Annotated in this window: 116 protein-coding genes (2 of these 116 only partly in view); 61 read left to right on the top strand and 55 right to left on the bottom strand. The window is 54.9% G+C overall.

Going from position 1 to position 111,457, the window contains the following annotated elements:
• Positions 1–20 carry the 5' portion of a threonine--tRNA ligase gene (thrS, locus tag SK62_RS11970; protein WP_003857814.1) on the bottom strand. The gene continues 1,909 nt to the left of window position 1, outside the view, so only the first 20 of its 1,929 coding nucleotides appear in the window; it begins with the start codon at positions 18–20; its stop codon lies off the left edge, out of view.
• 321 nt (positions 21–341) lie between these two features.
• Here thrS and yncL (SK62_RS22300) point away from each other — a divergent pair, with 321 nt between their 5' ends.
• Both yncL (SK62_RS22300) and yniD read left to right on the top strand, forming a co-directional pair.
• Complete coding sequence (gene yncL, locus SK62_RS22300) at positions 342–434, top strand: stress response membrane protein YncL (RefSeq protein ID WP_071842885.1); 93 nt, start codon at positions 342–344, stop codon at positions 432–434.
• A gap of 98 nt (positions 435–532) precedes the next feature.
• Positions 533–640, top strand: coding sequence for a small membrane protein YniD (gene yniD / locus SK62_RS22905; RefSeq protein WP_003857815.1), 108 nt, complete (start codon positions 533–535; stop codon positions 638–640).
• A 149-nt stretch (positions 641–789) separates the two neighbouring features.
• Here yniD and SK62_RS11975 read toward each other — a convergent pair whose 3' ends face one another.
• Together SK62_RS11975 and SK62_RS11980 are read right to left on the bottom strand one after the other, a co-directional pair.
• Complete coding sequence (locus SK62_RS11975) at positions 790–1,023, bottom strand: YdgH/BhsA/McbA family protein (RefSeq protein WP_015570736.1); 234 nt, start codon at positions 1,021–1,023, stop codon at positions 790–792.
• A 263-nt stretch (positions 1,024–1,286) separates the two neighbouring features.
• On the bottom strand, positions 1,287–2,045 hold the full coding sequence (locus tag SK62_RS11980; RefSeq protein ID WP_026080717.1) for a DUF481 domain-containing protein: 759 nt from the start codon (positions 2,043–2,045) through the stop codon (positions 1,287–1,289).
• 296 nt (positions 2,046–2,341) lie between these two features.
• On the opposite strand from SK62_RS11980, the gene pfkB reads away from it, so the two are divergent.
• The 3 genes from pfkB to SK62_RS11995 all read left to right on the top strand — a co-directional run bounded on the left by pfkB (position 2,342) and on the right by SK62_RS11995 (position 4,622).
• Positions 2,342–3,274, top strand: a complete 933-nt coding sequence (gene pfkB / locus SK62_RS11985; RefSeq protein ID WP_039271037.1) for a 6-phosphofructokinase II — start codon at positions 2,342–2,344, stop codon at positions 3,272–3,274.
• Between the two features lie 91 nt (positions 3,275–3,365).
• Positions 3,366–3,656 (top strand): type V toxin-antitoxin system endoribonuclease antitoxin GhoS, encoded by a 291-nt coding sequence (gene ghoS / locus SK62_RS11990; protein WP_003857822.1) that lies wholly within the window; start codon positions 3,366–3,368, stop codon positions 3,654–3,656.
• Positions 3,657–3,761: 105 nt separating this feature from the next.
• The gene (locus SK62_RS11995; protein WP_015570740.1) at positions 3,762–4,622 is read left to right on the top strand and encodes a fructosamine kinase family protein; all 861 of its coding nucleotides are present in this window, start codon (positions 3,762–3,764) and stop codon (positions 4,620–4,622) included.
• A gap of 36 nt (positions 4,623–4,658) precedes the next feature.
• Here the strand turns inward: SK62_RS11995 and SK62_RS12000 are convergent, their stop codons facing one another.
• A complete protein-coding gene (locus SK62_RS12000; protein ID WP_015570741.1) occupies positions 4,659–5,195 on the bottom strand; it encodes a YniB family protein in 537 nt (178 codons plus the stop codon).
• A gap of 141 nt (positions 5,196–5,336) precedes the next feature.
• Between SK62_RS12000 and hxpB the strand changes: the two genes are divergently transcribed.
• From hxpB to tcyP, 4 genes are all read left to right on the top strand, one after another.
• Complete coding sequence (hxpB, locus tag SK62_RS12005; protein ID WP_003857825.1) at positions 5,337–6,008, top strand: hexitol phosphatase HxpB; 672 nt, start codon at positions 5,337–5,339, stop codon at positions 6,006–6,008.
• Positions 6,009–6,136: 128 nt separating this feature from the next.
• Complete coding sequence (kduD, locus tag SK62_RS12010; protein WP_017384658.1) at positions 6,137–6,898, top strand: 2-dehydro-3-deoxy-D-gluconate 5-dehydrogenase KduD; 762 nt, start codon at positions 6,137–6,139, stop codon at positions 6,896–6,898.
• A gap of 95 nt (positions 6,899–6,993) precedes the next feature.
• On the top strand, positions 6,994–7,584 hold the full coding sequence (locus tag SK62_RS12015; protein ID WP_015570742.1) for a metal-dependent hydrolase: 591 nt from the start codon (positions 6,994–6,996) through the stop codon (positions 7,582–7,584).
• 127 nt (positions 7,585–7,711) lie between these two features.
• Positions 7,712–9,103, top strand: a complete 1,392-nt coding sequence (gene tcyP, locus SK62_RS12020) for a cystine/sulfocysteine:cation symporter (protein ID WP_015570743.1) — start codon at positions 7,712–7,714, stop codon at positions 9,101–9,103.
• A gap of 48 nt (positions 9,104–9,151) precedes the next feature.
• Here the strand turns inward: tcyP and cedA are convergent, their stop codons facing one another.
• The gene (gene cedA / locus SK62_RS12025; RefSeq protein WP_072059183.1) at positions 9,152–9,406 is read right to left on the bottom strand and encodes a cell division activator CedA; all 255 of its coding nucleotides are present in this window, start codon (positions 9,404–9,406) and stop codon (positions 9,152–9,154) included.
• A gap of 187 nt (positions 9,407–9,593) precedes the next feature.
• Here cedA and katE point away from each other — a divergent pair, with 187 nt between their 5' ends.
• Entirely contained in the window at positions 9,594–11,843 is a 2,250-nt protein-coding gene (gene katE, locus SK62_RS12030) for a catalase HPII (protein ID WP_047719389.1), read from the top strand.
• A gap of 89 nt (positions 11,844–11,932) precedes the next feature.
• On the opposite strand, the gene chbG is transcribed toward katE, so the two are convergent.
• From chbG to osmE, 7 genes are all read right to left on the bottom strand, one after another.
• A complete protein-coding gene (gene chbG, locus SK62_RS12035; protein ID WP_045334058.1) occupies positions 11,933–12,682 on the bottom strand; it encodes a chitin disaccharide deacetylase in 750 nt (249 codons plus the stop codon).
• Between the two features lie 11 nt (positions 12,683–12,693).
• Positions 12,694–14,049, bottom strand: coding sequence for a 6-phospho-beta-glucosidase (locus SK62_RS12040; protein WP_017384662.1), 1,356 nt, complete (start codon positions 14,047–14,049; stop codon positions 12,694–12,696).
• A 109-nt stretch (positions 14,050–14,158) separates the two neighbouring features.
• Positions 14,159–14,977 (bottom strand): transcriptional regulator ChbR, encoded by an 819-nt coding sequence (chbR, locus tag SK62_RS12045; RefSeq protein WP_017384663.1) that lies wholly within the window; start codon positions 14,975–14,977, stop codon positions 14,159–14,161.
• 29 nt (positions 14,978–15,006) lie between these two features.
• Positions 15,007–15,354 (bottom strand): PTS N,N'-diacetylchitobiose transporter subunit IIA, encoded by a 348-nt coding sequence (gene chbA, locus SK62_RS12050; protein ID WP_003857835.1) that lies wholly within the window; start codon positions 15,352–15,354, stop codon positions 15,007–15,009.
• 47 nt (positions 15,355–15,401) lie between these two features.
• Complete coding sequence (chbC, locus tag SK62_RS12055; protein ID WP_017384664.1) at positions 15,402–16,760, bottom strand: PTS N,N'-diacetylchitobiose transporter subunit IIC; 1,359 nt, start codon at positions 16,758–16,760, stop codon at positions 15,402–15,404.
• 80 nt (positions 16,761–16,840) lie between these two features.
• The gene (chbB, locus tag SK62_RS12060; RefSeq protein WP_015570750.1) at positions 16,841–17,158 is read right to left on the bottom strand and encodes a PTS N,N'-diacetylchitobiose transporter subunit IIB; all 318 of its coding nucleotides are present in this window, start codon (positions 17,156–17,158) and stop codon (positions 16,841–16,843) included.
• Positions 17,159–17,439: 281 nt separating this feature from the next.
• A complete protein-coding gene (gene osmE / locus SK62_RS12065; protein ID WP_003857836.1) occupies positions 17,440–17,784 on the bottom strand; it encodes an osmotically-inducible lipoprotein OsmE in 345 nt (114 codons plus the stop codon).
• Positions 17,785–18,015: 231 nt separating this feature from the next.
• Here osmE and nadE point away from each other — a divergent pair, with 231 nt between their 5' ends.
• Positions 18,016–18,843: an ammonia-dependent NAD(+) synthetase gene (gene nadE, locus SK62_RS12070; RefSeq protein WP_003857837.1), complete on the top strand. Its 828-nt coding sequence runs from the start codon at positions 18,016–18,018 to the stop codon at positions 18,841–18,843.
• Positions 18,844–18,958: 115 nt separating this feature from the next.
• Positions 18,959–19,837, top strand: a complete 879-nt coding sequence (cho, locus tag SK62_RS12075; RefSeq protein WP_063136382.1) for an excinuclease Cho — start codon at positions 18,959–18,961, stop codon at positions 19,835–19,837.
• On the opposite strand, the gene ves is transcribed toward cho, so the two are convergent.
• From ves to SK62_RS12110, 7 genes are all read right to left on the bottom strand, one after another.
• Positions 19,815–20,372, bottom strand: a complete 558-nt coding sequence (gene ves, locus SK62_RS12080; protein WP_047719388.1) for an environmental stress-induced protein Ves — start codon at positions 20,370–20,372, stop codon at positions 19,815–19,817. The genes cho and ves overlap by 23 nt on opposite strands.
• A gap of 167 nt (positions 20,373–20,539) precedes the next feature.
• Positions 20,540–21,034: an ATP-independent periplasmic protein-refolding chaperone Spy gene (spy, locus tag SK62_RS12085; RefSeq protein ID WP_015570753.1), complete on the bottom strand. Its 495-nt coding sequence runs from the start codon at positions 21,032–21,034 to the stop codon at positions 20,540–20,542.
• A 337-nt stretch (positions 21,035–21,371) separates the two neighbouring features.
• Positions 21,372–22,337 carry a succinylglutamate desuccinylase gene (astE, locus tag SK62_RS12090; RefSeq protein WP_047719387.1) on the bottom strand — a complete coding sequence of 322 codons (966 nt, stop codon included), beginning with the start codon at positions 22,335–22,337 and terminating at the stop codon, positions 21,372–21,374.
• 9 nt (positions 22,338–22,346) lie between these two features.
• Positions 22,347–23,672, bottom strand: coding sequence for an N-succinylarginine dihydrolase (astB, locus tag SK62_RS12095; protein ID WP_032104259.1), 1,326 nt, complete (start codon positions 23,670–23,672; stop codon positions 22,347–22,349).
• Positions 23,659–25,146 (bottom strand): succinylglutamate-semialdehyde dehydrogenase, encoded by a 1,488-nt coding sequence (astD, locus tag SK62_RS12100; protein ID WP_047719386.1) that lies wholly within the window; start codon positions 25,144–25,146, stop codon positions 23,659–23,661. The genes astB and astD overlap by 14 nt, the downstream gene beginning before the upstream one ends.
• Entirely contained in the window at positions 25,143–26,177 is a 1,035-nt protein-coding gene (gene astA / locus SK62_RS12105; protein WP_045329675.1) for an arginine N-succinyltransferase, read from the bottom strand. Before astA ends, astD begins: the two co-directional genes overlap by 4 nt.
• Positions 26,174–27,394, bottom strand: coding sequence for a succinylornithine/acetylornithine transaminase (locus SK62_RS12110; RefSeq protein ID WP_045141487.1), 1,221 nt, complete (start codon positions 27,392–27,394; stop codon positions 26,174–26,176). The genes astA and SK62_RS12110 overlap by 4 nt, the downstream gene beginning before the upstream one ends.
• A gap of 433 nt (positions 27,395–27,827) precedes the next feature.
• Here SK62_RS12110 and xthA point away from each other — a divergent pair, with 433 nt between their 5' ends.
• The 6 genes from xthA to SK62_RS12140 all read left to right on the top strand — a co-directional run bounded on the left by xthA (position 27,828) and on the right by SK62_RS12140 (position 34,003).
• Positions 27,828–28,634 carry an exodeoxyribonuclease III gene (xthA, locus tag SK62_RS12115; protein ID WP_015570756.1) on the top strand — a complete coding sequence of 269 codons (807 nt, stop codon included), beginning with the start codon at positions 27,828–27,830 and terminating at the stop codon, positions 28,632–28,634.
• A gap of 6 nt (positions 28,635–28,640) precedes the next feature.
• Positions 28,641–29,324, top strand: a complete 684-nt coding sequence (locus tag SK62_RS12120) for a TVP38/TMEM64 family protein (RefSeq protein ID WP_047719385.1) — start codon at positions 28,641–28,643, stop codon at positions 29,322–29,324.
• Positions 29,325–29,330: 6 nt separating this feature from the next.
• Complete coding sequence (locus tag SK62_RS12125; protein WP_072250094.1) at positions 29,331–30,500, top strand: ABC transporter substrate-binding protein; 1,170 nt, start codon at positions 29,331–29,333, stop codon at positions 30,498–30,500.
• Positions 30,473–32,002 carry an ABC transporter permease family protein gene (locus SK62_RS12130; RefSeq protein WP_047719384.1) on the top strand — a complete coding sequence of 510 codons (1,530 nt, stop codon included), beginning with the start codon at positions 30,473–30,475 and terminating at the stop codon, positions 32,000–32,002. Before SK62_RS12125 ends, SK62_RS12130 begins: the two co-directional genes overlap by 28 nt.
• A complete protein-coding gene (locus SK62_RS12135; RefSeq protein ID WP_015570760.1) occupies positions 32,002–32,622 on the top strand; it encodes an ATP-binding cassette domain-containing protein in 621 nt (206 codons plus the stop codon). The genes SK62_RS12130 and SK62_RS12135 overlap by 1 nt, the downstream gene beginning before the upstream one ends.
• 73 nt (positions 32,623–32,695) lie before the next feature.
• Entirely contained in the window at positions 32,696–34,003 is a 1,308-nt protein-coding gene (locus SK62_RS12140; protein ID WP_047719432.1) for a sulfurtransferase, read from the top strand.
• On the opposite strand, the gene SK62_RS12145 is transcribed toward SK62_RS12140, so the two are convergent.
• Both SK62_RS12145 and SK62_RS12150 read right to left on the bottom strand, forming a co-directional pair.
• Positions 34,000–34,617, bottom strand: a complete 618-nt coding sequence (locus SK62_RS12145; RefSeq protein ID WP_039271061.1) for a CDP-alcohol phosphatidyltransferase family protein — start codon at positions 34,615–34,617, stop codon at positions 34,000–34,002. The genes SK62_RS12140 and SK62_RS12145 overlap by 4 nt on opposite strands.
• A complete protein-coding gene (locus SK62_RS12150) occupies positions 34,607–35,179 on the bottom strand; it encodes a carboxymuconolactone decarboxylase family protein (RefSeq protein ID WP_047719383.1) in 573 nt (190 codons plus the stop codon). The genes SK62_RS12145 and SK62_RS12150 overlap by 11 nt, the downstream gene beginning before the upstream one ends.
• A gap of 75 nt (positions 35,180–35,254) precedes the next feature.
• On the opposite strand from SK62_RS12150, the gene SK62_RS12155 reads away from it, so the two are divergent.
• Positions 35,255–35,671: a pyrimidine (deoxy)nucleoside triphosphate diphosphatase gene (locus tag SK62_RS12155; protein ID WP_017693607.1), complete on the top strand. Its 417-nt coding sequence runs from the start codon at positions 35,255–35,257 to the stop codon at positions 35,669–35,671.
• On the opposite strand, the gene SK62_RS12160 is transcribed toward SK62_RS12155, so the two are convergent.
• Entirely contained in the window at positions 35,631–35,903 is a 273-nt protein-coding gene (locus SK62_RS12160; RefSeq protein ID WP_003857857.1) for a YnjH family protein, read from the bottom strand. The two genes, SK62_RS12155 and SK62_RS12160, sit on opposite strands and share 41 nt — an antisense overlap.
• A gap of 225 nt (positions 35,904–36,128) precedes the next feature.
• Between SK62_RS12160 and gdhA the strand changes: the two genes are divergently transcribed.
• Entirely contained in the window at positions 36,129–37,472 is a 1,344-nt protein-coding gene (gdhA, locus tag SK62_RS12165; protein ID WP_017384680.1) for an NADP-specific glutamate dehydrogenase, read from the top strand.
• 54 nt (positions 37,473–37,526) lie between these two features.
• Here the strand turns inward: gdhA and SK62_RS12170 are convergent, their stop codons facing one another.
• On the bottom strand, positions 37,527–38,378 hold the full coding sequence (locus SK62_RS12170) for an SIS domain-containing protein (RefSeq protein WP_023296337.1): 852 nt from the start codon (positions 38,376–38,378) through the stop codon (positions 37,527–37,529).
• 206 nt (positions 38,379–38,584) lie between these two features.
• Between SK62_RS12170 and SK62_RS12175 the strand changes: the two genes are divergently transcribed.
• From SK62_RS12175 to pbp4b, 5 genes are all read left to right on the top strand, one after another.
• Positions 38,585–39,670, top strand: coding sequence for a porin (locus SK62_RS12175; RefSeq protein ID WP_015570768.1), 1,086 nt, complete (start codon positions 38,585–38,587; stop codon positions 39,668–39,670).
• Between the two features lie 70 nt (positions 39,671–39,740).
• Positions 39,741–40,298, top strand: a complete 558-nt coding sequence (locus SK62_RS12180) for a DUF2057 family protein (RefSeq protein WP_039271069.1) — start codon at positions 39,741–39,743, stop codon at positions 40,296–40,298.
• Positions 40,299–40,307: 9 nt separating this feature from the next.
• Positions 40,308–41,219: an N-acetylmuramic acid 6-phosphate etherase gene (murQ, locus tag SK62_RS12185; protein WP_047719382.1), complete on the top strand. Its 912-nt coding sequence runs from the start codon at positions 40,308–40,310 to the stop codon at positions 41,217–41,219.
• Positions 41,219–42,640 carry a PTS N-acetylmuramic acid transporter subunit IIBC gene (gene murP / locus SK62_RS12190; protein WP_023296333.1) on the top strand — a complete coding sequence of 474 codons (1,422 nt, stop codon included), beginning with the start codon at positions 41,219–41,221 and terminating at the stop codon, positions 42,638–42,640. Before murQ ends, murP begins: the two co-directional genes overlap by 1 nt.
• 10 nt (positions 42,641–42,650) lie before the next feature.
• Entirely contained in the window at positions 42,651–43,952 is a 1,302-nt protein-coding gene (pbp4b, locus tag SK62_RS12195) for a penicillin binding protein PBP4B (RefSeq protein ID WP_039271073.1), read from the top strand.
• Positions 43,953–44,001: 49 nt separating this feature from the next.
• On the opposite strand, the gene SK62_RS12200 is transcribed toward pbp4b, so the two are convergent.
• The 3 genes from SK62_RS12200 to SK62_RS12210 all read right to left on the bottom strand — a co-directional run bounded on the left by SK62_RS12200 (position 44,002) and on the right by SK62_RS12210 (position 47,640).
• Entirely contained in the window at positions 44,002–45,924 is a 1,923-nt protein-coding gene (locus SK62_RS12200) for a DNA topoisomerase III (RefSeq protein ID WP_047719381.1), read from the bottom strand.
• Between the two features lie 4 nt (positions 45,925–45,928).
• The gene (selD, locus tag SK62_RS12205; RefSeq protein ID WP_017384682.1) at positions 45,929–46,972 is read right to left on the bottom strand and encodes a selenide, water dikinase SelD; all 1,044 of its coding nucleotides are present in this window, start codon (positions 46,970–46,972) and stop codon (positions 45,929–45,931) included.
• Positions 46,973–47,088: 116 nt separating this feature from the next.
• Positions 47,089–47,640 carry an NAD(P)H nitroreductase gene (locus SK62_RS12210; RefSeq protein WP_039271074.1) on the bottom strand — a complete coding sequence of 184 codons (552 nt, stop codon included), beginning with the start codon at positions 47,638–47,640 and terminating at the stop codon, positions 47,089–47,091.
• A gap of 167 nt (positions 47,641–47,807) precedes the next feature.
• Here SK62_RS12210 and sppA point away from each other — a divergent pair, with 167 nt between their 5' ends.
• The 4 genes from sppA to SK62_RS12230 all read left to right on the top strand — a co-directional run bounded on the left by sppA (position 47,808) and on the right by SK62_RS12230 (position 52,867).
• Complete coding sequence (gene sppA, locus SK62_RS12215; protein WP_045141479.1) at positions 47,808–49,664, top strand: signal peptide peptidase SppA; 1,857 nt, start codon at positions 47,808–47,810, stop codon at positions 49,662–49,664.
• A 62-nt stretch (positions 49,665–49,726) separates the two neighbouring features.
• Positions 49,727–50,743 (top strand): asparaginase, encoded by a 1,017-nt coding sequence (gene ansA, locus SK62_RS12220; protein ID WP_023303507.1) that lies wholly within the window; start codon positions 49,727–49,729, stop codon positions 50,741–50,743.
• A gap of 9 nt (positions 50,744–50,752) precedes the next feature.
• Positions 50,753–51,394, top strand: coding sequence for a bifunctional nicotinamidase/pyrazinamidase (gene pncA, locus SK62_RS12225; protein WP_017384686.1), 642 nt, complete (start codon positions 50,753–50,755; stop codon positions 51,392–51,394).
• Positions 51,395–51,613: 219 nt separating this feature from the next.
• The gene (locus tag SK62_RS12230; protein ID WP_017693611.1) at positions 51,614–52,867 is read left to right on the top strand and encodes a chitinase ChiD; all 1,254 of its coding nucleotides are present in this window, start codon (positions 51,614–51,616) and stop codon (positions 52,865–52,867) included.
• A 50-nt stretch (positions 52,868–52,917) separates the two neighbouring features.
• On the opposite strand, the gene SK62_RS12235 is transcribed toward SK62_RS12230, so the two are convergent.
• Together SK62_RS12235 and msrB are read right to left on the bottom strand one after the other, a co-directional pair.
• Entirely contained in the window at positions 52,918–53,190 is a 273-nt protein-coding gene (locus SK62_RS12235) for a YeaC family protein (protein WP_017384688.1), read from the bottom strand.
• A 41-nt stretch (positions 53,191–53,231) separates the two neighbouring features.
• Positions 53,232–53,645, bottom strand: a complete 414-nt coding sequence (msrB, locus tag SK62_RS12240; protein WP_017384689.1) for a peptide-methionine (R)-S-oxide reductase MsrB — start codon at positions 53,643–53,645, stop codon at positions 53,232–53,234.
• A 341-nt stretch (positions 53,646–53,986) separates the two neighbouring features.
• On the opposite strand from msrB, the gene gapA reads away from it, so the two are divergent.
• Positions 53,987–54,982 carry a glyceraldehyde-3-phosphate dehydrogenase gene (gapA, locus tag SK62_RS12245; RefSeq protein WP_006809136.1) on the top strand — a complete coding sequence of 332 codons (996 nt, stop codon included), beginning with the start codon at positions 53,987–53,989 and terminating at the stop codon, positions 54,980–54,982.
• A 74-nt stretch (positions 54,983–55,056) separates the two neighbouring features.
• Positions 55,057–55,941, top strand: coding sequence for a D-hexose-6-phosphate mutarotase (locus SK62_RS12250; RefSeq protein WP_017693612.1), 885 nt, complete (start codon positions 55,057–55,059; stop codon positions 55,939–55,941).
• A 66-nt stretch (positions 55,942–56,007) separates the two neighbouring features.
• On the opposite strand, the gene SK62_RS12255 is transcribed toward SK62_RS12250, so the two are convergent.
• Positions 56,008–56,754 carry a MipA/OmpV family protein gene (locus SK62_RS12255; RefSeq protein WP_017384691.1) on the bottom strand — a complete coding sequence of 249 codons (747 nt, stop codon included), beginning with the start codon at positions 56,752–56,754 and terminating at the stop codon, positions 56,008–56,010.
• Positions 56,755–57,185: 431 nt separating this feature from the next.
• Here SK62_RS12255 and yeaG point away from each other — a divergent pair, with 431 nt between their 5' ends.
• From yeaG to SK62_RS12270, 3 genes are all read left to right on the top strand, one after another.
• Entirely contained in the window at positions 57,186–59,120 is a 1,935-nt protein-coding gene (gene yeaG / locus SK62_RS12260) for a protein kinase YeaG (protein WP_048249578.1), read from the top strand.
• Positions 59,121–59,209: 89 nt separating this feature from the next.
• Positions 59,210–60,493 (top strand): YeaH/YhbH family protein, encoded by a 1,284-nt coding sequence (locus SK62_RS12265; protein ID WP_017384692.1) that lies wholly within the window; start codon positions 59,210–59,212, stop codon positions 60,491–60,493.
• A 99-nt stretch (positions 60,494–60,592) separates the two neighbouring features.
• Positions 60,593–61,093, top strand: a complete 501-nt coding sequence (locus SK62_RS12270) for a YbaK/prolyl-tRNA synthetase associated domain-containing protein (protein ID WP_047719371.1) — start codon at positions 60,593–60,595, stop codon at positions 61,091–61,093.
• A gap of 20 nt (positions 61,094–61,113) precedes the next feature.
• Here SK62_RS12270 and yoaI read toward each other — a convergent pair whose 3' ends face one another.
• The gene (gene yoaI, locus SK62_RS23190; protein WP_017384693.1) at positions 61,114–61,215 is read right to left on the bottom strand and encodes a small membrane protein YoaI; all 102 of its coding nucleotides are present in this window, start codon (positions 61,213–61,215) and stop codon (positions 61,114–61,116) included.
• A gap of 286 nt (positions 61,216–61,501) precedes the next feature.
• On the opposite strand from yoaI, the gene SK62_RS12275 reads away from it, so the two are divergent.
• The 3 genes from SK62_RS12275 to SK62_RS12285 all read left to right on the top strand — a co-directional run bounded on the left by SK62_RS12275 (position 61,502) and on the right by SK62_RS12285 (position 65,438).
• A complete protein-coding gene (locus SK62_RS12275; protein ID WP_047719370.1) occupies positions 61,502–62,833 on the top strand; it encodes a glycoside-pentoside-hexuronide (GPH):cation symporter in 1,332 nt (443 codons plus the stop codon).
• Positions 62,834–62,848: 15 nt separating this feature from the next.
• On the top strand, positions 62,849–64,885 hold the full coding sequence (locus SK62_RS12280; RefSeq protein WP_017693613.1) for a glycoside hydrolase family 31 protein: 2,037 nt from the start codon (positions 62,849–62,851) through the stop codon (positions 64,883–64,885).
• A gap of 106 nt (positions 64,886–64,991) precedes the next feature.
• Positions 64,992–65,438 (top strand): DUF441 domain-containing protein, encoded by a 447-nt coding sequence (locus SK62_RS12285; RefSeq protein WP_017693614.1) that lies wholly within the window; start codon positions 64,992–64,994, stop codon positions 65,436–65,438.
• Here the strand turns inward: SK62_RS12285 and SK62_RS12290 are convergent.
• Entirely contained in the window at positions 65,422–66,213 is a 792-nt protein-coding gene (locus SK62_RS12290) for an AraC family transcriptional regulator (RefSeq protein ID WP_017384695.1), read from the bottom strand. The two genes, SK62_RS12285 and SK62_RS12290, sit on opposite strands and share 17 nt — an antisense overlap.
• A 99-nt stretch (positions 66,214–66,312) precedes the next feature.
• On the opposite strand from SK62_RS12290, the gene SK62_RS12295 reads away from it, so the two are divergent.
• Positions 66,313–67,500 carry a CynX/NimT family MFS transporter gene (locus SK62_RS12295; protein ID WP_017384696.1) on the top strand — a complete coding sequence of 396 codons (1,188 nt, stop codon included), beginning with the start codon at positions 66,313–66,315 and terminating at the stop codon, positions 67,498–67,500.
• Between the two features lie 31 nt (positions 67,501–67,531).
• Here the strand turns inward: SK62_RS12295 and SK62_RS12300 are convergent, their stop codons facing one another.
• The gene (locus tag SK62_RS12300) at positions 67,532–68,239 is read right to left on the bottom strand and encodes a CTP synthase C-terminal region-related (seleno)protein (protein ID WP_047719369.1); all 708 of its coding nucleotides are present in this window, start codon (positions 68,237–68,239) and stop codon (positions 67,532–67,534) included.
• A gap of 151 nt (positions 68,240–68,390) precedes the next feature.
• Here SK62_RS12300 and SK62_RS12305 point away from each other — a divergent pair, with 151 nt between their 5' ends.
• Positions 68,391–68,735, top strand: coding sequence for a DUF488 domain-containing protein (locus SK62_RS12305; protein WP_015570789.1), 345 nt, complete (start codon positions 68,391–68,393; stop codon positions 68,733–68,735).
• Here SK62_RS12305 and SK62_RS12310 read toward each other — a convergent pair whose 3' ends face one another.
• Entirely contained in the window at positions 68,736–69,041 is a 306-nt protein-coding gene (locus SK62_RS12310) for a hypothetical protein (protein WP_015570790.1), read from the bottom strand.
• A gap of 80 nt (positions 69,042–69,121) precedes the next feature.
• A complete protein-coding gene (locus tag SK62_RS22685; RefSeq protein ID WP_045341642.1) occupies positions 69,122–69,376 on the bottom strand; it encodes a putative hemolysin in 255 nt (84 codons plus the stop codon).
• A 311-nt stretch (positions 69,377–69,687) separates the two neighbouring features.
• Between SK62_RS22685 and SK62_RS12320 the strand changes: the two genes are divergently transcribed.
• From SK62_RS12320 to yoaJ, 3 genes are read left to right on the top strand one after another with little or no spacing between them, the layout of a single operon-like run.
• The gene (locus SK62_RS12320) at positions 69,688–70,716 is read left to right on the top strand and encodes a sensor domain-containing diguanylate cyclase (protein WP_047719368.1); all 1,029 of its coding nucleotides are present in this window, start codon (positions 69,688–69,690) and stop codon (positions 70,714–70,716) included.
• Positions 70,717–70,761: 45 nt separating this feature from the next.
• Positions 70,762–70,860, top strand: a complete 99-nt coding sequence (locus SK62_RS22910) for a YoaK family small membrane protein (RefSeq protein WP_015570793.1) — start codon at positions 70,762–70,764, stop codon at positions 70,858–70,860.
• Positions 70,861–70,935: a protein YoaJ gene (yoaJ, locus tag SK62_RS23250; RefSeq protein ID WP_015570794.1), complete on the top strand. Its 75-nt coding sequence runs from the start codon at positions 70,861–70,863 to the stop codon at positions 70,933–70,935.
• 53 nt (positions 70,936–70,988) lie between these two features.
• Here the strand turns inward: yoaJ and SK62_RS12330 are convergent, their stop codons facing one another.
• The gene (locus SK62_RS12330; RefSeq protein ID WP_003857896.1) at positions 70,989–71,237 is read right to left on the bottom strand and encodes a GlsB/YeaQ/YmgE family stress response membrane protein; all 249 of its coding nucleotides are present in this window, start codon (positions 71,235–71,237) and stop codon (positions 70,989–70,991) included.
• A gap of 369 nt (positions 71,238–71,606) precedes the next feature.
• Here SK62_RS12330 and yncL (SK62_RS22920) point away from each other — a divergent pair, with 369 nt between their 5' ends.
• Together yncL (SK62_RS22920) and SK62_RS12335 are read left to right on the top strand one after the other, a co-directional pair.
• Positions 71,607–71,699: a stress response membrane protein YncL gene (gene yncL, locus SK62_RS22920; protein WP_071524166.1), complete on the top strand. Its 93-nt coding sequence runs from the start codon at positions 71,607–71,609 to the stop codon at positions 71,697–71,699.
• A 124-nt stretch (positions 71,700–71,823) separates the two neighbouring features.
• Positions 71,824–73,323 carry an EAL domain-containing protein gene (locus SK62_RS12335; protein WP_017693617.1) on the top strand — a complete coding sequence of 500 codons (1,500 nt, stop codon included), beginning with the start codon at positions 71,824–71,826 and terminating at the stop codon, positions 73,321–73,323.
• 4 nt (positions 73,324–73,327) lie between these two features.
• On the opposite strand, the gene SK62_RS12340 is transcribed toward SK62_RS12335, so the two are convergent.
• Positions 73,328–73,573 carry a YmjA family protein gene (locus SK62_RS12340; RefSeq protein WP_022650806.1) on the bottom strand — a complete coding sequence of 82 codons (246 nt, stop codon included), beginning with the start codon at positions 73,571–73,573 and terminating at the stop codon, positions 73,328–73,330.
• Between the two features lie 75 nt (positions 73,574–73,648).
• Positions 73,649–74,899 (bottom strand): NADP-dependent isocitrate dehydrogenase, encoded by a 1,251-nt coding sequence (gene icd / locus SK62_RS12345; protein WP_003857898.1) that lies wholly within the window; start codon positions 74,897–74,899, stop codon positions 73,649–73,651.
• A gap of 117 nt (positions 74,900–75,016) precedes the next feature.
• Here icd and rluE point away from each other — a divergent pair, with 117 nt between their 5' ends.
• The 5 genes from rluE to purB are packed head-to-tail and all read left to right on the top strand — an operon-like array spanning position 75,017 to position 79,352.
• Positions 75,017–75,679 (top strand): 23S rRNA pseudouridine(2457) synthase RluE, encoded by a 663-nt coding sequence (gene rluE / locus SK62_RS12350; protein ID WP_017693618.1) that lies wholly within the window; start codon positions 75,017–75,019, stop codon positions 75,677–75,679.
• Complete coding sequence (locus SK62_RS12355; protein ID WP_032619915.1) at positions 75,679–76,152, top strand: NUDIX hydrolase; 474 nt, start codon at positions 75,679–75,681, stop codon at positions 76,150–76,152. Before rluE ends, SK62_RS12355 begins: the two co-directional genes overlap by 1 nt.
• A 40-nt stretch (positions 76,153–76,192) precedes the next feature.
• On the top strand, positions 76,193–77,305 hold the full coding sequence (mnmA, locus tag SK62_RS12360; protein ID WP_047719366.1) for a tRNA 2-thiouridine(34) synthase MnmA: 1,113 nt from the start codon (positions 76,193–76,195) through the stop codon (positions 77,303–77,305).
• A 27-nt stretch (positions 77,306–77,332) separates the two neighbouring features.
• Positions 77,333–77,962 (top strand): high frequency lysogenization protein HflD, encoded by a 630-nt coding sequence (gene hflD / locus SK62_RS12365; RefSeq protein ID WP_006809213.1) that lies wholly within the window; start codon positions 77,333–77,335, stop codon positions 77,960–77,962.
• A gap of 19 nt (positions 77,963–77,981) precedes the next feature.
• Positions 77,982–79,352, top strand: a complete 1,371-nt coding sequence (gene purB, locus SK62_RS12370) for an adenylosuccinate lyase (RefSeq protein ID WP_023305884.1) — start codon at positions 77,982–77,984, stop codon at positions 79,350–79,352.
• 86 nt (positions 79,353–79,438) lie between these two features.
• On the opposite strand, the gene SK62_RS12375 is transcribed toward purB, so the two are convergent.
• The gene (locus SK62_RS12375) at positions 79,439–79,831 is read right to left on the bottom strand and encodes a hypothetical protein (RefSeq protein ID WP_168928031.1); all 393 of its coding nucleotides are present in this window, start codon (positions 79,829–79,831) and stop codon (positions 79,439–79,441) included.
• 389 nt (positions 79,832–80,220) lie between these two features.
• On the opposite strand from SK62_RS12375, the gene phoP reads away from it, so the two are divergent.
• The 3 genes from phoP (at position 80,221) to SK62_RS12390 (ending at position 83,569) form a co-directional block, all read left to right on the top strand.
• A complete protein-coding gene (gene phoP, locus SK62_RS12380; protein ID WP_026094318.1) occupies positions 80,221–80,892 on the top strand; it encodes a two-component system response regulator PhoP in 672 nt (223 codons plus the stop codon).
• Positions 80,893–82,356, top strand: coding sequence for a two-component system sensor histidine kinase PhoQ (gene phoQ / locus SK62_RS12385; protein WP_015570801.1), 1,464 nt, complete (start codon positions 80,893–80,895; stop codon positions 82,354–82,356).
• A 91-nt stretch (positions 82,357–82,447) separates the two neighbouring features.
• Positions 82,448–83,569, top strand: coding sequence for a ribosomal protein uL16 3-hydroxylase (locus SK62_RS12390; protein WP_017384706.1), 1,122 nt, complete (start codon positions 82,448–82,450; stop codon positions 83,567–83,569).
• Between the two features lie 91 nt (positions 83,570–83,660).
• On the opposite strand, the gene SK62_RS22695 is transcribed toward SK62_RS12390, so the two are convergent.
• Positions 83,661–84,152: an REP-associated tyrosine transposase gene (locus tag SK62_RS22695; RefSeq protein WP_047719365.1), complete on the bottom strand. Its 492-nt coding sequence runs from the start codon at positions 84,150–84,152 to the stop codon at positions 83,661–83,663.
• 102 nt (positions 84,153–84,254) lie between these two features.
• Positions 84,255–85,478 carry a peptidase T gene (gene pepT / locus SK62_RS12400; protein ID WP_006809220.1) on the bottom strand — a complete coding sequence of 408 codons (1,224 nt, stop codon included), beginning with the start codon at positions 85,476–85,478 and terminating at the stop codon, positions 84,255–84,257.
• A gap of 237 nt (positions 85,479–85,715) precedes the next feature.
• Here pepT and potA point away from each other — a divergent pair, with 237 nt between their 5' ends.
• Genes potA through potD form a run of 4 tightly spaced genes read left to right on the top strand, consistent with a single transcriptional unit; the run spans position 85,716 to position 89,524 of the window.
• Positions 85,716–86,864 carry a spermidine/putrescine ABC transporter ATP-binding protein PotA gene (potA, locus tag SK62_RS12410; protein WP_162837914.1) on the top strand — a complete coding sequence of 383 codons (1,149 nt, stop codon included), beginning with the start codon at positions 85,716–85,718 and terminating at the stop codon, positions 86,862–86,864.
• Positions 86,848–87,705: a spermidine/putrescine ABC transporter permease PotB gene (gene potB / locus SK62_RS12415; RefSeq protein ID WP_017693625.1), complete on the top strand. Its 858-nt coding sequence runs from the start codon at positions 86,848–86,850 to the stop codon at positions 87,703–87,705. Before potA ends, potB begins: the two co-directional genes overlap by 17 nt.
• Positions 87,702–88,493, top strand: coding sequence for a spermidine/putrescine ABC transporter permease PotC (gene potC / locus SK62_RS12420; RefSeq protein ID WP_015570805.1), 792 nt, complete (start codon positions 87,702–87,704; stop codon positions 88,491–88,493). Before potB ends, potC begins: the two co-directional genes overlap by 4 nt.
• Positions 88,490–89,524: a spermidine/putrescine ABC transporter substrate-binding protein PotD gene (gene potD, locus SK62_RS12425; protein WP_047719364.1), complete on the top strand. Its 1,035-nt coding sequence runs from the start codon at positions 88,490–88,492 to the stop codon at positions 89,522–89,524. Before potC ends, potD begins: the two co-directional genes overlap by 4 nt.
• 34 nt (positions 89,525–89,558) lie before the next feature.
• Here the strand turns inward: potD and cobB are convergent, their stop codons facing one another.
• From cobB to lolC, 5 genes are read right to left on the bottom strand one after another with little or no spacing between them, the layout of a single operon-like run.
• Positions 89,559–90,380, bottom strand: a complete 822-nt coding sequence (gene cobB, locus SK62_RS12430; protein ID WP_006809226.1) for a Sir2 family NAD+-dependent deacetylase — start codon at positions 90,378–90,380, stop codon at positions 89,559–89,561.
• Between the two features lie 14 nt (positions 90,381–90,394).
• Complete coding sequence (nagK, locus tag SK62_RS12435; RefSeq protein WP_015570807.1) at positions 90,395–91,306, bottom strand: N-acetylglucosamine kinase; 912 nt, start codon at positions 91,304–91,306, stop codon at positions 90,395–90,397.
• Positions 91,307–91,360: 54 nt separating this feature from the next.
• Positions 91,361–92,605 carry a lipoprotein-releasing ABC transporter permease subunit LolE gene (gene lolE, locus SK62_RS12440; RefSeq protein WP_047719363.1) on the bottom strand — a complete coding sequence of 415 codons (1,245 nt, stop codon included), beginning with the start codon at positions 92,603–92,605 and terminating at the stop codon, positions 91,361–91,363.
• Positions 92,605–93,306, bottom strand: a complete 702-nt coding sequence (lolD, locus tag SK62_RS12445; RefSeq protein WP_015570809.1) for a lipoprotein-releasing ABC transporter ATP-binding protein LolD — start codon at positions 93,304–93,306, stop codon at positions 92,605–92,607. Before lolD ends, lolE begins: the two co-directional genes overlap by 1 nt.
• Complete coding sequence (lolC, locus tag SK62_RS12450; RefSeq protein ID WP_017384712.1) at positions 93,299–94,498, bottom strand: lipoprotein-releasing ABC transporter permease subunit LolC; 1,200 nt, start codon at positions 94,496–94,498, stop codon at positions 93,299–93,301. Before lolC ends, lolD begins: the two co-directional genes overlap by 8 nt.
• 256 nt (positions 94,499–94,754) lie before the next feature.
• Between lolC and SK62_RS12455 the strand changes: the two genes are divergently transcribed.
• From SK62_RS12455 to SK62_RS12465, 3 genes are all read left to right on the top strand, one after another.
• Complete coding sequence (locus tag SK62_RS12455; RefSeq protein ID WP_047719362.1) at positions 94,755–95,828, top strand: acyltransferase family protein; 1,074 nt, start codon at positions 94,755–94,757, stop codon at positions 95,826–95,828.
• A 567-nt stretch (positions 95,829–96,395) separates the two neighbouring features.
• Positions 96,396–99,842: a transcription-repair coupling factor gene (mfd, locus tag SK62_RS12460; protein ID WP_048249581.1), complete on the top strand. Its 3,447-nt coding sequence runs from the start codon at positions 96,396–96,398 to the stop codon at positions 99,840–99,842.
• A gap of 145 nt (positions 99,843–99,987) precedes the next feature.
• The gene (locus tag SK62_RS12465) at positions 99,988–100,953 is read left to right on the top strand and encodes a L,D-transpeptidase LdtC (protein ID WP_047719360.1); all 966 of its coding nucleotides are present in this window, start codon (positions 99,988–99,990) and stop codon (positions 100,951–100,953) included.
• Between the two features lie 77 nt (positions 100,954–101,030).
• Here the strand turns inward: SK62_RS12465 and bhsA are convergent, their stop codons facing one another.
• Positions 101,031–101,288, bottom strand: a complete 258-nt coding sequence (gene bhsA, locus SK62_RS12470) for a multiple stress resistance protein BhsA (protein ID WP_006809234.1) — start codon at positions 101,286–101,288, stop codon at positions 101,031–101,033.
• 245 nt (positions 101,289–101,533) lie between these two features.
• On the opposite strand from bhsA, the gene SK62_RS12475 reads away from it, so the two are divergent.
• Positions 101,534–102,169, top strand: coding sequence for a TetR/AcrR family transcriptional regulator (locus tag SK62_RS12475; RefSeq protein ID WP_047719359.1), 636 nt, complete (start codon positions 101,534–101,536; stop codon positions 102,167–102,169).
• A gap of 60 nt (positions 102,170–102,229) precedes the next feature.
• Here SK62_RS12475 and SK62_RS12480 read toward each other — a convergent pair whose 3' ends face one another.
• The 8 genes from SK62_RS12480 to hinT form a co-directional block, all read right to left on the bottom strand.
• Positions 102,230–102,769: a glycine zipper 2TM domain-containing protein gene (locus SK62_RS12480; RefSeq protein ID WP_017384715.1), complete on the bottom strand. Its 540-nt coding sequence runs from the start codon at positions 102,767–102,769 to the stop codon at positions 102,230–102,232.
• A 193-nt stretch (positions 102,770–102,962) separates the two neighbouring features.
• Positions 102,963–104,267, bottom strand: coding sequence for an NAD(P)/FAD-dependent oxidoreductase (locus SK62_RS12485; RefSeq protein WP_017693633.1), 1,305 nt, complete (start codon positions 104,265–104,267; stop codon positions 102,963–102,965).
• Between the two features lie 236 nt (positions 104,268–104,503).
• On the bottom strand, positions 104,504–105,046 hold the full coding sequence (gene ycfP / locus SK62_RS12490) for an alpha/beta hydrolase YcfP (protein ID WP_006809239.1): 543 nt from the start codon (positions 105,044–105,046) through the stop codon (positions 104,504–104,506).
• Between the two features lie 31 nt (positions 105,047–105,077).
• Positions 105,078–106,103, bottom strand: coding sequence for a beta-N-acetylhexosaminidase (nagZ, locus tag SK62_RS12495; protein WP_003857934.1), 1,026 nt, complete (start codon positions 106,101–106,103; stop codon positions 105,078–105,080).
• A gap of 11 nt (positions 106,104–106,114) precedes the next feature.
• Positions 106,115–106,939, bottom strand: a complete 825-nt coding sequence (thiK, locus tag SK62_RS12500) for a thiamine kinase (RefSeq protein WP_017384718.1) — start codon at positions 106,937–106,939, stop codon at positions 106,115–106,117.
• Positions 106,920–107,564: a penicillin-binding protein activator LpoB gene (gene lpoB, locus SK62_RS12505; RefSeq protein ID WP_085939398.1), complete on the bottom strand. Its 645-nt coding sequence runs from the start codon at positions 107,562–107,564 to the stop codon at positions 106,920–106,922. Before lpoB ends, thiK begins: the two co-directional genes overlap by 20 nt.
• Before the next feature lie 13 nt (positions 107,565–107,577).
• Positions 107,578–107,952 (bottom strand): YcfL family putative periplasmic lipoprotein, encoded by a 375-nt coding sequence (locus SK62_RS12510; protein ID WP_003857939.1) that lies wholly within the window; start codon positions 107,950–107,952, stop codon positions 107,578–107,580.
• A gap of 1 nt (position 107,953) precedes the next feature.
• On the bottom strand, positions 107,954–108,313 hold the full coding sequence (gene hinT / locus SK62_RS12515; protein ID WP_006809243.1) for a purine nucleoside phosphoramidase: 360 nt from the start codon (positions 108,311–108,313) through the stop codon (positions 107,954–107,956).
• 353 nt (positions 108,314–108,666) lie between these two features.
• On the opposite strand from hinT, the gene fhuE reads away from it, so the two are divergent.
• On the top strand, positions 108,667–110,856 hold the full coding sequence (gene fhuE / locus SK62_RS12520) for a ferric-rhodotorulic acid/ferric-coprogen receptor FhuE (protein ID WP_017384719.1): 2,190 nt from the start codon (positions 108,667–108,669) through the stop codon (positions 110,854–110,856).
• Between the two features lie 141 nt (positions 110,857–110,997).
• On the opposite strand, the gene ptsG is transcribed toward fhuE, so the two are convergent.
• Positions 110,998–111,457, bottom strand: the end of a protein-coding gene (gene ptsG, locus SK62_RS12525) for a PTS glucose transporter subunit IIBC (RefSeq protein ID WP_003857942.1). It continues 974 nt past the right edge of the window; 460 of the gene's 1,434 nt are visible here — the last part of the coding sequence; its start codon lies beyond the right edge, outside the window; it ends in the stop codon at positions 110,998–111,000.

Here is a 111,457-nt window from a genome sequence, read left to right on the forward strand (position 1 = left end):
GGAAGAGTAATTACAGGCATTTTATATCCTTATTTGCAGTGATGCCCCACACATAAGAGCATATACAAAGAAAATAATCGTGATTAAACAGTAGATTACGAAACCATCTGACCAACAATCGTCAAATTGGTTCGTCATCATGCACCTGCCGATTCAGATAAATGCGAATTTACGGCAAGCAGGGTAATGGTAACACTATTGAAAGGGCGAATGCACCTTCTGCGACCGTTTGAACCGTTCATCCTTTTGTCTGCGTTCATGAACTTTTGCTGACGGAGGCTCGCAATCCGAAAGTGCTGAGCTATTCTTGACTTGGTCCTTAAACATCGAAGGGGTATCACATGAATGTATCCAGCAGAACCGTTGTGATATTGAATCTACTTTCCGCTGCTTGCCTGGTATTGATTCTGGCTGACAGATTCCATTGGTTTTAAGCCGAACCGGTGTTCCGGCATAACCTGTTGTCCAGGGTTGAGCGCTTTCTGGCGCAGATTTTGGTAGACTAAGGGTATCAACTGACAAGGATTAGGTTATGCCAACAAAAAGATTTGCCGTGAAGCACTGGAAAATGGTCGTGGTGTTAATTGCTATTTGCGGCGCGATGTTGCTGCTGCGCTGGGCCGCAATGATCTGGGGCTAATATTTTGTCAGCGAAAACGTGCCGTGAATTTACTGAATAAATCTTAACTATCTTTACGATAATTTATGGCCCAAAACCGGTACGTCATAATCCGGTTTTCGACAGGCTGTGACAGCGTATATATTCCGTCACACGTGGCAGTTGAAATATCAGGACCACTCACCCGCCACCAGCTTGTGTACATCAAATGCATCATTCATTGACTGGCCGGTAGACTGAGAGCCAGGGGCAATGTTGGAGCCTGCTTCTACATCCGAGGCTTTAGCGATCCCGATTGGGCTGTTAACGTCACTGGCAGGTTGCGTCATATTATCAGCAGCAAATACGCCAAATGAAAGTGCGGAAAGCACCATCGCTGCTGTAGCGGTTTTGATTTTTTTCATAATTTTATTCTCATACTTATTTAATGCGATATGCCTGAGGCGAGTTTTTCGCCTGTGCCGTAAGTGTAGATCTGGATCACATTCTTGCCTAGTCAAATTATTTATCAATTCGTGTCAAATAAACTGAATAAGCCCTGGTCGGCTAATTATGGAGAAATTATGAAGATGAAACCAGACCCATTATTTTAAAACGCCGTTTAATATAAATAAGCACAGTTTCATAAAATAAAAAACGGGCCGAGAATAATCCCGGCCCGACGATATTACATTTTATAACCTAAAGAAATCGTGGTTCGGCGATCGGTATGTTCCGGTGCAGAATCAGGTGGTGATGAGTTCCAGGTTACGTTGTACGCCACCTTGAGTCCAAAGTGTTCGTTGATGGCCACGTTCAACGCACTTTCTGAGTTCAGCGTTGTATCTTCAGCACCAAACACCGACACACCCTGGGTGAATTTTGCGTTGTCCGTCATCTGCCATGCATAGGTGCCCGATGCATAACCCAGCGGCTGGGTTTCATCTTCGCCGTTGGTGTACTCGTCGTAACGGACACCCGGACCGAATTCAAAACGCAGGCTGTGCACCGGCCCATTGAGGAACTGACGACCATAACCCGCAGTTACGACATCACGCTGGCGATAGCCGTTGTAGCGGTCAGTCAGCCAACTCGCCTGCCCGAACAGGTAGTCATAATCGGTCATGTTGTATCGGCTACGTCCGCCTACCGCGTATTTCTCCGATGAGCGTTGATCGTTAGCAGAGGTGTTGCTGGCATTTCCCCACAGCGACCAGGCCGTGGTGTTGCCGTACCAGGTCAGGGTGCTGTCTGCGGTCAGGGAGGAGCTTTTCGTATTACCGGATTGCGCCAGATACCCGGCATTCACGTTACCTTCAAAGGGTTTTTTGGCAGTGGAGGGATCGTCCATGACAGTAAAAACGGTATCATCGGCGGTTGCATTCAGTGACGCAAATACGCCACCCGCCAGCATCAGTGCTGCGGGTACTGTCTTCAAAAGCTTCATTTTATTTAAGGAGTCCGTACAACATAAAAAGAGACCGTCACGGTCTCGGAAACTTTCTTGCGGATCAATGACAAGGCGACCATAGAAAGGTAACAAATTATAAAAAGCCGCAAATAACATAGCAATATTTTCTTCTTTCATTTTTTGAATAAGAACGATCCCAAAACGTGTTTTATTTTATATGCCCGGCGCAGGTTATTTGTCAGCATTCATATTTAAAATCATACTGTTATTTACGTTGCCTTCCTGCCAAACGGTGCCAGGCTTAAAAGAACCCATGATAAAAGGAGGTCATGATGGCTTCGATTTATACGCTGACACTCTCCCCTTCCCTCGACTCCGCGACCATGACGCCGCAAATCTACCCGGAAGGTAAGCTGCGCTGTAGCGCGCCGGTGTTTGAGCCGGGCGGCGGCGGCATTAACGTGGCGCGCGCCATTACCCATCTCGGCGGAAAAGCCACCGCCATCTTCCCCGCTGGCGGCGCCACGGGAGAACATCTGGTGGCGTTGCTGGCAGATGAACAGGTTGCCGTAGACACCGTCGACGCTAAAGACTGGACCCGGCAGAACCTGCATGTCCATGTTGAATCCAGCGGCGAGCAATATCGTTTTGTGATGCCGGGGGCGAAATTGACCGATGATGAGTTTCGTCAACTGGAAGAGAAAGTGCTGACCATTGAAAGCGGCTCATTACTGGTGATCAGCGGTAGTCTGCCGCCGGGCGTCGAAACAGAAAAACTGACGGCGCTGGTTCAGGCGGCGCTCCAGCGCGGCATCCGCTGCATTGTCGATAGCTCAGGCGAAGCCCTGAAGGCGGCGTTAGAACCCGGACAACTTGAACTCGTTAAACCTAACCAGAAAGAGCTCAGCGCCCTGGTTAATCGAGAACTCAGCCAGCCTGATGACGTTCGTACTGCCGCAGAAGAGCTGGTACGTACGGGCAAAGCGCATCGCGTTGTGGTCTCTCTCGGTCCTCAGGGTGCGCTGGCCGTCGACAAGACGGGCTTTGTACAGGTTGTGCCACCGCCGATGAAAAGCCAGAGCACCGTGGGTGCCGGTGACAGTATGGTTGGCGCGATGGTGCTGAAGCTAGCGCAGGGCGCTTCGCTTCTGGAGATGGCACGCTATGGCGTCGCGGCAGGGAGTGCAGCCACCATAAACCAGGGAACGCGTCTGTGTTCGCTTGCGGATACCCAGAAAATTGTCGATTACCTGGCGAGAAGCTGAACCTGCTTCCCCTTCCCATGGAGGGGGAAGTCGCTAAACAGGGCATATCGACTATGCTAAGAAAACTTTCAGGATAACAACGAGGTGAATTATGAGCAGTGGTGATATCACCCGCTACGTCGTAACCGTGAATATTCATGAGGCGTCGCTGACCGAACTGAATGAACTCAACAACGCGTTCACGCGCGCCAATTTTCTGCTCACGCTGACGGACGATGAGGGCAATATTCACGATCTCGGCTCACTGGCATTTGGCCTGATAAGCCCGCTGAGTCAGGAAGAGGTGAAGGCGCTGGCCAGTAGCCTGGTGGAAAGCGTGACTGACAAAGCCACGGAAATTGATGTGGATAGCTGGGAAAACTGGCATAAAAAAGAACAATAAGTGCCCTGTACAAAATTAAACCGCTCAGTTGTGCGTTAGTTCCTGTTTTTTTATAGCCGTTTTGCGCTAACTTTATGATCTGGCAGACAACATGGGAGAGACATCATGTGGCAGGCTATCAGTCATCTTTTAAGTGAGCAGCTGGGTGAAGGTGAAATTGAACTGCGTAACGAACTGCCAGGCGGAGAGATCCATGCCGCATGGCATTTACGTTACGCCGGGCGCGATCTTTTCGTTAAATGTGATGAGCGTGAATTACTCCCCATTTTTACTGCCGAAGCCGATCAGCTTGAGCTGTTATCGCGCAGTAAAACAGTCACCGTTCCGCAGGTTTTAGCCGTCGGTAGCGATCGTGACTATAGCTTTCTGGTGATGAACTATCTTCCCGCGCGCCCTCTGGATGCGCACAACGCCTTTATTCTCGGGCAACAGATCGCCCGTTTGCACCAGTGGAGCGATCAACCTCAGTTCGGGCTCGATTTTGATAACGACCTCTCCACTACCCCACAGCCAAACGCATGGCAGCGCCGCTGGTCGACCTTTTTCGCCGAGCAGCGCATCGGTTGGCAGCTGGAGCTGGCCGCTGAAAAGGGATTAGCGTTCGGCAACATCGACGCGATTGTTGAACACATTCAGCAGCGTCTGGCTTCGCATCAGCCTCAGGCTTCCCTTCTGCACGGAGATTTATGGTCAAACAACTGTGCACTTGGGCCTGATGGTCCCTATATATTTGACCCGGCCTGCTACTGGGGCGACAGAGAATGTGACCTCGCAATGCTGCCGTTGCACCCTGAACAGCCGCCGCAAATTTATGATGGCTATCAGTCTGTCTCGCCGTTACCTGCGGGTTTCCTTGATCGTCAGCCGGTTTATCAGCTGTACACCTTGATAAACCGGGCTATTTTGTTTGGCGGGAGTCATCTGGTGAATGCCCAGCGGGCGCTGGACCGCATTCTGGCGGCATAGCGGGAGGGGGCGGCTTCACGCCCCTTCCCTTAGGATTTACAGGAAGCCAAGCAGCGTAAAGAAGAAATACCCGGCCACAATGATAATGACCGGCAGGATGTAGAGCGGGAAAAACTGCACAAAAATGGTATGACGCGGAACGACAATGCGCGATTCGATCTGCTCGCGGCTCATCCCGTCAGGGCCTTTCGCCTTCTCAAGTATCAGCTGGTCTTCCACCCCTTCGCGCAAAAAGCGGGTCTGGCGACTCATGCGCGCGCCGGAGGCCTGCAACGCCATCGCGATAAATATCAACGCATAGATTATCCAGAAACCGACATTCAGCTGGTGGTGAAAATCCGGCGTGGGCGAGTTGAACCAGAAGACGTTCAGGAACGGGGTGTTAAACCGCATCATCTCAATCATGACGTGCGCAAAATCAAGCATGACGGCATTGATGCCCGGCTGTTTTTCGCTGTGATCGTACATAAATTTGAGTACGGAGATCAGCGTTGAAATCAGGGCGGGAATGAAAATAACCCAACCAGCAATACGTTTTAAGACCGCGATGCGTCCAGCTTGTTGATACGTCATTAGTTCCTCTTCATAAAGACGCGTTATTTGTGCCTAAGTCTACCTGCTGTCGGTCATTTTCGCCCGCTCTTTGAATGCAATATGCTAAATTGCTTGTGCTTAGCACCGTTCGTCTTACCCCCAAGATAAGGAGTTGTTGTAATGTCGACCCCGCGCCAGATACTTGCCGCTATTTTTGACATGGATGGATTGCTGATTGATTCCGAACCCCTGTGGGATCGGGCTGAACTGGACGTGATGGCCAGCCTCGGCGTCGATATCAGTCGTCGTAACGAGCTTCCCGATACCCTGGGGCTGCGCATCGATATGGTGGTTGACCTCTGGTATGCCCACCAGCCATGGGTTGGCCCGGATCGCGACGAAGTAACGGCGCGCATTATCAACCGCGCTATCTCCCTCGTAGAAGAGTATAAGCCGCTGTTGCCGGGCGTACGCGACGCTATCGCCCTGTGCAAGGCGCAAGGGCTGAAAGTGGGGCTGGCCTCCGCCTCACCGCTGCATATGCTGGAAAAAGTGCTGACGATGTTCGGGCTGCGCGACAGCTTCGACGCGCTGGCCTCGGCCGAAAAGCTTCCTTACAGCAAGCCACATCCGCAGGTATATATGGACTGCGCCGCGAAACTGGGGCTGGATCCACTTACCTGTGTGGCGCTGGAAGATTCGGTTAACGGCATGGTGGCGTCCAAAGCCGCACGTATGCGCTCCATCGTTGTGCCGGCTGAAGAAGGCCGACACGATCCCCGTTTTGCCCTCGCGGACGTCAGGCTGACGTCTCTTGAAGAATTGACTGCCCGCCATCTGCGCGGGGAGTAACGCTCTTTCAGGCAGCTTCGGCTGCCTGTCTCGCCAAATCAAAACAACGTTTTACTTTATTTGCTTTTCTCATTCCAGACTCCTATTCTTACGTGCAGAATGACAATAACCTGACTTCTGAGGCGCGTATGATACTGGATGCTTTTACTCTGGCAGGAAAAGTGGCGATGGTGACCGGGTGCGATACCGGTCTGGGGCAAGGTATGGCCATTGCCCTCGCCCAGGCAGGATGCGATATCGTGGGGGTTAACCGCAAGGTTCCTGACGAAACGGCAGCGCGCGTTACGGCGCTGGGACGACGCTTTATCGCGATTCGCGCCGATCTTGGCAAGCAGGAGAGTATTCAGAGCGTGGTGGATACCGCAGTCGCTGAGATGGGCCGCATCGATATTCTGGTTAACAATGCCGGCACCATCCGCCGTGCCGATGCGCTGGAATTTAGCGAGAAGGACTGGGACGAGGTCATCGATCTCAATCTGAAATCGGTCTTTTTCCTCTCTCAGGCAGTGGCGAAACAGTTTATCGCGCAGGGTCAGGGCGGCAAGATTATTAACATTGCCTCCATGCTCTCCTTCCAGGGCGGCATCCGGGTGCCCTCCTATACGGCGTCCAAAAGCGGCGTGCTGGGCCTCACCCGCCTGCTGGCGAACGAATGGGCAACGCTGGGCATTAATGTGAATGCTATTGCGCCGGGTTATATGGCGACCAATAACACCCGGCAGCTTCGCGATGATGAGCAGCGCAGCCAGGCGATCCTCGACCGTATTCCGGCGGGTCGCTGGGGTCTGCCGGAGGATTTACAGGGTCCGGTGGTGTTCCTGGCCTCGTCGGCCTCTGATTACGTTAACGGTCATACCCTCGCCGTAGACGGTGGCTGGCTGGCGCGCTAACCGTGCGTTTGTGACAAAGAGTTACACCGTCACCTCTTTCACACACTGTATAAAAACCCTATACTGTATGAATCGACAGTTTACCGGGTTTTATCATGACGGCGGAAGGCCACCTGCTTTTTTCACTTGCCTGTGCAGTGTTTGCCAAAAACGCTGAACTGACCCCTGTGCTGGCACAGGGGGACTGGTGGCATATTGTCCCTTCCGCCGTGCTGACCTGCCTTCTGCCGGACATAGATCATCCAAAGTCATTCCTTGGCCAGCGGCTGAAGTGGATTTCAAAACCCATCGCCAGAGCCTTTGGTCATCGCGGATTTACCCACAGCCTGCTGGCCGTATTTGGCCTGCTTACACTCTTCTATTTGAAGGTTCCGGAGAGCTGGATCGTCCCGGCGGATGCCATTCAGGGCATGGTGCTCGGCTACTTAAGCCATATCCTCGCCGATATGCTGACGCCAGCGGGTGTACCGCTGCTCTGGCCCTGCCGCTGGCGTTTCCGTCTGCCAATCCTCGTGCCGCAAAAAGGCAACCAGCTAGAGCGCGTTCTGTGTATGGCGCTGTTTGCGTATGCCGTGTGGATGCCGCAGACATTGCCCGAAAATGGTGCAGTGCGCTGGTCATCGCAAATGATCAACTCGCTACAATTTCAGTTCAATCGTTTTATTAATCACCAGATTGAACATTAAACCGACAATATAATCACTTTTGTCATAAACCATTCCATATGGATATAAGCGCGACATCACACTTCTGATAACCTTGCGCCAACAGGTTCGGTAAAAACCGACCGTATAATAAATCAGGAGAACGGGGATGAATTTTCCACTCATCGCGAACATTGTTGTGTTCGTCGTATTGCTATTGCTTCTCGCCCAGGCTCGCCACAAACAGTGGAGCCTGGCGAAAAAGGTACTGGTCGGTCTGGTCATGGGCGTGGTGTTTGGCCTGGCCTTACACGCCATTTACGGCTCCGATAGCCCGGTACTGAAAGATTCTATTCAGTGGTTCAACATTGTCGGTAACGGCTATGTACAGCTGCTGCAAATGATCGTTATGCCGCTGGTATTCGCCTCTATTCTGAGCGCCGTAGCCCGCCTGCATAATGCCTCTCAACTGGGTAAAATCAGTTTCCTGACCATTGGTACCCTGCTCTTCACCACGCTGATTGCGGCGCTGGTGGGTGTGCTGGTAACCAATCTGTTTGGCCTGACTGCTGAAGGTCTGGTGCAGGGTAGCGCTGAAACCGCGCGTCTGACGGCGATTGAGACCAACTACGTGGGTAAAGTGGCCGATCTGACCGTTCCGCAGATGGTGCTCTCCTTCATTCCGAAGAATCCGTTCGCTGACCTGACCGGTGCAAGCCCAACCTCCATTATCAGCGTGGTGATCTTCGCGGCATTCCTGGGCGTGGCTGCGCTCAAGCTGCTGAAGGACGATGCGCCGAAAGGCGAGCGCGTTCTGACAGCCATCGATACCCTGCAAAGCTGGGTGATGAAGCTGGTGCGTCTGGTCATGCAGCTGACGCCGTACGGTGTCCTGGCGCTGATGACCAAAGTCGTGGCAGGCTCTAACCTGCAAGACATCATCAAGCTTGGCAGCTTTGTGATCGCCTCTTATCTGGGGCTGGGCATTATGTTTGTGGTGCACGGTATCCTGCTGGGCGTGAACGGCGTTAGCCCGCTGAAATATTTCCGCAAAGTCTGGCCGGTGCTGACCTTCGCCTTCACCAGCCGTTCCAGCGCGGCATCTATCCCGCTGAACGTGGAAGCACAGACCCGTCGTCTGGGCGTACCGGAGTCTATCGCCAGCTTCTCGGCCTCCTTTGGCGCCACCATCGGGCAGAACGGCTGTGCGGGTCTCTACCCGGCGATGCTGGCCGTGATGGTTGCCCCAACCGTGGGGATTAACCCGCTGGATCCGGTCTGGATTGCGACGCTGGTGGGTATCGTGACCATTAGCTCCGCCGGTGTTGCGGGCGTGGGCGGCGGCGCGACCTTCGCTGCGCTGATCGTTCTGCCTGCGCTGGGACTGCCGGTGACGCTGGTTGCCCTGCTGATCTCTGTTGAACCGCTGATCGATATGGGGCGTACCGCCCTGAACGTGAGTGGCTCAATGACCGCCGGTACCCTGACCAGCCAGTGGCTGAAGCAGACCGACAAAACGATTCTCGACAGTGAAGAAGATGCGGAACTGGCCCATCGTTAATCACGGCTGAAATAAAAAAACCGCCTGCGGGCGGTTTTTTTATGGCTGTTATTCTTCAACCTCTTCATCCTGGCGGGTCTGCACAGCCCATCGCTGCGCCGATTCCGGCACCGTAAACGCAGGGGAGCGACGGAAGTGCTCGCCAATCAGCACGAAGGCAACGTATTTACCCCGTAACATCCAGACATCGCGAAAACCATCCACTTTCAGGGCATGGTCAGGCGGCGCGGGTTCAACGCGGGGCACATAAGTAATAACCTGGCGGTTTTGTTGACGAAGAGGTTTCATAAGCGACGGGTTCACTAAAGCAAATTCTTAAAGCAGGAAATTTCTATCATAGCCGATTCTCCCCCCACCCGTCGCGCCTGACGTGAGGCTGATGGCTCCTTTCGCTAATCACTTATCTGAAAACGCTTAGTTCGCCTGCTAATTCATCATATTGTTCTATCCTTAATAGGGTTTTCAGGAACGAACAAAGGAGAATCGTGCAATGTCGAACAATGATAAACCCCATCAAGCCCCTATTCATGGCACCGAAGAATCTCAACCGGGAATGGACTCACTCGCCCCTGCGGATGGCTCTCATAAACCGTCGCCGGGCCTGTCCGCGCCGGGCGAGCAACCTACTGCACCGGGAAGCGTGAAGTCGCCCGATGCGGATAACGAGAAGTTAAAATCTCTCGACCCGCACCGCAAAGGGGGTGAAGGCTATGCGCTGACCACCAATCAGGGCGTGCGTATCGCCGATGACCAGAACTCCCTGCGCGCCGGAACGCGCGGCCCGACGCTGCTGGAAGATTTCATCCTGCGGGAAAAAATCACCCATTTCGACCATGAGCGTATCCCTGAGCGTATCGTTCACGCTCGCGGCTCCGCGGCGCACGGCTATTTCCAGCCGTACAAGAGCCTGAAGGCGATCACGAAGGCGGATTTCCTTTCCGATCCGAACAAAATCACACCGGTATTTGTGCGCTTCTCTACCGTACAGGGCGGCGCGGGTTCGGCCGATACGGTGCGTGATATCCGCGGCTTCGCCACCAAATTCTATACCGAAGAGGGCATTTTCGACCTCGTCGGGAATAACACCCCGGTTTTCTTCATTCAGGATGCGCATAAGTTCCCTGACTTTGTCCATGCGGTAAAACCAGAGCCACACTGGGCCATACCGCAGGGACAAAGTGCGCATGACACCTTCTGGGACTACGTCTCCCTGCAACCGGAAACCCTTCACAACGTGATGTGGGCGATGTCTGACCGGGGGATCCCACGCAGCTATCGCACCATGGAAGGGTTTGGTATTCATACCTTCCGTCTGATTAACGCTGAAGGCAAAGCGACGTTTGTGCGTTTCCACTGGAAACCGGTCGCGGGGAAAGCATCCCTGGTGTGGGATGAAGCACAGAAGCTGACCGGGCGCGATCCGGACTTCCACCGTCGCGAACTGTGGGAATCCATTGAAGCCGGTGATTTCCCGGAATACGAGCTGGGGTTACAGCTGATCCCGGAAGAGGACGAGTTCAAATTCGACTTCGACCTGCTCGACCCGACCAAGCTTATTCCTGAGGAGCTGGTGCCGGTTCAGCTAGTGGGCAAAATGGTGCTTAACCGCAACCCGGATAACTTCTTCGCGGAGAATGAGCAGGCTGCGTTCCACCCGGGCCATATTGTGCCGGGGCTGGATTTCACCAACGATCCGCTGCTACAGGGCCGTCTGTTCTCTTACACCGATACGCAGATCAGCCGTCTCGGTGGACCGAACTTCCACGAAATTCCTATCAACCGTCCGACCTGCCCGTACCATAACTTCCAGCGTGACGGGATGCATCGCCAGGATATCGATACCAACCCGGCGAACTACGAGCCAAACTCCATTAACGATAACTGGCCGCGTGAAACCCCGCCGGGGCCAAAACGTGGCGGATTTGAGTCGTATCAGGAGCGCGTGGACGGAACAAAAATTCGCGAGCGCAGCCCGTCATTCGGCGAATATTACGCTCAGCCTCGCCTGTTCTGGAACAGCCAGACCCCGATTGAACAGCAGCACATTATCGGCGGTTTCAGCTTTGAGCTGAGCAAAGTGGTGCGTACCTACATTCGCGAGCGCGTGGTCGACCATCTGGCGCATATTGATATCCAGCTTGCTCAGGGCGTGGCGAATAATCTCGGCATCACGCTGACTGGCGAGCAATGCCATGCCGCACCGCCAAAAGACGTGAACGGGCTGAAGAAGGATACGTCCCTGAGCCTGTACGCGGTACCTGGCGGGTCAATTAAAGGCCGCGTAGTGGCTATCCTGCTGAATGATAAACCGCGCGCCAGCGACGTGCTGGGGATCATGAAGGCGCTCAAAACCCAGGGCGTACATGCCAAACTGCTTTACTCCCGCATGGGTGAAGTGACAGCCGACGATGGCTCTGTCCTGCCAATTGCCGCGACCTTCGCCGGGGCACCGTCGCTGACGGTTGACGCGGTGATTATGCCGTGCGGCGACGTTGAGAGCCTGCTCGGTAACGGTGATGCCGCCTATTATCTGCTGGAAGCCTATAAGCACCTGAAGCCAATCGCCCTGGCAGGCGATGCGCGGAAGTTTAAATCTCTGCTGAAGGTACCGGATCAAGGGGAAGAAGGCATTGTCGAAGGTGATAACATTGACGATGCGTTTATGACCCGGTTGTTTGACCTGCTTGCCGCCCACCGCGTGTGGTCGCGCAGCAGTAAGATTGACCAGATACCGGCGTAAAAAAAAGCCGGGTGGCGCTGCGCTTACCCGGCCTACATTTCGATTGCTTTTGTAGGCCCGGTAAGGCGAAGCCGCCACCGGGCTTTAACTCAAAGATCCCTGAACGTCCCCAGACGATACCCACGCTCGGCAATCGCGTACTTTAACGACGCCGACGTCAGCACATCCAGTTCTGCCAGACGCGGCCAGCAGTAGGCGCTCTTACGTACGATGTTATCGACAAACGCCGGGTGCGCCATTACCTCAAGCGAGCGCTCCCCTTTTGCGGCGGAGTCATCCAGCACCTTCAGGAACAGCGCTTCGTCGATCTCGTCGCCATAAAATGCGCTGCTGAACCCCTCCGTTGACGTCACCGCGACGTCCGGCAACCCGCGCACCTCACGATCCACGCGCATCGCCACGCCTTTACGTTGCGCAAACTCTGCCACAAGCGGGAAAATCGCCGGGATCATATGCACATGATGATGGCTGTCAATATGGGTAGGCTCGCGGCCAAACACATCCACAAAGCGGTTAAACTGGCAATCCAGCTCGCGGGCAATCTCATCGAGCGGCAGAGCGTCCTGCTCCGCCATTTCCCAAATCCATTTCCCCAGCTGGCCGTCGCGCGTCAGGCCCGGCATTGGCGAAAGGGGCAACCCAAGCGTCAGCACAAAGTGCATGCCCACGCCCAGCTCGGGCAGCTCACGGCTTAACTGCGCCGCATGTTCCACCGCCTCACCGTTGATGAGCGCTGTTGTAGAGGTCACGACGCCCCGGCGACAGGCTTCAATAATGCCGTAGTTCTGCCCTTTTGACAGGCCAAAATCATCGGCATTGACGATCAGCAGGTTTTCCATCGCGCCTCCTCTTAACGGTGTGTGAGTTTCAGTTTCTCAACCGTTGCAGCAAAGTTTGGCAGCCATTTTTCATGCGCCAGGATCATCTCACCCGCGAGTTTTTCAGCGTCACGGTCAGAATGCACCAGCGGGCTGAGGTTCAGCGCCAGCAGCACGTCATTCAGCTCGCCGCTCAGGGCCGCATTGCTCGCCGCCACTTCAAAGCCTTTGATGGTGTGAATCAGGCCCATCACCTTATCGTCGAAATGGGTAATGCGGGGATGCGGTTTTGCACCCTCGCGCCCAAGGATGCAGGTCATCTCAACGGCCCAGTCTGCCGGAATATTGTCGATGTGCCCGTGATGGGGAACGTTTACATAGTGCTCGGCCTGCTTGTCATTGTAAATGGCGTTAATCACTTCACACGCGGCATCCGAATAGTATGCCCCGCCGCGCTGCTCCAGCTCTTTCGGTTTGACGTTCAGGTTCGGATCTTTATACAAATCAAAAAGCTGCTTCTCTACTTTCTGTACAACCTGAGCGCGTGCGCCACCTTTGTAATATTCGCCCATTTCAATGGCCAGCATCTCTTTCTGCTTGAAGTAGTAGAGCAGATACGAGCACGGCAGCAGATTCAGGGAGCGGATCAGCCCTTCGCTGAATGGCAGATCGAAAATGTTTTTCACCGAGGCCGCGGTCAGGCGACCAGAGGCGACGCCGTCGAGCAGTTCCGCAAAGCGCGATTGCCCGTTCACTATCACATCTTTGATAAAGACCATGTGATTCAGGCCGAACAGATCAATGGACAGATCATCGTTATCGGTCAGTTCCAGTACATCGCGGATGAACATCTTCATGCCAATCGGAATATTGCAGACGCCGATAAAGCGTTTGAAACCGGTGTGGCGATAGACTGCCTCGGTGACCATCCCGGCCGGGTTGGTAAAGTTGATCACCCAGGCGTTCGGGCAGATCTCCTCCACGTCTTTAATGATGTCAAAAATGACCGGAATAGTACGCAGGCCTTTAAACAGGCCACCTGCCCCGTTGGTTTCCTGGCCCAGATAACCGTGGCTCAGCGGAATGCGCTCGTCCAGCTCACGCGCCTTCAGCTGGCCGACGCGCAGCTGCGTGGTCACGAAGTCAGCATCTTTCAGTGCCAGGCGGCGATCCAGCGTTTTATGCACGGTTAAGGGCACGCCCGCTTTTTCAACCATGCGTTTGCACAGTTCAAAAATAATATTCAGCTTCTCCTGACCTTCTTCAACATCCACCAGCCATAATTCGCTGACCGGTAATTCATGATACCGTTTCAGGAAACCTTCAAGTAATTCCGGGGTATAGCTGCTGCCGCCACCAATGGTTACGACTTTTAATTTCTGTTGCATAATATCTCCCTTAGCATATCAGGTTAATCGCCTGCAAGGTATAGCGTACTCTTCCCGCTATTTGGGCAAGCCATTACGTCACTGTTCCTGGCGGATAAACCGCCGAAAGTTAATTAATTACCGTTAAATTTTTGCGGTAACTGTTCGGTGTGAATGAAGTCAATTTTTTAAAGGTTTTAATAAACAGGCTGGGGCTGCTGTAACCCGATTCGTAAGCGATATCGGTGACAGAGTAGTTAGTAATTTCCAGCTGTTTTTTGGCAAAGTTAATGCGGATTTCATTAATGATTTGCACAGGCGTTTTACGGTAATAACGCTGCGTGGCGCGCGTCAAATATTCCTGCGATTTACCCGACAGCGCCACCATATTCTCCAGGGCGTTATCGCTGAACTGTCCTTTATCGTGCATCAGCTCCACGGTACTGCGCAGCCACTGAGGAATATCATCCACCACCTGCTGTTCTTCACGGTGATGGCGGAGGCGATTCATGACGTAGAACGTCACGGTTTCAATAAATTCATCAAATTCATTGTCGCGGAAATTCAGCGATGCGATAACCGTTTCAATCCAGGTCATAAACTCATTTTTAACGCGATACACCTGTGACGCCACAAAGCAGAACGGCACCAGCGGCAGATAGTGCTTCTCGAAGAAACGCCTGCTCACCCCTACGTTCAGAATGCGTGTCGCACCAAACTCATAAAAGCTCTGGTGATAAGATCCCATTGGCAGGAAGACGAAATCGCCACGCTCAAGCAGGACGCGCTTACCGTTGATCTCCTGATAGTAGCGGCCGGTCAGAACAATCGTGAACTCGTAGTAGTCATGCTGGTGCAGACCGCTGGCGCTCTCCGTTTTGTTGTAAATCACCACGTGAAAATTTTTGCCATTAAACAGCTGTTGCTCATGTGCGGTTTTGATTTCCATCGTGCTGACCTCCTGCTACTTCAACTGACTTATTGCATCTTCTCGTGAAGCTCGATGAGCTCCGCGACCAGCTCGCGTGCCAGCATGGAGGTCATCAGATGATCCTGCGCATGTACCAGCACCAGACTCACTTTCATCTTCCCTTCGCCCTGGTCGCTTTCGATGAGCTTCGTCTGCACCAGATGCGCTTCGTTTAACGCTGTACGGGACTGCTCCATCATGGTTTTCGCGGCAACGAAGTCGCCCTGCTTAGCCTGCTTAAGCGCCGCATACGCCAGGCTGCGTGCCTGCCCGGAGTTGATGATGAGGCCCATCACCACCTCTTCCAGATCATTCTCTGCGGTTTCTTCGGCAACGATACTCTCTAAATCTAACATCTTTAAGCTCCTTTCCGCTGGCGCGGGTTGCCCCGCGCCGTGCAATTTTAGAATTTCAGTGCGAGGGCGATATCCTCTTCGCTCTCTTCTTCATCGATAACCGTTGCGGCCTTGTTCGCAATCGCCACGAACGGCATGTAGAGCAGGGTTGCAATCCCGAGGTTGAATATCGCCAGCAGGAAGGCCGCCACGCTACCGTTGGTGTTGAAGAACGCGCCCAGACCAGCCGGCATCGTCCACGGCGCAATGTTGGTCACCGGCGGGATAATGCCCAGGTAGTACGCCGTCAGCGTAATCGCGGCCAGCAGCGGCTGAACCAGGATGAAGGGAATGAACATCACCGGGTTCATGATAATTGGCAGACCAAACAGGATCGGCTCGTTAATCTGGAAGATGCCTGATGGCAGGGCCAGCTTCGCAACCTGACGATGGTCGGCGCGGCGAGAGACAATAAAGACCGCGATGATCAGACCCAACGTCGCCCCGGTACCGCCCAGGAAGATATAGGAGTCAAGCATCGGCTTCGCCCACACATGGAAGGTTTTACCGGCCGCCAGCGCCGCATCGACGGAGCCGTACTGCTGGTAAAGCGCGACGTTTTCCAGTGCCCATGGGGTCATAATACCGCTGTCCAGCGCCGCCAGTGCCAGTGAACCATGCACGCCGAAGAACCACAGCAGGGAGGTAAAGATGACATACGCCCAACCGACCACGCTACCCATCGACGCCAGCGGCGTTGAGATAGAGTCCATAATGATCTGGTGGAAGTTTGTGCCCCAGTGAGAGAGCGCCCAGGCAATAATCCCCATGATGGAGAGAATAATGAAGCCCGGAATCAACGCGGAAAATGAACGAGAAACGGAGGCCGGAACGCTATCCGGCAAGCGGATAACCCAGTTACGGCGAATAATGAAGGTGAACATTTCGGCCACCACCAGCCCGATAATAATACCGGAAATGATGTTTGCCCCACCCAGCCAGTTGGCGCCAACGGCGTAAGCGTCACCCACGCTGTACGGTGTGACGGTCATGAACGCGGCAATGGACAGTAAGCCTGCCGCCAGCGGATCCACTTTACGCTCTTCCGCCAGCGCCATTCCGATAAAGAAAGGCGCCATTAGCGACATAATACCCAACGTACCATTGTATACGTTGCCGCCAATGGCTTTTAAACCATTAAGGGTTTCAATAGTTGAAGCATCTAACCTAATTCCTAATGAATAAAAAAAGGAACCTTCTCCAAAGCTCAGAAAAACGTTGTTAATTAAAACGAACATTGCCCCGGCTAATGTCAACGGCATTAATTTAATAAAGCCGTTCTTAATGGCATTAACGTGAGGCTGCTTTCCTATTTTAACAGCAAAAGGAAGGAGTACCTTTTCAAGTGAAGCGATGACTTTACTCATAGGAAAATACCCTTAAATGCCGCAACGACCGTTACGGCGTATTGTGTGTGAAATAACTCTTTGACGGGAAAAATAAAAAATTAATTAGCAGCTTTTTTAATCGCCGCAACGGCAGCTTTTAATACACCTAAACCATCAATCTTGCCGTATAAAACGGAATCGATCACTTCGACCGGCTTATTGGGTAGCAGACGCTGAATTTCTGGCAGCATATAAGCGATTTGCGGCCCGAGTAAAATAACGTCTGCTGTCTGGCCCTTCTCGCCCGCCAGCGTTTCCGGAAACGCCTCAATCACCACAGGGACTTCATATTTTTCGGCCTGCGCGCGCATTTTGGAAACCAGCAGCGAAGTGGACATGCCCGCAGAGCAAAACAGATAGATATGTTTCTTTTCCATGATAACTTCCCTCTTGTTTGGCTACCCGCCGTCTCGCTATCACTCGACTCGCTATCCTGGCTGACGGGCAGTGTGCTGAACATTGTTTGTCGTTGAAGTGAGTATACGCAATGGTACAGGGAGGGGATAATTCTGGATAGACTGAAATTGTCTCTCATTGACCTGGCTTGTTGACTACCTTCACATTTCAGGCAAATAATTCGCGCCAAGAAATAAGATTCACGTATGCATAAAAAAACCGGCCTTCCGGCCGGTTTGTTAACGCTCTCAGGCAAGCAGGCTTACTGTGCCTTAGGTGCCTGTGGGTCGGTGTCGTATTCGGCACAGGTCTGGTAACCAGAATTGATCACGTGACCCGTATCATCCAGGGCGACAAAATAGGTCTCTGCCTTACCATCACGTTGACCCAGAATATAGGTCTGGCAGGTACCACGCGCGTGGATCATAGTGACTTCTGAAGAAGGTTTACCGGCAATGGCTGCAACCTGGGAACGCGTCATGCCTTTTTTGACGTCTTTTACCACTGGCTGTGTGAACTGATCTTTAGTGCGATCGTAAGCTGTACACCCTGCCAGCATAGTCAGTACCGCCGCTGCGCTTAAAATTCCTGCTACGTTCTTGTTCATATTCCGTCCTCTTGTTTATCAGCGTGTTAACTAAGCATGGGATAAAAATTACTATTGTTCAACTTTGCGAGTTACGCCAGACGAATTTCGGAAAATTCTAATAAAACAACGGTAAGCTGCTAAATCGCTGTAAAACAGTACACTCAAAACTGTGATCCTTGTCGTTTCCCCGACAAAGGGTTAGTTTTAACAGATCACACTTTCTGTTTGGTTCTGCATAGGGAGGGCGTAATGGCTCTGCAACAAGAAATTATTCAGGCGCTGGGCGCGAAACCTGCGATTGATGCCAATGAAGAGATCCGTCGTAGCGTTGATTTTTTGAAAGCTTACCTGTCTGCACACCCTTTCCTGAAGACGCTGGTGCTGGGCATCAGCGGCGGTCAGGATTCCACTCTGGCCGGTAAGCTGAGCCAGATGGCCATCTCCGAGCTGCGTGACGAGACCGGTGACACCGCGCTGCAATTTATTGCCGTACGTCTGCCGTATGGCGTGCAAGCCGACGAGCAGGACTGTCAGGATGCGATTGCGTTTATTCAGCCGGACCGTGTTCTTACCGTAAATATTAAAGGTTCGGTACTGGCCAGCGAGCAGGCCTTGCGTGAAGCCGGTATTGAACTGAGCGATTTTGTCCGCGGCAACGAGAAAGCCCGTGAGCGCATGAAAGCGCAGTACAGTATCGCAGGGATGACCAAAGGGGTCGTCGTCGGCACTGACCACGCCGCGGAAGCCATCACCGGCTTCTTCACCAAATACGGCGATGGCGGCACGGATATCAACCCCCTCTTCCGCCTGAACAAGCGTCAGGGCAAGCAACTGCTGGCGGCGTTGGGCTGCCCGGAGCACCTGTATAAGAAGGCGCCTACGGCGGACCTGGAGGACGATCGCCCTTCCCTGCCGGATGAAGCGGCGCTGGGCGTTACGTATGACAACATCGATGATTATCTGGAAGGCAAAACGCTCGACGAAGGTACCGCTAAAATTATCGAAGGCTGGTATCTGAAAACCGAGCATAAGCGCCGTCCGCCCATTACGGTGTTTGATGATTTCTGGAAAAAGTAAAAGCAAAACGGTAACTCCGCTTTGCAGGCCGGGTAAGGCGTAGCCGCCACCCGGCTCTTTTTTAACCACCAAACACCTGCTACACTGTATGCCTGAACAGTATATGGAGCAGTATGTGAGCAGGCGTCAATCCGCCCCGCGTCTTGAGTTCGAAGCGGCGGCTATCTACGAATATCCCGAGCATCTTCGCCCCTGGCTTGAGGCACTGCCTAAACAGCCTGGCGTCTATTTCTTCCACGGCGACAGCGACACCATGCCGCTCTATATCGGCAAAAGCGTGAATATCCGCAGCCGGGTGATGTCGCACCTGCGTACGCCGGATGAAGCATCGATGCTCAGGCAGTCCCGGCGGATCACCTGGATCGAGACGGCAGGCGAACTGGGCGCGCTTCTGCTCGAAGCCCGGCTCATCAAGGAACAGCAGCCGCTGTTTAACAAACGCCTGCGCCGCAACCGCCAGCTGTGTTCCTTGCAGATTAACGCAGGAAAACCGCAGGTCGTTTATGCCCGGGAAGTGGATTTTTCGCATGAACCCAATCTTTACGGTCTGTTTGCCAACAAACGTGCCGCACTGCAAACCCTGCAGTCCCTGGCTGATGAATTACAGCTTTGTTACGGCCTGTTAGGACTGGAAGCCACCACCCGTGGTCGCGCCTGTTTCCGCTCAGCGCTGAAACGCTGCGCCGGGGCGTGCTGTGGAAAAGAGAGCGTTGAAGAACATCATGCCCGGTTTATGGCTGGCCTTGCCTCTATCAGCGTTAACTGCTGGCCGTGGGAAGGCGCGGTGGCGCTGAAAGAAACCCGCGATGGGATGACGCACTATCACATCATCCGCAACTGGCTCTGGCTTGGCGCCGTTGAAAATCTGGATGACGCTACCGCTCTGCTGCGCACCCCTGCCGGTTTCGATCAGGATGGTTACAAAATTCTCTGCAAGCCACTGTTAACCGGAAAATATGAGATCATCGTCCTCAATGACCCGGCAGCCAGGTAATTTCACTGAACAGCAGCGACCCCTTCGTTTCCAGTAAACGGAGGGTATGACTGCCCGCTTCCCAGCTGGCGCCCTGATCGGCTGTCAGTAATTTGTCGCCCAGTTGCCAGGCGCCGCTTAATACGAATGCCACCCCACCGCGTGATGCGAAGGTAGTGAACGTCCGGGTAGCAACGCGCACCTTTGCCTGGCAGCAATCCCGTCGGGTCATGATGTTGAAGTCCATCGACATTTGCCCCTCTGTGAGCACGGCTTTCACCGCCAGATCGCCCTCAAATCGGTAAGGCTGATGATGCTTCAGGGTATGACAAAACGCCCTGCCTGCATCCAGGGTCACCTCGCCGCCCTCCAGCAGCGTAATCACCCGGTCGACGCCCGGGAACGCGGAAAATTCGCCGTTACTGGCGATGGAGGCAATACTGGCCCGCCAGAAAAAATCCCGCGTCGCGGGAGGAAAACAGCAAATCTCACGCGTCTCACCCGCACCATTACGCCAGAGACTGACCGGCATTTTACGGATATCAAAGAATTCCATGACCACTCCTGAAGGACGCACCGTGCGCCAGGGCATTTTCACAGACGTATTATCGGCAGCAGTCAGGCCAGACCTTAGGCATGGGATAAAAGAAAAACCGCCGGTCCTGTCCACAGCGTTTTCGCTTTTGTAGACAGGAGCCCGGCGGTCTTAAGAGAGTGAACCGATTATTCGGTTGGTGCAGGCATTTTACCTTCCGGCGCTGCACGTTCTGTCAGACGCTTCTCAAAATTGGCATTAAATTGCTTTTTCTGTTCCGGCGTCAGAATGTTGTAAATCTTGTTCTGGGTTTCCATGTGGGCCAGCATGCGCGCTTTATGCTGCTCGGCCATTTTGTCGATCTGCGCTTCCGCTTTTGCTTTATCGAAGCTGTCGCTGGCAATGATGTCATGCATTGCGCGGCGCTCTTCCAGCGGAGGACGTTTCATCTGGTCACGCTGGCTTTTCATGATGTCGCGGATCTGCTGCTTCTGCGCATCGGTGAGGTTCAGATCTTTAAACATCATCATCTCATGGTGCATACCCGGCTTGCCTTTATGATGCATCATCATTTTGCCTTCCGTCGGCGCGGCGGTAGTGGTCGCGGTATCGGCGGCGAACGCCATGCTGGTAGCGCCCAGAGCCAGGGTAGAGGCAACAAACAGTGCAGTTAATTTACGCATAATGTCTTTCCTTACTTTCAGTTATTCTTCGGCGCTATGCCGTGTTGACGAGATTAACTTTACGGGGTTTATCGTCAATTAGTCAGAGCAACGGTAAAACAATGAAAGTGTAAAAAACAACTTTTCGCCAATTGTGGAGAAATTAAGGAAAAAGCGTGGAGAGATGAAACAAAAATATTCAACAGGATGATTTTAAAGAGATTATGGAGAAGTATAGCGAAGTGCCGTTTAATAATAAAGCAATTCTCCAGGAATATTCCGCAAACAATACCAGAGCGCTTTTAACGCTAAGAAATTTATTCTTCATTTCCCCTCCGGTCTGCGCGAGGGGAGACGATCAGGGCATTTTTTCCAGCATCAGGCCAGCGCGCAAACCAAACGCGACCGACGGATTAGGAAATAAAACATATTCCGTGGATTTCTGTACCGCATAGCGCGTCTCACCATCTTCCGCCAGCAGGACGCCCTGGCGAAACGGCGTAAAGTTCAGCGTATGTGGCGCCATATGAAGCTGGAAAGCCTCGCTTTGACGCGTGATCTGCTGCACGACCCGATAGCGCACGACGGGTTCCCGGGTGGGTTCCGGCGCAACCCCGGCGAGCAACGCCCGGAGCGCCTGATGCGTAGGGGCAAAACGCGTCAGGTCGTTTTGCCCGAACGGCAGCGCTTTTCCCAGCTCCAGGGTGCAGGATAACGCGCCAACATTCTCGCAGGTGAAGTGGGTAAACGTGCCGCCTGGCGTCTGGTGGAAGACCAGCGCCTCCAGCCCGGCGTCGCCAAGCCAGGTCAGAAACGCCTCATCCCACGGCTGATGACGCTGCGGTAACACGCCAAAACGCACGTGGTACGAGGCGCGAATGGCCGTATGCAGATCGAGGTGCCAGCGCGTTTCCCCCGCCCCGGCAAAAAACGCCGTGACCACCTTCTCCAGCCATTGCGCGCGAGTCGTCTCATCACTCTGTGGAAACTGCGCCCAGCGACCACCAAACATGCGGTTGATGTCGCTCACGAGATACCGTTTATTTTGCGCCAGCGCAGGCGGATTTCCCAGCACCACCAGCAGACGGCAGTGCAGCGTGATCTCTGCGCGAAACAGCGCGCGCAGCAAAAGATCGACAATCTCCACGGGCGCGGTTTCGTTTCCGTGAATGCCGGTCGAAAGCAGCAGCGACAGGTCATATTCCCCCGTCGGCGTCAGTTCAAGCACGCCCCGCCCCAGCCATCGCCAGTGGAACGAGGGGCCTTCCCCCTCTTGCCGCTCCGGTGTCTCTTCGGCCAGCGTCAGCGCCAGTAAGTTTTCCATATCATCTCCTTAGCGCTGGAACGGATAAACCGATCCCAGTTGCAGGATGGTCGATAATGCATCCAGCGCCTCGCGGCCTTCGCGCAGCAGCTGCGGATCAACCAGATCGGCCTGAACCAGACGGTCGCGATAATAGCGGTCCACCCAGTCATTGAGAGTATTGAACAGCGTGTCGTTCATCATCACCGCCGGATTCACGGCCTGCATCTCCTCCGGCGTTAACACCACGCGCAGTCGCAGGCACGCCGGTCCCCCGCCATTGGCCATACTTTCCCGCAGATCAAACACGCGCAGTTCATCAATCGGGTTATCCGCCTGCACCAGTTCGCTGAGATAGCGCCAGACGCCCTGATGGTTGCGGGACTCCTGCGGCAGCACCAGCATCATGCTGCCATCATCCCGGCTCAGCAGCTGGCTGTTGAACAGATACGTTTCGACCGCATCCTGTACGCTTACCGCCTGCGTGGGCACCTGAATCGGCATAAATCCCGGCACGCGTTCGCGCAGCGTGGCCAGCAACTTTTCCTGATGGGCAAACGCCTGCTCGTGGCAGAACAGCACCTGACGGTTGGAAACGGCAATGACGTCGTTATGAAACACGCCCTGGTCGATCACCTGCGGATTTTGCTGGGCAAAAATCACCTGAGAAGGATTAACCTGGTTCAGCCGCGCAACCGCCTGGCTTGCGGCTAAAGTTTGTCTCGCCGGATAACGAACCGGCGCGGCGTGGCCGCCCTCTTCCCGTCCATAGATAAACAGCTGCAAACCCGGCTCGCCATAGTCGCCGCCCAGACGGTTGTGGTTTGCCGCCCCTTCATCGCCAAACATCGCGACCTGCGGCAGCGCCGAATGCACCTCGAAATGCGCTTCATGATTAAAAATGGCGCGCAGCACGCGCCCGGTGGTCTCCGCTTCGCTGGCGCGGTGGAATTTGTTGTTCAGGTTAGCAACGGTCAGATGCACTTTGCCGTCCAGCGTATCCGCCGACGGCGCAACGGTGGCGGCATTCGCCACCCACATCGAGGAGGCTGAACTGGCCGCCGAAAGCAGGTGTGGCGTCTGCGTGCCTGCTTTTTCCACCACCTGTTCATCCGTACCGCTGAACCCCAGCTGGCGCAGCACGTCCACGTTTGGTCGCTCCTGAGGCGGGATCACCGCCTGCGGGAAACCGGCATCGGACAGCGCCTTCATTTTCAACAGCCCCTGCTTCGCCGCCAGCTTCGGGTTCGAGACCTGGAAACGGTGCTTCGTCGAGGCTTCATTACCGAACGACAGCCCGGCATAGTGGTGCGTCAGCCCCACGAGGCCGTCAAAGTTAACCTCACGCGCTTTCATGGGCGTCACCCTCTGTAAAATCCAGCCCCGGATTCAGCGTCTCCGGCAGCGTCAGCGCCGGGGTTTCCAGGCTTGCCATCGGCCACGCGCAGTAATCGGCGGCATACCAGGCGCTGGCGCGATGGTTGCCCGACGCCCCTACGCCACCAAACGGCGCGGTGCTCGCCGCACCGGTCAGCGGTTTGTTCCAGTTCACGATCCCGGCGCGCGCTTCCAGCAGCAGCTGTTCGAATTTCTCGCGATGCGGCGATATCAGGCCGCTCGACAGGCCGTAGCGGGTGTTGTTGGCCATCTCGATCGCCGACTCAAAATCGTCATAGCGCCAGACGCACAGCAGCGGGCCAAAGACCTCTTCATCCGGCACGTTGCTCGTCGCACTCATCTCAATAATCCCCGGCGTCAGCAGCGACGTGCCCGGCTGAACCAGCTTCGGCTCCAGCAGGGTTTTCGCCCCGCGCGCCACGTGCTCCTGCCACGCTTTCAGCACGTTCAGCGCCGCCTGCGCGGAGATCAGCCCGCCGATAAACGGCTGCGGCTCGGCATCCCATTTCGCGGGAACCAGACGCGCGCTCACCTCCACCAGACGCTTCAGGAACGCATCCCCCTGCGCGCCGCGTTTAACCAGCAGGCGGCGGGCGCAGGTACAGCGCTGTCCGGCGGTAATGAACGCCGACTGAATGGTCAGATGGACCGCGGCATCGATATCATCCGGATCTTCCACAATCAGCGGGTTGTTGCCGCCCATCTCCAGCGCCAGAATTTTTTCCGGCTGCCCCGCCAGCTGACGATGCAGCTGATAGCCCGTTCCGGCACTGCCGGTGAACAGCAGACCGTCAATGTCGCTCAGCGCACTCAGCGCCTGACCTGTTTCACGCCCGCCCTGCACCAGATTCACCACCCCCGGCGGCAGCCCCGCCTGCTCCCAGAGTTTTATGACTGCTTCTCCGGTTAAGGGGGTTAACTCACTCGGCTTGAAGATGACGGTATTCCCCGCCAGCAACGCAGGCACAATGTGCCCGTTCGGCAGATGTCCGGGGAAGTTATACGGGCCAAACATCGCCAGCACCCCGTGCGGACGGTGGCGCAGCGTGGCGGCACCGTCTGGCATCTCGGTATGCTGCTCGCCGGTGCGGGTATGGTACGCCTTCACCGATATCGCGATTTTGTTGATCATTGCCGTGACTTCGGTTGTTGCCTCCCAGCGCGGCTTACTGGTTTCGCAGGCAATGATGCGGGTCAGCTCGGCTTTATTGGCCTCCAGCAGCGCAGCAAATTTCTCAACCAGCGCCTGGCGCTCGGAGAATGGCCGTTTCGCCCATGCCGGAAACGCGCGCCGTGCAGCCTGGCAGGCCTGCTCAACCTGCCCGGCGCTGGCGTCGTTCCCCGACCAGAGCACCTCCAGGCCGACCGGGTTAGTTTTTGTCCGCGCGTCACCTTCGCCCGTTACCCAGTCACCGTTAATCCATAGAGTCATGCTGTTTTCTCCTCAGGGCAGAGTCGCACCAGGCGAACCGTGTCGCCAGCGTTACATTTCAGGGCATCCAGTTGCGCAGCCGTCAGTACCAGACGCTCGCATGACGGGTTGGTTCGCACCAGCATGGCGCGGAAGTTGGTGTAATTCTCGTTAGAGACCAGGCAGGCTGGCCACTCGCCCGGCGCGGGCTGCCCCTCCGAGACCTCAACCAGGCGGCTTTTACGGATGGCGCGAACGCGGTCAATGTCGCATTCCAGCGTCGGGCCGCCGTCGAAGATGTCGACGTAGTTACGGTAGCGAAATCCCTCTTTCTCTAGCACTGCGCGGGCCGGGGCGGTTTGCGGGTGAACTTCGCCGATCACCGCCTGCGCTTCAGGCGTTAAGAAATGGGTATAAATAGGATGCTTCGGCATCAGCTCGGCGATAAACGCCTTCTGACCGGTACCGCACAGGTAATCCGCCCGGCTAAATTCCATGGAGAAGAAGCGTTCGCCCAGACTCTCCCAGAACGGCGAGTAGCCCGTCTCATCAATTACGCCGCGCATCTCCGCGACCACTTTTTCGTTGAAGCGGTCGCGAAAGGCGGCCATAAACATAAAGCGCGATTTGGAGAGCAGATAACCGTTGCCCTCTTTGCGCCAGTCCGGATCGAGAAACAGGGTGCAGAGTTCGCTGGCGCCGGTATGGTCATTACAGAGGAAGAGCGTCGGCAGCGCGTTGTAAACGTTCAGCTCTTTCGAGGCGTGGACCATCGTGCCGACCCGGTAGTTGTACCACGGATCGTTAAGCCCGACGGCCACCTCGATGGCGCAAATCCCCGCCACGGTTCCCGTGCCGTTATCTTCCAGCACGAACACATAGCCCTGTTCGCTTTTTGGCAACGTCCCCTGCCAGGTTTGCAGGGAGCGCTCAATGCGCGCCGACAGCGTTTTTTCATCGGCAGGCAGCGAGGTTAGCCCGCCCCCTGTCTTACCGGCAAGCTGCATAAGCCCGGCGAGATCGCCGTGCGCAACGGGACGGATGACCATCATGATGACACCCCGGACTTCACCTGTTCGCAGGCCAGCGCAAAACGATCTAACCCGGTTCTGACCTCTTCCTCGCTGACGATCAGCGCAGGGGCAAACCGCACCACGTTAGCACCGGCAATCAGCACCATTACGCCCTGCTTTGCCGCTTCCTGTGAAATCAGCTTCGCTTTGCCGGCAAACTCAGGGGCAAGCTCACAGCCTATTAACAGCCCCAGACCGCGGATCTCTTTGAACAAGCCGGTCTGGTTATTGATGGCAGTAAGGCGCTCAACAAACCACTGGTGACGCTGCTTCACGCCGTTCAGCACCTCAGGGGTGTTGATGATATCCAGCACCTGTCCGGCGACAGCGGTTGCCAGCGGGTTGCCGCCGTATGTGGTGCCATGGGTGCCCACGGTCATCACGCTGGCGAATTTATCGGTGGTCAGCATCGCCCCCACCGGGAAACCGCCGCCGAGCGCTTTGGCTGTTGAGAGCACATCCGGGGTCACGCCATAGTGCATGTAGGCGTACAGCTCACCCGTGCGGCCCACGCCGGTCTGGACTTCGTCAAAAATCAGGACCGCGTTATGCCGATCGCACAGCTCGCGCAGCCCTTGCAGGAACGCTTTCTGGGCGGGCATGACGCCGCCTTCCCCCTGCATGGGCTCGACAATCACCGCACAGGTGGTGTCGTCAATCAGCTCGCTGGCAGAGTGTAAATCGTTATACGCCGCATGCCGGATATCCGGCGGCAGCGGCGCAAAATCCTGAGAATATGAGGGCTGACCACCCGCGCTGACGGTAAACAGCGTGCGGCCATGGAAGGCATTTTTAAAGGCTACGATGCCGCTCTTGTGCGCGCCGAATTTATCGTGCGCATATTTTCGCGCCAGCTTTAGCGCCGCTTCGTTCGCTTCCGCGCCGGAGTTACAGAAAAAGACTTTGTCTGCGAAAGTGGCGTCGATCAGCTTCTTCGCCAGACGCAATGCCGGTTCGTTGGTATAACCGTTGCCGGTATGCCAGAATTTCGCTGCCTGGTCATTCAGCGCCTGCCGCAGCGCCGGGTTTGCATGCCCCAGCGCATTCACCGCAATCCCACCCGCAAAGTCGATATACTCTTTGCCCTGCTGATCCCACAGGCGAGAGCCTTCCCCACGTACCGGAATAAAAGCCGCCGGAGCGTATACCGGCATCATCCATTCATCGAAATTTTCACGCGTAACTGACAGAGACATAGCGACCTCATCCGGTAAATAAAAGGTTGTTTAAATGTTAAATAATTGAGTGTTTGCACTGTGAATGTAGATTGCAGCCTTCGTGCCAGCCAGCGATAAAAATGCATAAACGGGTTGGGGTAACACAATATCAATGAGTTACAATATGGAGTTATTCACTGTTAATGCATAAATAGTGAATATTTTTACGACAAGCGGCGCTTTGCCGCATGAAAACAAGAAAGAGTATGCAGAGGCCAAATATAATTCTGGAATTGTGATCGCTCGCGAAATTTATCGGTCCTTTATGCCCTGTTCGAGGGCAAAACGCGCCGAAATGGTGCAAATATTGCACCGTCGGCATTATCTGTCGCAGTAATTGGGCGAAGCGGATAACAGACGACGTAAATTCTGCTACCATCCTTGCACTATTCACCTTGCATTGGCAGCGACTATGAAATTTGTCTCTTTTAATATCAACGGCCTGCGTGCCCGCCCTCACCAGCTTGAAGCGATTGTTGAGCAACATCAGCCAGATGTGATCGGCTTGCAGGAGACAAAAGTTCACGACGATATGTTCCCGCTCGAAGAGGTAGCGAAGCTGGGCTATAACGTTTTTTACCACGGTCAGAAAGGCCACTACGGCGTTGCGCTGCTGACCAAAGATACGCCGGTGTCGGTGCGTCGTGGCTTCCCGGGTGACGATGAAGAGGCGCAACGCCGCATCATCATGGCGGAAATTCCTTCCGCGCTCGGCAATGTGACCGTCATCAACGGCTATTTCCCGCAGGGTGAAAGCCGCGATCATGAAACCAAATTCCCGGCCAAAGCGAAGTTTTATCAGGATCTGCAAAACTACCTGACAACCGAACTCAAAAAAGAAAACCCGGTGCTGATCATGGGCGACATGAATATCAGCCCGACGGATCTGGATATCGGTATTGGCGAAGAGAACCGTAAGCGCTGGCTGCGCACCGGCAAATGCTCTTTCCTGCCGGAGGAGCGCGAGTGGATGGAGCGCCTGCTGGGTTGGGGGCTGGTGGATACTTTCCGCACGGCTAACCCGGCGACGCAGGATCGCTTCTCGTGGTTTGATTATCGCTCTAAAGGCTTCGATGACAACCGGGGCCTGCGTATTGATCTGCTGCTGGCGAGCGCCCCCCTGGCCGAACGCTGCATCGAAACCGGTATCGACTATGACATCCGCAGCATGGAAAAACCGTCCGACCATGCGCCGGTATGGGCAACGTTTAAGCTGTAAACTTCAGTGAATATTAAAAAAATCAGTCTCCTGTGCGCCCTTTTGGGCGCATTTGTTTTGACCGTTGTTTTGCTTCCTCCAGGCATGCTCTCCCTCGACACGCTAAAAATGCACCAGCAAACGTTGATCGATCGTGTGGAGCAGGCGCCTCTTCAGAGCGCGCTGATCTATTTTGCGCTTTACGTTCTGCTCTCCGCGCTGTCGATCCCCGGAGCCGCGCTTCTGACGCTGCTCGGCGGGGCGCTTTTCAGCCTGTGGGAGGCGACGCTGTTGGTGTCATTTGCCTCGACGCTCGGCGCCACGCTTGCCATGCTCGTCAGCCGTTATCTGCTGCGCGACTGGGTGCAACGGCGCTTTGCCGCACAGATGAGCACGATAGATGCGGGGATGGATCGCGACGGCGCACGCTACCTTTTTGCCCTGCGCCTGATGCCGTTGTTCCCGTTCTTTCTGGTCAATTTGCTGATGGGGCTAACCCGTCTCAGGGTGCGTCACTACTGGTGGGTCAGCCAGCTTGCAATGCTACCTGCCACCGTCATTTATCTGAACGCCGGACGCGAGCTGGGGAAACTCACCTCGCTGCGCGATATTCTGTCGCCGGGACTGCTGTTCGCCTTTACACTATTAGGGTTATTACCGCTGGTCACTCGCTGGCTGTTTTCCCGTTACATCCCTTCGATTAAAAAGTGAGGCATTATGCGCCGGGTGCGTTTTTGCGCGTTTCTGACGAGTCTGCTGCTGGCAACCTCTGCCTTCGCCGCAGAGAGCTGGCAATCCATTCAGCAACAGGCCACCGGGCAGACCGTCTGGTTTAACGCCTGGGGCGGTGACGAGGCCGTTAACCGCTACCTCGACTGGGTAAGCGGCGAGATGAAAACGCACTACGCCATCAACCTGAAGATCGTTCATCTGGCCGATGCCGCCGACGCGGTGAAGCGGATCCAGACGGAACATGCCGCAGGACGCAGCAGTAACGGGTCGGTGGATCTGCTCTGGGTAAACGGGGAAAACTTCCGCAACCTGAAAGCGGCAAACCTGCTGCTCACCGGCTGGGCGAAAACCCTGCCCAACTGGCGCTACGTCGATACCCGTAAACCGGTAACGGAAGATTTTGCCATCCCGACCGATGGGGCAGAATCCCCGTGGGGCGGCGCGCAATTAACCTTTATCGCCCGTAAAGCGAGTACGCCGACACCACCGGCAGATCCCCACGCGCTGCTGGTATACGCCCGACAGCACCCTGGCAAGGTGAGCTATCCGCGACCGCCGGATTTTACCGGCACGGCGTTTCTTGAGCAGCTACTGCTGGCGCTGACCGCCCATCCGGAGGCGCTAAAAAACGCGCCGGACAGTACCTTTGCGCAGGTCACCGCGCCGCTGTGGGATTACCTTGATACGCTGCACCCCCTGCTGTGGCGCGAAGGGAACGATTTTCCTCCGTCGCCTGCGCGCATGGATACGCTGCTGGCCAGCGGCAGCCTGAACCTGTCGCTCACCTTTAACCCCGCCCATGCGATGCAAAAGGTGGCGAGCGGTGAACTGCCTGCCGACAGCTACAGTTTCGGCTTTCTCAAAGGCATGATCGGCAACGTCCATTTTGTCGCTATCCCGGCAAACGCCAGCGCGAGCGCAGGCGCGAAAGTGGTGGCGAATTTCCTGCTGTCACCGCAGGCGCAGATCCGCAAAGCTAATCCTGCCGTCTGGGGTGACCCGAGCGTGCTGGATGGCGAAAAACTGCCTGCGAAAGCGGCAAAACAGCTTAGCGCCTTTACCCCCTCAGGCACGCCTGATGTACTTCCCGAACCTCACGCCGCCTGGGTTAACGCCCTGGAGCAGGAATGGCTTCGCCGCTACGGAACCCGCTAAGCGGGCTGGTCTGGGCGGCAATGGCGGTCATCTATCTGCCACTGCTTCCCGCCAGCGGCATGCTGCTGGCCCCGGCGTTTTCTCCCGGCAACTGGGCGACGCTGTTTGCCGACCCGCAGCTGCCGCAGGCGCTGGCCGCCACGCTGGTTTCCACGCTTATCGCGACGCTGGGCTCACTGTTTATCGCCCTGACCCTGCTTGCGCTTCTCTGGCCGGGTGAAGGCTGGCAGCGCCTGAGCACCCGTCTGCCGTGGCTGTTAGCCGTGCCGCACGTCGCCTTCGCCACCAGCGCGCTGCTGCTGTTTGCGGAAGGGGGGCAGTTTTACCGGATCTGTACGGTCTGTTCGCCGCAGCTTGACCGCTACGGTATCGGGCTTGGCCTGACGCTTGCGGTCAAAGAGAGCGCGTTCGTTCTGTGGGCAATCTACGCCGCGCTGCCTGAAAAGCGCCTCGCACAGCAGAAAATTGTCCTGCATACCTTCGGCTACGGACGAATGCAGGCGCTCAACTGGCTCGTCCTCCCGGCAATCGCCCCCGCGCTGGGCGCAGTCATGCTGGCGGTGCTGGCCTGGTCGCTTTCCGTGGTGGATGTGGCGATCGTGCTCGGGCCAGGCAACCCGCCTACGCTGGCGGTACTGGCCTGGCAGTGGCTCGCCCAGGGCGATGCACAACAGCAAACAAAGGGAACGCTGCTGTGTCTGGTGTTGCTCCTGCTGCTGGCGGCGCTTGCCGCGGTGGGATACGGCTTCTGGACGGCATGGCGGCGCGCCCAGCGTGACCCCTCCGGAATTCGTCACGCTTCGCATACTGCGCTGCCCGCACGGACGCTGGGCGGGTTACTGCCGCTGTGCGGCGTCCTCTGTGCGCTGGTTCTGCTGATGCTGGCACGCCGGGACGACATCGGCCCCGTCAGCGACAGCCTTTCACTGGGACTGCTGTCCAGCCTGACAGCGCTGGCCATCCTCATGCTCTGGCTTGAGTGGGGACCCCAGCGCGGCGCGGTGTGGGTCTGGCTGCCGCTCGCCCTCCCGGCGCTGCCCCTCGTGTCCGGGCAATATGCCGTGGCGCTGTGGCTGGGCATCGACGGCCAGTACGCTGCGGTGCTCTGGAGCCATATGCTCTGGGTTCTCCCGTGGATGCTCCTGGTGCTGCAACCGGCCTGGCGCAGGCTCGATCCCCGGCTTATCCTCACCGCCAGAACGCTGGGCTGGCGACAGGCGAAAATTTTCTGGTTGGTGAAATGCCCCCTGATGGTTCGTCCGGCCCTGCTGGCCTTTGCCACCGGCTTTTCCGTGAGCATGGCCCAGTACATGCCGACCCTCTGGCTGGGAGCGGGACGTTTCACCACCCTGACGACGGAGGCGGTCGCCCTCAGCAGCGGCGGCAGCATTCCGATCCTCGCCAGCCGGGCGCTGGGTCTGTTGCTGTTGACCAGCAGCGTATTTGCCCTTGCCGCGCTGCTCTCCCGGCTCGTGGGCCGTCACAGACAAGGATTACGTTAATGCTGAACGTGAAAAATCTCACCATTGCGCCACTCTTCCGTGAGGTCAACTTCCGCGTCCCGGCGGGGGAGATTGTCACGCTGATGGGGCCCTCCGGGAGCGGGAAATCGACCCTTTTCGCCTGGATGGTGGGGGCGTTATCCGCTGATTTTAAGGCGCACGGCGAGCTATGGCTGAACGATCGCCGCTGCGATATGCTCCCCGTGGAAACGCGCGGGATCGGCATTCTGTTTCAGGATGCCCTGCTGTTTGACGCCTTCAGCGTGGGGCAAAACCTGATGCTGGCGCTGCCGGCGCACATCGTCGGGCGCGCCCGCCGCAACGCGGTAGAACAGGCCCTGGACACTGCCGGGCTGGCAAACCACTACGCCAGCGATCCGGCGACCCTTTCCGGCGGCGAGCGCGCCCGGGTCAGCCTGTTGCGCGCTCTTCTCGCCCAGCCGCAGGCATTGCTGCTCGACGAGCCGTTCAGTCGACTGGATAAAACGCTGCGCGCCTCATTCCGGGCGTGGGTATTCGAGGTTACTCGCCAGCGCAGGATCCCGGTGGTGCTGGTCACGCATGATGAGGACGATATTCCGCCCGGCGGCGAGGTGATTGAGATTTCTCGCTGGCAATAATGTGCTAACGCAATGTTTTTGGCTTCAGGAGAGACGACAATGCCCCCCTCTTTTAATGACGTCAGGTTTTTCGATTAAACGTGTTTCTCAACTGACCGCGCTGGCCCTGCTCTGCGGCCTCGCCTCACTCTCCTCCACGGCGGCTGATATGCCCCACTCCCTCACGCTGGACCAGCTCCAGGCGCAAAACGGCGCGGTAATTGATACGCGCGTCAGTGCGTTCTATAACGGCTGGCCGCAGACCCTGAGCGGAACGTCCGGGCATGAACCCGCCGCGCTTAATCTCTCTGCCAGCTGGCTTGGGGCAATGAGCGATGAACAGCTCAGCGGCTGGGCAAAACAACATCGGCTTACGCCAGACATGCCAGTTGCGCTCTATGGCAACGATGATGACAACCAGACCGTCAAAACGCGGCTGGAGAAAGCGGGCTTTACCCACGTCTCCACCCTGAGCGATGCCCTGCAACAATCCGACCGTCTGCAACGTCTGGCGCATTTCGAACAGCTGGTTTATCCGCAGTGGATCCGCCAGTTGCAGCAGGGCAAACCCGTTACCGCCGCACCAGCCGGAGAGTGGAAGGTGATCGAGGCTGGCTGGGGTGCGCCGAAGCTTTATCTCCTGAGCCACATTCCCGGTGCGGGCTATATCGACACCAATGAAGTGGAAAGCGAACCGCTGTGGAATAAGGTCTCTGACGAAAAGCTGAAAGCGATGCTGGCGAAGCACGGGATCCGTCACGATACCACCGTCATTCTGTACGGTCGCGACGTGTATGCCGCCGCGCGCGTGGCGCAGATCATGCTCTACGCGGGCGTGAAGGATGTGCGAATTCTGGATGGCGGCTGGAAGGCGTGGTCCGACGCCAGCCTGCCCGTTGAGCGCGGAACGCCTGCAAAGGTCAAGCCAGCCCCTGATTTTGGCGCGCCGATCCCGGGCCAGCCCCGGCTGATGGTGGATATGGAGCAGGCCCGGGGAATGCTGCACCGTCAGGACGCCTCGCTGGTGAGCATTCGTTCCTGGCCAGAGTTTATCGGTGAAACCAGCGGCTACAGCTATATCAAGCCAAAAGGTGAGATTGCCGGTGCGCGCTGGGGCCATGCGGGCAGCGACGCGACCCACATGGAAGATTTCCACAATCCGGATGGCACCATGCGCAGCGCCGATGATATTGCCGCCATGTGGAAAACGTGGAATATCCTGCCGGAGCAGCACGTTGCGTTTTACTGTGGTACCGGCTGGCGCGCGTCTGAAGCCTTTATGTACGCCCGCGCCATGGGCTGGCAGAACGTTGCCGTCTACGACGGCGGCTGGTACGAATGGAGCAGCCATCCGCAGAACCCGGTCTCCACCGGGGAGCGCGGACCGGAAAGCGCACGCTAGCGGGGAAGTGATTTCAGCGTGATATAACCGCTCCAGATGCGCGTTGTGGTGGTCAGCCAGCACAACGCGCCAAACGTCCAGGCAAACAGCGCGAAATGCGCCGGAAACAGGCAGCACAGCGCAAACAGCGCGATGGTCTCCGTTCCTTCCGTTAAACCCCCAATGTAATAAAGCGACTTGTGCGCATAGCCGGGGTTGTCGATATCATGCTTCCCCGCCAGCGCGGCAAAGGCCAGAAAACTGCTGCCCGTCCCCATAAAAGCGAACAGCAGCCAGGCGGCGGCGATCGCGTTATCAGCCGGAGCGGCCAGCGCAAAGCCAAACGGCACCAGGGCGTAAAACAGGAAGTCGAGGGCGATATCAAGAAATCCTCCCGCGTCCGTCAGGCCACGGCGACGCGCCAGCGCGCCGTCCAGACCATCCAGCAGCCGGTTCAGCACAATGGCGATCAGCGCCGCCGGATACCAGCCCAGCGCCAGAAACGGTAACGCCAGCACGCCAATCGCAAACCCGGCGAGCGTTAAGCCATCAGGCGTGATAAACGGTTTATCCAGCGCGGCGGCCAGCTGATTTAACCCGGGTTTCAGCCGGGGGTGCAGATGTTTATCCAGCATGCGGTTTACCTTTAAACGTGGCGCACAGCCCCTGAGCCGGAATATCCAGCGCGGCGTTAAAGCGGGCGGAAAGATTCTGAAAGGCAATCAGAGCCGTCATTTCGGTGATGGTCTCTTCCGTAAAGTGGCGCTTCAGCAGACTTTTGATATTTTCATCCATCTGAGGCGGCGTGGCGGTGACCGCTTCCGCATAGGCCAGCGCCGCGCGCTCCTCTTCGCTGAACAGGGTGGAATTTTGCCAGTCGCTGACGGCCTGCACTTTATCCAGCGCCCCGCTCCGCTCGGCCAGACGCAGGCTGTTGGCATCAATACAAAATGCGCAGTGGCAGATCTGCGAGATCCGCGTCATTAGTAGCGATCGCAGAACCGGCGTCAAACGCGCCTTGCGCCGCTCCAGATAGCCGACAAACAGCGCCACCAGCCAGAAAAGACGCGGCATACGCCCCCACCAGCGCGTGGGGTTCAGCACCGCGCCGAAGTGTTTTTTCTGCATGGCGGCGATGGGGCTGAGGCTGACGGGAAGGGTTTCCATGGGCGCAACCCAGGCGGATGTCTCTTTCAACTGATTCTCCTGATGACTGGACTCTTTGGAAGGGCACGATAATATGTCGTTTTTCGCTATTAATTATTGACGAACATGCTGAAAACACTCGATGTGGTTGCGGCCATCCTCGAAAAAGAGGGCAAGATTTTGCTGGCGCAGCGTCCCGAACATGCCGATCAGCCAGGAATGTGGGAATTTGCAGGCGGGAAGGTTGAAGCCGGTGAGACCCAGCCGGAAGCGCTGATCCGCGAACTGCGCGAAGAACTCGGCATTGAGGCCGTGCCCGCGCGGTATGTGGCAAGCCACCAGCGGGAGGTGTCGCAGCGGCTGATTCACCTCCACGCCTGGCATGTGCCTGAATTTAGCGGTCAGCTGAAGGCGCATTATCACTCGGCGCTGGTATGGTGCACGCCAGAAGACGCGTTCACGTATGCTTTAGCCCCGGCGGATATACCGCTGCTGGAAGCGTTTATTCTTTTACGCGACGCCAGACCAGCGGGTTTGTACTGAGGGTGCGTTCATCACGCTGGCACTGCAACAGCACGCCATCTGCCCTGACCACTGCGCCTTCGGAATAGTTTTGATCCTGATAGATACAGCACTGATTACATGGCTGCGCACGCTGGCCGCCAGCGCTAAAAACCTCTGGCGGCACGTTGACCTCGACATCCGGGCGAATGCGGTCAGCCTGTGCCCCGGCGGACACCATCAAACATAACGCGGCCATTGCGTAACGGTTCATAGACTTTATTTCCTTTGCATCGTTTATATCTATAACGGTCGATCCGGACGGGATCTTTAATTTATCTCGTCATCGCTTTTGGTTATGACGCGCGCCCTGTCATTAATTTCCCTTGCGGCATAAATTTCTGCTTGCCTCTCAAAGCGGTGCGGGTGGTATAGTCAAAAAAACGACACAAAACATCTACGCCACACGCATAAATTATTATAAGAGGTTCTTATATCTATGGATCAGACACGCTCTCTGGAAAGCTTTCTTGCCCATGTTCAGCAGCGCGACCCGCACCAAAGCGAGTTTGCCCAGGCCGTTCGTGAAGTCATGACCACCCTGTGGCCCTTCCTTGAGGAAAATCCGCGTTACCGTCAGATGGCGCTGCTTGAACGTCTGGTAGAGCCGGAGCGCGTCATCCAGTTCCGCGTGGCGTGGGTGGACGACCGCAATCAGGTGCAGGTCAACCGCGCGTGGCGCGTGCAGTTTAACTCCGCCATTGGGCCGTTTAAGGGCGGGATGCGCTTCCACCCCTCGGTGAACCTGTCGATTCTGAAATTCCTCGGCTTCGAGCAGACCTTTAAAAATGCGCTCACTACCCTGCCGATGGGCGGCGGTAAAGGCGGGAGTGATTTCGATCCGAAAGGCAAGAGCGAAGGCGAAGTGATGCGCTTCTGCCAGGCGCTGGTCACTGAGCTCTATCGCCACCTTGGGCCGGACACCGACGTTCCTGCCGGGGATATCGGCGTGGGGGGGCGTGAAGTGGGCTTTATGGCCGGGATGATGAAAAAGCTCTCCAACAACAGCGCCTGCGTCTTTACCGGCAAAGGTCTGTCGTTTGGCGGTAGCCTGATTCGCCCGGAAGCGACGGGTTATGGTCTGGTCTATTTCACCGAAGCGATGCTTAAGCGTCACGGGCTGAGCTTCGAGGGGATGCGCGTGGCGGTCTCCGGCTCCGGCAACGTGGCGCAGTACGCTATCGAGAAAGCGATGGCGTTTGGCGCGCGCGTGGTGACCGCCTCCGATTCCAGCGGTACCGTGGTGGATGAAGCTGGCTTTACGGCAGAAAAACTGGCGCGTATGTGCGAAATCAAAGCCAGCCGTGACGGTCGGGTAGCGGATTATGCCCGTGAATTTGGCCTGACCTATCTGGAAGGTAAACAGCCGTGGGGCGTGCCGGTGGATATCGCCCTGCCGTGCGCGACGCAAAACGAACTGGACGTGGATGCCGCCCGGACGCTGATTAGCAATGGCGTGAAAGCGGTAGCGGAAGGGGCAAATATGCCCACCACCATTGAAGCGACCGACCTGTTCCTGGATGCGGGCGTACTGTTTGCGCCAGGCAAGGCGGCGAACGCTGGCGGCGTGGCAACATCCGGTCTGGAAATGGCGCAAAACGCCGCGAGAATGGGCTGGAAGGCAGAGAAAGTGGATGCCCGTCTGCACCACATCATGCTCGATATTCATCACGCCTGCGTGGAGTACGGCGGCGAGGCTTCGCAAACTAACTACGTGCGCGGGGCGAATATCGCCGGGTTCGTGAAGGTGGCCGATGCGATGATCGGACAGGGTGTGATTTAGTTTCGCTGCATTCTCGCCCTTGTAGGCCCGGTAAGCGCTGGCGTTACCGGGTCATTACTCAAGCCGGTTAATAAGTTCACGGCTGCGCTCTATCATGTTGAGTGAGTGCCTGTCATTGCGCTGTAGCAGTCCGACAAATAACAAATCTGTTATACAATTTTGGGCAGTTCGGGAAGAGATCGATGAGCTGCGCCATTCGTCTTCGTTCGATACCGTCTCCAGAATATAATCAGCCCTCTCCCGCAAAGGATTATTTGCCAGTGATGTTATAGCTATGATCTTCGCGCCTTTCTCTTTTGCCGCTTCTGCGGCGATCAATATCTCCTTTTTCTTACCTGAGTAAGACAAGGAAATTTGTATATCATCTTTATTCAAAGCCTGAGCAACAGATATTTGCACATGTGTGTCAATCTCACATGTTACACGATAGCCAATTTTTAATAATTTAAAAGCGAGATCTTTTGCAGCCAGCGCAGAGCCTCCGAGACCAACAATTTGTATATGCCTCGCCTTATCTATTATTCCTATTATCTTTTCCAGTTTTACAAAATCCATATTTACTGTCGTTTCTCTTAATGCATGAACTTTTTCTGCAATTAACTTATCAGCTATTACATTTAAAGGGTCAGAACTATGAATAGTACTGTGAAGGCTATAATCAGCTTTTGCACTTTTTTCTCTGCTGTATTCTTCTATCAGCATCAATTTTAGATCGGCGAAGCCGTGAGCACCGAGTTTTTTGGCAAACTTTGAAATAGATGATTGGGCGACACACAATGCTAGCGCGATTGAGTGGGAAGAACATCCTTTGAAAGCATCAAGATGATTGATGATGTATAGAGCAATTTTCTTCTCTGTATCAGTATAATTATTATAATCCATTCTTATTTTTTTCAAATAACTCATAAATCACCCCTATAACATCTAAAAAAGCAATATATTCTCTCTTAAAGATAAATACAACACATAACAATCAAAACCTCGAATATAAATTTTGACAGTCATCACAAACATTTAAAAGGAATTTATGATTCCATTTAAAATGAATTTAAAACGATCAACAATTCCCGCGAACAAACATCATACCACTCTACTAAGAATAGGATTTATTTATGAGAAATGGACTGAAACATTTATCCTGGTTATTAATTACACTTGCTTCTTCAGGCCATGCAGCCGTCATTTATCAGGCTAACGATGGCTCTAACATTGACCTTTACGGGCGCCTTGGTTTTAACGTATCAGATAAAAAAACAGGTGACGTTTCAGGCGATTTTGATGGTCGAATTGGTTTCTCGGCACGCCAGATGATTGATGACAAATTTGCCGTGATTGGTTTTACACAATACCAGGTGAATGCAGCCGAATACGCAAACAATATCAAAGCGGAGGACCCAGACGATTTGACCGCACGATATGTCTGGGCAGGCGTTGACTTCGCCGAGTACGGTAAAATCACAGCAGGACGCGTTTCATCCGGCCTGATTATGTTTACAGACATTGGTGATGTATTTGCCTCGTCAGACGTTGCTATGGCCCGCCAGGCAAATTTTATCGATCCCACCGCTGTTCAGGTTTTCCGCCAGGATGGCACCATACAGTACCAGAATACGTTAGGAAATCTTGACGTATCCAGTGCGTGGATTATTGGCAATAATTCATCTGACCTTGATTACGGCATAAATACTGCTCTGCGTTATACACTCGATCTCGGCTTTGCGGGCAAGCTTCAGCCTGTTATCGCCGTGCAGCAATCGCAGGCCAGTCATGATGAGACCTCTGCGCAATCTGATGATGATGCTGATAAATACCAGATGTGGGGAGTAGGTACTCGTTATTATTTGGGTGATTTTATGTTTGGTCTACTCTATTCCGAAGATACTGTTGAGTATCTTGATGGCCGTCCGGACAGCACTGATAAAGATTACGAAGCAACAATTGTCTGGTCGCTGACGCCTGAATGGTGGCTCCGGACTGGCTATCGTCATTTAGAAAATCATGACGGTGACGGACTTAAGCTTCGAGATGCGACCTTTGAAGTTCAGTACAAAGCCACCGCAAAAAGCTCAGTTTATGCCTCGTATTCCTGGCGCAATGGTGAAGCCGGCACCAACAGGGTTACTGGCGACAACGTTTCTTTTGGTGGTAGCGACCCGGCAGATGACTATTTCCACCTCGGATTACGCTATGAATTTTAAATGCTAATCAGGCACTCTACGTCGCCTTATATAAGGGTATAGCGCTTACTCTTATTTACAGGGGTTATCTATGAAAGCATTACTATTATTATTTTTTATGTCGAGCTTTGCATGCGCCAGAGTCACACTTGACTTGGGTGAAAACATTGTTGTTCTGGCCGCTAAAGATTCGAAGCTATCTCTCTTTTCAAAGAGTCTGACTCTACCAGACGGCGAGCAAAAGCTTGTTATTAAATTCGATAGTTCCGTCAATCCGGAATCCGTCAATCAAGGTAAAGGGCGAATGACCTCAGCACCTTATATATTTACATTTAACTATAGCGGCAGAGAAAAACTCATACTTACCACCCCGAAGGTCATCGATGAAAAGGAGGTTATAGACCAGGCTCGCAATCCACAATTTATGCTGAAGGCCAATGATACTACCATCCCCTTTACCATGGAAAAAGTTTTCCCAGAGAGCATTAACATTTTTTCTGATTTCAGGTCATTCCTCGCTGAGGATAAAAATCAAATCGACGGTATAAAACAAGACAGCACAGATAACCTTGATCAGGTTAAATCGGCCTATCTTGGCTTACCTGATAAACAGAAACTCTCATTCATGAAATGGTTGTTAAATAATTAAGAGATTAATATGAATTTAGATTTGAGCAAGATGGTGACTGAAAACGCTAATCCAGCATCTATGGAAATTGACCGACTAGGCACAGTTGAAATGTGCAGGGTGATCAATGCGGAGGATCAAAAAGTGGCCCTCGCGGTAGAAAAGTATTTACCTGATATTGCAGCCGCTGTGGAGTTAATCGCTAAAGCCGTCGCAAAGGGCGGTCGCTTAATCTATGTTGGCGCAGGCACCTCCGGACGATTAGGGATCCTTGATGCCAGTGAATGTCCGCCAACCTATGGCGTAAAAAGCGAACTGGTGCAGGGAATTATTGCCGGTGGTCATACTGCAATCCTGAAAGCCGTAGAGGGGGCTGAAGATAACCGCCAGGCGGCAATTCACGACCTGACCGCTATTGACCTCTCTGTGGCTGATACTGTCGTGGGTATTGCTGCAAGTGGACGTACGCCATATGTCGTGTCCGCGCTAGCGCACGCACGCAATGTAATAGGTTGCAATGTTATTTCCATAGCATGTAACCCCGGCAGTGAAATTGCTGAATACGCCAGTGTTGCCATAACGCCTGTTGTAGGCTCAGAAGTGATAACGGGATCCTCGCGTATGAAAGCCGGGACCGCGCAAAAGCTGATCCTCAACATGCTTTCAACCTGTTTAATGATAAAAATGGGAAAAGTGTATGGCAATTTGATGGTTGATGTTGTCGCTTCTAACCGAAAGCTCTTTGAACGGCAAATTAAGATCGTTACCGATGCTACTGCCTGCTCACGGCGCGATGCAGAAAATGCGTTGAAGCAATCACACCGAAACTGTAAATCAGCCATTGTAATGATTTTGAGTCAGTGTTCCGCCGATGACGCCCAAGCGTTGCTGTTGAAAAACGGGGGTTATATACGGGCGGCCATTTCTAAGGAAGCGAAATAATGTCTAAACATATTAGCACCGATCTACTCGCGAAAATTATTGTTCTGGCAGGTGGCAAAAACAACATTCTGCATTGTGGCAATTGCATGACCCGCTTGCGTCTGAAAGTGGCGGATACAACGTTAATAGCACACCATGTGAAAGAACAACTCTCAGAGAGTATCAGTGGTGTTGTTATAAACGGCAACGAAGTGCAGGTCATTTTTGGCGTTGGTAAAGCGCAGAGAGCGGCAGATAGCATGAATAATCTGCTAGACAAAAAAGATTTGCATGCAATAGCCGATGAAAACAAAAGTCAGCTCAAGAGTAAGCAGCAATCATCTTTGCAACAATTCCTGGCAAACTTTGCCACTATCTTTACTCCCCTGATTCCGGGCTTTATCGCGTCAGGTTTGATGCTCGGTATCGCCACGTTGTTAGGGACGTTAATGCATATTGCGCCAGAAGCTAAAGGAACACTCCCTGATGCGCTAAATTTCTTGAAAATTTTTAGTAAAGGACTCTTCACCTTTCTTGTGATTTTAGTGGGATACAATGCGCAAAAGGCATTCGGCGGTACTGGCGTAAACGGTGCAATCATCGCGGCACTGTTTATTCTGGGTTATAACCCGTCAGCCACAGTAGGCTATTATTCCGGACTACAGGATTTTTTTGGTCTCACTATCGACCCGCGCGGAAATATCATCGGCGTGCTGCTGGCAGCATGGGCCGGAGCGAAGATCGAGCGCGTTATAAGAAACGTTATTCCCGATGAGCTGGACATGATTTTAACGTCGATGCTGACACTCATTTTCACCGCTGTATTGACATATATTGTGATCATGCCCATTGGTGTCTGGCTGTTTCAGGGGATGTCCTGGCTGTTTATACACCTTAACAGTAATCCGTTGGGCTGCGCTGTACTGGCAGGCGTTTTCCTGATTGCTGTGGTATTTGGCGTTCATCAGGGATTTATTCCTGTTTATCTCGCGTTAATGGACTCTCAGGGGTTTAATTCTCTTTTCCCCATCCTCTCAATGGCTGGAGCTGGACAAGTAGGTGCCGCGCTGGCGTTATACTGGAAAGCAGACGTTTCTTCCACGCTGCGTACACAAATTCGGGGAGCAATCATCCCTGGTATATTGGGTGTCGGTGAGCCGCTTATTTATGGCGTTACCCTACCACGGATGAAGCCTTTTATTACGGCCTGTATAGGCGGCGCAGCAGGCGGGTTATTCATTGGAACTATTGCATGGTTAGGGCTCCCGGTCGGCCTGAACAGCGCGTTCGGGCCATCTGGCCTGGTAGCTTTGCCGCTTATGACCTCAGCAAAAGGTATATTTCCAGCTATTGCAGTTTATGGTGTAGGTATAGTGATTTCCTGGGTATGCGGTTTTATTATAACCCTTCTTTTTGGTTGCAAGAATGTGGATTTACATTGAGGGATCAACCATGAAACGACATGCTTTTTTTGCCTCTTTACTTGCTTTATCGGCTTCTGTTTTTGCGAACAACTATCCGGTTCTGACGAATGCACAACCGGAAAGCGTGGGCTTTAATATCGATAAACTGAAAAAACTGGATAGCTGGATTCAGGATCAGATCAACGCCGGGTATCCGGGTATGAACGTCGTCGTGATAAAAGACAATCATATCGTCTTTCAAAAAGCTTGGGGTTATGCAAAAAAATACGACGACTCCCATTTGATGGGTAATCCGCTACGCGCGACAACAGAGACAATGTACGATCTGGCTTCCAACACAAAAATGTACGCCACGAATTTCGCGCTTCAGAAGTTGGTTTACGAAGGCAAAATTAATGTCAACGATCGGGTCACGAAATACATACCCGGATTCACAGATCAACTCACAGAGAAGATTAAAGGAAAAGATGCCCTGCGAATTATTGATATTTTGCATCATACCGCCGGCTTCCCGGCCGATCCGCAATATCCAAACAAGCGTGTTGCAGGCAGCCTCTACTCTCAGGATAAACAGACCACGCTGGAGATGATTAAGCGAACGCCGCTTGATTATTCGCCAGGTACAAAACATGTCTACAGCGACGTCGATTACATGATCCTCGGATTTATCATCGAGTCCGTTACCGCAATGCCGCTTGATGTGTATGTTGAGAAACATATTTACCAGCCGCTCGGCCTGAAGCACACGGTGTTTAACCCTCTGTTAAAAGGCTTTAAGCAACAGCAAATTGCCGCCACCGAACTTAACGGTAACACCCGGGATGGTGTAATCAGTTTTCCGAATATTCGTACCACTACCCTCTGGGGCCAGGTTCATGATGAAAAGGCATGGTATTCCATGGAGGGCGTTTCAGGTCACGCAGGTCTGTTCTCAAATACACATGATATTGCCGTGCTGATGCAGACCATGCTTAACGGGGGGCATTATGGCAACGTTACGTTATTTGATCAGAGTACAGTAGATGAGTTTACCCGTAGCTCGGCAGCAGATGTCACCTTTGGACTGGGCTGGAGGGTTAACGGTAATTCCTCTATGACCCCAACCTTTGGCGTACTGGCAAGCCCTCAAACCTATGGGCATACGGGCTGGACAGGCACGCTCACCGCCATTGATCCCGTAAAACGTATGGCGATTGTCATTCTGGGCAACCGACCACATTCCCCCGTAGCTGATCCTAAAATGAATCCGAATGTTTTTGTCAGCGGGACCTTACCTGCGGCAACATATGGATGGATTGTCGATCAGATCTATGGCGCACTGAACGAGTAAACGCCACCCTTCTTGCCGGGTGGCGGCTTCGCCTTACCCGGCCTACGGTTTAAGCGTTTGTATTTTTGGCTGCGCTTTTCTTCTTTTTGAACGGTTTCTTCGCCCCGCCGCCCGGGGCGACCATTCCCCGGAATCGCTTCACTGGCGTACTGCGCGCCTGGTCAATCAGCTGATAAAGCGTCCCTACCAGCGGCTGCATAAAGTCCTGATAACGGCACTGCTTTTCGCTGATCTGCGTCAGCACCGACTCCCAGTGCGCGGTCATGTCCGGTCTGGCCGCCAGTTCAGGGAGGGAGTGGATGAGCGCCCGTCCCGGCTCTGTTGAGTGGATGTAACGCCCCTTCTTCTCAAGGAAACCACGCTTGAACAGTAATTCGATAATTCCCGCGCGGGTCGCCTCCGTACCCAGACCGTCGGTGGCGCGCAAGATCTTCTTCAGATCTTTATCCTGCACAAAACGGGCGATGCCGGTCATGGCCGACAGCAGCGTCGCATCGGTGAAGTGGCGCGGCGGCTGGGTTTGTCGTTCAACCACTTCGCCCTTCTCGCACAGCAGTTCGTCGCCTTTGGCCACGACCGGCAGCGGCGTGCCGTCGTTCTCTTCGTCACGCTCTTTGTTGCCGAGCAGCGTGCGCCAGCCCGCTTCCGCGAGGAAACGCGCTTTGGCGATAAATTTGCCTTTGGCAATCTCCAGTTCAATAACGCACTTGCGGAACACCGCGTCCGGGCAGAACTGCATCAGATACTGACGTGCGATCAGGTTATAGACCTTTGCTTCGTTGTCGGTCAGGTTGACGTTGCTGGTGCGCGCCGTCGGGATTATCGCGTGGTGAGCATCGACTTTTTTATCGTCCCAGCAGCGGTTATGGGTATCCGGGTTTACCGCCGGCTGCGGCAACAGATCCGGCGCATGGACGCCAATGGCATTCATCACCGAGTGGCGTCCGGCGAAGTGTTCTTCCGGCAGATAGCGGCTGTCCGAACGCGGATAGGTGATCAGCTTGTGGGTTTCGTAGAGCTTCTGGCAGATATCGAGCACGTTCTGCGCGCTAAGACCAAAGCGCTTAGCCGCCTCAATCTGCAACGCCGAAAGGGAGAACGGCAGCGGTGCGGGCTCCGTTTCCCGTTTGTCGTTATAGCTGGTGACGATTGCGGGCTGGCCGGTAATGCGGTTGACCACGTGCTCCGCCAGCGGGCGATGCAGCAGCCGTCCCTCTTCGTCCTGATATGACTCACAGGCATCGCTTGGCTGCCAGACGGCGGTAAAGCGTTCGTCTTTCGGCGTGACGATATGCGCTTTGACTTCGAAGAAGTCTTTGGCGACGAAATTTTCGATCTCTTCGTCGCGACGCACCACCAGCCCCAGCACCGGTGTCTGGACACGACCGACGGAGAGTACGCCCTGATAACCCGCGTTGCGCCCGAGAATGGTGTAGGCGCGGGTCATGTTGATCCCGTATAGCCAGTCCGCACGGGCACGCGCCAGCGCGGAGACACACAGGGGAATAAATTCGCTGTTGGCGCGCAGGCGTGAAATGGCCCGCTCTACCGCCTGAGGGTTGAGGTCGTTGATCAGGCAGCGCTGCACCTGCTGGCGCTTTTCCGGCGCCAGCTCCAGGTAGTCCAGCACTTCATCGACCAGCAGTTGCCCTTCCCTGTCCGGGTCACCCGCGTGGACCACTTCCGTCGCCTCATGCAGGAAGCGCTTAATGACGTTGAGCTGTTTGGTGACGGAAGGACGCGGTTGGAGACGCCACTTTTCCGGCACAATCGGCAGATCGTTGAGATTCCAGCGGGCGTAGCGGCTGTCGTAGACATCCGGCTGCGCCTGTTCAAGCAGGTGACCGATACACCAGGTGACCACCTGCCCGTTACCGCATTCGATAAAGCCGTCGCCTTTGCGATGCGGCCTGGGCAGCACATCGGCGATGGCACGCGCCAGACTCGGCTTTTCGGCAATAAACAACCGCATCGAATTAACGGATCTCAATCATCGGTCGACCACCGCGGGCGGTCACCAGCTCACCAATGGCCGTAAGGGTGATGCCAAACTCGGCAGCCGTCGCCTGAACGTCAGCTTCAGCTTCCGGCGTCACCGCCAGCAGCAGGCCGCCGGAGGTTTGCGGATCGCACAGCAGGTTACGCCACGCTTCCGGCATTTCGCCCATTAAATGGCCGTAGCTGGCGAAGTTGCGCTGCGTCCCGCCCGGCACTGCGCCCTGAGCAATGTACTCTTCCACGCCCGGCAGCTTAGGCACATCCTGATACCAGACCTGCGCCTGCACGCCCGCGCCCTGACAGACTTCAGAGAGGTGCCCCAGCAGACCAAAACCGGTCACGTCGGTCATGGCCTTCACGCCGTCGATATTGGCGAATGCCGCACCGGCGAGGTTCATCTGGCACATCACTTCCGTTGCCAGACCGATATGCTCGGGCTTCAGCAGGGATTTCTTCTCGGCAGTGGTCAGTACGCCAATGCCCAGCGGCTTAGTGAGGAACAGCTTGCAGCCCGCCTGCGCGGTGCTGTTGCGCTTCACGCGCTCGGTCGGCACCACGCCGGTGACGGCCAGGCCGAAGATCGGCTCCGGCGCATCGATAGAGTGACCACCGGCCAGGGCAATACCCGCCTGCTGGCAGGCAAAGCGTCCGCCTTCGATCACGTCGCGGGCAATCTCCGGCGGGAGGGTGTTAATCGGCCAGCCCAGAATGGCGATCGCCATAATCGGTTTACCGCCCATCGCAAAGATATCGCTGATGGCGTTGGTGGCCGCAATGCGCCCGAAGTCGAACGGGTTGTCGACAATCGGCATAAAGAAGTCAGTGGTGCTGATAATGCTGGTGCCGTTACCCAGGTCATAAACCGCTGCATCGTCACGCGTTTCGTTACCGACAAGCAGGTTCGGGTCGACAAACTTCGCCTGCTCACTGTGCAGGATGGTCTCCAGCACTTTCGGGGAAATTTTACAACCGCAACCGGCTCCGTGGCTGTATTGCGTTAAACGAATGGTTTGCTCGCTCATGGACGTCTCCTGTCATCTCAATCGCGCTATGGTAGCGCTCATTCCATAAAGAGGTAAGTATGACTGTCTGAATTCTGCGGCGGATGCTCAGAATCCAGACAGTTTAGCGCGGGTGATTAAAAACGGCTGACGAAAGGCGTGGTGTCCGGCACGCTAATGGTGCTGGAAGCTTTAAGCTGCGGGGTGCCGAGATAGAGGAAGCCGACAATTTTATCCTGTTCGCCGCAGGAGAAACCTTCCCGCACGGCGGTGCTCCCGGTCAGCGGCCCGGTACGCCAGATGCCGTTAAAGCCCTGCGCGACGGCGGCCATCTGCATTGCCATTACCGCGCAACCGGCAGACATCTCCTGCTCCCAGACCGGCACTTTATGATCGGCCTGACATTTTGCGACTACCGCGATGATCATCGGCGCACGGAACGGCGCGTTGCGGGCTTTATCAATCCCCTTCTCATCCTGGCCTGCGGCAACAGCCCCCTGCTCCAGCAGCTGGCTGAAGCGGTCGCGCCCTTCGCCTTCAATGATAAAGAAGTGCCACGGCTGCAATGTGCCATGGTCCGGCGCACGCATTCCGGCACGCAGAATGTTTTCCAGCTGCTCGCCGACGGGTGCCGGTTCGGCCAGGCGGGAAGCGCTACGACGGTTAACAAGCAGTTCAAGTGCGTCCATTGGTTAACTCCTTTCATGAAATTTACTCACAAAATTAACACGACAGCAGAATTTGTTACAGCGTGGCAGGCGATTCCTGCTGACAAGTGGCGGTTGGGTCATTACGATAACCGCACATTACCGTCCCGTGGCGACGGAAACAGTCCTTTTCTGGTTAGGGAGAATACATGCGAACCCTTTGGCGAATCTTTGCCGGTTTCTTTAAATGGACGTGGCGACTGCTCAACTTCGTCCGCAACCTGGTGATGAACATCTTCTTCATCTTCCTGGTCCTGGTATGCGCAGGTATCTGGATGCATATCAGCAATGCAAACCAGTCGCAGCATTCGACGCGCGGCGCGCTGTTACTCGATATCACCGGGGTGATTGTTGATAAGCCATCGACCAGCAACCGTCTGGGCGTGATTGGTCGCCAGCTGTTCGGCGCAACGTCAGACCGTCTTCAGGAAAACTCCCTGTTTGATATCGTCGACACCATCCGTCAGGCTAAAGACGATCGTAACATTACCGGTATCGTGCTGGACCTGAAAGATTTTGCCGGCGCCGATCAGCCGTCAATGCAGTACATCGGTAAAGCGCTGCGCGAATTCCGCGACAGCGGTAAACCGGTTATTGCCATTGGCGACAGCTACACCCAGGGACAATATTATCTGGCGAGCTTTGCCAATAAGATCTGGCTGTCGCCACAGGGCACGGTCGATCTGCATGGCTTTGCCACTAACGGTCTGTACTACAAATCGCTGCTCGACAAGCTGAAGGTCACCACCCACGTCTTCCGCGTCGGGACCTATAAATCAGCCGTGGAGCCGTTTATCCGCGATGATATGTCCCCTGCCGCCCGTGAAGCGGACAGCCGCTGGATTGGCGAGCTGTGGCAGAACTACCTCGGCACCATTGCCGCTAACCGTCAGATTACCGCTGAGCAGGTCTTCCCGGGCGCGCGCGGCGTGCTGGACGGCCTGCGCAAGGTGGACGGCGATACAGCGAAATACGCGCTTGATAACAAACTGGTCGATCAGCTGGGTTCCAGCGCTGAAATTGAAAAAGCGCTGACCAAACAGTTCGGCTGGAGTAAAGAGGATAAAAACTACAGCGCCATCAGCATGTATGACTACGCCGCGAAAAAGCCGGACGACAGTGGTGACAGCATCGCCGTGGTGTTTGCTAACGGGGCCATTATGGATGGCGAAGAAACGCCGGGGAACGTCGGCGGGGACACCACCGCGTCGCAGATCCGCGATGCGCGCCTGGATCCGAAAGTGAAGGCGATTGTCCTGCGAGTGAACAGCCCTGGCGGCAGCGTCAGCGCCTCTGAAGTGATACGTGCTGAACTGGCCGCCGCGCGCGCCGCGGGCAAGCCGGTAGTGGTATCGATGGGCGGCATGGCGGCTTCCGGGGGGTACTGGATCTCGACGCCAGCCAACTACATTGTGGCTAACCCAAGCACGCTGACCGGCTCGATTGGCATCTTCGGCGTGATCAACACCGTAGAGAACAGCCTGGATTATCTCGGCGTCCACACCGACGGCGTTTCCACCTCGCCGCTGGCGGATGTGTCCGTCACCAAATCCCTGCCGCCTGAGGTGTCTGAGATGATGCAGCTCAGCATTGAGAGTGGCTATAAACGTTTCATCACGCTGGTTGCGGACTCCCGTAAAAAGACGCCCGATCAGATTGACCAGATCGCTCAGGGCCACGTCTGGACCGGCCAGGACGCGAAGAGCAACGGCCTGGTAGACAGCCTGGGTGACTTCGACGACGCCGTGAAGAAAGCGGCGGAGCTGGCGAAGCTCAAGCAGTGGCACGTGGACTATTATCAGGACGAACCAACGTTCTTCGATATGGTCATGGACAGCATGTCCGGCTCCGTTCGTGCCATGCTGCCGGACGCGCTTCAGGCTTATCTGCCGGCGCCGGTGGCGACCGCGGCGAAAGCCATGAGAGCAGAGAGCGACAAGCTCGCAGCCTTTAATGATCCACAAAGCCGCTACGCGTTTTGCCTGACCTGTGCGAACGTGCGTTAAAAACCGTCCCCTCTTCCCGTGAAGAGGGGATTTTTTCTTTTGAAGAACAAGAACTCATTACCATGCAGAAGAAATCAATTTATGTCGCCTATACCGGCGGTACCATCGGTATGCAGCGCTCAGAAAATGGCTATATCCCGGTTTCCGGCCACTTACAGCGCCAGCTGGCGCTGATGCCTGAATTCCACCGTCCGGAAATGCCGGACTTTACCATCCACGAATATGAGCCGCTGATGGACTCCTCCGACATGACGCCGGAAGACTGGCAGCATATTGCGGACGATATTAAAGCCCATTACGACCAGTACGACGGCTTCGTGATCCTGCACGGCACCGACACCATGGCGTTCACCGCCTCGGCGCTCTCCTTCATGCTGGAGAACCTGAGCAAGCCCGTCATCGTGACCGGCTCGCAGATCCCGCTGGCGGAACTGCGTTCAGACGGGCAGATCAACCTGCTTAACTCCCTGTACGTGGCCGCTAATTACCCGATCAACGAGGTAACGCTGTTCTTCAACAACCGGCTGTACCGCGGGAACCGTACCACTAAAGCGCACGCCGATGGCTTTGACGCTTTTGCCTCACCTAACCTGCAACCGCTGCTGGAAGCGGGGATCCATATCCGTCGTCTGGGCACGCCGCCCGCGCCAAATACCGCAGGCGAACTGATCGTTCACCCGATCACCCCGCAGCCGATCGGCGTGGTGACGATTTATCCGGGTATTTCCGCCGACGTGGTGCGCAACTTCCTGCGCCAGCCGGTGAAGGCGCTGATCCTGCGCTCCTATGGTGTGGGTAACGCCCCGCAGAACGGTGAATTCCTGAAAGAGCTTCAGGAGGCGAGCGATCGCGGGATTGTGGTGGTCAACCTCACCCAGTGTATGTCCGGCAAAGTCAATATGGGCGGCTACGCCACCGGTAATGCCCTGGCGCACGCTGGCGTGATCAGTGGTTTCGATATGACCGTTGAGGCAACGCTGACTAAACTTCACTATTTACTGAGTCAGGATCTGGATATTGATTCCATTCGCCGCGCCATGATGCAAAACCTGCGCGGTGAACTGACGCCGGACGAATAAGGAGGTCCCATGAAGCAACGCGCCCTGTTACTGGTCGATTTGCAAAATGATTTCTGTGCGGGCGGTGCGCTGGCCGTTGCCGAAGGCGACAGCACCGTAGACGTCGCGAATTCGCTGATTGAGTGGTGTAAAGCTCGTGGTGAAGCGGTGGTGGCGAGTCAGGACTGGCATCCGGCAAACCACGGCAGCTTTGCCAGCCAGCACAACGTTGAGCCTTACAGCCAGGGCGAACTGGACGGGCTGGCGCAAACCTTCTGGCCCGATCACTGCGTGCAGCAGACGGAAGGCGCTGAGCTGCATCCGCTGCTGAACCAGAAGGCCATCGACGCGGTGTTCCACAAAGGTGAAAACCCAACCATCGACAGCTACAGCGCGTTCTTTGATAACGGTCATCGTCAGAAGACGGCGCTGGACGCGTGGTTGCGCCACCATGAGATCACCGAGCTGATTGTGCTGGGCCTGGCGACGGATTACTGCGTGAAGTTCACCGTGCTGGATGCGCTCCAGTTGGGCTATACCGTGAATGTCATCACCGACGGCTGTCGCGGGGTGAATATTCAGCCGCATGACAGCGCTCAGGCGTTTATGGATATGGCCGCAGAAGGCGCAACGCTGTATACGCTGGCTGACTGGATGGAGACGCAGGCGTAAGCTTTTTAGCCGGGTGACGGCTTAGCCTTACCCGGCCTACTTTCTCTGGTTTTGTAGACCGGGTAAGCGTCAGCGCCACCCGGCATTTCTTCCCCAATCCCCATAAAGTGAACTCCCTCGCATCACAAGCGAAACGGCGATGCTATTCTCTTCAGGCTGTTTTTTCGCCACGCCTTTTCTGTGGCGTGGTTATTTTTATTCAGTCAAAGAGGAAATTATATGAAACGTTTGCCCTTGCTGGCAGCATTACCCTTGCTTTGCGCGTCACTGGCTTCCGCCGCGCCCCTGATGTCCGTGGGTTACTTCAATGGCGGTGGCGATGTTACCGCCGGACCGGGTGGCGATATTAATAAACTCGACGTCCGCCAGATCACCCACCTCAACTACTCGTTTGGTCTGGTTTATAACAACGAGAAAAACGAAACCAACGCCGCGCTGAAAGATCCGGCAAAACTGCATCAAATCTGGTTATCATCTAAGGTGGCATCCGATCTGGCGTTGCTTCCTCAGCTTCGTAAACAAAACCCGAACCTGAAAGTCCTGCTTTCCGTTGGCGGCTGGGGGGCGCGTGGTTTTTCTGGCGCAGCGGCAACCAAAGAGAGTCGCGCGGTATTTATTCGCTCCGCACAGGAGATCGTCAGTAAATACGGCCTGGACGGGATCGACCTGGACTGGGAATATCCGGTCAACGGCGCGTGGGGACTGGTCGAGAGCACCCCTGCCGACCGGGATAATTTCACCGCGCTGTTAAAAGAGATGCGTGACGCGTTTGGTAAGAAAAAGCTGGTCACGATTGCGGTGGGCGCGAATGCGGAAAGTCCGAAAAGCTGGGTGGATGTGAAAGCCATTGCCCCCCTGCTCGATTACATCAACCTGATGACCTACGACATGGCGTACGGTACTCAGTATTTTAACGCGAATCTGTATGACTCCAGCGCCTGGCCAACGGTGGCTGCCGCAGACAAGTACAGCGTCGATTTTGTGGTGAATAACTATCTGGCCGCCGGGCTGAAGCCGCAGCAGATGAACCTCGGAATTGGTTTCTATGGGCGCGTGCCGAAGCGCGCCGTTGAACCGGGTATCGACTGGAGCAAATCGGACGCGCAGAACAATCCGGTGACGCAGCCCTACTTCGGGCCGCAGGAACTGGGCCTGTTCAAATCGCTTGGCTATGATCTGACCAAAGATACCTATGTGAAATACAACGATATCGTCCGCAAGCTGCTGAACGATCCGCAGAAACGCTTTACCGAGCACTGGGACGAACAGGCGAAGGTGCCGTGGCTGTCGGTGAAATCCGCCGACGGGAAGGCGCTGTTTGCGATTTCCTATGAGAACCCGCGCTCCGTGGCGATCAAAGCGGATTACATTAAGGAGAAAGGTCTGGCTGGCGCCATGTTCTGGGAGTACGGTGCTGACGACGAAAACCAGCTCGCGAAACAGCTGGCGGAGTCGCTTGGGATCCCGCACTAAGATGTAGTGTGCCGGGTGGCGCTAGCGCTTACCCGGCCTACATGGGAGCTTTATTTGAAGGTCGCAATCGGCTTCGGCGCGATGCCGAACTCTTCTTTCAGCTCGCGCTTGCTTTTCATCACCATCTGACCGTTAGTGTCGATGGTCATGTGCTGGGCGTCGGTATTGTGACGCGCCTGCCACAGCATCACCAGCTGCAAACTGTTCTCTTTTTGCTCAGGTGTGAGCGCCACACCGTCCGGCCATTTTCCCAGCTCAACGGCCGTTACCAGACGCTGATAAACCTCCGGGGTCATACCTGCAATCATGTCATCAATATTCATGATCTCTCCCTTTCAAAGGAATAATTTGCTGAATCGTTTTTTCAACCCTTGGTATGGTCGCCGTTTTCATCATCGGTAAAGCTCATGGAAGCCGAATTTACACAGAAACGCTCCCCCGTCGGCTGCGGGCCATCCGGGAAGACATGCCCGAGATGGGCGTCACAGTTCCCGCAGCGAATTTCGGTGCGCACCATGCCGTGCGAGGTGTCCGTCAGGTAGCGGATCGCATCATCGCTGACAGGCTCGTAAAAGCTCGGCCAGCCGCAGCCAGAATCGTACTTCGTCTGGGAGTTAAACAGCGGTGCATCACACACCAGGCAGTGGTAGACGCCTTCCCGTTTATTGTGCAGCAAACGCCCGGAAAACGGCGGTTCTGTGCCGTGATTTTGCGTCACGTAAAACTGCATCTCTGTAAGGTTTTTTTTCAAATCGTCGGGGTTACGTTGGTTCGACATATGCTTACATCTCGCTGTTGAAACAGACATCTTTTAACCCAGATTCTAACAAAACATTAACACCCGCGCGTGCACTTTTGTTCTAAACTTATGTGTCGCGAAAAGGCGGTCAGGCAATTGTGATCAATTTCACATTTTAATCCTGCGAGGCCTTTAAAATTCCGGGCGCAGCCCCCATGTGGTTGCTAGCTCAAAGGGAAAGTGAGGCGAGTCAGTCGCACAAACGTTAGTCACAGGATTGATTTGTCGCAATGATTGACACGATTCCGCTTGACGCTGCGTAAGGTTTTTGTAATTTTACAGGCAACCTTTTATTCACTAACAAATAGCTGGTGGAATATATGACTATCAAAGTAGGTATCAACGGTTTTGGCCGTATCGGCCGTATTGTTTTCCGTGCTGCTCAGAAACGTTCTGACATCGAAATCGTTGGTATCAACGATCTCCTGGACGCTGAATACATGGCGTACATGCTGAAGTACGACTCAACTCACGGTCGTTTCGACGGCACCGTTGAAGTGAAAGACGGCCACCTGGTTGTTAATGGCAAAACCATCCGCGTTACTGCTGAGAAAGACCCAGCTAACCTGAAATGGAACGAAATCGGTGTTGACGTTGTAGCTGAAGCTACCGGTATCTTCCTGACCGACGAAACTGCACGTAAACACATCACTGCGGGTGCGAAGAAAGTTGTTCTGACTGGTCCTTCCAAAGACAACACCCCAATGTTCGTTCGCGGTGCAAACTTCGAAACTTACGCTGGCCAGGACATCGTTTCCAACGCATCCTGCACCACCAACTGCCTGGCACCGCTGGCTAAAGTTATCAACGACAACTTCGGCATCATCGAAGGTCTGATGACTACCGTTCACGCAACCACCGCTACTCAGAAAACCGTTGATGGCCCGTCTCACAAAGACTGGCGCGGCGGCCGTGGCGCGGCTCAGAACATCATCCCATCTTCTACCGGTGCTGCTAAAGCAGTAGGTAAAGTACTGCCAGAACTGAATGGCAAACTGACTGGTATGGCGTTCCGCGTTCCAACTCCTAACGTATCCGTTGTTGACCTGACCGTTCGTCTGGAAAAAGCTGCTTCTTATGAAGAAATTAAGAAAGCAATCAAAGCTGCTTCCGAAGGCCCAATGAAAGGCGTTCTGGGTTACACCGAAGACGACGTTGTATCTACCGATTTCAACGGCGAAGTGTGCACTTCCGTGTTCGATGCTAAAGCAGGTATCGCACTGAACGACAACTTCGTGAAACTGGTTTCCTGGTACGACAACGAAACTGGCTACTCTAACAAAGTACTGGACCTGATCGCTCACATCTCCAAATAAGTTGAGATGAGTGCTTGATCCTAAAAGGCGACTTCGGTCGCCTTTTTTATTGTTTTTAGACAGAGGATTGCTTAATGATTAATAAAATTTTTGCACTTCCGGTAGTCGAACAACTTACCCCTGTGATCTCCCGCCGTCAGATCGACGGTGCTGATATCATCGTCGTTGATCATCCGCGCGTTAAAGCCTCCGTAGCGCTCAATGGCGCCCACCTGCTCTCCTGGAAACCAGAAGGTGAAGAAGAAGGCCTGTGGCTGAGCGAGGCCACCTCGTTCAAAAAAGGGGCGGCGATCCGCGGCGGCGTACCGATCTGCTGGCCATGGTTTGGCCCGTCAGCGCAGCAGGGTTTACCCTCACACGGTTTCGCCCGTAACCAGCAGTGGACGCTGAAAGCCCACAACGAAGATGAAAACGGTGCGGTGTTGACCTTTGAACTCCAGGCGAATGATGAAACGCGTGCCCTGTGGCCACACGAGTTCACCCTGTATGCCCGCTTCAAGCTGGGTAAAACCTGCGAGATTGAACTGGAAGCGCACGGCGAATTTGAAACAACGTCCGCCCTGCACACCTATTTCAACGTAGGCGACATTCAGGCCGTTAAGGTGAGCGGACTTGGCGATACCTTTATCGACAAAGTGGATAACGCGAAAGAAGGCAAGCTGGACGACGGCGTGCAGACTTTCCCGGATCGTACCGACCGCGTGTATCTGCACCCGGAAGCCTGTAGCGTCATCCACGACAGCGCGCTGAACCGCGGTATTGATGTGGTTCATCACCACCACAGCAACGTGGTGGGCTGGAACCCGGGCCCTGCCCTTTCCGTCAGCATGGCGGATATCCCGGATGACGGTTACAAGACCTTCGTGTGCGTGGAAACCGCGTGCGTGACCGCGCCGCAGAAAACCAGCGAAGAAAAACCGTCCCGCTTAGGCCAGACGATCAAGATTGTGAAGCGCTAATATTGTTCAGGCATCATAAAAAACAAACGGGGCGCTAGCGCCCCGTTTTAATGCATCACGTTCTGGTCAGAACTTGTAGGTCACACCCACGGAGAAGATGCCAGACCAGGACTTGTCGACCATCGGGCTGTCTTTCACTTCATCGCTCAGACGAATGTAACGGCCAGTACCGTACACATTCCAGTCACCGAGGAAGTTATACGAGGCGGTGAGTTCCAGGTACGGGTCCCAGCCATCATCCGCGCTGTAGCTCTTCAGACCACTGCGGCGAGACTCCGCTTTAGACACGCCATAGTAGTAGTCGTTGTAATTCTCGCTGCTGTACTGCACACCGATACCCGGCGTCAGCGTCACTGCGCCGTTGGTATAGCGATAAAGCCACGCCAGATCCCAGATGAAGCCGTTGCTGTTGTCCAGGGTATCGCCCGCCAGCGCAGTGCGCAGGAAGCCATACTCGGTATTATGGACGTAAGAAAGCCCCGCCATCAGTGAGCTTCTGCGTTTGTCCAGCTGACGAAGCGCATTGCTGTCGCTGTCGCCTGGTTTAAAGTGCGTTGGATCGTAATAGGCCATGATGGAGAGCTTATCGGCCGTATCGTTCCACAGATAGTAGCCACCGCCCAACCCACGGAACCAGAAGTTATCGCCTTCATAGGTGACAACGGGGACAGGATAAACGTCGCGGTCATACTGCTTGTACGGGCTGTTAATCACGCCAGCACCCGCGCCAACAGTCCACTGGCTCTCAGCCTGTACGGTGCTCGCTGCGGTAGCGGCAAGGATGCCCAATGCCAGAAGTTTGAGTTTGGTCACAATCCATTCTTTCCTGTAGTCAAATAATCAGCGGGTGAAGTGTAACCGCCATTCCCGTACATCCCAAAATTTTTTGCGCGCTAATCCGTTTGATTAACCCGTTATTTTTCATTTTTCAGATGACATCCCGCTTTCATTTATGTGACCGATAAATGAAAAACCCACTTTTCGCTTATAACCGCAGTGGAAATTTTTGGATGAGTTATTGATATGTCATTGAAAGTAGATTTTATCCGTATGCAAGTTTTGCAATTGCCATCTACGCTTTAATTTAAGAAGAGGTTTTGCTGAACACCCTGCGGTTCATAGCCTTCGACCTGGCACACAGGTTGCTGCTCTGGCAGTGAGGTGCGAAAAATTCTCTTCCGGGAGCCTCCACTACTCATACGAACGGCTCTTATCCTGTGCTAAAAACGAAAGGACGGCATGCCATGAATATATTCGATCACTATCGCCAGCGCTACGAAGCTGCCAAGGACGAAGAGTTCACACTGCAGGAGTTTCTTACCATTTGTCGGCAAGATCGCAGTGCCTATGCCAATGCGGCAGAACGGCTATTGATGGCTATTGGTGAGCCAAACATGGTTGATACTGCCCTGGAGCCACGGCTTTCCCGTCTATTTTCGAATCGGGTGGTCGCCCGATACCCGGCGTTTGAAGAGTTCTATGGCATGGAAGACGCCATTGAGCAGATCGTCTCCTACCTGAAGCATGCCGCTCAGGGGCTGGAAGAGAAGAAACAGATCCTTTACCTGCTGGGTCCTGTCGGTGGGGGTAAATCCTCCCTGGCTGAACGGCTGAAAGCGCTGATGCAGCGCGTGCCGATCTATGTGCTGAGCGCCAACGGCGAACGCAGCCCGGTCAATGACCATCCGCTGTGCCTGTTTAATCCGCAAGAGGATGCGCAAATTCTGGAAAAAGAGTTTGGCATTCCGCATCGCTATCTCGGTACGATCATGTCGCCGTGGGCGGCAAAACGTCTGCACGAGTTCGGCGGGGACATCACCAAGTTCCGCGTCGTGAAAGTGTGGCCGTCTATCCTCGAGCAGATCGCCATCGCTAAAACTGAACCCGGTGACGAGAACAACCAGGATATCTCGGCGCTGGTGGGTAAAGTCGATATCCGTAAGCTGGAGCATCACGCGCAAAACGACCCGGATGCCTACGGTTATTCCGGTGCGCTGTGCCGCGCCAACCAGGGGATTATGGAATTTGTCGAGATGTTTAAAGCACCGATCAAAGTGCTGCATCCGCTACTGACCGCCACCCAGGAAGGGAACTACAACGGGACGGAAGGTATTTCCGCCCTGCCGTTTAACGGGATTATCCTTGCCCACTCTAACGAATCTGAATGGGTGACCTTCCGTAACAACAAAAACAATGAGGCGTTCCTTGACCGCGTGTACATCGTCAAAGTGCCTTATTGCCTGCGGATCTCCGAGGAGATCAAGATTTACGAAAAACTGCTCAACCACAGTGAGCTGGTTCATGCCCCTTGCGCACCGGGAACGCTGGAAACGCTGTCGCGCTTCTCGATCCTGTCGCGCCTGAAAGAGCCGGAAAACTCCAGCATCTACTCAAAAATGCGCGTGTATGACGGCGAAAGCCTGAAGGATACCGACCCGAAAGCGAAATCGTACCAGGAATACCGCGATTACGCCGGGGTCGACGAAGGGATGAACGGTCTGTCGACGCGTTTCGCGTTTAAGATCCTCTCCCGCGTCTTTAACTTCGACCACGCGGAAGTGGCCGCCAACCCGGTTCATCTGTTCTACGTGCTGGAACAGCAAATTGAACGTGAACAATTCCCACAGGAGCAGGCTGAACGCTACCTGGAGTTCCTGAAAGGCTACCTGATCCCAAAATACGCCGAGTTTATCGGCAAAGAGATCCAGACCGCCTACCTGGAATCCTATTCTGAATACGGCCAGAACATCTTCGACCGGTACGTCACCTACGCTGACTTCTGGATCCAGGATCAGGAGTACCGCGACCCGGATACCGGCCAGTTGTTTGACCGTGAATCCCTGAACGCAGAGCTGGAAAAAATTGAGAAGCCAGCCGGGATCAGCAACCCGAAAGACTTCCGAAACGAGATTGTGAACTTCGTGCTGCGCGCCAGAGCACATAACAATGGCCGCAATCCGAACTGGACCAGCTACGAAAAACTGCGCACGGTTATAGAGAAGAAAATGTTCTCTAACACGGAAGAGCTGTTGCCGGTCATCTCGTTCAACGCCAAAACCTCAACCGACGAGCAGAATAAGCACGACGATTTTGTCGACCGTATGATGGAGAAAGGCTATACCCGCAAACAGGTCCGCCTGCTCTGTGAATGGTATCTGCGCGTGCGTAAATCGTCTTAAAACAAGTGCCCGGTAACGCGCTTACCGGGCCAACAAAATGTCCGGCACTTACGGACGCTGCAAGTTGGCAAATGCAGTACGGGGGATATATGACCTGGTTTATTGACCGGCGTCTTAACGGCAAAAACAAGAGCACGGTGAATCGCCAGCGCTTCTTGCGCCGTTATAAAGCGCAAATTAAACAGTCGATCTCCGAGGCCATCAACAAACGCTCGGTGACCGACGTCGACAGCGGCGAATCCGTCTCCATCCCTAACGATGACATCAGCGAACCGATGTTTCATCAGGGGCGTGGCGGCCTTCGCCATCGCGTGCACCCAGGTAATGACCACTTCGTCCAGAATGACAGAATCGAGCGGCCCCAAGGCGGAGGCGGCGGTTCTGGCAGCGGTCAGGGGCAGGCCAGCCAGGACGGTGAAGGCCAGGACGAGTTCGTCTTTCAGATTTCAAAAGACGAATATCTCGACCTGCTGTTTGAGGATCTGGCCCTGCCGAATCTGAGAAAGAATCAGCACCGTCAGCTCAACGAATACAAAACCCATCGCGCGGGTTATACCGCAAACGGGGTGCCCGCCAACATCAGCGTGGTGCGTTCACTGCAAAACTCACTGGCGCGACGCACGGCGATGACGGCAGGCAAACGGCGCGAACTGCGCGAGCTGGAAACCAGCCTGAAAGTGGTGGAAAACACGGAGCCGGCACAACTGCTGGAAGAGGAGCGCCTGCGAAAAGAGATCGCCGAACTGCGGGCGAAGATCGACCGGGTGCCGTTTATCGACACGTTCGACCTGCGCTACAAGAACTACGAAAAACGGCCGGAGCCTTCCAGCCAGGCGGTGATGTTCTGCCTGATGGACGTATCAGGTTCAATGGATCAGGCCACCAAGGATATGGCTAAGCGTTTTTATATTCTGCTCTATCTGTTCCTGAGCAGAACGTATAAGAACGTGGAGGTGGTCTACATCCGCCATCACACTCAGGCGAAAGAGGTGGATGAACATGAGTTCTTTTACTCGCAGGAGACCGGCGGCACCATCGTGTCGAGCGCCCTGAAGCTGATGGACGAGGTGGTGAAGGAGCGCTACGATCCGGCGCAGTGGAATATCTACGCCGCGCAGGCATCGGATGGCGATAACTGGGCGGATGACTCGCCGCTGTGTCATGAAATTCTGGCGAAGAAGATCCTGCCGGTGGTGCGTTACTACAGCTATATTGAAATTACCCGTCGCGCCCACCAGACGTTGTGGCGTGAGTATGAGCATCTGCAAGCGATGTTCGATAACTTTGCGATGCAGCACATTCGTGACCAGGATGACATCTACCCGGTCTTCCGGGAACTGTTCCAGAAACAGTCGTCCACCAGCAACGCATGACCCAACAGCCAGCGCACCCGCTGGCTGTTTTCTTTCAGCCCTCTCCGTCCCGTGCTAATGTAGCAAGCTACGTATTGGCAAATCACAGGTGAAATCGTTATGTCTGATGACGTGATCGGGACGACGACCCATCAGCGGCTAATCAGCTTATTAACCGAGCAGGAGGCGCGCTTTCGCGTGGTGGCGCATGAGGCCGTTGGGAAATGCGAAGCGGTCAGTGAAATTCGCGGGACCGATCTCCGACAGGGTGCAAAAGCACTGGTCTGCAAGGTAAAAGGCAACGGTGTTAAGAAACATATTCTGGCAATCCTCGCCGCCGATCGGCAGGCCGATCTGAGCCTGCTGGCCAGTCATTTCGGTGGGCTAAAGGCCTCGCTCGCCAGTCCGGCTGAAGTGGATACGCTTACCGGCTGCGTTTTCGGCGCCATTCCCCCCTTCAGCTTTCATCCGGATCTGACGCTGGTCGCCGATCCGCTGCTGTTTGAGCGCTTCGATGAGATCGCCTTTAACGCCGGCCTGCTGGAAAAGTCGGTGATTATGGACACCCAAGACTATCTGCGTATCGCCCGTCCTGAACTGGTGACGTTCCGTAAACAATAAATACTGCGGCTGGCTAACGGTCAGCCGTTTTCCAGCAGCAGCACGGAAGCAATCAAAATAATCGCGATAATAAAAAACGATGAGGAGATAATCAGCGTTTCGACAAACATAGGATCGTTCATGATGCCCTCTGCTTTGCCCGTTTGCCTCTTTTTTACCCCCGCACAATGACAGTTAAATGACAATGACGCGTCCATGAAATAACTATTTTTTCGCTGAAACGATTCGCTGTTAACTATCCTCCCCCGTATAAAGTCACTGTTTAAATACTTTATTTGTTACCGGTATCACGAAAAGAAATTTACGTAACCCCGATGCCAGATCTCGCAATTGTTAACCTTTTCATCATGGTTAACCCTGTTTACGGAGCACCTCAAAAATAAACCTTACACTGGCAAGGTGAATACAATGACCGAAATAATTACCCGTAAAGAAAAGATCAGTTATGGGTTAGGCGATATGGCGAGCCATATTGGGCTGGATAACGTCATTATTTTTCTGACGTTTTACTATACGGACGTGGTGGGGCTACCTGCCGCATTCGTGGGCACCATGTTTCTTCTGGCGAGAACCGCCGATGCCATAATAGACCCGGCGATGGGCTATATCGCAGACAGGACGCGCACGCGCTGGGGCAAATTCCGCCCCTGGATGCTGTGGCTGGCGCTGCCCTTTGGCGCAAGTTGTCTGCTGACCTACGCCGTTCCGGCGTCGCTCGATCTGCACGGTAAAATGATTTTCGCCACCGTCAGCTATACCCTGATGATGCTGATGTATACCGCAATCAATATTCCCTATTGCTCCATGGGCGCGGTGATCACGCCCGACAACGATGCGCGAATTTCCCTCCAGTCCTATCGTTTTTTCCTGGCCACGCTGGGTGGCGCGCTGTCGACATTCTTTATGATGCCGCTCGCAGAGTTTTTAGGCGGCGATGATAAATTACTGGGCTACCGCTGGGCGATGGCCATTATGGCGACCATCGCGGTCATCATGTTCTGGATCTGCTTCGCCAATACGCGCGAGCGTATTAAGGCTCCCGCCACCCACAATAATTATCTTGCGGAACTGCGGGATTTATTACGAAACGACCAATGGCGGGTTGTCGCCGTCCTGGTATTAACCAACATTGGTTTTGGCGTTATTCGCCTTGGCGCAATGATGTATTTCGTCACTTATTATCTCGGTAGCGCAAGCTATTTTATGTGGATGCTCGGGGCGCATATTCTCGGGAAAGCCGCAGGCAGTGCGCTGGCCAAACGTCTGACGCAGAACGTCAGCAAAGTGCAGATGTTTGGATACTGTTCCGTACTGGCGGGGGTACTCAGCATCGCCCTGTTCTTTGCGCCTAAGTCAGTGCTTATTCTGGTGCCCATGACGTTTATCGTCTCCACCCTTTACCAGGCCACCACCACGCTGATGTGGGTAATGATGGCGGACGTCGCCGATTACGGCGAATGGGAACAGGGCAAACGCATGGACGGCGTGATCTTCTCCACCTTCCTCGCCGTACTCAAGCTGGGAATGGCGATCAGCGGCGCGATTGTTGGCTGGACGCTGGGCTTAAGCGGCTATGTCGCCAACGCCCCGGAACAGACCACCACGGCCATGTACTGCATCATCGCCCTCTTCACCGTCGTGCCTGGCGTCTTGTCACTCTGCGCGTTTGCCACGCTGCGCTGGTACAAGCTCGACGACAGCACAATGCAATCCATCCATCTTGCCAAACACCCTGTTTAGAAGGACGCGTTTTCCATGAGTGAGCTGATCCAACATTCCAACAGTATCGAATGGCGTTTTGAACGCCAGATCCTGCGTATTGAACCGTGGGGTGAAAACAGCCTGCGCGTCAGGGCCACCTGCTCCCCGACTTTTGATGACGCCTTACAGGCACTGTTGCCCGCCGCCCCTTGCCAGGCTGAGATTGTCGCCGAAGCGGAAAGCCTGACGCTGCGCAACGGCAATATTACCGCGACGCTGAACCTTAAAGGTCAGCTGGCCTTCTACAATCAGCGCGGCGAACTGCTGCTGGAAGAGATGTGGCGCCAGCGTTCAACGGTGGGTATCGGTGCCAGCGAGAAGAGCCAGGATAAATATGTCAGCGCCCTGAAGCTGGATGGCCGCGAATTTAAGCCGCTAATGGGGGGGAAATATCAGCTCACCGTCCGGTTTGAATCGCGTCCGGATGAACGCATCTATGGCATGGGTCAGTATCAACAGCCGTGGCTGGATCTGAAAGGCTGTACGCTGGAACTGGCACAGCGCAACTCCCAGGCCAGCGTGCCCTTTATGCAGTCCAGCCTTGGCTATGGCCTGCTGTGGAACAACCCGGCGATTGGTGAAGCCAGCTTTGCAAAAAATCAGACGGAATGGCGCGCCCGCGTCACAGGAGAAATGGACTACTGGATCACCGCCGCCGACACGGTGGCGGATATCACCCGCCAGTATGTGAAAGCCACCGGTACTCCGCCCTCCGCCCCGGCGTTTATCAGCGGGCTGTGGCAGTGCAAATTACGCTACCGCACCCAGCAGGAGGTGCTGGAGGTTGCGCGGGAGTATCGCCGCCGTAATCTGCCGCTGTCGGTGATGGTCATCGACTTTTTCCACTGGCCGAATCAGGGCACCTGGTGCTTCGACCCCGTAGACTGGCCCGATCCTGAAGGGATGGTCGACGAGCTGCGCGAAATGGGTATTGCGCTGATGGTGTCGGTGTGGCCAACGGTAGAGGCGCGCAGCCCTCTCTACCCGCTGATGAAAGCCAAAGGCTGGCTGGTCAGCAGTGAACGTGGCGTGCAGGTCAACCTCGATTTTATGGGCAATACCACCTTCTTTGATGCGACCCATCCTGAGGCGCGGAAATTCGTCTGGGATACGGTGAAGAAAAATTACTACGACATGGGCATTAAGCTGTTCTGGCTGGACGAAGCCGAACCGGAATACCGCGCCTATGATTTTGACAACTATCGCTACCACGCCGGTCCGGTGCTGGAAGTGGGTAATCGCTACCCGCGTGACTTTGCGCAGGGCTTTTACGATGGGCTCCAGGCAAATGGTGAAACCGACATTGTTAACCTGGTACGCTGCGCCTGGGCAGGCAGCCAGCGCTTCGGCGTGCTGGCGTGGTCGGGTGATGTCCACTCCTCGTTCCATGCTTTTCGCAATCAACTCGCCGCGGGACTGAATATGGGGCTGGCGGGGATCCCATGGTGGACAACCGATATCGGTGGCTTCCAGGGAGGGAACGTTAACGACCCGGCGTTCCACGAATTGCTGATCCGTTGGTTCCAGTGGGCGGTGTTTACACCGGTTCTGCGCATGCACGGCTATCGCGAACCGCAGATCCAGCCCCCGGAGCGCTACCGTGACGGCATTCCTCAGTGTAACAGCGGTTCGCCTAATGAGCTGTGGAGTTACGGAGAAGAGAATTACGCCATCATGCAGCACTGGCTTACCGTCCGCGAAACCCTGCGCCCGTATATTGACGCGTTGTACCAGCAGGCTCATCTGCACGGAGACCCGCTCATGCGTCCGCTGTTCTGGCACTATCCGCAGGATAAGCAGAGCTGGGCGTGTGAAGATCAGTATCTGTTTGGCGAAGATCTTCTGGTGGCGCCGGTTATGCAGGCCGGTCAGCGTGAGCGCGATGTCTGGTTGCCGACGGGCAATAGCTGGGTCGCTCTCAACGGTGAGCGCTACGCCGGTGGGGAGCATATCCGGGTGCCTGCGGCGCTGGAAACCATCCCGGTGTTTATCCGCGAAGGGAGTCCGCTTATCCAGCAGCTGGTGGACTGACGTCAGGCAAGTGCCCAAAAATAGACAATTTTTTCAGTAAAGCCTGCCTGCCGTCGCGTTTGCGCGTAAAGTAAGCAGGCTTACTATTTTTGGCAAGGATCCCGTCATGTTCGACCCTACTCTGCTCATACTTCTGACCCTGGCTGCTCTGGGTTTTGTCAGCCACAACACCACCGTCGCGATTTCCATTCTGGTCCTGATCATTGTTCGCGTCACACCGTTGAATACCTTCTTCCCGTGGATAGAAAAACAGGGGCTTACCATCGGGATCATTATTTTGACCATCGGCGTGATGGCCCCGATTGCCAGCGGAACGCTACCGGCCTCAACGCTGCTGCACTCCTTTGTAAACTGGAAATCGCTGGTGGCGATTGCGGTGGGCGTTTTTGTCTCATGGCTTGGCGGGCGCGGCGTGACGCTGATGAGCAGCCAGCCTTCACTGGTGGCCGGGCTGCTGGTGGGCACCGTGTTAGGCGTGGCGCTGTTTCGTGGCGTGCCGGTTGGCCCGCTGATTGCTGCCGGACTGGTTTCGCTGTTTATCGGGAAGTCGTAGTCAGGCTGGCGATATAGCGAGCGGGCGTCTGTCCCAGTCCTTTCTTAAACATGGTGATGAAGGCGGTGGTGGAGTCATACCCCAGCGCCTGCGCCGCCTGCTGAACCGACTTTCCGCCGATCAAAAACTGCAATGCGACAATCAGCTGGAGCTGGTGCCGCCAGCGGCGAAAGCTCAAGCCAGTCTCTTTCACCACCAGCCGCGCCAGATTGCGTTCGCTCATGGCAAAGTGGCTGGCCCACTGCGCCAGCGTCTGCCAGGCGGCAGGTTCGTTTGCCATGGTCTCACTCATCAGGCGAATTTTTGGATGCGGAGATACCGGCAGCTGTAGATGCTCCTGCGGTTGCAGGGGCAGTTCATCAAACAGGACGTCAACCAGCCTTCCGGTAGCGGGAAGAGGCAGTTCCTCCCGTGACCTGTCCGCAAGCGCCAGCACCAGCTCCCGCACCAGGGGCGATATTTTCAGCGTACAGGTACGCGTCGGCAATTCGAGCGCACCGGGTTCAATAAACAGCAGACAGAGCTGCGCGCCGGGCGTCGCCTTGTTGCTGTGCGGCGTTTGTCCCGGGATCCACACCGCATACTGGGGCGGCACCATCAGCATCGCGTTCTCCACTTCACAGGTGATCGCGCCACCCAGCGCCATAATCAGCTGCCCTTTGCGGTGCTGATGCAGCGGAATATATTGTTCCTGTGCCACCACGCGGATGCGAAAGGCCACCGCCGCGTCGTGCTGGCTATCGGGATCGTAGCCATCGAGCCCCAGTCCGTACATAAAGTTGTCCGATATTAGCGATAAACTGTCATTTTAGCCTGATTTCAACCACGACTTAAATCGGTATGGTATGCGCTCGCCTGAACGTAAGAGACAATAATGACTACTGCTATTCAACCTTCCGGGAAACAGGGTGCGCTGCTGATTGCAGGCATCCTGATGATTGCCACGACGCTGCGCGTCACCTTTACCGGTGTCGCCCCCCTGCTCGATACCATCCGACAGGACTATGGCTTAAGCACGGCGCAAACCGGCCTGCTCACGACGCTGCCTCTGCTGGCCTTCGCCTTTATCTCTCCCCTTGCCGCAGGCGTCGCCCGGCGCCTGGGCATGGAGCGCAGCCTTTTTATCGCTCTGCTGCTGATTTGCATCGGGATTGGCGTACGTTCGCTGCCGTCGGCCTCGCTGCTATTTATCGGTACGGCGATCGTGGGCTGTGGGATTGCGCTGGGCAATGTCCTGCTACCTGGCTTAATCAAACGTGATTTTCCGGGCCAGGTCGCAAAACTGACGGGGGCTTATTCGCTGACGATGGGAGCCGCTGCTGCCGCAGGGTCGGCGCTGATCGTCCCGCTGTCGCTGGGGAGTGGTGGCTGGCACGGGGCGCTGTTGATGCTGATGTTCTTCCCGCTGGTGGCGCTGCTGCTGTGGTTACCGCAATGGCGCCAGAAGCCGGCCGCCACCCTGACCGGAGCGGGCGCGCTGCACAATCGGGCTATCTGGCGCTCGGCGCTCGCCTGGCAGGTGACGCTTTTTCTGGGCATTAACTCGCTGATTTACTACGTCATTATCGGCTGGTTACCCGCGATTTTGCTTAGCCATGGCTACAGCGAAACGCAGGCTGGCTCCATGCACGGGCTTCTCCAGCTGGCAACCGCGGTTCCCGGTCTCGCCATTCCGCTGATCCTGCACCGTCTTAACGATCAGCGTGGCATTGCCGGGCTAGTCGCCCTGATGTGCGCCGTCAGCGCGGCCGGGTTCTGGTTCGCGCCGGGGCTGGCCGTCGTCTGGACGCTGGTGTTTGGCTTTGGCTCCGGCGCCACCATGATCCTCGGCCTGACGTTTATCGGGCTGCGCGCCAGCTCGGCCCATCAGGCCGCGGCGCTCTCCGGCATGGCACAGTCGATTGGCTATCTTCTGGCGGCCTGTGGCCCACCGCTGATGGGGAAAATTCATGATACCGCCGGAGACTGGCGCATTCCGCTGCTCGCCTGCGCGCTGGCCGCGGTGGTGATGGCGTTATGCGGTATGCTTGCCGGGCGTGACCGGGAGATCACACCCCGCTGACATTCAAGGCAGACCCGGAGGTCTGCTTTTTTTATCCCTGCGCCGCCCGCAGCATGGCCTGTACCAGCACGACCGGGCGCCCTTGCAGCGCGGCCCGCTCATGCTGGAACAGGGTGAGGACAAAGAAAGGATGGGTTACCAGCTCTGCCGCGCGGATCTCGCCCTGCTCGTCCCAGCCCGTTACGCGCATGTCGCCCCGCTCAAGCTGGTCGGCAAACTCAGGTGAGACTCCGTAATTGCAGTGATACCCCTCCTGAATTTCCGGCTTGCCATACGCTTTAGCAATCAGCGTGTTATTCCGCAGCTCGATCGCGTCGGTTTTTTCCACCAGCGAGCAGGTCAGCGGCGCAATTACCATCCTTCCCTGGGTGTCGGTTTCGGCATGGCCTGCATCGTGCCAGCCCAGTACATTACGCGCATACTCAATCAGCGCATGCTGGAACCCGCCGCAGGTGCCGAGAAAGGGGATGCTGTTCTCACGCGCGTAACGGGCCGCAATAAACGCCGCCTCGGTGTTTTTATACGGGCTTGCCGGTACCAGCCAGATGGCATCGTACCCGACCAGGTCTTCGGGGCTGGTCAGCTCAGGCGTGGCGAGCCAGTCATAATCAGCGGTGAGCTCCAGAACCGCAGCGGCGTCGTCAATCGCCAGCGGGATCGCCTGGTGCGCAATAACATCGGGATTGTAATCACCAACCAGCGCAATGCGCAGCGTCGTTTTAACCGGGGAGAGTTCCATCAGAGATTCCTTATGCCGGAGGATTTTCAGATAACATAAGGAACCTCAGACTACCGATCTTTTGCAATTATCACAATACCTTAAATTGGGTGGATAAAAGCCGGGTGCTATAGTGTTCTTGCAGAACGTCGTAAGGAAATGAGGAGGACCCATGATTCAATGTAAACGCGTGTATGAGCAGGCGACCTCAAAAGACGGTTACCGGATCCTGGTCGACAGACTCTGGCCGCGAGGGATAAAAAAGACCGACCTCGCCTGTGACGAGTGGTGTAAAGCGCTAACGCCGTCCAGCGAACTGCGAAAAGCTTTTCACAGTGAAACGATAGATTTCACCGCGTTCAGTGAAGCCTATCGTAAAGAGCTGGCGCAGCATCCGGATGAAGGCAAACGCCTGGCGGCTCTCGCCAAACAGCAGACCGTGACGCTACTCTATGGGGCGAAAAATACGGAGCAGAATCACGCGCAGGTACTGGCGGACTGGCTGCGTAAACTGTGATTAACCGATCGCCAGCTCATCCACGTTGTGTGGCATCTCGTCGGGAGTAAGCGGCATCAGATGTTCCGGGCGAACAAACGCAAAACCGTGCTGATTATCAAAGGCGTAAACATCACCGGTGACCAGCCACAGCGCACGCGCTGACGTGGCGGGTAATTGCGTCATGACGCCGTTAACCGGGTTCACAAAACGCTGGCCCGGCTGACAAAGTCCAAACAGCTCGACGGATTTACCGATATTTCGACGGCCTGCCGCCGTACGCGCACCCACGATCATCGCCATGCTGCCCGGTTTTAACTGAAACATACTTCTTCTCGCAAAAGTACTGCCAGAAACTGGCTAAGAATAATCCTAAAGAGAAGTGTATCGCAGTTTTATTGCCGTTGTCATCTGGTCGGTTGCGGGTGATCGCGGCGGTAGAGATCCCATTCATCGATCACTTCCCCGTCTGGCAATTTGCACTCGGTACGTACGCCCTGCGGGCTTTGAACAGGGATTTGCTCTCCCCCTTTCTCCAGACAGTACACTGACGCCGGGTTTGCCATACCAATAGCGTGCGGCGGTTGAGGCGCATCAGGAGGGGTTGTCTTTGTTGAGCAGGCGGCCAGCGGTAAAACCAGCGCCAGGAGAAGATATTTCATTATCATGATCCTTCAGGGTGTAAAAATGTCAGAGTAACGGGTCATCGCCGTTTTCTCCATGATTTCTCCATTAAACCTGCACGATTCCCCCTTATAGTGATGCCTGTTCTCACACTGACCAGAGAACATCATTCCGTAATCAAGATGTTTTGCCCCGATCTCAACATCGGGGCTTTTTTTAGTCTTCCCCTCATCTGCCTTCAGAAGAATCTATAAAATTAATCCTGTTCATGTTTTACTATGACCGGAGTCTATATTTGCAGCATAACATGCAGATACAGAGGTCTTCTGCATGGGAGTCATCCTGCCTCATGTCAGATATCATTCTTGCCCGTGTTTCAGAAACCCTCTCCACTGAGCAATCTCTCGACAGTCTGGTGCGTCAGCTACTGGAAATGCTGGAAATTGTGACGGATATGGAATCAACCTACCTGACGAAAGTCGATATCAATGCGCGTTTGCAGCACATTTTATATGCCCGTAACAGCAAGCAAATGCAGATCCCGGAAGGGTTCAGCGTGCCCTGGGACGAAACACTGTGTAAGCGCGCCATCGACAGCGACACGTTGTTCAGTAACGAGGTGCCCGACCGCTGGCCGGAGTGTGAAGCGGCCAAAGCACTGGGCATTACAACCTATATGAGCGTGCCGGTTCACCTGGCTGACGGTTCTCTGTATGGCACGCTTTGCGCTGCCAGCACCGCACAGAAACAGTTCAGCGAGCGTGGCGAGCAGGTGATCAGACTCTTTGCCGGTTTAATTGGTCAGTACATTCAGAAAGAGTCGCTTGTGCTTCAGCTTCGCGAAGCAAATGCGGCGCTCATTGCTCACTCTTACACCGACGCCCTCACCGGCCTGCCGAATCGTCGCGCCATTTTTGAAAACCTTACCACCCTGTTCTCACTGGCGCGCCATCTTAACCGCAACGTCATGATGGCCTTTATTGACCTCGATGATTTCACGCGAATCAATGACCAGTACGGGCATGAGGCGGGCGATCGCTTCCTCGTACAGGTCGGCAAGCGGCTGACTCACGAGCAAACGCAGGATGAGATTATTGGCCGGCTCGGCGGCGATGAATTTCTGGTTGCCAGCCTGAGTCACAGCGATGATGGCGACGCCAGTACAGAGGTCAACGCAATCAAAACCCGCCTCAATGGTCTTATTGCGGGCGAATACGGGTTAGGCAATGCCACTATTCTTTATCCCGGCGCAAGCCTTGGCGTCGTTATTGTTGATCCTCACAGCACGGATGAAGATAGCGCCCTGCGCACCGCAGACCTCGCGATGTATCAGGATAAAAAAGGAAAAAGCAAAACAGGCTTTGTCGCGTTAGATTAAAACCGTACACTCTACGGCCTTATACAAACTCAAACAGGTGATGGCATGAGAATAGGGATCCTCTTTCCGGTGGTTATTTTTATCACAGCGGTGGTGTTTTTAGGCTGGTTTTTCCTTGGCGGTTACGCCGCGCCGGGGGCTTAAATGAGAAAAACGACCATCATCATGTTGATTGTCGCCATCGTGGCCGTCGCCGGTACGCAGTTAGGCTGGTGGTAACGCCCAAAGTAAAAAGGCCGCCGTCAGGCAGCCTTTTTTAACACAGGTCAGATTTAGCTTTTGATTTTTCTGTAGATAAACAGAACAACCAGCGCGCCAATCACCGCGACGACAAAGCTGCCGAAGTTGAAGCCATCAACTCTGCCAAAGCCGAACAGGGTACTGATCCAGCCACCGACGACTGCACCCACAATCCCCAGAATGATCGTGACGATGAAACCGCCGCCATCTTTGCCCGGCATAATCCACTTCGCCAGGATCCCCGCAATCAGCCCAAAGATAATCCAGGATAAAATTCCCATAGCTTTCCTCTCTGTATGGTTTTTGTCATTAAATCAACGACACAGAAAAGGATAGCACAGGATCTGAGAAAGGAAATTTGTGATAAGAATCACACGGTTTGTTTGATTAAAATATGAGCAGTAAAAAAATGCCGTTCCACACTCATCGTGGGGTTGCATCTTTTACTGAGAAAGATTATCTTTCTCATTACTGAATAGTTGAGCAAATCACTCAGGTATTCAGTACGACATTGCTCACATTGCTTCCAGTATTTCTTGCCCACTCTTGAGTGGGCTTTTTTTTGCCCGAACCCACCAAAATCTGGCGTTTCTTCAGTGGAGGTGAAACGCTATTCTCTGTGGCTACTGAACAACAAAAACGTTGATAACATGAACGTATCAAGCAAGTTTGTCATCTGCCTTAATCTTGTTTCTGCCAGTACGTTACTGCTACTGCTCTCAACACGGTTTGAGTGGTTCTGAGATGAAAGGAGCCTGGCATGGTGGCTTTCCTTTCGATTCCGTGCAGCCTCAACTCTCATACTTGTAGCTTTTATGACCTGTGTTAAGATCCCTGCACCTCAGGACGTGGTGGGACAACAGGAAAATGAAGAAGGCCATTGCCGTTGCTATCATCTCAACCTTTATGGTCGTCCTGTCGCTGTATGCGGTTAACGCCATTATCGCTGAGCAGCAAAAGAACCGGCAGAGGGAGATCTCCCACACGCTCTTAAGCTATTCTGAAGAGTTAACGCAAAATATCGCCAGTACGCTTAAAAATACCTCCGCGCAGGGATGCGATAGCGCCAGTCTGAACGTCTACCGAAAATTAAAGATGCGAAGTCTCTATTTCGCCGATGTGGGGTTTATTGAAAAGGGGAAAATCACCTGCACCGCGTTTTGGGGCAAGCTGGCAAATCCCATCGCCCTTCCCTCTGAGCTGCATAATACCCAGAACGGATTCAGCCTGGCGCAGTTTTCGCAGAAAGATTTCTTTGTCGGCAATGCAACAATCTATAACCACCTTATTATCTTCACCTCCCGTTCAGCCTACGATAAATTTGCCCCCGTTACCGCCAACTATTCGCTTCGTTCTTCCACTAAAGATTTCGGCCGCACCTTTTTCACCGTTACGCCGCCATCAGAAAACTTCAGCCGCTTACAGTCTCTGTTATTTACGCTGGCTGTGACAGAGTGCAGTACACGCTGGGATTTGTGCGTTACCGTCACACACCATGATGCCGGACTGGCTTCGCTCTCCCACGTAGTGATGGTGCTTCTGTGCTTGTTTTTATACTTTATCTGGGTATCCCTGACGCTGTTTTCTCTTCGACTTTATGAAGACCGACGTTCTCTGGAACGAACGCTGGTCAAAGCGGTAAAAACGAATACCATCAGCGTTCATTTTCAGCCTGTTATTCGGGTTGCTGATAAGAAAATCGTCGGGGTTGAAGTGTTATCAAGATGGCAGGATAACAATCACAAAGAGGTTTCTCCTGAGCTGTTTATCCCGTTAATTAAAAAAATTGGCCTGTATAACGTTTATTATCAGAACATGATAAAGAAATCCCTGGCGGAAATTGCCGCGCTGGCCGCTGAACATCAGTTAATGATTTCACTGAACGTTGGCCGGACGGAAATTGAAGACGGCAAATTCCTGGCGGTATTACGTTATGCATGCTCAGAGAACGCGATTCCCTTATCGTTAATCAAAGTTGAGTTATCTGAGAATGGCGTTTCCACCTCGGCCATCCTTGAAGTGTTTTGTGAGGAGCTTAAATCGGCAGGCGTCAAAATTTCAATAGACGATTTTGGTGTGCAAAACTCTAATCTGGCCAGGCTCTCAAATCTCAAATATGACGAAATCAAGGTGGATAAGTCGTTAGTGGACGGCATCAGCGAGCACTATAAACAGGATATCCTGGTGATCTTCAGCGACGCGCTCGCTAAACTGCACAAAACCCTGGTTTTTGAAGGGGTTGAAAGCGAAACGCAATATCAGTTCATCGCGCAGAGATACCCCGATGCCCTCGTACAAGGCTGGTACTTTTCAAAGTCGCTAACCCGGCACGACCTCGCCAGGCTGCTGGCAGACTCAGCGCGATGACGCGTTATTCATTGCCCCACTGATTCAGGAAGTTCGCAATATCGTCAATGCGCGCTTCGTCTATCTCCGCCTGGACAGCCATCTCCCGCTGCGCCTCTTCACTGATTTCCTCATTGTTGTATAAGCGAGTGAGCAGCAGCTGGAAATAGTGTGCCAGCGGCGTACGCTCTGCCTCTTCTACCGGTTTCGCCGTTTCAGTCGCATACTCGTCGACGATGTCATAATACTTGAGCGGGATATCATGGGTCATAGCGTTGTTTCCGTGTTGTGTGCATAAAAAACGGGAACCCTCAGGCTCCCGTTGTCATTTAACCCAGCGAGTGGATTACATGTTCGCGATAATCGCGTCGCCAAACTCTGAGCATTTCAGCAGTTTAGCGCCTTCCATCAGACGTTCAAAGTCATAGGTGACGGTTTTCGCGTTAATCGCGCCTTCCATACCCTTAACGATCAGGTCTGCGGCTTCGAACCATTCCATATGACGCAGCATCATCTCTGCGGACAGAATGATAGAGCCTGGGTTGACTTTGTCCTGGCCTGCGTATTTAGGTGCAGTACCGTGAGTTGCTTCGAACAAGGCGCACTCGTCACCGATGTTCGCGCCCGGGGCGATACCGATACCACCCACCTGCGCGGCCAGCGCATCGGAGATGTAGTCACCATTCAGGTTCATACAGGCGATCACGTCATACTCAGCAGGTCGCAGCAGGATCTGTTGCAGGAACGCATCGGCAATCACATCTTTAATGATGATCTCTTTACCGGTGTTCGGGTTCTTAATTTTCTGCCATGGGCCGCCGTCGATCAGTTCACCGCCGAACTCTTCGGTCGCCAGCTGGTAGCCCCAGTCTTTGAACGCGCCTTCGGTGAACTTCATGATGTTGCCTTTGTGAACCAGGGTCACAGAGTCACGATCGTTGGTGATAGCGTATTCGATGGCGGCACGCACCAGACGCTTGGTCCCTTCTTCGGAGCATGGCTTGATGCCGATGCCGCAATGCTCAGGGAAGCGAATTTTCTTCACTCCCATCTCTTCGCGCAGGAATTTAATCACTTTTTCTGCATCAGCAGAGTCCGCTTTCCATTCGATACCGGCGTAGATGTCTTCTGAGTTTTCACGGAAGATAACCATGTCGGTCAGTTCCGGGTGCTTAACCGGGCTTGGGGTGCCCTGGTAGTAACGCACCGGACGCAGACACACATATAGATCCAGTTCCTGACGCAGCGCCACGTTCAGGGAGCGAATGCCGCCGCCAACTGGCGTGGTCAGAGGGCCTTTGATAGCAACGCGATAGTCGCGGATCAGGTCCAGCGTTTCGGCTGGCAGCCAGACGTCCTGGCCATAAACTTGAGTCGATTTTTCACCGGTGTAAATTTCCATCCAGGAAATTTTACGCTCGCCTTTGTAGGCTTTCTCAACAGCGGCATCAACCACTTTCAGCATTGCCGGGGTAACGTCTACGCCGATACCGTCGCCTTCAATGAACGGGATAATCGGGTTGTGAGGAACGTTAATCTTGCCGTTTTGCAGGGTGATCTTTTTACCTTCCGCCGGAACAACTACTTTGCTTTCCATTAACCTCTCCTTCGAGCGCTTCTGGTTGTTACTGATCTTATGTTAATAAATTGTAATGAGCCTTCCGATAGTACCTGATTGTCCGACGCCATGAAAGGTCTTCGTTATTAGGCTATAATGCGGCAATTGATAACGCCTGAAAATACCATGACGAAAACTTCTTTTAGAAAACACCGGGTTGAGCGATTCAGCTCACGACAAGCCACCAGAAGAACGCCAGAACCCCAGCCAACGCGGGTCATACTGTTCAATAAACCCTACGATGTATTGCCACAGTTTACCGACGAGGCCGGGCGCAGCACGCTGAAGGACTTTATTCCCGTTCAGGGAGTGTACGCGGCGGGACGTCTGGATCGTGACAGCGAAGGGTTGCTGGTGCTCACCAATGACGGCGTGCTCCAGGCCAGGCTCACTCAGCCGGGCAAGCGTACCGGGAAAATTTACTTTGTGCAGGTTGAAGGCGAGCCGGACGACGCGTCGCTGGCAAAACTGCGTAACGGCGTAACGCTGAACGACGGTCCCACCCTGCCGGCTGGTATTGAGCGCGTGAATGAACCCGAGTGGCTATGGCCGCGCAACCCGCCGATTCGTGAGCGGAAATCCATTCCCACCAGCTGGCTTAAAATCACCCTTTATGAAGGCCGCAACCGACAGGTCAGGCGCATGACTGCGCATGTGGGCTTCCCTACCCTGCGACTCATTCGCTATGCCATGGGCAGCTACACGCTGGACTCGCTGGCAAACGGGGAATGGCGGGATGTTACCCCTAAGGAGAACTGATGTTTAAACCTCATGTTACGGTCGCCTGCGTGGTCCATGCGCAGGGGAAATTCCTGGTGGTGGAAGAGACCATCAACGGCAAAGCGCTGTGGAACCAGCCTGCCGGGCATCTTGAAGCCAATGAAACCTTACGCCAGGCGGCAGCCCGTGAGCTGTGGGAGGAGACGGGTATCCGCGCCGAACCGCAGCATTTTATCCGTATGCATCAGTGGATAGCGCCTGACCAGACGCCTTTCCTGCGCTTCTTATTCGCCGTTGAACTTAACGAAACGTGCGCCACTGAACCGCACGACGACGATATCGATCGCTGCCTGTGGGTGACTGCCGAGGAGATCCTGAACGCGCCAAACCTGCGTTCGCCGCTGGTGGCGGAAAGCATCCGCTGCTGGCAGTCTGCGGCGCGCCTGCCGCTGGATGTCATTGCAGAATTTAACTGGCCGTTTACAGAGGGTGTCAATGGTGGGGGGGCGTGATAGAATACGCCGCCTTGAAGTTCAATGTCGTGAGTATTCCATGTCAGATAACAGCCAGAAAAAAGTAATCGTCGGCATGTCCGGCGGTGTCGATTCCTCCGTTTCCGCCTACCTGTTGCAGCAACAGGGCTATAAGGTGGAGGGCCTGTTCATGAAGAACTGGGAGGAAGACGATGGCGAGGAATACTGCACTGCCGCTGCGGATCTCGCCGATGCGCAGGCCGTGTGCGATAAGCTCGGCATCGAACTGCACACCGTTAACTTTGCCGCAGAATACTGGGACAACGTTTTTGAACTCTTCCTCGAAGAGTACAAAGCGGGCCGCACGCCAAACCCGGATATCCTGTGCAACAAAGAGATCAAATTCAAAGCCTTCCTGGAATTCGCCGCAGAAGACCTGGGCGCAGACTACATTGCGACCGGCCACTACGTGCGTCGCGCGGATGTGAATGGCAAAAGCCAGCTGCTGCGCGGCCTGGACGGCAACAAAGATCAGAGCTACTTCCTCTATACGCTGAGCCACGAACAGATTGCCCAGAGCCTGTTCCCGGTCGGCGAGCTGGAAAAGCCGGAAGTGCGTAAGATTGCTGAAGATCTGGATCTGATCACCGCGAAGAAAAAAGACTCCACCGGTATTTGTTTTATCGGCGAGCGTAAATTCCGCGAGTTCCTGGGGCGCTACCTGCCTGCACAGCCGGGCAAAATCGTCACCGTTGACGGTGACGAGATTGGTCAGCACCAGGGGCTGATGTACCACACTCTCGGCCAGCGTAAAGGTCTGGGAATCGGCGGCACCAAAGAGGGCAGCGAAGATCCGTGGTACGTGGTCGACAAAGACGTCGAAAACAATATTCTGGTTGTGGCTCAGGGTCACGACCACCCGCGCCTGATGTCCGTTGGACTGATCGCGCAACAGCTGCACTGGGTCGATCGCGAGCCGCTGAAAGGCACGCTGCGCTGCACAGTGAAAACGCGCTACCGCCAGACGGACATCCCTTGCACCGTAACCGCACTGGATGACGATCGCATTGACGTGCGTTTCGACGAGCCGGTTTCCGCCGTTACCCCTGGCCAGTCTGCTGTTTTCTTCCGCGGCGAAATTTGCCTCGGCGGTGGGATCATTGAACAGCGCCTGCCGCTGCCTGCTGTTTAAACCGTTTGCACACATAAAGGAGACCGTGTGGCGAAGAACTATTACGACATCACCCTGGCGCTGGCGGGAATTTGCCAGTCAGCCCGTCTGGTGCAACAGCTGGCGCATCAGGGTCATTGCGACGCTGATGCCCTGCACGTTTCACTCAACAGCGTTATCGATCTTAACCCAGGCTCCACGCTGGGCGTCTTTGGCGGCAGTGAAACCAATCTTCGTCTCGGTCTTGAAACTCTGCTCGGCGTGCTCAACGCCAGCAACCGTCAGGGGTTGAACGCGGAACTGACCCGCTACACCTTAAGCCTGATGGTGCTGGAACGTAAGCTTAATGCGGCAAAAGGCGCAATGAATACCCTGGGCGACCGCATCGCCGGGCTACAGCGCCAGCTCGACCACTTTGACCTCCAGTCTGAGACCCTGCTCAGCGCGATGGCCGGTATCTACGTTGACGTGATTAGCCCGCTCGGCCCGCGTATTCAGGTCACCGGTTCGCCTGCCGTATTGCAAAGCCCACAGGTACAGGCGAAGGTACGCGCTTCGCTGCTGGCAGGCATCCGTGCCGCCGTGCTGTGGCAACAGGTCGGCGGTGGCCGCCTTCAGTTAATGTTTTCTCGTCATCGCCTGACGACTCAGGCAAAACAAATTCTTGCTCATTGTTAACCTCCCGGAGTTGCGAATTATGGAATTATCCTCACTGACCGCCGTATCCCCTGTCGATGGACGCTACGGCGATAAAGTCAGCGCGCTGCGCGGGATCTTCAGCGAATATGGCCTGCTGAAGTTCCGTGTTCAGGTTGAAGTACGCTGGCTGCAAAAGCTGGCCGCCCAGACAGCAATCAAGGAAGTTCCTGCTTTTGACGCAAAGGCAAACGATTACCTTGATAAAATCGTTGCTGAGTTCAGCGAAGAAGATGCCGCGCGCATTAAAACCATCGAACGCACCACCAACCACGACGTGAAAGCGGTTGAATACTTCCTGAAAGAGAAAGTGGCAAGCGTCCCTGCCCTGCACGCGGTATCTGAATTTATTCACTTCGCCTGTACGTCTGAAGATATTAACAACCTGTCTCACGCGCTGATGCTCTCTACCGCGCGGAAAGAGGTGGTACTCCCTTACTGGCGTAAAATCATTGATGCGGTGAAAGCGCTGTCCGTGGAATACCGCGACATTCCGCTGCTGTCCCGTACTCACGGCCAGCCAGCAACCCCATCCACCATGGGTAAAGAGATGGCGAACGTGGCGTACCGCATGGAACGCCAGTATCGTCAGTTGGAGCAGGTTGAGATCCTCGGCAAAATCAACGGCGCGGTGGGTAACTATAACGCCCACATCGCCGCGTACCCGGAAGTGGACTGGCACCAGTTCAGCGAAGAGTTTGTGACCTCTCTGGGGATCCAGTGGAACCCGTACACCACCCAGATTGAGCCGCACGACTACATCGCCGAGCTGTTTGACTGCATTGCGCGCTTCAACACCATCCTGATCGACTTCGATCGTGACGTATGGGGTTACATCGCCCTGAACCACTTCAAGCAGAAGACCATCGCCGGGGAAATCGGTTCGTCCACCATGCCGCACAAAGTGAACCCAATCGACTTTGAAAACTCCGAAGGTAACCTGGGTCTGGCGAATGCCGTGTTGCAGCATATGGCGAGCAAGCTGCCGGTATCTCGCTGGCAGCGTGATCTGACTGACTCCACGGTGCTGCGTAACCTGGGCGTAGGTATTGGCTACGCGCTGATCGCCTACCAGTCCACCCTGAAAGGTGTGAGCAAACTGGAAGTTAACCGCGACCGTCTGCTGGACGAGCTGGATCACAACTGGGAAGTGCTGGCGGAGCCGATTCAGACCGTGATGCGTCGTTACGGCATCGAAAAACCGTACGAGAAACTCAAAGAGCTGACCCGCGGTAAACGTGTTGATGCTGAAGGTATGAAACAGTTTATCGACGGTCTGGCGCTGCCAGAAGAAGAAAAAGCGCGCCTGAAAGAGATGACCCCGGCAAACTACATTGGCCGCGCCATTACTATGGTTGACGAGCTGAAGTAATCGCCCTTCCCCCTTTCCATCCGGAAAGGGGGCTGCTTTTCATCATCGAGCCGATGTTTTTACATTACATTCCCTGTTTGCCGTGATTAAAGCCTGCCGTCAGGCTGATTGTTAATTTTCGCTGTGGAATAACTTTCCGGTATATACCGTTTTAAGCCGAACGGGCACAGTTTGAACTGGCACGGGGTTTCAGCCGTGCACGGGCGATCCATTTCCTGTCGGTTGCCTGGACACGCGTTTTTCTGTTTGAACCCCATCCAGCCTATGGATGTAAAGGGCATTGCCTGCGCTATCCATACTCTGCGGCGCCGATCGTTAATCAGGATCCCCTGGTTTGAGGTGGTGATGATTTCACCTGTACGAACGTAATAATCTCCCTTTAACCACAGGATATAATTCAGGCCATACTGTGTTTCAACTTTGCAAAAAATGGTTCCGCTTTCCGGGCTCGCAATAGTCTCAACAACCTTCCATTCCATAAAATCCTCTTTACTCGCTATATTGCTGTTTTGTTGTGTAAAAATGCTGCTTTTCTGGCACATCTTATGCAAATCTAATTTCGCACCATAAAATAAGCGTAGACAAAGACAGACATAGTGAGAACATCCTTACAAAAAAAAGGGCAATCTTTACAAAACTGGTATGCCGTTCTGTCAAAAAGCGACTCGCCTTCAACAGTTCATAAACGGATGGCTGTTTTATCCGGATTGCGGAAGCTTGCGATAACAAGTCCGTTTATATTACCCGCGCCTGGCGTCATGCCCTCTGTGTTCGGAAGCATGAAAAAATCATTAATTTCATCGCGCTGGTGTCAACCTGAATAATCAGCGTTAAACTATTCATACCATTTATAAAGGGAGAAGTGATGATGCGCGTACTGGTTGTTGAGGATAACGCATTGCTACGTCATCACCTGAAAGTTCAACTTCAGGAGATGGGTCATCAGGTGGACGATGCTGAAGACGCAAAAGAGGCCGATTATTATCTCAATGAACACCTGCCGGACATCGCCATTGTCGATTTAGGGCTGCCGGATGAAGACGGATTGTCCCTTATCCGCCGCTGGCGTAGCCATGATGTTTCCCTGCCGGTGCTGGTGCTGACTGCCCGCGAAGGCTGGCAGGACAAGGTTGAAGTCCTGAGCGCTGGCGCGGATGACTACGTGACCAAACCCTTCCATATTGAAGAAGTCGCTGCGCGTATGCAGGCGCTGCTGCGCCGCAACAGCGGGCTGGCGTCACAGGTTATCTCTCTGCCGCCGTTCCAGGTGGACCTCTCTCGCCGCGAATTTTCTATTAATGATGAAGTGATCAAGCTGACCGCATTCGAATATACCATCATGGAAACGCTGATCCGTAACAACGGTAAAGTGGTGAGCAAAGATTCCCTTATGCTTCAGCTCTATCCGGATGCCGAGCTGCGCGAAAGCCACACCATTGACGTACTGATGGGTCGCCTGCGTAAAAAAATTCAGGCGCAGTACCCGCATGACGTGATCACCACCGTGCGTGGTCAGGGCTATCTGTTCGAATTACGCTAAATGAAAGGGATATTGCGCCACATTTTACCCCTTTCGCTGCGGGTTCGCTTTTTGCTGGCAACCGCCGCCGTCGTGCTGGTGCTGTCGCTCTCTTACGGGATGGTGGCGTTGGTCGGTTATAGCGTGAGCTTCGATAAAACCACCTTCCGCCTGCTTCGCGGCGAAAGTAACCTGTTTTATACCCTGGCGAAGTGGGAGAACAACCGAATCACCGTCGAGATGCCGGAAAACCTGAATCAGCAGAGCCCGACGCTGGCGCTGATCTATGATGAAAAAGGGAAATTGCTGTGGGCCCAGCGCGATGTCCCGTGGTTGAAAAAGCGCATCCGTCCGGAATGGCTGAAAACCAACGGTTTTCATGAAATAGAAGCCGACCTCAACTCCACCAGCAGCCTGCTGCGTGACGATCGCGCCTTACAGATCAAGCTTAATGAGATCCGTGCCGAAGATGACGACACGGAGATGACCCACTCTGTGGCCATCAACCTTTACCCCGCCACCCTGAACATGCCGCAGTTAACCATTGTGGTGATCGATACCATACCGGTTGAGCTGAAACGCTCGTATATGGTCTGGAACTGGTTTGTGTATGTTCTGGCTGCCAACCTGCTGCTGGTGATCCCTCTCCTGTGGGTTGCTGCATGGTGGAGCCTCCGCCCGATTGAATCCCTTGCCAAAGAGGTGCGCGAGCTGGAGGAACATCACCGCGAGAAGCTCAACCCGGAGACCACCCGTGAGCTGACCAGCCTGGTGCGCAACCTCAATCGACTGCTGAAAAGCGAACGTGAACGCTACGACAAGTATCGCACCACGCTCACCGACCTTACGCACAGCCTGAAAACCCCGCTGGCCGTGATGCAGAGTACCCTGCGTTCCATGCGCAGTTCGAAAATGAGCGTGGATGACGCCGAGCCGGTGATGCTGGAACAAATCAGCCGTATTTCACAGCAGATCGGCTATTACCTGCACCGCGCGAGCATGCGTTCCGGAAGCGCCCTGTTGAGCCGTGAACTGCACCCGGTAGCCCCGCTGCTGGATAACCTCACCTCTGCGCTGAACAAGGTGTACCAGCGTAAAGGGGTCAACATCAGTCTGGATATCTCACCGGAAATCAGCTTTGTCGGTGAGAAAAATGACTTTATGGAAGTGATGGGAAACCTGCTCGATAACGCCTGCAAATATTGTCTGGAGTTTGTCGAGGTATCCGCGCGGGTAACGGATAACGAACTGCATATTATCGTTGAGGATGATGGTCCTGGTATTCCCCGTAATAAACGCGAAGTGGTGTTCGATCGCGGCCAGCGCGCCGATACGCTGCGGCCAGGCCAGGGCGTCGGATTATCCGTCGCCAGGGAAATCGTCGATCAGTACGAGGGCAAGATTGAAACCGGTGAAAGTTTGCTGGGCGGTGCCCGTATGGAAGTCATTTTTGGCCGCCAGCATCCCGTATCGAACGATAGTTGACCCGAAATGTGAAAAATACGCGGATCTCGCAGTCAGGGGGCGGTGCTTCCGTTATAATCCGTCTCAGTAAGAGCCTGCGGAATACAAAAATATGGATTATCAATTAACGCTTAACTGGCCCGAATTTATTGAACGTTACTGGCAAAAACGCCCGGTCGTTCTTAAACGCGGGATCAGCAATTTTATCGACCCTATTTCTCCTGACGAACTCGCTGGTCTGGCGATGGAAAACGAGGTAGACAGCCGTCTGGTGAGCCACCAGGACGGGAAATGGCAGGTCAGCCACGGTCCCTTTGAAAGCTACGATCACCTGGGCGAAAACAACTGGTCTTTACTGGTGCAGGCGGTCAACAACTGGCACGAACCCACCGCAGCCTTAATGCGTCCCTTCCGCGCCCTGCCAGACTGGCGAATGGACGATCTGATGATCTCCTTCTCCGTTCCCGGTGGCGGCGTGGGTCCGCATCTGGATCAGTACGACGTGTTTATCATTCAGGGTACCGGGCGCCGTCGCTGGCGCGTGGGCGAAAAAGTGCCAATGAAGCAGCACTGCCCGCACCCGGATCTGCTTCAGGTTGATCCGTTTGAAGGGATCATTGATGAAGAGCTGGAGCCAGGTGACATTCTTTATATCCCACCGGGCTTCCCGCATGAAGGTTATTCCCTGGAAAACTCGCTGAACTATTCGGTTGGTTTCCGCGCGCCAAGCGGGCGCGAGATGATCAGCGGATTTGCTGACTATGTTTTACAGCGTGAGCTGGGCAGCTACCGTTACAGCGATCCGGATGTTCCGGCGCGTGAGCACCCGGCGGATATTCTGCCAGAGGAGCTGGATAAGCTGCGCGGGATGATGCTGGATCTGATCAATGAACCGGAGCACTTCAGACAGTGGTTTGGCGAGTTTATCAGCCAGTCGCGTCACGAACTGGACGTCGCACCGCCAGAGCCGCCGTATCAGGCAGATGAAATTTATGATGCGCTCCAGCAGGGCGATAAGCTGGTTCGGCTGGGCGGATTACGCGTACTGCGCATTGGCGAAGAGGTATTCGTCAACGGCGAGCGCCTGGACTCTCCGCATCGCCCGGCGCTGGAAGCGATTGCCAGCCATATGGTGCTGACTGCGGATACCTTTGGCGACGCACTGGACGATCCCTCCTTCCTCGCCATGCTGGCCGCGCTGGTGAACAGCGGGTACTGGTTTTTTGAGGACTGAGCCATGATGTTTGCCGGGTGGCGGCTACGCCTTACCCGGCCTACATATTGCACCCGTAGGCCCGGTAAGCGAAGCGCCACCGGGCTTTGTTTTACTTCCGCTCCCCCGCCGCAAAATCCTCAATCTCACCCGCCCAGTCTGCCGGATATAACCCTTCCCGCACGTCCCGATGAAATGTTGAATATGGCCAGTCGACGACTTTCCCGACATAGCCATGCTTCAGCGGATTGATGTAGATGTAATCCATATGCCGCCGATAATCCTGCTCATTGCGAATAGTGTGCTCCCAGAAACGCGGTTGCCAGACGTGGCGCATTTCAATGTTGCGGCTAAACGTTTTTTTGATGTCGCGCCAGCGCGCTGAAAAGTCACTGTCTCCTTCCGGCAGGGTCCAGATACAGTGCATATGTTCAGGCAGGATAACCCAGGCGTTAATGGTAAAGGGCTTCGCACGCTTAACCGTGGCGGTAGCGGAACGCAGGCTGTCGATGTGGCGAGTAAGTAAATCGCTCTGGCGGTTTTGCAGATTGACGGTGAAAAACCAGGTCCCACCGGGGATGTTGTGGCGGCGGTAGTTTGACATTTGAACTCCCTGTTCATGTGCCGGGTGGCGGCTACGCCTTACCCGGCCTACATATTGCACCCGTAGGCCGGGTAAGGCGTAGCCGCCACCCGGCATAAAACATTACCGCTTCGCGGTTAACTCCGCTATCCGCACGATCACCTGCACCGCTTTCTCCATCCCTTCCAGCGTCACGAACTCATGCTTGCCGTGGTAGTTATATCCACCGGTAAACAGGTTCGGGCACGGCAGGCCCATAAACGACAGCTGTGAACCATCGGTACCGCCACGGATCGGTTTCATCACCGGCTCGATGTCACAATCGCGCATCGCCTGCTGGGCGATATCAAGAATATGCGGATGCTCCATCACCTTATCGCGCATATTGTAATAGCTGTCTTCGATGATGAGTTCAATATAGCAATCCGGATGTAGCCCCTTGCCGACCTTTTTCGCGATCTCCATCATCTTACGTTTGCGTGCTTCAAAGGCTTTGCGGTCGAAATCGCGGACAATATAGTGCATCTGCGCGCTGTCCACGGTCCCCTTGATGCTGGTCAGATGATAAAAACCCTCATACCCTTCCGTCATCTCCGGGCTCTCTTCGGCGGGCACTTCCGCATGAATACGCGCAGCCAGCGACAGCGCATTCACCATCACCCCTTTCGCAGACCCCGGGTGCACGTTATTCCCGACGATTTTGATCGTTACCGATGCCGCGTTAAAGTTTTCATACTCCAGTTCACCCACGCCGCCACCGTCGACGGTGTAGGCCCACTGCGCGTTAAACGCCTCAACGTCAAAGTGTTTTGCGCCTTTTCCAACCTCTTCATCCGGCGTGAAGGCCACGCGGATATCGCCATGTGGGATATTTTTGCCCTTCAGCACCGCCAGCGCCGTCATGATCTCGGCGATGCCCGCTTTGTCATCGGCCCCCAGCAAGGTTTTGCCGTCAGTGGTGATTAACGTCTGCCCCAGCAGCTGATGCAGTACCGGGAACATCACCGGCGACAGCACTTCGTCGCCAATGCCCAGCGCAATATCACCGCCGCGATAGTTTTCAACAATCTGCGGGTTTACGTGTTTACCGCTAAAATCAGGTGAGGTATCGACATGAGAAATAAAGCCAATTGCCGGGATATCGCCGTCAATATTCGCCGGCAGCGTTCCCATCACGGTCCCTTTTTCGCTGAGCGTGACATCAACCAGCCCCATGGCCTCCAGCTGCTCTTTCAGCAGATTTAGCAGCTTCCACTGGCCTTCGGTGCTTGGCACCTGTCGGACCCCCGGCTTAGATTGGGTATCCAGCGAAACGTAATGTAAGAAACGCTCAAGTAGTTTATCCATGCAGTCACCCTCACTTTTTGTGACAACATTATCATTAAGCAGCAAAACGCAAATATTGCGTCAGGTCACTTTTATCCCGCAAACGAGAACTTTTTACGTTTATATCGTTGTGCGTTAATAAATGTAGCTTATGAATAAGTGAGAAGGATTGGCGATTCAATGGGTTTGCCGTAGAATGTCCGCCCTCATTACGAGTCACCAAGGTGGTTACACACAAACCCCGCTTCAGTCTGCTGCCTGAGGCGTCTATATGGGACAGCGCGAAAATTGAATACACAACCCCGTTCCCTTTCACCGCTGGTGCAACTGGAACGAATTCGTAAAAGTTTCGATGGCAAAGATGTCATTTCCGACCTTAATCTGACCATCAATGACGGTGAGTTTCTCACGCTGCTCGGCCCCTCCGGCTGCGGCAAAACCACCGTCCTGCGCCTTATCGCCGGGCTGGAAAGCGTCGATAACGGCCATATCCATCTTGAGAACCAGGACATAACCCAGGTTCCAGCCGAAGATCGCCACGTCAATACCGTCTTTCAGAGCTATGCCCTGTTCCCGCACATGACCGTGTTTGAGAACGTGGCGTTTGGCCTGCGGATGCAAAAAACACCGGCCAGCGAGATCCCACCTCGGGTTACCGAAGCCCTGCGCATGGTACAGCTGGAGGCGTTCGCCCAGCGCAAGCCGCATCAACTTTCCGGTGGTCAGCAGCAGCGTGTGGCCATTGCCCGCGCCGTGGTCAACAAACCTCGCCTGCTCCTGCTGGATGAATCCCTCTCCGCGCTGGACTACAAGCTGCGCAAGCAGATGCAGAACGAGCTGAAAGCGCTTCAGCGTAAGCTCGGCATCACGTTCGTGTTTGTCACGCACGATCAGGAAGAAGCCCTGACCATGTCAGACCGTATCGTGGTGATGCGCGACGGCAAGATTGAGCAGGATGGCACCCCGCGTGAAATTTACGAAGAGCCGAAAAACCTGTTCGTCGCCAGCTTTATTGGCGAAATCAATATCTTTAACGCCACGGTGATCGAGCGTCTGGACGAGCAGCGCGTTCGCGCGAACGTGGAAGGCCGCGAATGCAATATTACCGTCAACTTTGCCGTCGAGAAGGGGCAAAAGCTCAACGTCCTGCTGCGCCCGGAAGATCTCCGCGTTGATGAGATCCACGACACGGCTGACGTCGAAGGTCTGATCGGTTACGTTCGCGAACGCAACTACAAAGGGATGACCCTCGAATCCGTTGTGGAACTGGAAAACGGCAAAATGGTGATGGTCAGCGAGTTCTTTAACGAGGACGATCCGGACTTCGACCACTCGCTGGATCAGAAAATGGTCATCAACTGGGTAGAAAGCTGGGAGGTTGTACTGGCTGATGAAGAACACAAGTAAGTTCCAGAATGTGGTGATTGCCACGATCGTCGGTTGGCTTGTGTTGTTTGTCTTTCTACCCAACCTGATGATCATCGTAACCAGCTTCCTGACCCGCGACGACGCGAACTTCGTCGCGATGGTCTTTACGCTGGACAACTACGCGCGCCTGCTCGATCCGCTCTATTTTGACGTGCTGCTGCACTCGCTCAATATGGCGCTGATTGCTACCCTCGCCTGTCTGGTGCTGGGGTATCCATTCGCCTGGTTCCTGGCCCGCCTGCCGCAAAAAGTACGGCCGCTGCTGCTGTTTTTACTGATTGTACCCTTCTGGACCAACTCGTTAATCCGCATCTACGGGCTGAAAATCTTCCTCAGCACCAAAGGTTATCTGAACGAGTTTCTGCTGTGGCTGGGGGTGATCGAGACGCCGATCCGCATCATGTTCACCCCGGGCGCGGTGATTGTCGGCCTGGTCTATATCCTGCTGCCGTTTATGGTGATGCCGCTCTACTCCAGCATTGAAAAGCTCGATAAACCGCTGCTGGAAGCGGCGAAAGACCTGGGCGCCAGTAAGTTACAAACCTTTGTCCGCATCATTATTCCGCTGACCATGCCGGGTATTATCGCCGGCTGTCTGCTGGTCATGCTGCCTGCGATGGGCCTGTTCTACGTATCGGACCTGATGGGCGGGGCGAAAAACCTGCTGATCGGTAACGTGATTAAGAGCCAGTTCCTGAATATCCGCGACTGGCCGTTCGGCTCGGCCACCAGCATAACGCTGACGGTGGTGATGGGGCTGATGCTGCTGGTTTACTGGCGTGCATCACGCCTGCTGAATAAGAAGGTGGAGCTGGAATGATCGGTCGACTGCTTCGCGGCGGTTTTATGACCGCCATTTATGCGTATCTCTATATTCCGATAATCATTTTGATCGTGAACTCTTTTAACAGCTCACGCTTCGGGATCAACTGGCAAGGGTTTACCACCAAATGGTATGGCCTGCTGATGAACAATGACAGCCTGCTACAGGCCGCTCAGCACTCGCTGACGATGGCGGTATTCTCTGCCACCTTCGCGACGCTGATTGGCTCGCTGACCGCCGTGGCGCTGTACCGCTACCGTTTTCGCGGTAAGCCGTTCGTCAGTGGCATGCTGTTTGTGGTGATGATGTCCCCGGATATCGTGATGGCCATTTCACTGCTGGTGCTGTTTATGCTGCTGGGCGTCCAGCTCGGTTTCTGGTCGCTGCTGTTCTCGCATATCACCTTCTGTCTGCCGTTTGTGGTGGTAACCGTCTACGCGCGTCTGAAAGGGTTCGACGTACGCATGCTGGAAGCGGCGAAAGATCTGGGTGCGAGCGAGATGACCATTCTGCGCAAAATCATTCTGCCGCTGGCGATGCCCGCCGTGGCAGCAGGATGGCTGCTCAGCTTTACCCTGTCGATGGACGACGTGGTCGTGTCCTCCTTCGTCACCGGGCCGAGCTATGAAATTCTGCCGTTGAAGATCTACTCAATGGTTAAAGTCGGTGTTTCACCCGAAGTGAACGCGCTGGCGACTATTCTGTTGGTGTTATCGCTGGTTCTGGTAATTGCCAGCCAGGTTATTGCTCGTGATAAAACAAAATCTCAGGGGACACAGAAATGAAAAAAATGCTTGCCGCTGCGGCACTGGTGCTCGGAATGGGCGCCGCGCATGCTGATGACAGCAAAACGCTCTATTTCTACAACTGGACCGAGTATGTGCCGCCGGGCCTGCTGGAGCAGTTCACCAAAGAGACGGGCATCAAGGTGATCTATTCGACCTACGAGTCGAATGAAACCATGTACGCCAAGCTCAAAACCTATAAAGATGGCGCGTATGACCTGGTGGTGCCGTCGACCTATTTCGTCGACAAGATGCGCAAAGAAGGCATGATCCAGAAGATCGACAAAACGAAGCTAACCAATTTTTCAAACCTCGATCCTGAGATGCTAAACAAGCCGTTCGACCCGAACAACGACTACTCCATTCCGTACATCTGGGGCGCGACGGCAATTGGCGTCAACAGCGATGCCATTGATCCAAAAACGGTTTCATCCTGGGCTGACCTGTGGAAGCCGGAATACAAAAGCAGCCTGCTGTTAACCGACGATGCGCGCGAAGTGTTCCAGGTTGCGCTGCGTAAACTCGGCTATTCCGGTAACACCACCGATCCGAAAGAGATCGAAGCGGCGTATAACGAACTGAAAAAGCTGATGCCAAACGTGGCGTCGTTCAACTCGGATAACCCGGCTAACCCGTATATGGAAGGTGAAGTGAATCTGGGTATGGTCTGGAACGGCTCTGCGTTTGTGGCGCGTCAGGCCGGGACGCCGCTGGAGGTGGTCTGGCCGAAGGAGGGCGGCATCTTCTGGATGGACAGCCTCGCGATCCCGGCGAATGCGAAAAACGTCGAGGGCGCCCTGAAGCTGATCAATTTCCTGCTGCGCCCGGATGTGGCAAAAGAGGTGGCGGAAACCATCGGCTACCCGACGCCAAACCTGGCCGCGCGGAAGCTGCTCAGCCCTGAAGTGGCAAATGATAAATCGCTTTATCCGGACGCTGAAACCATCAGCAAAGGGGAATGGCAGAACGACGTCGGTGACGCGAGCCGCCTGTATGAAGAGTATTATCAGAAGCTAAAAGCAGGCCGTTAATGCATAACGGGCGACGCAATGTCGCCCGTTACTCTTACAGCCCCTTCAGGAGTTTATCCACAAAGGCTGGCACCACCTCGCTCGCCAGACCGTAATGTTTCTCTTCAAACTCGCTCCCAACCTGGCTTGGCTCCAGATTAAGCTCCACCGTATGGGCACCTTGCAGTCGCGCTTCGTGAACAAATCCTGCCGCCGGATAGACATGTCCTGAGGTACCAATGGCGATAAAGACGTCCGCCATAGCCAGGGCGCTGTAGATCTCATCCATTCCCAGCGGCATTTCGCCAAACCAGACCACATGCGGACGCAGACGCGAAGGGAACTGACAGCAGTGGCAGCGGTCTTCGTCCAGCACGTCCTCTTTCCAGTCCAGCACCTGACCACTCCATGCGCACCGCACCTTGAGCAGTTCGCCGTGCATGTGAATGATGTTGTGGTTTCCGGCCCTTTCGTGAAGATTGTCGATGTTCTGCGTGACCAGCAGAAAACGATCCCCCAGCGCTTCCTCCAGCTTTGCCAGCGCCAGGTGCGCCGCATTCGGCGCAATCTCCGGCTGCTGAAGCTGGCGACGGCGGGCGTTGTAGAACGCCTGTACCAGCGCCGGGTCGCGGGCGAAACCTTCCGGCGTCGCCACATCTTCAACTCGGTGTTCTTCCCACAGTCCGTCCGCCGCGCGGAAGGTCTGAATACCGGATTCGGCGGAGATCCCCGCCCCGGTCAACACCACCACTCTGGGTTTATCCATCGCTTCTGGCATCATCCTGTCTCTGAAAAAGATCCGCTGACGCAGGCGTTCACGTAAGCGGCGTTTATTTTTGCGAAAACGGCTGAGTCGACCCTGGCGACGCGACAGCATAATAACCTCGTAAACTAATCGGTGAGATGAAGGAATGCGGCTCCGCGCATGCCTCCTGCGTCCCCGTGTCGCGCGCGTTCAATGCGCGGCACGCGGGCGACCGGCAATAAATGTCGGGGCAGACGCCCGGACAACTGTTCCGTAATCGCAGTGAAATTTGACAGCCCTCCCCCGATCACCAGCAGATCCGGGTCGACGATGGTCAGGATATTCCCCAGGCACACGGCCAGCAGGTCGAGATAGCGTTCAACGTGCTCTCGCGCCTGCGCATCCCCTTGTTCCCACAGGGTAATGATTTGGGGGGCGTCATGTTTCTGATGATAGAAGTGTTCATAAAGCCATGCAAACCCACGGCCTGAAAGGTAACTCTCAATACAGCCGTGCTGACCACAACCGCAGCGGATCAACGGGAAATCACGTCCGACAACATCCAGCGCATCCACCGGCAGACGGATATGACCAAATTCGCCGGTAATGTAGCTGCGCCCGGTAATGGGCTTACCGTTAATGACTATCCCTCCCCCCACACCGGTTCCGAGAATCAAACCCATCACCAGCGGATAGCGACGAAACTCGTCGTCCCAGGCCTCTGAGAGAGCAAAACAGTTGGCATCGTTGTCTAAGCGCACGTCGCGCTCAAGGAGAGCAGAGAGATCGGCACGCAGCGGTTTGCCGCTGGCGGCAGGAACGTTGGCGGCATACAGCGTGCCATCGTCGGTTTCGGGCATACCCGGAATACCAATGCCGACGCTGCCTATGACGCCAAAGCGTTCATCCGCTTGCGCCACCAGCGCGGCAATGGCGGTTAAAAATTCATCGTAGCTTTCGCGCGGCGTGGGTACGCGGGTTTCCCATTGTAGCTTAAGGTCTTTATCGAACACGCCGAGCGCAATCTTGGTGCCGCCAATATCAAATCCGTAATACATGATGCATTCCTCTGTTTGATTCAGCGGCCAAAAGACCGCTAAACCATGACGAAATTACTGGCCACTTAATACCCTCGCCGGATCAATTCGGCTTGCGCGACGCGCCGGATACCAGCTTGCCAGCAGACTCAGTAAAAGTGCTGTAACCAGCACATAAATAACGTCCAGCCAGTGCAGTTCAGACGGCAGGAAGTCAATAAAATAGATATCGCCTGACAGGAACTGATGGCCAATAAGCGCTTCAATTCCGTTGATAATCGGCGTCAGCTGAAGGGAAACCACCACGCCGATCGCCACGCCGCAGAGGCTGCCAAACAGCCCCGCCAGCAAACCGTACCAAACGAAGATGGCGCGAATAAGACCGTCTTTCGCCCCTAAGGTACGCAGCACGGCGATGTCGCCGCTCTTATCCTTAACGGCCATGACCAGCGTCGAGACGATATTAAAACACGCCACCCCGATCACCAGCACCATCGCCAGATACATAATCGCGCGGATCATCTGGATATCACGGTACATATACCCGTAAGTGCCGATCCAGCTTTTGATGTAGACATAGTTATTGGTCACGCTGCCAGCGTCACGCACCAGTTTATTGGCGTTGAAGACGTCGTTAACCTTAATGGCAATGCCCGTCACGCTGTCGCTCATATCCAGATACTGGCGCGCATCTTCCAGCGGCACCATCGCGAAGCTGTGGTCGAGCTGGCCGCTCAGCTGCAAAATACCGGTGACGTGCAGACGTACGCGCTTAGGCTGCTGCAATTTGTGATCAGCGCTGGCGTTCGGGATCATGATCGAGACCCAGTCGCCCTGCTTCACCTTCAGCGCATCGGCAACGCCTTTGCCCATGATGATCTGCTGCTCGCCAGCCTTAAAGTTTGCCCATGCGCCATTTTGCACATAGCGCGGCAGCGCGCTCAGACGCTCTTCCTGACGAGGATTTACCCCTTTCACCTGAATGGCGCGCAGGTTTAACCCGCTCTCTACCAGCCCGGTAAAGTTGATGTAAGGTGCAGCCGCCGCAATGCCGGGCACCTTTTCCACTTTGTTAAGGGCATCACGCCAGCTGGACCACGGCTGGTTAACCGGCTCGATTTCACCGTGGGGGACAACGGCCAGAATGCGGTTATTCAGTTCACGCTCAAAGCCGTTCATGGCGCTTAAGCCCACGATCAACACCGCCACGCCCAGGGCGATACCGATGGTGGAGATCACGGAGATAAGGGATACCATCCCGCTCCGGCGACGACCGCGGCTAAAGCGTAACCCGATGAGTAACGATAACGGTGAAGCCATTACTCCGCTCCCATCAGCGTCAGTTCAGCATTCAGACGACCGTCGCGCATTTCCAGCTGACGCCCCATCCGCTTAGCCAGTTGTAAATCGTGGGTGACCACCAGAAACGCGGTTCCCTGCGCGGCGTTCAGTTCGCCGAGAAGCTGGAAAATGCTGTCTGCGTTACGCGCATCGAGGTTACCTGTCGGTTCGTCCGCCAGCACCAGGCGCGGGTTGTTGACCAGCGCACGGGCGATGGCCACACGCTGACGCTCACCGCCGGAAAGCTCAGACGGACGGTGATTTCCGCGATGACCCAGCCCTACCGCTTTTAGCATGTCGCTGGCGCGGGCATTAATTTCCGCAGGTTTCTTTTTACCAATCAGCAGCGGCATTGCGACGTTTTCCAGCGCCGTAAAGTCCGGCAGCAGATGGTGGAACTGATAGATAAAGCCCAGCTCGCGGTTACGCAGCTCGGCTTTCGCCGTAGACGACATTTTACTCAGCGGTTGCCCGGAGAAGATCACATCGCCTTCGGTTGGCGTGTCCAGCCCGCCAAGCAGGTGCAGCAACGTACTTTTACCGGAGCCAGAGCTACCGACAATCGCCATCATCTCGCCTTCGCCCACGCTAAAACTCACATTGTGCAACACGTCGGTCTGCACAGTGCCTTCCTGATAGCGTTTGGACAGGTTGTCGCACTGCAACAGGATCTTATTCATAACGTAAAGCCTCAGCGGGTTGAGTGGCGGCAGCCCGCCAGGAAGGATAAAGCGTAGAAAGCAGCGCAATGGCCATCGCGGCCAGCGCAATACCGACCACCTGGAGCGGCTCGATTGCCACCGGCAGCGCCGCGCCATCAAGCAGCGCGCCGATAATCGGCATGAGATTGTTGAGCTGGCTGGCGAGCAGCGCCCCCAGCGCCGCGCCGAGCAGCGCGCCGATGATGCCAGCGCTGGCGCCCTGGACCATAAATACCGCCATGATCTGGCGCGGAGTCAGCCCCTGAGTTTGCAGAATGGCGACTTCGCCTTGCTTCTCCATCACCATCAGCCCGAGCGAGGTGATGATATTAAACGCGGCAACGGCCACGATCAGGCTCAGCAGCAGCCCCATCATGTTTTTCTCCATGCGCACGGCCTGGAACAGTTCGCCCTTCCGGTCGCGCCAGTCCTGCCATTTCGTCCCTTCCGGTAGCGTCTGCTGGCTAAGGGTATCCACCTTCAGCGGCGCATCAAGCCACAGACGCCAGCCGGTGATATTTCCCGCCGGGTAGCGCATCAGACGCGAGGCGTCCTGAATGTTAACCAGCATCTGGTAACCATCAACTTCGCTGTTCGCCGCAAACGTGCCAATCACGTTGAACAGGCGCTGGCTTGGCAGACGCCCCATCGGCGTAAACTGACTGGCTGACGGCACCATCACGCGCAGCTGATCGCCACGGTTGACCCCGAGCTGCCCGGCAAGCTGCTCGCCGAGGATGACGTTGTATTTACCCGCTTCCAGGTCGGTTTGTTTCACATTGACCAGGAACGGCGTCAGCGGATCTTTTTGCGCCGGATCGATACCCAGCATTACCCCGACCGCCACGCTACGGGCGCTTTGCAGCACCACATCGCCCGTCGTGAGCGGCGCAACGCGCGTGACACCCTGTAACTTCACCGCGCTTTCCGGCAGCTGTTGCGGATTAACGGAACCCTGAGTGGAAGAGAGAACGGCCTGCGGCATCAGCCCCAGGATATTGTTTTGCAGCTCGCGCTCGAAGCCGTTCATGACGGAAAGCACCGTCACCAGTGCCATCACGCCAAGCGTAATGCCAATAGTCGAAAGCCAGGAGACAAAGCGACCGAAGCGGTCCGCGGCGCGCCCACGCATGTAACGTAAGCCTATAAAGAGTGCGACAGGTTGATACATGAAATCCGTCTGTTTGCTGATAGCAGACCCACGAGTATATAAGCGAATCCGCTAAGCGTAAATGACTGAAACCGTAAGATTCGGTAATCATTTTTCCGAAAAATTCAGATAAATCATCATGCTACTGACTGAACTTCCGCCAGACAGCCTCCACCTTTTCCGAAAATCGTCCTGATACAGACTGTTACCCGTTACATCAGGGTTTCATTTTACAACAATCGTCCTTTCGTTTATGGCAACAAGGTCGTCACGCACAATGAAACAAAAAGCATTATGGATTAACCAGATAAAAGGTCTGTGCATCTGCCTGGTGGTGATTTACCACTCGGTGATCACCTTTTATCCTCACCTGGACGGGCTACAGCATCCGTTATCGGGCCTGCTCGCCAAATGCTGGGTCTACTTTAATCTTTACCTTGCCCCGTTCCGTATGCCGGTGTTTTTCTTTATCTCCGGCTATTTGATCCGTCGATATATTGACGAGGTGAACTGGCGCACCAGTCTCGACAAGCGGATCTGGAGCATTGTCTGGGTTTTGGCCCTGTGGGGCGTCCTGCAATGGCAGGCGCTGACTCATCTGAATGCCTGGCTCGCCCCCGAGCGAGAGCTGGCGACAGCATCCAATGCGGCCTACGCCGATTCCGTTTCAGGGTTTGTACGGGGAATGCTCACGGCCAGCACCAGCCTATGGTATTTGTACGCCTTAGTGGTCTACTTTACGCTCTGTAAGCTGCTGAGCCGCTGGAAACTGCCGATGCTGGGGCTTCTGGCGCTGGCAAGCATCGCCATCAACTTCATGCCGTTACCGTGGTGGGGAATGAACAGCGTGGTGCGCAACATGGTCTACTACAGCCTCGGCGCATGGTACGGCGCGCAGTTGATGGCGTGGATGAAAGGGATGAATTTGCGCCGCAGCTGGCTGATCCTCATCGCCTCTGGTGCGGTGTCGGTGGTGCTGTGGTTCGCTAATGTCCCTCTGCCGCTCTCTCTGCTGTCAATCGTGGTTATCATGAAGCTCTTTTACAGCTTCGAGCAGCGTTATGCCGTTCATCCCAATAATCTGCTGAACGTCATCGGTTCAAACACCATCGCGATATATACCACCCACCGCATTTTAATCGAGGCATTTAGCCTGCTCCTGATCCGCGAAATGAATGCGGCGTACTGGCCGATCTGGGCGGAGTTAACGCTGATTCTGGTCTATCCGTTTATCAGCCTGCTCGTCTGCACGCTGGTTGGGCTGGGGGCACGTAAGCTCTCGACCGCCCTCTTTGGCGATCTTTTCTTCTCCCCTCCCGCGCGGCTTTCGCCCGTGCCCACGACCCGCTAACTAACCCTGTCCCATACGGGCTACAAAATAAGGCCTGCACAGACGGCTCCCTCTCCCTATGGGAGAGGGCTGGGGTGAGGGTGAACATACAGCTGTGGTGCTCGTTCCGTTCACCTTATGTTCCTTGCTATTCTATAACCGCACGAGCGGTGAACGTGCCAGGGTGGCTCAGTCGCCACCACCCTGGCAACCCGGGCTCCCGGCGGTAAATCGTCGCTTCGCGATACCCTCGGCTTATTCCTTCCGGCTATCGGGTCGGGCATGAGCCTGCATCCATGCAGGCCACGCCCTCTCGACGCATCCCTGCGCCTCGCCCCGGCCTTCAGGAAACGCCTCAGCGATTTACAGCCGGACCAGGGCATCGCTGAAAGCCCTCAGTTAGTCTGAAGACAACGTTATTGCTTCTGCTTTCAAATTACTGAGGAACCCTCTACCCATCCGGGGGCACTTTCCCTCTTGTGCGGTTACGATTTGCTTATGTAAAACGATCGAGGATAATAAAGACATTGCGTATCAGTGATATGCCCCAATACTGTTGGTATATCCCCAAGAGACTCTGACATAGCCATGCCTGAACACTATCGTTACTCCTTGCCTGTCAAAGCGGGCGACCAGCGCCAGCTGGGCGAACTCACGGGCGCGGCCTGCGCCACCCTGGTGGCGGAAATTGCTGAGCGGCATCCTGGGCCGGTGGTGCTGGTTGCCCCGGACATGCAAAACGCTCTGCGCCTGCACGACGAAATTCGTCAGTTCACCGATAGCCTGGTGTTCAGCCTGGCCGACTGGGAAACGCTTCCCTACGACAGTTTTTCTCCGCACCAGGAGATCATCTCTTCGCGCCTGTCGACGCTGTATCAGCTTCCCACCATGCAGCGCGGCGTGCTGATTGTACCGGTGAACACCCTGATGCAGCGCGTCTGTCCGCACAGCTATTTGCACGGCCATGCGCTGGTGATGAAAAAAGGCCAACGCCTGTCGCGCGATGCCCTGCGCGTGCAGCTGGACGGAGCCGGCTATCGACATGTCGACCAGGTGATGGAGCACGGCGAATATGCGACGCGCGGTGCGCTGCTGGATCTCTATCCGATGGGCAGCGATCGGCCATATCGTCTGGATTTCTTTGATGATGAGATCGACAGCCTGCGCGTGTTCGACGCTGACACCCAGCGCACGCTGGAGGAAGTGGACTCCATTAACCTACTGCCCGCCCATGAGTTCCCGACGGATAAAACCGCCATCGAGCTGTTCCGCAGCCAGTGGCGCGACAGGTTCGACGTGAAGCGCGATGCCGAACATATCTACCAGCAAGTCAGCAAGGGCACCCTTCCGGCCGGGATCGAGTACTGGCAGCCCCTGTTCTTTAACGAACCGCTGCCGGCGCTGTTCAGCTACTTCCCGGCGAATACGCTGATTGTTAACACCGGGGATATCGACGCCAGTGCCAGCCGCTTTGAAAGCGAAACGCGCGCCCGCTTTGAAAACCGGGGCGTTGACCCGATGCGTCCGCTGCTGCCGCCGGAAATGCTGTGGCTACGTACCGACGAGCTCAACGCCGAGCTGAAACGCTGGCCGCGCATGCAGCTCAAAACCGACGCGCTTGCCGAGAAGGCGGCGAACACCAATCTCGCGTTCCGGACGCTGCCTGATCTGGCCGTCCAGGCGCAGCAGAAATCCCCCCTTGATAATCTGCGCAAGTTTCTTGAGTCCTTCACCGGGCCGGTGGTCTTCTCCGTTGAAAGTGAGGGTCGCCGTGAAGCGCTGGGCGAACTGCTGGGACGGATCAAAGTTGCGCCGATGCGCATTCTTCGCCTGAGCGAAGCGACCGGAAATGGCCGTTACCTGATGATCGGCGCCGCCGAGCACGGATTCATTGATACGCTCAATAACCTGGCGTTGATTTGTGAAAGCGACCTGCTGGGCGAGCGCGTCGCGCGCCGTCGTCAGGACAGCCGTCGCACCATCAACCCGGACACCCTGATCCGTAACCTGGCCGAACTGCACCCCGGTCAGCCGATCGTTCACCTTGAACACGGGGTGGGTCGCTATCAGGGGATGACCACCCTCGAAGCAGGCGGCATCAAAGGTGAATACCTGATGCTGACCTACGCCAACGACGCCAAACTGTACGTGCCGGTGTCGTCCCTGCACCTGATCAGTCGCTACGCCGGGGGCGCGGAAGACAACGCGCCGCTGCATAAGCTGGGCGGCGATGCCTGGGCGCGCGCGCGCCAGAAGGCGGCGGAAAAAGTGCGCGACGTGGCCGCCGAGCTGCTGGATATTTACGCCCAGCATGCGGCCAAAGAGGGCTATGCGTTTAAGCATGATAAAGAGCAGTATCAGCTGTTCTGCGACAGCTTCCCGTTTGAAACTACGCCGGATCAGGCCCAGGCCATTAACGCCGTGCTGAGCGACATGTGCCAGCCGCTGGCCATGGACCGCTTGGTCTGCGGTGACGTGGGCTTCGGCAAAACCGAAGTGGCGATGCGTGCCGCCTTCCTGGCGGTGGAAAACAACAAGCAGGTGGCGGTGCTGGTGCCGACTACCCTCCTCGCCCAGCAGCACTTCGACAACTTCCGCGACCGCTTCGCCAACTGGCCGGTGCGCATTGAGATGCTGTCGCGTTTTCGCAGCGCCAAAGAGCAGACGCAAATCCTGGAACAGGCAAGCGAAGGCAAAATTGATATTCTGATCGGCACTCACAAGCTGCTGCAAAGCGACGTGAAGTGGAAAGATCTGGGGCTGCTGATCGTGGATGAAGAGCACCGCTTCGGGGTGCGCCATAAAGAGCGCATCAAAGCGATGCGCGCCGACGTCGACATTCTGACCCTGACCGCAACGCCGATCCCGCGCACCCTGAACATGGCGATGAGCGGCATGCGCGATCTGTCGATAATCGCCACCCCACCGGCGCGCCGTCTGGCGGTGAAAACCTTTGTTCGCGAGTACGACAATCTGGTGGTGCGCGAGGCGATCCTGCGCGAAGTGCTGCGCGGCGGCCAGGTGTATTACCTGTATAACGACGTTGAAAATATTCAGAAAGCCGCCGACAGGCTGGCAGAACTGGTACCGGAAGCGCGCATCGCCATTGGTCACGGCCAGATGCGCGAGCGCGAGCTGGAGCGGGTGATGAACGATTTCCACCATCAGCGTTTCAACGTGCTGGTGTGTACCACCATCATTGAGACCGGGATCGACATTCCGACGGCGAACACCATCATCATCGAACGTGCGGATCACTTCGGCCTGGCCCAGCTGCACCAGCTGCGCGGGCGCGTCGGGCGCTCGCACCATCAGGCCTACGCCTGGCTGCTGACGCCGCATCCGAAGGCGATGACCACCGACGCGCAAAAGCGTCTGGAAGCTATCGCCTCGCTGGAAGATCTGGGTGCTGGCTTTGCGCTGGCGACCCACGACCTGGAGATCCGCGGCGCCGGTGAGCTGCTGGGTGAAGACCAGAGCGGCTCCATGGAAACCATCGGTTTCTCGCTGTATATGGAGCTGCTGGAAAATGCCGTCGACGCGCTTAAAGCAGGACGTGAACCGTCTCTGGAAGATCTCACCAGCCAGCAGACCGAAGTGGAACTGCGCATGCCTTCTCTGCTGCCGGATGATTTTATTCCTGACGTGAATACCCGTCTGTCGTTCTACAAACGCATTGCCAGCGCGAAAAGCGAAGGCGAGCTGGAAGAGATCAAAGTCGAACTGATTGACCGTTTTGGGATATTGCCCGATGCGGCGCGCAACCTGCTGGATATTGCCCGCCTGCGTCAGCAGGCGCAGAAACTGGGCATTCGCAAGCTTGAAGGCAATGAGAAAGGCGGCGTCATTGAGTTTGCCGAGAAGAACCACGTCGATCCGATGTGGCTGATTGGCCTCCTGCAAAAACAGCCGCAGCATTTCCGTCTTGATGGCCCGACGCGTCTGAAATTTACTCAGGATCTGACGGAACGTAAAACCCGCATGGACTGGGTGCGTAACTTTATGCGTCAGCTGGAAGAGAACGCCATCGCATAACGGTATCCCCCGCCAGCGCCCGGCTGGCGGGGGGACAATTTACAAACTCTTTGCACTTCGCCCGAACTTCCCGACTATACATTCGCCATAATTATCATTAACGCCTTATAAAACAATAACCTTATCATTTGTATGGATTATGATAATGATGATTTCTTCGCGTTTTACCCGCTGGTTAACTCTGTTTGCGCTGGCCGCGACGGTTGCCGTCGCGCTCCATGCTCGCGCCAATACCTGGCCTCTTCCGCCTGCCGGCAGCAATGTCGTAGGTGAAAACCGCTTTCACGTGGTTGAAAACGATGGCGGTTCGCTGGAAGCGATTGCCAAAAAATATAACGTCGGGTTCCTGGCGCTGTTGCAGGCCAACCCGGGCGTAGATCCATACGTGCCCCGGGCAGGCAGCGTACTGACGATTCCGCTGCAAACCATCCTGCCGGACGCGCCGCGTCAGGGCATTGTGATTAACCTCGCCGAGCTGCGTCTGTATTACTACCCGCCGGGCAAGAACGAAGTGACCGTCTACCCTATCGGTATTGGTCAGTTGGGGGGCGATACGCTCACGCCTACCATGGTCACCACCGTCTCTGATAAGCGCGCTAATCCAACCTGGACCCCGACGGCAAACATTCGCGCCCGTTATAAAGCTCAAGGTATCGACCTGCCTGCCGTGGTGCCTGCTGGCCCGGATAATCCGATGGGGCACCATGCGATTCGCCTGGCGGCATACGGTGGGGTTTATCTTCTGCACGGAACGAATGCGGATTTCGGGATCGGGATGCGCGTCAGCTCCGGCTGCATTCGCCTGCGCGATGACGATATCAAAACGCTCTACCGCGTGATCGCCCCTGGCACGAAAGTGAATATCATTAATACGCCGGTTAAAGTGTCTGAAGAGCCGGGTGGCGTCCGTCTGGTTGAGATCCACCAGCCGCTATCGAAAAACATCAATGACGATCCGCAGACGCTGCCGATTAATCTGAATGCCTCGATGGTGAGCTTTAAAACGAATGCCAATACCGATGGCGCGGTGATGGAGCGGGCGATGGAAGCGCGCTCGGGGATGCCAACCGATGTCACGCGGCATCATGAGGTTGCTCAGCAATCAATGTAAAGCAGTAATAACGACAAACGCCCTGCATCAGCAGGGCGTTTTTTATTGCAGTGGCATAACGGAGGGTTGCGTTACGCTTATTTGTAGATAACAGCGGTACCGTGCAGGGTGTTAGGACCGGTCACAGAGGTGATGCGGAATGATTTCGCACCCATTTCGTCAGCTTTTTGTGCCAGCTGATCTTCCAGAGAGCCCAGATTAGTCCCGGCAGTGGCAGAGATGGTACCGACTTTCTGCTGGTCTGCTGGCGTGGATTGCACTTCAACAGCAGCGAAGCTTGCGAAAGAGAGTGAGCTCAGAACGGCGGCAGCGATGAGGGTTTTAACGTTTTTCATGATTTTATACCTTTAGGCAGATGATGTAGTGGTCGTTAGTTATTTAGTTAACGATCGATAGGTAAATGATAGATGTGATCCAGGTCACACGTCAACCCATTTTTATAATGGTCGTTAAATTAATTTCATTTGCCTTATATTTCATAAAGATAAAATTAAATTATTTTTCAGAAATCACCGCTGGTCGTTGCAGACGTTTATTTTTATAATGACTATTCAACAAAACAACAGAGGACCAACGGCACATGACAACCGATGTCACGCGTTGCGCGAAGAAAAGCCGTGGCCGACCAAAAGTGTTCGACAGGGATGCGGCGCTCGATAAGGCCATGACGCTCTTCTGGCAGCATGGGTATGAAGCCACGTCGCTTTCCGATCTCGTGGAAGCAACGGGCGCGAAAGCCCCTACCCTGTACGCAGAGTTCACCAACAAAGAAGGCTTATTCCGGGCCGTTCTGGACAGATACATCGCGCGCTTCGCGGCAAAACATGAAGCCCAGCTGTTCTGCGAAGAAAAAACGGTTGAGCAGGCATTGCAGGATTATTTCACGGCAATCGCGACCTGCTATACCAGCAAGGACACGCCTGCGGGCTGTTTTATGATCAACACCTCCGCGACCCTCGCGGCATCGTCTAAAGAGATTGCCAACACGGTCAAATCGCGACATGCGATGCAGGAGGAGACGCTCAGCACGTTTCTGGCTCAGCGTCAGCAGCGCGGCGAAATACCGGCGCATTGCCCTCCGCAGGAGCTTTCCCAGTATCTGAGCTGTATTTTACAGGGGATGTCCATCAGCGCCCGTGAAGGCGCGACGCTGGAAAAATTGCAGGGGATTACGCAAACAACGCTGCGCCTGTGGCCTGAACTTCTTAAACTTTGACGCAAAAAAAAAGCTCCTCAGCCTGAGCGCATGAGGAGCTAAGTTCAGAGAACATCTTTTTTACACTTTGTTATTCAGTATCAGCTGACCGTTGCTGTCGAGAGGGATCTGCGTGCCAGGATCTTTATCCATGCGGATTTTGCCCTGCTGATCGCCAATTTTGTAGGTTACGTCGTAGCCCAACATTTTTTCAGACTTGTCATACACGGTTTTACAGCGCTGCTGCGTTGTGGTGTAGGTATCATTTTCCTGCATCGCGCCCTGTACCTGGTTACCGGCATAACCGCCACCCAGCGCACCAACCACCGTCGCGACATCCTTACCACGGCCGCCACCAAACTGATGACCAATCACCCCACCAGCAACCGCGCCCAGCACGGAGCCAGCGATACGGTTTTCATCCTGAACCGGACGACGGTGGGTGACAGAAACATTACGGCACTCCTGACGAGGCGTCTTGACCGTCTCTTTGATCGGTGTAGCGGAAACCACCTGCGCATACTGCGGGCCACGATCAAGTACGTTCAGACTGGCAACGGCAGCCACACCTAACGCAGCTGCGACGCCAATCCCTATACCCGCCAACATTGATTTATTCACGGGACTTCCTCCTTTGTTGCAATTGGTAGCAATTTTGCAGCGCAATAAACGCTTCGCCAATAAGATAAAGGATCAAAATCAGGGCTGTTGACCGGGACAACGTGGGTTTAAGAGAACTCTTAAGCGTCAGGAGGGAAATGCACAGCATGATGTGCTAAGAATTCCCTCCGGAGGGCCCGGAGGGAGAGAGAAATTAGTGCAGCTTCAGGCGTGGACGGATCACGCGGTTGATGCGGCCAACCAGCATCATCAGGCCGGTTTTGAAGTAGCCGTGCAGCGCAATCTGGTGCATACGGTACAGAGAAATGTACACGAAGCGGGCGATGCGCCCTTCCACCATCATGGAGCCGCGCATCAGGTTACCCATCAGGCTGCCCACGGTGGAGAAGTTTGAGAGCGACACCAGAGAGCCGTGGTCTTTGTAGACATAGGCTTTCATCGGTTTGCCTTTCATCTGCGCCAGGATGTTATGCAGCACGAGGCTTGCCATCTGGTGCGCGGCCTGGGCGCGAGGCGGTACAAATCCGCCTTCCGGACGTGCGCAGGAGGCACAGTCGCCAATGGCGAAGATGTCCGGATCGCGCGTGGTTTGCAGCGTCGGCTCTGTCACCAGCTGGTTAATGCGGTTCGTCTCCAGCCCACCGATATCTTTCATGAAATCAGGCGCTTTGATCCCCGCAGCCCAAACCATCAGGTCGGCCTGGATATATTCGCCGTCTTTGGTATGCAGGCCGCCCTCATCCGCGCTGGTCACCATGGTCTGGGTCAGCACGCGCACGCCCAGTTTGGTCAGCTCGTTGTGCGCCGCGCCGGAAATACGCGGCGGCAGCGCAGGCAGAATACGTTCACCTGCTTCCACCAGCGTCACATTCAGCGCTTCGTTAGTCAGCCCTTTGTAGCCGTAGCTGTGCAGCTGTTTGACCGCATTGTGCAACTCCGCCGATAATTCAACGCCCGTTGCGCCGCCGCCCACGATAGCAATGTTGACCTTGCCGTTAGCACCCATGTTATTGGTGTACTTCAGGAACAGGTTAAGCATCTCCTGATGGAAACGACGCGCCTGATGCGGGTTATCCAGGAAGATGCAGTGCTCTTTTACGCCTGGGGTGTTGAAATCATTGGAGGTACTGCCCAGGGCCATCACCAGCGTGTCATAGGCCAGCTTGCGCTCAGGAACCAGCAACTCGCCTTTATCATCACGCAGCTCAGCCAGCGTGATGGTTTTGTTTTCACGATTGATATCCACCACCGAACCCAGCTGGAACTGGAAATGGTGGTTACGCGCATGCGCCAGATAGCTCAGCGCATCCACGCCCTCATCCAGCGACCCGGTCGCCACTTCGTGCAGTAACGGCTTCCACAGATGACTGTGGTTACGATCCACCAGCGTGATTTTGGCTTTCTTACCGCGACCCAGCTTCTTACCCAGCTGTGTCGCCAGCTCCAGTCCGCCAGCACCACCGCCGACAATCACTATCTTTTTCAATGGCGTAGTCAACGTGACCCCCTCAAATTATTAACCAATTGTTAATTAAAAGTTATATAAATAACCCTTAATTAACAACAGGTTACTGCGCTGAAACCATTCAGATTCATTGAGAATAGCACGTCAGGCGCATTGGTCATACCAAAATTGATATGTATCAAGTTTTGATGGTTTAAAAGTAGACAACTCTGACAAAAAAGAGGCCCGGTACGCTTTCACGTACCGGGCCTTTATCAGGTTCAGGGAGATCAGCCCAGCGTTTTAAAGGCTTTAATACGCTGCAAGTGCGGGGAAATGTTTTTGAACTTGTGGGTCTGCTCTTCGTCCCAGACAATTTCGTAGTAATGGTGCAGAAGCTCGGCGGCGCGGGAGCTGTTCAGCGCTTCATCGTTGCGGGAGAGGATCACCAGACACCGATCGCGGTTCTTTTCACGGAAATTGCTCACGCATTTAGTTGCGATGTCGGCGTACTCCTCCGGGCGATCGATTTTGCCTTCCATGTTTTCGTTCGGAAAGAGGTTAGGATTAAAAATGACCTGACGGATATCGCACAAAAAACCGATGCGCTCTGCCCAGTATCCTCCTAACCCCACGCCGCAGATCAGCGGGCGATCGTCGATATTGAGCTGCAACATTTTATCCACTTCTTTAAGCAGATGCTGCATGTCATGCTTCGGATGACGCGTGCTGTAACTGATCAGCCGGACATCCGGATCGATAAACTGCAATTGCAGCACTTTCTCATGATTACCAGGACTGTTTGAGTCAAAACCGTGTAAATAGATGATCATCGTCTCACCACGCTACGCCTTCCGGGATGAATTAAAGGGCTGCTTTATGTGCCTGCCAGCGCTCGTTCAGGGCTTCAAGCCGCGCGTTTACCGTTTTCCATCGCGCCGAGTCCATCAGCTCCTGACGACTAAATGAACCTTTATGATACAATTGTGTAACACGTTCAGCATTGATCGGCGACAGGTTATCCAGCACGCTCACCGCCCCTTTACGATTATTGCAGACGAGGATCATATCGCAACCCGCATCCAGCGAAGCCTGCCCACGTTCAGCATAGCTTCCCATGATCGCCGCCCCTTCCATGGATAAATCGTCAGAGAAAATTACGCCATTGAAGCCTAATTCCTGACGCAGTACGGTTTTCAGCCAGTGTGGAGAGCCGCTGGCCGGACGCGGATCGACCTCACTGTAGATGACGTGCGCAGGCATGATGGCATCCAGCTTGTTATCAGCGATCAGCGAGCGGAAAACCGACATGTCTTTAGCGCGAATGTCTGCTTCCGGGCGCGGATCGCGCGGGGTTTCTTTATGGGAATCCGCCGTCACCGCCCCGTGGCCCGGGAAATGTTTGCCGGTGGTTTTCATGCCCGCAGCATGCATACCGTCAATAAAGCGCGTCGCCATTGCCAGCGCAATACGCGGATCGTCATGATACGAACGCTCACCAATTGCCGCGCTAATGTGTCCTACGTCCAGCACCGGGGCGAAGCTGATGTCGATATCCATGGCGATCATCTCGCTGGCCATCAGCCAGCCGGCGTCCTGCGCCAGTTGACCGCCCTCTTCGATCCCCAGCAGCGCAGCAAAAGATTGCGCGGCGGGTAAACGGGTAAACCCTTCGCGGAAACGCTGCACACGCCCACCTTCCTGGTCTACGGCCACCACCAGGTGATTGCGCGACGCCGCACGGATCTGGCGAACCAGCTCACGCAACTGCTCCGGATCATGATAATTGCGGGTGAAAAGAATCAGCCCCCCTACCAGCGGATGCGCCAGAATTTCGCGCTCTTCCGCATCCAGCTCAAACCCTTCGACATCCAACATTACTGGACCCACACCTACCTCTCTTATCCTTTCGTTTGTAACTGACGCCAGGCATCATTTGCCAGCGCAATAAATTGTTTGTCATCTGTCTGCTGAAGGCGCATTTCAAACCATCCCGCCATCAGCATCAACACCCACGGACGCCAGCGCGCGACCTGCCGCGCAAGGGTGAGCGCATTGATGTTGGCGTTTCGGGCATAGGCGGTTATCAGCTGCTCGCGTGACGCCTCATCAGGCATCCAGACCGCAGCGAGTTCGAGCGCCACGTCACCGTCTCCGGCATATTCCCAGTCGATAAGTTTCTCGCCTGCCGTGGTATGAACGATATTACCCGCGTGGACATCCATATGCAGCGGCGCCAGACGTAACGCCTGCGGCTCTCCCGCTCTGCGTAGCCGCTTAAGCTGCGCCAGCCAGTAGGGCGTGCGTCGTCCAGGCGCAGCCTGCTGCCAGTAGTGATCCAGCAAAGGAAGTAACGTTACCCGCCAGCCCAGACGCGGCTGGCGATGCAGATGATACAGCATGGCTGCAAGCGCAGGCGTATCGGGAAGCTCGCTTTTGATCTCACCCGCAATAAACGCCACCGCCATCCAGTCTCTGATAAAGAGATGAGGTTGTGGCGCAAGGTCGGCGGGCAGGCGCTTCAGGGCGCGGAACTGGCGACGAAAATGGGAGGCAGGCGCGGCGGCATCGTGATGCTGACGTAAAACCAGCCGATGGTCGCCACGCTCAATAATGCAACTCGCGCCGCCAAGCCCGGCGGGGGCTTGCGGCGCGATAACACGGTACTGAGGGAAATAACGCGTCAGGACGTCATGACGCGTGCGCTTATTGTTGCGTAACGGCACCTTTACCTGACCAGATAATTTCGCCGGTCTGAACCAGCATTAACTGCATCTGCAACGACGGCGTGTTCACGTTGCCTGTCGCGTTAGAATAAAGGACATACTGCGCGCCAACGTTGCGGGCAATACCCATCGCTTTACTGCGCGAACCCAGGCTGTCCTGAGGCGACAGACCAAGCTGCTGCTTGGCGACTGCGAGCTGCTGAGCTGAGACCAGCGTAAATTTACCGTTGTTTGCCAGCGCGTTGCGCAGGGTTTCCGTCGCTTCTCCCGCATTCAGGGAACCGTTTGTACGGTTGTTCACGCTGTCCACCAGCAGCACGCTGCCGGGCGTAACGCCCTGTGCCTGCAACATTTTGCCCACCATCGGCTGCATCGCGCCGTTCCAGTCATAGTGGCGTACTCGCGGCGCAGGCTGTGCGGTGTCGTCCGGATGTTCGATCGGGCCAGGCTGCGCCGGAATGGTCGGTACAGACGGCACGGTTGGAACAGGCTGCGCTGGCGTTGTTGGCTGTTCCGTTCCCGGCTTCGCCTGATCTACCGGTGCTGGTTCTTCCGTTCGCGTCACACAACCCGCCAGAAAGAGTGCAAAAGCACTCAGGAGCGCATAACGGCTCATTGTTTTAATCAAGGTTCACTCCTTACAAATAAAGATAAAGTCTCACCTTATGTGCACCCAGATAGCTGGCGCTGCCGTAGAGCGTGACTGACGATCTTGCCGGGATGGTCACGCTGCGCGGCGCCTCAAGCGGGTGCATCTCAAGACCTCTCACGTCATACCAGTAGAAGCGATAATGCACCGTCACTGGCTCTTGCCTTTCGTTATAGAGCGTAGAGGAGGCTGAAGACTGGATTTCGCTTATGGTCAGCGAAGGTTTCTCCGCCGTGATGCCCGCAGCAAGCACTGAGGACTCCATCACCAGCGTCTGTTCTTCACTGACCGGGATGGCGGGACGCGCGCTGCACCCAACCATTACCAGCGTCACGATCAGCGCTGCAATACGCCCAGTTAACATATTAAAGACCTTTATGTGCCAGCATCGGTCCCAGTGGACGTCCACCCAGCAGATGCATATGAATATGATAGACTTCCTGGCCGCCATGGCGATTACAGTTCATGATCAGACGGTATCCGTCCTCAGCAATCCCTTCCTGCTCTGCGATTTTCGCGGCTACCGTAAGCATACGGCCCAGCGCCACTTCATGCTCGGTTTTAACATCATTGACGGTCGGGATCAGAATATTGGGAATAATAAGGATGTGCGTCGGCGCCTGGGGAGAAATGTCGCGGAAAGCCGTGACCAGTTCATCCTGATAGACAATATCCGACGGAATTTCGCGGCGGATAATTTTACTGAAAATCGTTTCTTCAGCCATGACCTTTTCCTTTTAAGTTTAATCTGGCGTCGTGCGTCCGTTGTTAACACACATTGTCTGATTTACTGCGTGACACAAGACAAGAGTATGAGCGACTTTCTCCTGTCCTTTCAACCTTCTCCCGTGATTTCTTTCCTGATTGTCCGCCATCTGGCTGAAGAGGCATCGCTTTAGGACATTTCTTTTCTGAAACCTTATTTCAGTTCATCCCGAAACATCTGTTTACAGCGTTAATCACAATGCGTATATTTCGCATTTGCATTTTCATGCGCATTTTTAACATAGAAAACGACGTCAGCCCGTGCTAGCGGGACTGTCGCGAATTACCTTCACCATTCACTAAGGGTTTGATGATGTCTTTCATTAATCACACCAGGGATGGGCAACATCAGCCTGCCGCAACACCTTCGTTGCTGGCCGCCTGCATTGCTATGGCATTGACGCCAACCGCCGCTTTCGCTGCTTCAACCACCGAAGATACCGTCGTCGTAGACGGGGGTTTTGACAACACACAGGATCTTTCTGCCAGCCAGGATCAGGATTACAGCGTAAAAACCACCACCACCGGCACCAAACTGTTGCTGGTTCCCCGCGACATCCCACAGTCCGTCAGCGTTATCAGCCAGCAACGTATGGCTGACCAGAATCTGCAATCCATCGGACAGGTGCTGACGAATACCACGGGCATTACGGCCCAGGTGCAGGACAGCGACCGTACCGTGTTTTACTCACGCGGCTTTTTCGTCAGCAACTACGCCTATGACGACCTGCCAACCTCCATCAGTGAAGTGTGGAACTTTGGTGATACCGCCGCGGATACCGCGATTTATGACCGCATCGAAGTGGTTCGCGGCGCCACCGGCCTGATGTCCGGCACGGGCAACCCGGCGGCGTACGTTAATATGGTGCGTAAGCACGCGGACAGCCCGGAATTTAAAGGTAACGTCTCCGCCAGTTACGGCAGCTGGGACAAGCAGCGCTACGTGCTGGATCTCCAGGCGCCGCTGGTAGAGTCAGGTAAGGTACGGGGCCGTCTGATTACGGGTTATCAGGACAACGACAGCTTCGTGGATAACTACCACTACCGGAAGAAATTCCTCTACGGCGTGATGGACGCGGATGTCACCGACAGCACCACCCTCTCGGTAGGGTATGAATATCAGGAAAGCCATACCGCCGACCCGACCTGGGGCGGGCTGCCGACCTGGTACAGTGACGGAAGTAAGACCCACTACAATCGTAGCCAGACCGTCGCACCTGACTGGGCTTATTCAGATAAAGACAGCACCCGCATCTTCGCTAACCTGACTCAGCGTTTCGATAATGGCTGGGAAGCGCACATCAACGGCATGCACGCTGAAACCAACTTCGACTCCAAACTGATGTATATGTCCGGCTATCCGGATAAAGAGACCGGTGCGGGCCTGGTGGGTTACGGCGGCTGGAACCGTGGGGAACGTAAACAGGATGCGGTTGACGCCTTCCTGCGCGGCGGCTTCGATCTCTTTGGCCGTCAGCACGAAATGATGTTCGGCGGCAGCTTCAGCCGTCAGCGTAACCATTACGACAACTCCATGCCGGATGCGGTATACGGCATGGTTGATGTCGGCAACTTTAAGAACTGGAACGGGAACATCGCCGATCCCCAGTGGACGCCGTGGAAACTCTACAGCAAGGATGATATTCGCCAGTCTTCAGCCTATTCGTCGGCTCGTTTCTCGCTGGCCGATCCGCTGCACCTGATCCTGGGCGCGCGCTACACCCAATATAACATTCGTTATAACCCGGCAGGATCGCCGAATACCCGTCTGGAAAGCACCAAAGATGATGTCACGCCGTACGCCGGCCTGGTGTATGACATCAATGAGGACTGGTCGACCTACGTCAGCTATACCTCTATCTTCCAGCCGCAGGATAAGCGCGATGCCAGCGGACGTTATCTTGACCCTACCACGGGTAAAAGCTACGAAGCCGGGGTGAAGGCGGACTGGTTTAATACCCGCCTCACCACCTCGCTGGCGATTTTCCGCATTGAGCAGGATAACGTCGCCAGCAACACCTATACCTACATGCCGAGCGGTGAGTCGATCTATGAATCGCTGGACGGGGTGGTCAGCAAAGGGGTCGAGTTCGAGCTCAATGGTGCCCTGACCGATAACTGGCAGCTGACCTTCGGCGCGACGCGTTACATCGCAGAAGATAAGAATGGCAACGCCGTCAGCGCCGATCAGCCGCGCACAACCATGAAGCTCTTCACCCGCTATCAGTTGCCAATGCTGCCGGAACTGACCGTGGGCGGTGGCGTAAACTGGCAGAACAAAGTGTGGACGGACGTGGAAGGCGGCCCGGCAGGACGTTCCCGCGCGGAGCAAGGCAGCTATGGGCTGGTGAACCTGTTCAGCCGTTATCAGGTCACCAAAGATTTTGCGGTGCAGGCTAACGTCAACAACCTGTTCGACAAAGAGTATTACGATTACGTCGGCTCTTATGTAGTGTATGGCGCGCCGCTGAACGTCTCGGTGAGCGCGAGCTACGATTTCTGAGTGACAGAAGCCCGGTGGCGCTGCGCTTACCGGGCCTACCCATCACGTAGGCCGGGTAAGACGCAGCCTCCACCCGGCACCACAAACCGCAGTAATAAAAAAGGCAGCCATTCGGCTGCCTTAGTCTCCCCAGGTCACAGCTTAGTTGTTGCGGATGTACTCATCCATTTCGGTTTTCAGGTTATCGGATTTCGTACCGAAGATTGCCTGAACACCAGAACCTGCAACAACGACGCCCGCTGCGCCCAGTTTTTTCAGACCCGGCTGGTCTACTTTCGCAACGTCGGCAACGCTCACACGCAGACGAGTGATACACGCGTCCAGGTTAGTGATGTTCTCTTTACCACCGAAGGCAGCTACCAGAGCAGGCGCCATTTCGCTGGTCGCACCGGCTTTGCTGTCTTCCGTTGCATCTTCACGACCCGGCGTTTTCAGGTCCAGTGCTTTGATCAGCACACGGAAGACGGTGTAGTACACCACTGCGTAGCCCGCACCCACAATTGGGAACAGCCACAGCTTGCTGCTGTTACCGGACAGAACGATGAAGTCGATCAGACCGTGAGAGAAGGACGTACCGTCACGCATACCCAGCAGGATACAG

Origin of the sequence: Enterobacter sp. BIDMC109 (genome assembly GCF_001037885.1) — a bacterium.
GTDB classification, from domain to species: Bacteria; Pseudomonadota; Gammaproteobacteria; order Enterobacterales; family Enterobacteriaceae; genus Enterobacter; species Enterobacter hormaechei_C.

What these genes read in the sequence shown, in the direction of transcription:
- tcyP (WP_015570743.1), top strand. Translation starts at nt 7,712, where the DNA reads ATGAATTTTCCACTCATCGCGAACATTGTTGTGTTCGTCGTATTGCTA.
- yeaG (WP_048249578.1), top strand. Translation starts at nt 57,186, where the DNA reads ATGAATATATTCGATCACTATCGCCAGCGCTACGAAGCTGCCAAGGAC.
- SK62_RS12015 (WP_015570742.1), top strand. Translation starts at nt 6,994, where the DNA reads ATGACGGCGGAAGGCCACCTGCTTTTTTCACTTGCCTGTGCAGTGTTT.
- SK62_RS12465 (WP_047719360.1), top strand. Translation starts at nt 99,988, where the DNA reads ATGATGATTTCTTCGCGTTTTACCCGCTGGTTAACTCTGTTTGCGCTG.
- SK62_RS12300 (WP_047719369.1), bottom strand. Translation starts at nt 68,239, where the DNA reads ATGGAACTCTCCCCGGTTAAAACGACGCTGCGCATTGCGCTGGTTGGT.
- astA (WP_045329675.1), bottom strand. Translation starts at nt 26,177, where the DNA reads ATGATGGTCATCCGTCCCGTTGCGCACGGCGATCTCGCCGGGCTTATG.
- sppA (WP_045141479.1), top strand. Translation starts at nt 47,808, where the DNA reads ATGCGAACCCTTTGGCGAATCTTTGCCGGTTTCTTTAAATGGACGTGG.
- SK62_RS12390 (WP_017384706.1), top strand. Translation starts at nt 82,448, where the DNA reads ATGGATTATCAATTAACGCTTAACTGGCCCGAATTTATTGAACGTTAC.
- ycfP (WP_006809239.1), bottom strand. Translation starts at nt 105,046, where the DNA reads ATGATCATCTATTTACACGGTTTTGACTCAAACAGTCCTGGTAATCAT.
- potD (WP_047719364.1), top strand. Translation starts at nt 88,490, where the DNA reads ATGAAAAAAATGCTTGCCGCTGCGGCACTGGTGCTCGGAATGGGCGCC.
- SK62_RS12285 (WP_017693614.1), top strand. Translation starts at nt 64,992, where the DNA reads ATGTTCGACCCTACTCTGCTCATACTTCTGACCCTGGCTGCTCTGGGT.
- bhsA (WP_006809234.1), bottom strand. Translation starts at nt 101,288, where the DNA reads ATGAAAAACGTTAAAACCCTCATCGCTGCCGCCGTTCTGAGCTCACTC.
- SK62_RS12210 (WP_039271074.1), bottom strand. Translation starts at nt 47,640, where the DNA reads ATGGACGCACTTGAACTGCTTGTTAACCGTCGTAGCGCTTCCCGCCTG.
- yoaI (WP_017384693.1), bottom strand. Translation starts at nt 61,215, where the DNA reads ATGAACGATCCTATGTTTGTCGAAACGCTGATTATCTCCTCATCGTTT.
- SK62_RS12170 (WP_023296337.1), bottom strand. Translation starts at nt 38,378, where the DNA reads ATGAGTTATTTGAAAAAAATAAGAATGGATTATAATAATTATACTGAT.
- katE (WP_047719389.1), top strand. Translation starts at nt 9,594, where the DNA reads ATGTCGAACAATGATAAACCCCATCAAGCCCCTATTCATGGCACCGAA.
- hxpB (WP_003857825.1), top strand. Translation starts at nt 5,337, where the DNA reads ATGTCGACCCCGCGCCAGATACTTGCCGCTATTTTTGACATGGATGGA.
- murP (WP_023296333.1), top strand. Translation starts at nt 41,219, where the DNA reads ATGTCTAAACATATTAGCACCGATCTACTCGCGAAAATTATTGTTCTG.
- fhuE (WP_017384719.1), top strand. Translation starts at nt 108,667, where the DNA reads ATGTCTTTCATTAATCACACCAGGGATGGGCAACATCAGCCTGCCGCA.
- cobB (WP_006809226.1), bottom strand. Translation starts at nt 90,380, where the DNA reads ATGCTGTCGCGTCGCCAGGGTCGACTCAGCCGTTTTCGCAAAAATAAA.
- SK62_RS22695 (WP_047719365.1), bottom strand. Translation starts at nt 84,152, where the DNA reads ATGTCAAACTACCGCCGCCACAACATCCCCGGTGGGACCTGGTTTTTC.
- potB (WP_017693625.1), top strand. Translation starts at nt 86,848, where the DNA reads ATGAAGAACACAAGTAAGTTCCAGAATGTGGTGATTGCCACGATCGTC.
- SK62_RS12455 (WP_047719362.1), top strand. Translation starts at nt 94,755, where the DNA reads ATGAAACAAAAAGCATTATGGATTAACCAGATAAAAGGTCTGTGCATC.
- SK62_RS12000 (WP_015570741.1), bottom strand. Translation starts at nt 5,195, where the DNA reads ATGACGTATCAACAAGCTGGACGCATCGCGGTCTTAAAACGTATTGCT.
- SK62_RS12280 (WP_017693613.1), top strand. Translation starts at nt 62,849, where the DNA reads ATGAGTGAGCTGATCCAACATTCCAACAGTATCGAATGGCGTTTTGAA.
- SK62_RS12110 (WP_045141487.1), bottom strand. Translation starts at nt 27,394, where the DNA reads ATGTCTCTGTCAGTTACGCGTGAAAATTTCGATGAATGGATGATGCCG.
- SK62_RS12290 (WP_017384695.1), bottom strand. Translation starts at nt 66,213, where the DNA reads ATGTACGGACTGGGGCTCGATGGCTACGATCCCGATAGCCAGCACGAC.
- SK62_RS12355 (WP_032619915.1), top strand. Translation starts at nt 75,679, where the DNA reads ATGTTTAAACCTCATGTTACGGTCGCCTGCGTGGTCCATGCGCAGGGG.
- SK62_RS11975 (WP_015570736.1), bottom strand. Translation starts at nt 1,023, where the DNA reads ATGAAAAAAATCAAAACCGCTACAGCAGCGATGGTGCTTTCCGCACTT.
- SK62_RS12125 (WP_072250094.1), top strand. Translation starts at nt 29,331, where the DNA reads ATGCGCCGGGTGCGTTTTTGCGCGTTTCTGACGAGTCTGCTGCTGGCA.
- SK62_RS12175 (WP_015570768.1), top strand. Translation starts at nt 38,585, where the DNA reads ATGAGAAATGGACTGAAACATTTATCCTGGTTATTAATTACACTTGCT.
- pfkB (WP_039271037.1), top strand. Translation starts at nt 2,342, where the DNA reads ATGGCTTCGATTTATACGCTGACACTCTCCCCTTCCCTCGACTCCGCG.
- spy (WP_015570753.1), bottom strand. Translation starts at nt 21,034, where the DNA reads ATGCGTAAATTAACTGCACTGTTTGTTGCCTCTACCCTGGCTCTGGGC.
- yncL (WP_071524166.1), top strand. Translation starts at nt 71,607, where the DNA reads ATGAACGTATCAAGCAAGTTTGTCATCTGCCTTAATCTTGTTTCTGCC.
- SK62_RS12320 (WP_047719368.1), top strand. Translation starts at nt 69,688, where the DNA reads ATGTCAGATATCATTCTTGCCCGTGTTTCAGAAACCCTCTCCACTGAG.
- chbA (WP_003857835.1), bottom strand. Translation starts at nt 15,354, where the DNA reads ATGTTAGATTTAGAGAGTATCGTTGCCGAAGAAACCGCAGAGAATGAT.
- lolC (WP_017384712.1), bottom strand. Translation starts at nt 94,498, where the DNA reads ATGTATCAACCTGTCGCACTCTTTATAGGCTTACGTTACATGCGTGGG.
- mfd (WP_048249581.1), top strand. Translation starts at nt 96,396, where the DNA reads ATGCCTGAACACTATCGTTACTCCTTGCCTGTCAAAGCGGGCGACCAG.
- SK62_RS12200 (WP_047719381.1), bottom strand. Translation starts at nt 45,924, where the DNA reads ATGCGGTTGTTTATTGCCGAAAAGCCGAGTCTGGCGCGTGCCATCGCC.
- SK62_RS12040 (WP_017384662.1), bottom strand. Translation starts at nt 14,049, where the DNA reads ATGCAACAGAAATTAAAAGTCGTAACCATTGGTGGCGGCAGCAGCTAT.
- xthA (WP_015570756.1), top strand. Translation starts at nt 27,828, where the DNA reads ATGAAATTTGTCTCTTTTAATATCAACGGCCTGCGTGCCCGCCCTCAC.
- ves (WP_047719388.1), bottom strand. Translation starts at nt 20,372, where the DNA reads ATGGAATTCTTTGATATCCGTAAAATGCCGGTCAGTCTCTGGCGTAAT.
- yncL (WP_071842885.1), top strand. Translation starts at nt 342, where the DNA reads ATGAATGTATCCAGCAGAACCGTTGTGATATTGAATCTACTTTCCGCT.
- astD (WP_047719386.1), bottom strand. Translation starts at nt 25,146, where the DNA reads ATGACTCTATGGATTAACGGTGACTGGGTAACGGGCGAAGGTGACGCG.
- SK62_RS11980 (WP_026080717.1), bottom strand. Translation starts at nt 2,045, where the DNA reads ATGAAGCTTTTGAAGACAGTACCCGCAGCACTGATGCTGGCGGGTGGC.
- potC (WP_015570805.1), top strand. Translation starts at nt 87,702, where the DNA reads ATGATCGGTCGACTGCTTCGCGGCGGTTTTATGACCGCCATTTATGCG.
- SK62_RS12335 (WP_017693617.1), top strand. Translation starts at nt 71,824, where the DNA reads ATGAAGAAGGCCATTGCCGTTGCTATCATCTCAACCTTTATGGTCGTC.
- selD (WP_017384682.1), bottom strand. Translation starts at nt 46,972, where the DNA reads ATGAGCGAGCAAACCATTCGTTTAACGCAATACAGCCACGGAGCCGGT.
- SK62_RS12155 (WP_017693607.1), top strand. Translation starts at nt 35,255, where the DNA reads ATGCTGAAAACACTCGATGTGGTTGCGGCCATCCTCGAAAAAGAGGGC.
- kduD (WP_017384658.1), top strand. Translation starts at nt 6,137, where the DNA reads ATGATACTGGATGCTTTTACTCTGGCAGGAAAAGTGGCGATGGTGACC.
- pepT (WP_006809220.1), bottom strand. Translation starts at nt 85,478, where the DNA reads ATGGATAAACTACTTGAGCGTTTCTTACATTACGTTTCGCTGGATACC.
- osmE (WP_003857836.1), bottom strand. Translation starts at nt 17,784, where the DNA reads ATGAACAAGAACGTAGCAGGAATTTTAAGCGCAGCGGCGGTACTGACT.
- pncA (WP_017384686.1), top strand. Translation starts at nt 50,753, where the DNA reads ATGAAGCAACGCGCCCTGTTACTGGTCGATTTGCAAAATGATTTCTGT.
- chbB (WP_015570750.1), bottom strand. Translation starts at nt 17,158, where the DNA reads ATGGAAAAGAAACATATCTATCTGTTTTGCTCTGCGGGCATGTCCACT.
- SK62_RS12340 (WP_022650806.1), bottom strand. Translation starts at nt 73,573, where the DNA reads ATGACCCATGATATCCCGCTCAAGTATTATGACATCGTCGACGAGTAT.
- SK62_RS12180 (WP_039271069.1), top strand. Translation starts at nt 39,741, where the DNA reads ATGAAAGCATTACTATTATTATTTTTTATGTCGAGCTTTGCATGCGCC.
- msrB (WP_017384689.1), bottom strand. Translation starts at nt 53,645, where the DNA reads ATGTCGAACCAACGTAACCCCGACGATTTGAAAAAAAACCTTACAGAG.
- ghoS (WP_003857822.1), top strand. Translation starts at nt 3,366, where the DNA reads ATGAGCAGTGGTGATATCACCCGCTACGTCGTAACCGTGAATATTCAT.
- gapA (WP_006809136.1), top strand. Translation starts at nt 53,987, where the DNA reads ATGACTATCAAAGTAGGTATCAACGGTTTTGGCCGTATCGGCCGTATT.
- ansA (WP_023303507.1), top strand. Translation starts at nt 49,727, where the DNA reads ATGCAGAAGAAATCAATTTATGTCGCCTATACCGGCGGTACCATCGGT.
- chbC (WP_017384664.1), bottom strand. Translation starts at nt 16,760, where the DNA reads ATGAGTAAAGTCATCGCTTCACTTGAAAAGGTACTCCTTCCTTTTGCT.
- SK62_RS12270 (WP_047719371.1), top strand. Translation starts at nt 60,593, where the DNA reads ATGTCTGATGACGTGATCGGGACGACGACCCATCAGCGGCTAATCAGC.
- chbR (WP_017384663.1), bottom strand. Translation starts at nt 14,977, where the DNA reads ATGGAAATCAAAACCGCACATGAGCAACAGCTGTTTAATGGCAAAAAT.
- astB (WP_032104259.1), bottom strand. Translation starts at nt 23,672, where the DNA reads ATGAAAGCGCGTGAGGTTAACTTTGACGGCCTCGTGGGGCTGACGCAC.
- SK62_RS22910 (WP_015570793.1), top strand. Translation starts at nt 70,762, where the DNA reads ATGAGAATAGGGATCCTCTTTCCGGTGGTTATTTTTATCACAGCGGTG.
- phoP (WP_026094318.1), top strand. Translation starts at nt 80,221, where the DNA reads ATGCGCGTACTGGTTGTTGAGGATAACGCATTGCTACGTCATCACCTG.
- SK62_RS12330 (WP_003857896.1), bottom strand. Translation starts at nt 71,237, where the DNA reads ATGGGAATTTTATCCTGGATTATCTTTGGGCTGATTGCGGGGATCCTG.
- yniD (WP_003857815.1), top strand. Translation starts at nt 533, where the DNA reads ATGCCAACAAAAAGATTTGCCGTGAAGCACTGGAAAATGGTCGTGGTG.
- chbG (WP_045334058.1), bottom strand. Translation starts at nt 12,682, where the DNA reads ATGGAAAACCTGCTGATCGTCAATGCCGATGATTTTGGCCTGTCAAAA.
- SK62_RS12160 (WP_003857857.1), bottom strand. Translation starts at nt 35,903, where the DNA reads ATGAACCGTTACGCAATGGCCGCGTTATGTTTGATGGTGTCCGCCGGG.
- phoQ (WP_015570801.1), top strand. Translation starts at nt 80,893, where the DNA reads ATGAAAGGGATATTGCGCCACATTTTACCCCTTTCGCTGCGGGTTCGC.
- mnmA (WP_047719366.1), top strand. Translation starts at nt 76,193, where the DNA reads ATGTCAGATAACAGCCAGAAAAAAGTAATCGTCGGCATGTCCGGCGGT.
- SK62_RS12375 (WP_168928031.1), bottom strand. Translation starts at nt 79,831, where the DNA reads ATGGAATGGAAGGTTGTTGAGACTATTGCGAGCCCGGAAAGCGGAACC.
- SK62_RS12305 (WP_015570789.1), top strand. Translation starts at nt 68,391, where the DNA reads ATGATTCAATGTAAACGCGTGTATGAGCAGGCGACCTCAAAAGACGGT.
- nagK (WP_015570807.1), bottom strand. Translation starts at nt 91,306, where the DNA reads ATGTATTACGGATTTGATATTGGCGGCACCAAGATTGCGCTCGGCGTG.
- lolE (WP_047719363.1), bottom strand. Translation starts at nt 92,605, where the DNA reads ATGGCTTCACCGTTATCGTTACTCATCGGGTTACGCTTTAGCCGCGGT.
- SK62_RS12235 (WP_017384688.1), bottom strand. Translation starts at nt 53,190, where the DNA reads ATGAATATTGATGACATGATTGCAGGTATGACCCCGGAGGTTTATCAG.
- purB (WP_023305884.1), top strand. Translation starts at nt 77,982, where the DNA reads ATGGAATTATCCTCACTGACCGCCGTATCCCCTGTCGATGGACGCTAC.
- nadE (WP_003857837.1), top strand. Translation starts at nt 18,016, where the DNA reads ATGGCTCTGCAACAAGAAATTATTCAGGCGCTGGGCGCGAAACCTGCG.
- SK62_RS12295 (WP_017384696.1), top strand. Translation starts at nt 66,313, where the DNA reads ATGACTACTGCTATTCAACCTTCCGGGAAACAGGGTGCGCTGCTGATT.
- SK62_RS12510 (WP_003857939.1), bottom strand. Translation starts at nt 107,952, where the DNA reads ATGTTAACTGGGCGTATTGCAGCGCTGATCGTGACGCTGGTAATGGTT.
- murQ (WP_047719382.1), top strand. Translation starts at nt 40,308, where the DNA reads ATGAATTTAGATTTGAGCAAGATGGTGACTGAAAACGCTAATCCAGCA.
- SK62_RS12130 (WP_047719384.1), top strand. Translation starts at nt 30,473, where the DNA reads ATGGCTTCGCCGCTACGGAACCCGCTAAGCGGGCTGGTCTGGGCGGCA.
- SK62_RS12310 (WP_015570790.1), bottom strand. Translation starts at nt 69,041, where the DNA reads ATGTTTCAGTTAAAACCGGGCAGCATGGCGATGATCGTGGGTGCGCGT.
- SK62_RS12475 (WP_047719359.1), top strand. Translation starts at nt 101,534, where the DNA reads ATGACAACCGATGTCACGCGTTGCGCGAAGAAAAGCCGTGGCCGACCA.
- astE (WP_047719387.1), bottom strand. Translation starts at nt 22,337, where the DNA reads ATGGAAAACTTACTGGCGCTGACGCTGGCCGAAGAGACACCGGAGCGG.
- SK62_RS12230 (WP_017693611.1), top strand. Translation starts at nt 51,614, where the DNA reads ATGAAACGTTTGCCCTTGCTGGCAGCATTACCCTTGCTTTGCGCGTCA.
- gdhA (WP_017384680.1), top strand. Translation starts at nt 36,129, where the DNA reads ATGGATCAGACACGCTCTCTGGAAAGCTTTCTTGCCCATGTTCAGCAG.
- icd (WP_003857898.1), bottom strand. Translation starts at nt 74,899, where the DNA reads ATGGAAAGCAAAGTAGTTGTTCCGGCGGAAGGTAAAAAGATCACCCTG.
- SK62_RS12265 (WP_017384692.1), top strand. Translation starts at nt 59,210, where the DNA reads ATGACCTGGTTTATTGACCGGCGTCTTAACGGCAAAAACAAGAGCACG.
- SK62_RS22685 (WP_045341642.1), bottom strand. Translation starts at nt 69,376, where the DNA reads ATGAAATATCTTCTCCTGGCGCTGGTTTTACCGCTGGCCGCCTGCTCA.
- SK62_RS12145 (WP_039271061.1), bottom strand. Translation starts at nt 34,617, where the DNA reads ATGCTGGATAAACATCTGCACCCCCGGCTGAAACCCGGGTTAAATCAG.
- SK62_RS11995 (WP_015570740.1), top strand. Translation starts at nt 3,762, where the DNA reads ATGTGGCAGGCTATCAGTCATCTTTTAAGTGAGCAGCTGGGTGAAGGT.
- SK62_RS12250 (WP_017693612.1), top strand. Translation starts at nt 55,057, where the DNA reads ATGATTAATAAAATTTTTGCACTTCCGGTAGTCGAACAACTTACCCCT.
- lolD (WP_015570809.1), bottom strand. Translation starts at nt 93,306, where the DNA reads ATGAATAAGATCCTGTTGCAGTGCGACAACCTGTCCAAACGCTATCAG.
- SK62_RS12275 (WP_047719370.1), top strand. Translation starts at nt 61,502, where the DNA reads ATGACCGAAATAATTACCCGTAAAGAAAAGATCAGTTATGGGTTAGGC.
- rluE (WP_017693618.1), top strand. Translation starts at nt 75,017, where the DNA reads ATGCGGCAATTGATAACGCCTGAAAATACCATGACGAAAACTTCTTTT.
- hinT (WP_006809243.1), bottom strand. Translation starts at nt 108,313, where the DNA reads ATGGCTGAAGAAACGATTTTCAGTAAAATTATCCGCCGCGAAATTCCG.
- SK62_RS12135 (WP_015570760.1), top strand. Translation starts at nt 32,002, where the DNA reads ATGCTGAACGTGAAAAATCTCACCATTGCGCCACTCTTCCGTGAGGTC.
- pbp4b (WP_039271073.1), top strand. Translation starts at nt 42,651, where the DNA reads ATGAAACGACATGCTTTTTTTGCCTCTTTACTTGCTTTATCGGCTTCT.